This is a genomic window from Dysgonomonas sp. PF1-14, assembly GCF_029892965.1.
In the GTDB taxonomy this organism is placed as follows: domain Bacteria; phylum Bacteroidota; class Bacteroidia; order Bacteroidales; family Dysgonomonadaceae; genus Dysgonomonas.
On record NZ_JARXWN010000013.1, the window covers coordinates 1 to 115,343 of the forward strand.

Genomic DNA, 115,343 nt, shown 5'->3' on the forward strand with positions numbered 1-115,343 from the left:
CATTCCGAACAGAGAAGTTAAGCCCGGTCGTGCCGATGGTACTGCGATTAGTGGGAGAGTAGGTTACCGCCGTTTTAAAGAAGAGTCCTCATACTAGATAGTATGGGGACTTTTTTGTATGGATATGCTAGATAGCTCTAACAAGCCAATCAATAGGACTTCTATCTTTGGTTGATCATTGGATGCTTTCGTGGCTGGCTGTATATAATGATTTGCCCGACTCCTACTAGTGTTTTATTTGGGTATTCTTTCCTCCTGAAATAAAAGTAGAGATATGTCTCTTACTCGTACCTGATAGACTTAGCCGGAGATATCTTTGCAATGAGATAGGATGGTATGATCATTACTAGCATAGACAATACAAGTGTTCCTACATTGATCAGGATAATATATAGGAAGTTAATGTCTACAGGAACCTCTGACATATAATACTTCTCAGCATCCAGTTTAATCACTCCAAAATACTTTTGTATAAACAGCAATGCCAACGCTATAACATTGCCCCAAAGCATACCTTTGAGGATAAGGAATGATGATACATACAAAAATACCTTACGAATGTTATAGTTGCGCGCTCCCAATGTCTTCAACATGCCTATCATATTTGTCCGTTCAAGGATTATGATCAGCAAGCCGGCAATCATAGTAAATATAGATATAAGGAACATCAGCACAATGATGACTACTACATTCGTATCTAATAGGTCAAGCCATCCGAAGATCATTGGATTCAGTTCTTTTATAGAACGTGTGAGCAATGTATTCTCTTTCCGGTCGCGATAGCTCATCATCTCCAGAAATACATTCTGCTGAATCTTATCCAGATTATCATAATCAGTCACAAGCAGTTCCACACCGCTTGCTTCATCGTCATCCCAGCTATTCAGTCTGCGGATAAGCTCGATGTCCGTAATGACAAACAGTTTGTCATAGTCCTCAAAATTGGTGCTATAAATGCCTGTAATGTTAAACTTACGATATCTTACATTCTCCCCTACAAAGTAGCAAAGAAAGCTGTCTCCAGTCTTTAGATTGAGCTTAGATGCTATATTCTTGGATAGAATGACCTGATTGGATATGGTCGTATCATTCCGATTAATGACAGCACCTTCTATCATGTTCTTTTTGAAGAAGTCCCAATCATAGTCTTCACCCACTCCTTTGAGAATAATTCCCTGAAAAGCACTATCTGTCTTTATTATTCCCGGCTTTGTAGAAAACGCCTGAAGATGTTGTATGCCTTCGGTACTTTCTAGTTGTGTCCTCAGTTCCGGACTAATGCAAATGGGTAATGTCTCATAAGAACTGTTATTGTGTAGATTGGTAATCTGTATATGCGCTCCAAATCCCACAACCTTATTTCGGACTTCTTTCTTGAACCCGACAACAATGGACAGCGCCAGTATCATAGCCGCCAACCCAATGGCAACGCCCGCTATGGCTATCTTAATAGCCGGAGATGAAGTACGTTTCTCTCCTTTCTCCTTACTGAAATGGATGCGCTTTGCTATGAATAGTTCTAAGTTCATTTTCAAGTATTAAGCAGGTCTGCGACCTTAGAATAAAAATCCTTGTTCATTTTCTTTCTTTCGCCCCAGATGTTTGTAAGCCAACTCGGTTGCTTCACGTCCGCGTGGCGTCCGCTTCATGAAGCCCTCCTTGATAAGGAACGGTTCGTAGACTTCTTCGATGGTTCCACCATCTTCTCCCAATGCTGTTGCAATGGTAGATATACCCACAGGGCCACCTTTGAATTTGTCTATCAGGATCAGTAATATCTTGTTGTCTATCTCATCAAGACCGTATTTGTCAATGTTCAGCGCTTCAAGTGCATAAGTGGCAATGGCTTTGTCTATCTTACCCGAACCCTTAACCTGAGCAAAGTCTCTTACCCGACGCAGCAAGGCATTCGCTATACGAGGAGTGCCTCTGCTTCGCGAGGCTATTTCTACGGCAGCGTCTCTGGCTGTAGGTACATCCAGTATATTGGAAGAACGAAGGATAATATTGGTCAATGTATCCATATCGTAATACTCCAAGTGCATATTGATGCCAAAGCGTGCGCGTAAAGGGCTGGTAAGTAGGCCGCTACGTGTAGTGGCACCTATAAGCGTAAATGGGTTCAGTTCTATCTGGATAGATCGTGCACTGGGCCCTTTATCTATCATAATATCAATACGATAGTCCTCCATTGCACTATAAAGATATTCTTCCACAACAGGAGACAGACGATGTATTTCATCTATGAAGAGAACATCATTAGGCTCTAAAGAAGTAAGCAAGCCTGCCAGATCACCGGGTTTGTCTAATACAGGGCCTGACGTAACTTTAAATCCTACGCCAAGTTCGTTGGCTATAATATTGGATAAGGTAGTCTTTCCCAGTCCGGGAGGCCCATGTAGCAGGGTATGGTCAAGTGATTCGCCACGCATTTTGGCTGCGGTAACAAATACCTGTAGATTTTCCACTACTTTGACCTGTCCGCTAAAACTGCCGAAAGTGAGAGGACGAAGTGCATTCTCGAACTCTTTTTCCTTATCATTTAGATTTTCTCTGTGTATATTGAATGTTTCTTCCATATGCTGTAGATGCAAATTTACATCAATATATTTAAATAACGCACACCGTTAATGTCAATTAAGCAGCAGTGCAAATTTATTAAACCATTTTATACTTAATATTCAGTATCTAAGAGTAAAAAAGCAGCATTACCAGTAGTTAATAACAACAGATATGAATTAAGTTTTTAACTAAAATGTAACGAATGTAATAGATTTGTGTTGTTTTTTATTCTTCATTACTTTTCTTCCTTGTCGGGGCGAACCCATGTGTTCACCTGCACACCATTCATTCGGGCAGACACACAGGTCTGCCCCTACAGCTAACGCTTATTTTAACTAAAATGTAACGAAACAACGTTCGGCAGAGTGAAGCGGAGCCAATGTAACGGATTTGCACCATTTTCTTTCATTGTTACATTTCTGTGCATCCTTATTATTATAATTCAAAGAACGAGCCGGATCAACTAATTACCATTTAATTTTATTTAATACTAGTATCCCTATATATAGATAAATGTATCCGTATTTTATACGTGCTTTTTATAAAAAAGCTGTTTCTTTGTCAGAAATTGTATTATAATATGTTAGATAGAATCATAGAACTCGATCAGGAGCTGTTTTTATACCTTAATGGTAAACACATATACTGGCTCGATCCCGTTATGCTTTTCCTGAGTTCTTACAGTGCATGGGCACTGATGTGTATAGCCATGATTGCATTTATATATTTCAGAAGTAAGTCGTGGAAAATAACGACCTCACTCGCTTTTTTATTAACTGTAGGAATGAGTGCATTACTTACCAATCTGGTGAAAATGATGGTAGGCCGCCCGCGTCCTATTCACAATATAGCGTGGAAAGATTCTATCCATGCAATAGAAAAATATAGCGAAAGTACGAGTTTTTTCTCTTCACATTCGGCAACCACCTTTGCTATGGCTGTTTTCTTCTTTTTATTTGTAAAGTACAATAGCTACAATAAGTTATTTGGCTATCTGGCTATATTGTGGGCTGCAGTTGTGGCATATAGCCGTATCTATCTGGCAAAGCATTATCCTGTAGATGTGCTTTGCGGTATATTGTTCGGTATATTGATCGGCATACTCGGGTATAAGGTACTCGGTATTTATACGAAGAAAAAGGAGGAGCTTAAGGCTTAACCGAGCCATTTACTCACTTTGCGCTTCTCCCTTAGCGAATATATCTTCATCAAGAAAGGGAAAGCTCTGCCTACCGGATAGAATACACGAAACAGGAGAGACGGATATATATTCTTTCTGCCTTTCTCTATTCCCCTTACTATTTTTTTTGCTACTGTTTTCGCATCCTGTGTAGGGAAGGGCAGGGGAGTATTATCCTCTCCTGTAGCCTTATCAAAAAAGTCTGTACGTGTTGCTACAGGATACACAGCCGTTATTTGTATGTTCTTTCGTTGTTCGTAACGGTATGTTTGTATGAAGTGGTGCAGAGCCGCTTTGGAAGAGCAATATAACGAATAGCCCGGAAGCGAAGCCAGTCCGGCACCCGATATAGTACAGGCGAAGGCTACAGGTCTGTTGTCTGCTGTTTCTGCTAGCTTTTCGAGAGAGTAAATAGGGGAGAAAACATTCAGATTGTAGATGTTCTCTATATGTTGCCAGTCAGGAGCAGTCAGTTTTTCAAGATAGGCAAATCCGGCATTGGCTATAAAGGCATCTATACTGCCGAATATCTCTTGAGCTGAATCAAATAGTTTATCTACTCCTTCCTTTGTACTCACATCCAGAGCCAATGGGAATATATTCTCAGTCTGCAGGATATTTTCTGTATGGCGGGCAACAGCTATAATCTTTGTGTTGGGATATGCCGACAGTATATCGAGTATCTCCTTTCCTATGCCCGAAGACGCTCCTGTGAGGATGATGTTCTTTCCGGTCAGATTCATTTTACATGTTAAATATAATAACTATAGCTACAGCTATAATAGTAACTAAAACAGTTCCTATAACAAATGACAAAGCGATACAGAGTACAGCTTTTAGTATCACTGCCAGCCATGAGTCTTTCTTAAATAGTAGCGCTAATACCCATATATTGTATGCAAGATTTACAAGCATAACAACCGTATAAAGATAGACAGAATAAAACTTGAAAAAAAGAGGATAGGTTACTAACAATATCAATACATGTATTCCTGTTATATATGAGTATATAATAAGATGCTCGATGTAGTTATACCCGCTTTTGCGAAATACAATGAATGAAGATAATGCAGAGAAGGGAATTAGCAGAAACATGACCAGTGAATAGTGGCTGTGTACCCATTCCGAAAGCATTCTGTTGAGATCTTCCGCATCTTTCGAGTGAATAGAGAGACTGCTCTCGGGATATATCTCAAAAAAATGTGCTGTAAATCCGTATAGAGTGCTTAGAATAAGTACGAAAGCAAAAGGTCTGAAATAATTGACACGTTTTCCGGCCAGATAAGAACTGATCATTTGTCCCGGTTCTGTTACCAGTTCCTTTATTGTGTATAATATACCTTTGTCGATGTGCAATATACTATGCTGTAGCTCATACATAATGTAATGAAGGTCTATCTTCCCCGTATTGGATGGTTGTCCGCATGCTGTGCAGTAATTTCCCGATACTGGGCTGTTGCAATTTTTACAAAAAGTTGTATTCATATTTTTATTATAAATGCAAATCTATATATAGTAATCCACTTTTTTGCTAAATGCTTTATTTATTTAGGCTGTTTGAATCTTCAATAATGTGCAGTTTTAGCTCATAAATAATAAACAAGGAAGACAAACAGGTGTTCAGTGTTCATATATATTTAATGTTAGTCAGTATTTGATATTGTATTGAGTAAACGTTCAATTATTCTCTGCGCGCAATCACAGATTGCTTGCATTCCTTTTGGCCTAAGCCCCAAAAGGAATCAAAAAGTCTTTAGCGCCCCACTTCATAGGACGACCCGTAAAAGGGCTCAAAGGCTAAACAAAAAAACTCGCTCATGGCTTTTGCATAATACGAATCGACAGATCAGCTCAAACACGTTTTTGTTTTATGCCTTTCTCACCCTACGGGTACCCCGTCCATAAAGCTAAGGGCGCTGGGCTGACGCACGATCTGGAGACGATAAATAAAGGGGTTTACTTGTAACTTGTAACTGCCCAAAGGGCGAAGTAACTAGTAACTAATAAACAAACATATAATTGTCAACTACTGATTCGCATATTTAATCAGTCCACAATAAAGTAAAGCTCTCACCTCTTTCTACATTGAACTTACTATAATCAATCTCGTAAGCATTCAGATGTGGATTGTAAATAAGATATGCTGTTCTTGGAGTGGGGGCAATGTCCTCAGGCAAATATAAGCGATAATTGGAGAACCCTGCTATTTGTTCAAAAGCTTTATTTTCCTTTCCCAATATCCTTGTTTCCTGATACAGGTAAGGACTTATAGGGTCATAAAATAAGACAAGAGAATGAGGCCAGTTAAAATAGATATGATCAGGATTCTTTGACTTTGCAAGTAATAATAGGTCTTTATATCCGCTCAGAAACCCGGGAAATCCCTGATTAGGGGTAGAATGGAATGTTACATATTTCTTGCCGAAGACCACAGTCAAACATAATATGGCGGCAAAAGCAATGTATATTAAATATTTCCTGTTCCTTATTACAAAAAATATCCCTCGGGCAGAAAAGTAGATAAGCGGAAACCATAACAGATTCCAGTGATATACATTCGGATAAACCAGAAGCATAATAGGAATAGTTGCTAGAAGCCATATCCCCATAATAGAATCAAAAATATTCCTTTCAGCCTTTTTGCGATAAAGGTAATAGAAGCTATACAATATGAAAGGGCTGGCAATAATGTTATAGAAAATGCCAAAGAGATAAAATGAACTTATCCGTCCGACATCACCTCTGTCGTCACCCATTACAAGCAGGTAAATTCCACTTTTAACAGTGGAGTATAGGAACGGTAAAAAGTTTGAAGCTCCCAGTATAGTCTCACTTTCGTGTCGGCTTTCGTTCAGAGATGTAATTGTAACAGGCCCTATCTGATACTGTTCTCCTTCAGTAACGATCTGGATAGCAAAGAGGATTAGCGGAAATAGTATTATCATCAATGTGGATAAACAAAGCGCTATCTTTTTTACGGATATCTTATGATGCCTATAAAAATATATTCCCAGAAACACACAATAGAAAGGAAGCATAAACCAACTTACACCGTAACTGTAAGCTGCTAATGCAAAGGAAACGCAGCCGGAAATGTAAAGAAGTGATTGTTTGATCGATTCCCCTTGCTTATAGTATCCGAGAATAAATAAAGATGTGCCTATAAGAACAAAGTCGGGCGACAGGTTACAGTCCAAAGCCCATCGGCTCTTCATTATATGCCATGGGCTGGCAACAAAGAGCAATATGATGACAAGGATGTATAAATAGTTTATTTGGGTCTTTCTCAAAGTATAATAGAACAGAATAAGAGAAAAACTGCTGATGAAAGCCATTGGCAAACGGTAGGCGGGAAGCGACAGACCGAACATTTTGATAAAAGGCATTCCCAGATAAGCATACAATGCCGACTGCCCGCTTCCCCACGATTTCAGATACACAGGATACGATGCCAGATGCTGATCGACACCATAATGGAGTAGACACCACGAATCGTATGCATTAATAGACTCATCTGTATAGTTGCCAATTGGTATTTCGAGAAAGAAAATTCTCATCGCAACACCCAGCAGTAATATAACCTGAGCTGCTATCAAGAACCGTCTGTCCGGAGAAGAAGCTATCCGGCAGGTATATTTCATTTCCCGTAATACAAAAAGCAAAACGAATAGAAAAAAAATAAGGGCAGGAATATGATATAGCTCAAAGCTCATTTATACAGGAGTAATAGGATTTACCTTATCTGATCGAATCCTTCACCATAAACACCTCTTACGGTACTTTGCGATATAAAGGCTCTCTCGTCTATACTTTTTATCAGGCGGAATATACCGACAGCTTCGGTACGTTTGGCCAGTACGATGATGACTTTAGTTGGTTTTTTTGTGTACCAGCCGGTTCCGTCGAGTATTGTACATCCGCGATGTAGTTCTGCATTTATGGCAGTTGCAATAACATCGTATTTATCAGAAAATATGAATATCTGTACCGATTGTCTGAATCCGTTGATCACCATGTCGATACAGTAAGTCATCACCCCCATTACTATAAGTGCGTACACGATCTTCTGATAGTCGTAGAACAGGAAGTATGAGGAGCAGATGATCACAAAATCGCAGAGCAGCATACCCCGTCCGAAGGCGATGTTCTTATATTTATTGATCAGTGCTACAACTATATCCGTACCTCCCGTACTACCATTTGAGCTGAATACCAGTCCGATACCCGTACCGCACAGCATGGCTCCTATAACACCCGATAGCAAGGGTTCGTTTTTTACGATAGGCTCTGTAATATATGACTGGCAGATGGTAAGCAGTGAGGTAAGCACTAGAACGCCGTATATGGTCTTTACCATAAACTTGAATCCGAGAAGCTTCAACGCGACTACCAACAAGGCGCAGTTGACAAGGAAATAAGTATATTGGAGAGGTATTCCCGAAGCATACTCTACCAATAGGGCAATACCGGTAAGTCCTCCGGTAACAATTCCCACAGGTTTGATAAACCCGATCAGTCCGACCGAATAGATAGCTAATCCGAAGAAGATGATAGCGTAATCTTTCCAGTAAAATTCTTTCAAATATCTTTTAGGCATATATGGTATTATTTAAGCAGGTTATACTTAATCAGGTCTTTGGACAGCTCTTTGGTAAATACTTCACTCCCTTCGTAATTCATGTGCATCGTATTGTAGAAATATTTTTTCTGATAGCAAATAGAATCGTTAGAATAATCAAGGAATGGTACACTATATTTCTCGGACATTTTGTTGTACATATCCATTATATCGCTCCTGTTCGTTACAAAGTCTTTTCCTTCGATATATTCGGGTGTATATACAAAGATCACATTTATATTTGACTTTTTACAATCCTGAATAAAATCTGTAAATAAGCGAATCGACATTGTATCTAATGATATGGTATAAGAGTCCATTTGCTTTTTCGCATTATCCAAGTCTTCTGTCCATACTCTGGTCGATCCATGATAGCCTTTTGTCCGGAAACGGGTGTCCGGTTCTATATAATATTTTACTCCCGACTTGATGGCTGCAAAATCGCCCACATATCTCAGCAGAGGAACTATATAGTCTGGCTCATTGAAGCCTTCGTATGTAGAAATTGCATCTATCATCGGCTTATTCCATAGCATAAATGGCAGGAACTGTGTCTTGTTGTACAGATCATATCTCTTACCAAGTGTACTCATATCCAGTCCGCAAATAATCGTTTTTGGCTTTGGGTTATGCTTCAACAGTTCCTTATGTCTGAGTAGTTGCAGATAAAAGTTGTGTGCATCCATCCCCAGATTATAGGTAGATACGCCTGTTTCCTTTTCTATAATGATAGGGTCGATATGTACCCATGCGCGGGATGATCCGTATATAAGGCATTCCGAATTAAGATCACCATTGTATATATCGTTCCATACTTCGAGTTCCCCGTCACTCAGCGTAGAATGTTTCAGTCCGTAAGAAATGAACATATCTATCGGGTATGCCAGTAAGATGACAGGAATAAGGAATATAAGGGTGCGGATCAGAAACTTCTTCATGGCATCAGAATTGGAAATAAATAAATACCTGCTCACCTCCCATAAACAGGAAGATAAGCACAAGGATCAGATAGTAGAACAGCCATTTGAAGACACTGCTTTTCATTGTCTCGAAGCGCTCCAGAGCATATTTCCCTTCACGCCCAAACCATTCGACAGTCAGCATAAACAGAGCGATTACCAGATATATAAGCGTTTTCGGACTTAGAGATGGCATTGAAAACAGATTGTCGGGAATATGAGCTATGTACGAAAAAGCGTGCTGGATACTGTCGGCACGAAAAAATATCCATGCAAATACAACCAGTATAAACGTTACGCCAATGTGGAATATATCCGCTGGCGATGGCAATGTTTTACCTTGTGCCACAATTTCGAGATTGCGCCTGTTCCTTTTCATTATGATGGATGGCACTATATATAGTGCATGCAATCCACCCCATGCGACAAAAGTCCAGTTAGCTCCATGCCAGAATCCGCTGACAAGGAATATAATAAATGTATTCCTTATTGTTTTCAGCATGCCGTTTCTACTTCCACCTAGCGGTATATACAGATAGTCTCTGAACCACGATGAAAGAGAAATATGCCATCTGCGCCAGAATTCGGCAATATCTCTTGAGAAATACGGGAATTTGAAATTCTGCAATAGCTCTATCCCCAACAAGCGTGCTGTTCCCAGTGCGATATCCGAATATCCGGAGAAGTCTCCGTATATCTGGAATGTAAAGAATACGGCTCCCAGTACCAATGCACTGCCTGACTGTTCGCCACTATTGTTGAATATATAGTTGGCATATTCGGCGCATCCGTCAGCTACTACAACTTTCTTGAACACTCCCCACAATATTTGCCTGAGTCCATCTGCAGCTTTCTTATAACTGAATGTGCGCGGTGCTTCCAGTTGAGGCAACAGGTGCGTGGCACGTTCGATAGGGCCGGCAACAAGTAAGGGGAAGAAACTGACAAAAAGAGAATAGTCTACCCAGTTGCGTGTAGGTTGTATCTTCTTGTTGTAAATATCAAGTACATACGAAAGCCCATGGAATGTATAAAAAGATATACCCACAGGCAGTATAATGCGCAATGTATGCAGGTGTGCCTCTACTCCGAACAAATGGAGCAGGTCTTGGAAAGATTCGATGAAGAAATTGAAGTACTTGAATATCCCGAGAAAAGCCAGATTGACTACAACAGATGTCGTAACCCAAAACTTACGTTTAGCCTGAGTAGATGCTTCCTGTATCATCATCCCGCCATAGTAGCACAGGATGGTGGATATGGCGAGCAGAAACAAAAAACGCCAATCCCAGCAGCCATAAAAGAAATAACTGGCTACCAGCAGGAATATATTTTGTTTTTTTACATTGCCTTTCAGCAGGAACCAATAGATAAAAAATACTATCGGGAAGAAAATGGCAAAGCTAACGGAGTTAAAAAGCATCTATGGTCTTTTCTTTATTTAAGTAGTAGAAAGTATTTAGTAATATGCTTTTGATCATAACTACCTTTAATTGTTATGCTTGCAAAAGTAATATAAAGGTCTGTGACCTTAGAGTACGATGTTTACTATCTTTTTGGGAACGATAATCACTTTCTTCGGTGTTTTGCCTTCCATCCATTTTATAGAATTCTGATGTGCCAACACTGTTTTCTCTATTTCTTCATTTGATGCGTCGGCGGCAAATTCTATATTAAAACGGGCTTTTCCGTTGAAAGAGATTGTATAATTAATCACATCTTCTACCAGATATTCTTCATTGAATGCAGGCCATTCTGCATAGCATACCGATGTCGTATTACCCAATGCAGACCAAAGCTGTTCGCTGATGAACGGTGCAAATGGCGCCAATACAACGATCAATTCCTGTAAGATGGCTTTCTTGCTGCATTTCAGTGATGTCAATTCATTCACACAAATCATGAAGGCAGATACCGATGTGTTGAAAGAGAATGACTCGATGTCACTCGATACCTTCTTTATCAGTTTATGCAATGTTTTCAGTTCATCCTTTGTAGGGGCTTCATCTGTTACAATGAAATCCTCGCCTTTATAGAATAATCCCCATGTCTTGCGTAGAAAGCGGTTCACACCGTCCACTCCGTTTGTATCCCAAGGTTTGGATTGCTCCAACGGTCCTAAGAACATTTCGTACATACGTAATGTATCTGCACCGTACTTATCTACCATATCGTCAGGATTGACAACATTGTGGTACGATTTCGACATTTTTTCTATTGCCCAGCCGCAAATATATTTTCCATCTTCAAGGATAAACTCGGCTGATGCAAATTCGGGTCTCCAAGCTTTGAAAGCATCCAAGTCAAGGATGTCATTATGAACAATATTTACGTCTACGTGCAACTCCTGTACCTCGTATTGGTCTTTCAAATTGTGAGAAACGAACTTATTCGTTCCGTTGATGCGGTACACAAAATTACTCCGCCCCTGAATCATTCCCTGATTGATCAGCTTTTTGAACGGCTCTTCTTCACACGAAACATTTATGTCATACAAGAATTTATTCCAGAAACGACTGTATATCAAGTGCCCTGTAGCATGTTCGGTACCACCGATATACAGATCTACATTGCGCCAGTATTCATCCTTGTCTTTTGCTACCAACTCATTCGGATTGTACGGATCCATGTATTGCAAGTAGTATGCAGACGATCCGGCAAATCCCGGCATGGTATTCAGTTCCAGTGGGAAGATGGTTTTGTGGTCAATCAGTGACTTATCCACTACCTTTTCGTTCGCAGTATCCCATGCCCATTTAGTAGCGCGCCCCAATGGCGGCTCACCTGTCTCTGTAGGCAGGTATTTATCTACCTCCGGCAATTCTAAAGGAAGCTTGTCGATAGGCAGCATATAAGGTATATCGCCTTTATAGTAAACAGGGAAAGGCTCACCCCAATAGCGTTGACGCGAGAAGATTGCATCGCGCAAGCGGTAATTTACCTTTATGCGTCCCAAATCGTTTTCTTTTATGTATTGCCTTGCTTTCTCGATAGCATCTTTTACTTGCAATCCGTTAAGGAATCCTGAATTCATCATAACGCCCTCTTTTGCATCGAAACTTTCTTCCGACACATCAGCACCTTCGATCAGAGGAATGATAGGCAAATTGAAATGTTTGGCAAAAGCATGGTCGCGACTATCGTGTCCGGGTACAGCCATAATAGCCCCTGTGCCATATCCTGCCAATACATAGTCGGCTACCCAGATCGGAATTTCTTTTCCGTTCAGTGGGTTTATGGCATAAGAACCGGTAAATACACCGGAAACTTTTTTATCCATCTGGCGGTCACGCTCGGTACGGCGTTTTGTAGCTTTCTGATATTCCTCCACTTCTGCTTTTTGTGCAGGAGTTGTTACCAACGGCACATACTCACTTTCGGGCGCAAGCACCATAAAGGTTACACCGAAGATAGTATCGGCGCGGGTAGTGAATACAACCACCTCCCCTAAATCCCCTCCAAAAGAGGGGACTTGGGCTTCGCAAAATGATTTTATTTTTGTTAGGACTTCATCAATGTTTCCTATTACTTCTTCATTTGAAAAACGTAATATCTGATAGCCTAAATCTGTTAGTATGGCAGAACGTTGTTCATCATATTCTTTTTGTTCAGGAGTATTATGATAACCTCCGTCAACTTCGATGATTATACCTTTTTCGAAGCACACGAAATCAACAATGAATCTATCTATCAAATGTTGTCTTCTGAATTTATAGCCAAGAGCTTTTCCTCTCAACATCTGCCAGAGTATATTCTCTGCTTCTGTCGGGTTTTTCCGGTTTTCTCTTGCATTATCTATATTAGTGTTCCAATCTGACTTATTAGTCGTATGGTTAGGAGGTAATTTATTCCCCCCTCTTTTGGAGGGGGCTAGGGGGAGGTGTATTTCCGCACCTTCACTACGTCCGATCCAGTTCCGTTGCGTTTCTTTGATAGATTCGCTCCAGTCTATCGTGTCCAGTCCGTCCAGCAGGCGTTGAGCATAAGCCGATACACGCAAACTCCATTGGCGCATCAGGCGTTGTTCTACAGGGTAGCCGCCACGTTCCGACAAGCCGTTAATAACTTCGTCGTTTGCCAGTACCGTACCTAGTGCGCTACACCAGTTTACGGTAGTATCGCTCAGGTAGGCTATACGGTAGTTGAGCAACACTTCTTGCTTTTTTTCTTCCGGATAGGCATTCCATTCCGCAGCAGTGAAGTTCAACTCTTCGCTGCAAGCTATATTCATACCTTCGGTTCCTACATTGCCGAATGCTTCTATCAGTTCTTCTATAGGTCGTGCCTGTTGCTCATCGTTACAATAGTAGCTGTTGAACATCTTAATAAATGCCCATTGCGTCCACTTATAATAACGAGGATCGCAAGTTTGCACCTCTCTGCTCCAATCGAAAGAGAATCCGATTTTATCCAGTTGCTCGCGATAACGCTTGATATTTTGTTCGGTTGTTATTGCCGGATGTTGTCCTGTTTGTATTGCATACTGTTCGGCAGGAAGCCCGTAGGCATCATACCCCATCGGATGCAATACATTGAATCCTTTCAGGCGTTTGTAGCGCGAAAATATATCGGATGCAATATATCCGAGTGGGTGACCCACATGTAACCCTGCACCTGACGGGTACGGGAACATGTCGAGTACATAATATTTAGGTTTATTTGTGTCTTCTGTAACTTTATAAATTTTGTTGTCAATCCAGTATTGCTGCCAACGTTTTTCAATTTCTTTAAAGTTGTATTCCATAACTAAAGTCTGCTACATTTTTATTGGCGCAAAGATAGTTATTTTTATTCAGACTGAAACGTATTGACAGGTCTGCATTCATATAAAACTCACCTTGCCTTGATTCTTGAAAATTTGTCAAACTATTTGCAGTGTGGTTAAATTATGTAAAAAGTTGAATTGCAAAGTCAAATAGTTGGCTTTCTGAAAAATCGCTCATGAAATAGTTGATAAATTTATCTTGTTGTAAATTTTTCAGTGATTGCGAAATGGAAAACAGAACTATCACAAATAAACGGAATAGCAAATACTTCTTCATTTTACTATTATTTGCATGCGCTCTCAGTAGCAGTGCCCGGAATGAACAAAATGAGTTTGAAGAATCCTGCGAGTTGGGCAGGAAAATGACAGAACCGGATACTTTACAGGCTGCCCCTGCCTTATCAGTTGAGTCTTTTCAGATGAATACGGTACTTGCCGATAGTCTGTACAAGATGAATTTTAAGCTAAATCCATCCAAAGTGAATATTTATGATATGCCATATTCTATGACGGCCAATTATCCGAACTACAAAAGGCTGGCATTAAATACCGGTGTGCTCTATGGCGCTGGGTTTCTCACTCTGGGGGTGTTGTATCTATTGCCCGAAGACGCTACGGCATGGAACAAAAAAGAAATGCAGAATACTCCTCCTTTCAAAAGGTGGTGGCGGAATGTGAAGAAAGGGCCGGTCGTAGATAAAGATAATTTTATATTCAACTATGTACTTCATCCTTACGGAGGTGCAGCTTATTATATGGGTGCACGCAGTCAGGGCTTCAATCTGTTTTATTCTTTCCTCTACGGGGCAGGTATCTCTACACTTTTCTGGGAATACGGCATCGAGGCTTTTATGGAAATTCCTTCTATTCAGGATCTTATACTGACACCTTTCGCCGGAGCCCTTATCGGGGAGGGATTCTATATCCTCAAACGGCATATTGTGGCTAACAATTACAAGCTGTTCGGTTCCCCTGTTTTAGGAAATATAGTTGCTTTTCTGATCGATCCTGTGAATGAAGTGATCGGCTTGTTTGCCGGTAATCCATGTCGGAATAATATTAAAACAAAGAAAGCGACACTCGCGGGCACTCCTTGGTTTGATGTACATAACGGTTCTACATTCGGACTTACGTTAAGCCTTACTTTTTAATTGTTATCTTTTTTCTTATTTGTCCAGAGGCTGTCTGTCCCTTCAGGTTATAATCAAAAGATAGCCAGTATTTTGTTGTAAAAAAATCTGTCTTCAGTTGAATTTTGTAAAAAAAGCTTGTTTTGTAATGTTGAGATTGCAAAATTATATATACTTTTGCAAAGTGAAGATTGCAAAATGGTCTTATTTAGAAAAAGAAATAATTATGAAAAACGATAAATTCGCCGAAACAAACGTCAGTTATACTACAAAAGAAGCTATTGAAGAAGCTAAGCGTTGCCTCAATTGTAAGAATCCGCTCTGTATACAGGGATGCCCGATAGAGCATGATATACCGGCATTTGTACACCAGTTGTCGATGGGGAACATCGGTGCAGCCATGCAGATAATAAACGAAAAAAGTAATCTGCCTGCCATCTGTGGAAGAGTGTGCCCGCACGAGAAACAATGTGAGGGGCATTGTATCCTGAACAAAAAGGATAATCCTGTGAAAGTGGGGAAATTGGAGCGTTTCATCGCCGACTTCGATAGTGATATGGTGCTGATCAAAGAACGTCTGAAGCCTAAAACACGAGGTAAAGTAGCGGTAATCGGTTCGGGGCCTGCCGGACTAACTGTTGCCGGAGATCTGGCACGCGAAGGATTCAATGTCGTAGTCTTTGAAGGACAAAAAGAGCCGGGCGGTGTGCTTATGTACGGAATACCTGAGTACCGTTTGCCTAAAGAGATAGTACGTCGCGAAATAAAAAAGATAGAGGCACTGGGAGTAACTTTTATCAATGATTTCCTTGTCGGCGAAAAAATGACTGTGGATGAAATGCTTGCTCACGAGTTCGATGCTGTTTTTATCGGTTCGGGTACGTCTGTGCCTAAAACATTGGATATACCGGGTATAAAACTCTATCGTGTGCTTCAGTCTTCGTACTTCCTGCGAATGGTCAACTTGTATAATAGTGGAGATATAAGCCGCGAGGCTGTGCCGTTGATGGAAGGTGAGCGTGTAGCCATAATAGGAGCGGGGAATGTAGCGATGGATGCTGCCCGTACAGCACTACGAATGGGTGCGAAATCGGTAAATGTAATATACAGAGGTACAGAAGAAAACCTTCCTGCCCTGAAAACAGAATATAACGAAGCACTAGAGGAGGGCACAAACTTTATGTGGGAGAGCCGTACAGTAGAGTGTATCGGTGAGAATAATACACTGAACTCCATCAGGGTAGAAACGCCAAACGGGGAAATTATAATGCCGGTAGAGCGTGTGTTTATTGCAGTGGGATCAAAACCTGCAAATCGTATTGTCTCTACATCATTGGGTATCGAAGTAAACGAAAACGGATATGTGATCACTAAAGAGCATCCGTACGGAATGACTACACGAAAAGGTGTATTTGCCGGAGGAGATGTGGTACATACGCCACAGACTGTAGTGCTTGCTATGCGCGAAGCAAAGCAGGTAGCTAAAGGAATAGCACAGTATGTGGATGCAGTGAAATTACTTAGTGAATAACAAGACTATGGCTTAGTAATCGAAATTAAAATCAAGATCATAATTGTCTGAATAGACGTTTTCATCACCATATAATATGCCGATCACAAGCAGGCCTCCCAGAGCGGCAATGCCTAGTGTTGTATAGAGTGCATTATTATTGGCCGGTTGTTCAGTATAGAAAAAATCCCCTCTGTCGATCATATTACCTGCCAGCCGGTTGGGTTTTAATCCTGTTTTGATGAGGCTGGATAAATAGAAGTCCTGTGAGAATACCATTGGTTTCTCAGGCTTCGAATACAGAGTCAAATAACTGGTAAAACGCAACGGGCTGTTTTCTTCATCGAAGTCGGCTCTTTTCGCTGAAGATACCTGATTATCTTTATCTCCTATATTAGAACTTCGGTATATATTTTTATCCAGTTGTTTGAAATTAGGGTCAAGATGTAACGGGATCTCACTAATCATCGTTTGTGGCGGAATAAATGACGTATGGGCAGGTATCTTCACCTCTCCATCGAAATTACCGAATGAATATGAGTACGAGCCATCGTTAGGATTGTAGCTGTCGCTACTGCTTCTTCCCTGAAAAGTAACAGAGTTTCCTGCATAAGAATAAGCTGAACCCTCGATAATGAGAGCTGATTGCTGCCAGTCTACATATAGCGGCTCGTTCAGTTTATTAAATATAGTGATTTGTACCGGTGCATTTGCTCCTTTGAAGCAATGTGCTATCCATAAACTATCTGTTTCGATCAGGAAATCTCCATTCTCTACTTTCTCAACATATTCATTCTTAGTGTTTAGGGTAGAATAATAAAATGTTGAGCTGCATGATGTCAGTAATAGTGTAACCAGTACCAGTATAATCTGTTTCATAATGTCAGAAAGTAATTATTTAAGTACAAGTATATCACAAAATGCCGATATATACAAGCATATATACTGAATTAATTTATCTCCGACAGAATTATGCTCAATGGATTAATTGCTGCTTTTTGCCATGCGTTTACGGTCGTTTTCGTCCAGATATATTTTACGTAAACGTATAGAATGGGGTGTAACTTCTACATATTCATCTTCTTTGATGTATTCCAGAGCATCTTCGAGACTGAAAATGATTGCAGGAGCAAGTTTTGCCTTATCGTCTGTTCCCGATGCACGCACATTGGTCAGTTTTTTCGACTTGGTAAGGTTTACAACCAGATCGCCTTCTTTGCTATGCTCACCTACTATCTGTCCCATGTAGATATCAGTCTGCGGTTCTACGAAGAAACGCCCTCTGTCTTGCAGCTTGTCCAGTGCGTAAGCAAAGGCATTTCCCGATTCGCTGGCAATGATAGAGCCATTGATGCGTTTATCCATATCTCCTTTCCAAGGCTGGAATTCGAGGAAACGATGTGCAATTACTGCCTCTCCGGCAGATAATGTGAGTGCGGCATTGTTCAGCCCGATGATTCCGCGTGATGGAATTGCAAATTCGAGGTAAACCCGGTCTTTTTTGCTGCCCATCATCGTAAGTTCTCCACGACGGCGGGTTACCAGATCGATGATCTTACTTGAATATTCATCCGGAAGATTGATTGTAAGTTCTTCTACCGGCTCGTGTTTTACTCCGTCTATATCTTTTATAATTACTTTCGGCTGCCCTACCTGCAATTCATAACCTTCTCTGCGCATGGTTTCTATCAGTATAGACAGGTGAAGTATTCCGCGTCCGTACACCACCCACGAATCGGCATTCTCAGTTGATTCTACCCGTAGGGCAAGGTTACGGTCGAGTTCCCGCATCAGGCGGTCGTGTATATGTCGCGATGTTACAAATTTTCCATCTTTACCGAAGAAAGGAGAATCGTTGATCGTGAACAGCATCGACATGGTAGGTTCATCTATATCGATAGTCGGTAATGCTTCCGGATTTTCGATGTCAGCGATTGAGTCACCGATTTCAAATCCTTCGATACCAATGAGTGCACAGATATCACCGCAACCTACACTGGAAACCTTTACGCGCCCTAAGCCTTCAAAAGTATTTATCTCTTTTATTCTTGTTTTTACAATGCTTCCGTCACGTTTGCACAGCGATACATCCATATTCTCTTTCAGTTCGCCGCGATGTACGCGTCCTACTGCAATTCGTCCCACATATTTGGAGTAATCGAGTGAAGTGATCAACATCTGTGGCGAGCCTTCCAGCACTTCGGGTGCAGGTATATATTTTACAATGGCATCCAGCAATGGAGTTATATCCTCTGTAGGTTTAGTCCAGTCTTCCGACATCCAGCCTTGCTTAGCCGAGCCGTATATGGTAGGGAAATCGAGTTGTTCTTCCGTAGCATCTAGGCTGAACATCAGGTCGAAAACCATTTCGTGCACCTCGTCAGGACGACAGTTGGGCTTGTCCACTTTGTTGATAACAACAATCGGTTTCAGTCCCATTTGTATAGCTTTTTGCAGTACGAATCGTGTTTGAGGCATTGGCCCTTCAAAAGCATCTACCAGCAACAGGCATCCGTCTGCCATGTTCAGCACACGTTCTACTTCTCCTCCGAAGTCGGCGTGTCCGGGAGTATCTATAATGTTTATCTTGGTTCCTTTGTAGTTGATAGAAACATTCTTGGAAAGAATGGTGATCCCGCGTTCGCGTTCCAGATCGTTATTGTCGAGAATAAGTTCTCCTGTTGATTGGTTGTCTCTGAATAGTTGCCCGGCGAGCAACATTTTGTCTACTATAGTTGTTTTGCCATGATCGACGTGCGCTATAATCGCAATATTTCTGATATTTTGCATATAAATGATTTGAGGGTGCAAAGGTACGACTTTTTATTATAATGATGTCGTATAATGAGTTTTAAATGTTTTGCAGATGTGAGAAAATGTTATAAGCTTTTCTGCTGGTATCTATAAGCAATAAGCCCTGAACTGTCGAACAGTTCAGGGCTTATGCTGTAATTGTTTCTCGTATTTTATCCCATATATCCTCTGACGATTCCGCGAGGAGACTCTTTTACGAAGTCTACGATCAGTCTCATCTCAGGTGTTTCTTCAAATTCTTTTTCTATTTTGTTTATAGCATCTGTGAAATTGAATCCTGCCTGATATATGGTGCGGTATATTTCCTGTATTTCGTTGATCTTCTCATTCGCATAACCGCTTCTTCTCAAGCCTACCAGATTTACTCCCGAATAGCAAACAGGCTCGCGCCCGGCAATGATGTATGGAGGTATGTCTTTGCCCAAACGGGTCCCACCCTGTATCATCACATGGGCTCCGATACGGGTAAACTGGTGAACAAGCGTTCCTCCGCTAAGGATAGCATGATGGTCTACTTCTACTTCTCCTGCTAATTGTGTAGCATTGCCAAGTATCACGAAATCGTTAAGCACGCAGTCGTGTGCAACGTGGCTATATGCCATAAGGAGACAGTTGCTGCCGACAGTCGTATGTCCTTTCGAAGCAGTACCTCTGTTTATGGTTACACATTCGCGTATTGTAGTGTTATTTCCTACAATAGCCAGGCTGTCTTCTCCTTTAAATTTCAAATCTTGCGGAATACCACCTATAACTGCACCCGGAAATATGCGGCAGTTTTCTCCAATGCGGGCTCCCTCTCTTACATTAGCTCCCGACATAATATATGTGCCATCACCTATCTCTGTATTTTTGTCTACAAATACGAATGGCTCTATCACTACATTTTTACCGACTTTTGCTTCAGGATGTATATATGCCTGATTTGAAATATTCGACATAGTATATAATTTATTTATTCTTAACTATTTGTGCCGTAAATTCAGCCTCAGAAACAAGTTTGTCTCCAATGAAAGCGTATCCTTTCATGTTGGCAATGCCTCTTCTTATTTCAGACATCATATTCAATCTGAATATCAGAGTGTCTCCGGGTACGGCTTTATTGCGGAATTTTACATTGTCTATTTTCAGGAAATAGGTTGAATATCTTTCGGGTTCCTCTACTTGTGATAAGACAAGCAGGCCGCCGATTTGTGCCATGGCTTCTATTTGCAGTACACCCGGCATCACAGGCTCCTGAGGGAAGTGTCCTTGAAAGAACAATTCGTTTACACTGAGGTTTTTTATACCGACAATGTGTTTCTGTCCTATCTCTATGATTTTATCTACCATCAGGAATGGATATCTGTGTGGCAGAAGTTCTTTAATTTTGTTGATATCGAAAACCGCTTCTTTATTTGGATCGTAGAAAGGAGGTTGCACCTCGCTCATCTTGATCTGCTTCCGTACCAGACGTGCAAGTTTGTTGTTTATCTTATGTCCCGGGCGTGTGGCAATAATGCGCCCTTTGATAGGCTTGCCTATAAGTGCCATGTCTCCGATAATATCCAGAAGTTTGTGGCGCGCAGGCTCGTTCGGATACAGTATCTGTTTGTTGTTGAGGTATCCGAGCTCTGTCGCGTCTTTGTGCGGAACGCCAAGCAGATCGGCCAGACTATCTAGTTCGGGCTGCGATATCTGACGTTCATAGATAACGATCGCATTATCCAGATCGCCTCCTTTTATAAGTCCGGCATCACGCAGCTTCTGTATTTCGCGTACGAAGACAAAAGTCCGACAGTTTGCGATATTTTTTTCAAAATCGGCAAGATGTTCCAGTGTTGCCGATTGATTTGGGATATATTTGGATTCAAATTCTATAAAAGAGTTGATACAAAAACGGTCATCAGGCAGGAGTGTTAATTTTGAGCCTGTTTCTTCATCAGTCACTTCCATTTTGTGGCGCACAATGAAGTAGTCTCTGTCTTCGGCCTGTTCCTGTATGCCTACTTTGTTTATGGCATCTACATATTGTGCAGAGCTTCCGTCCAATATGGGAAATTCAGGAGCATTTACCTCTATGAGGCAATTGTCTACTCTCATTGCATACAAGGCAGCCATACCATGTTCTATGGTACTTACCTGTACATTGTCTTTGATGAGCACTGTTCCCCGTTGAGTATTTCCAACATTTTCAGCTATCGCCTCTATAACAGGTTCACCTTCAAGGTCTATTCTCTTTATTTTGTATCCGAAATTGTCCGGAGCCGGATTAAATGTTATTGTAATTGGTAGTCCTGTATGCAGACCTTTTCCTTGTAGTGTGAAACTGTCTTTTAGCGTATGTTGTTTGCTCATTATAATTTTGAGTATATGGTTCTTATTTGTTTAGGTTTGACTTTAATGTTTCTATTTCTTTTTCCAGTTGTGCCAGTTTGCGGTACATTTCCGGTAATTTGGGAAATACAACGCTCGATCTGAAAAAATCTTTTACCGGTATAGCCGGAGAGCCTAGTATTTTAGAGTCAGGTTTTATATTGCTGATTATGCCGGATTGTGCTCCGATATTGGCATTGTCTCCAATGGTAATGTGTCCGCCCAAACCGACTTGCCCACCCATCATACAATTTTTTCCAACTTTGGTAGATCCTGAGATACCTACTTGTGCCGCCATAACGGTATTCTCCCCCACCTCTACATTGTGAGCTATCTGGATAAGGTTGTCTAGCTTCACTCCTTTGCGGATAATGGTAGCATCCATCACAGCGCGGTCTATCGTTGTATTTGCTCCTATTTCGACATCATCTTCTAAGATAACGATACCTGTCTGTGGTATTTTCTTGTAAACACCATTTTCGGGAGCAAACCCGAATCCGTCACTGCCGATAACGGCTCCGGAGTGAATGATGCAATTGCTACCGATAATACAGCCGGCATAAATAGTTACACCCGGATAAATAATTGTATTCTCCCCGATGGTAACATTGTCGCCAATATATGATTGAGGATATACTTTAGTATTGTTTCCGATCTTAACATTATCGGATATATATGAAAGGGCGCCGATATATGTGTTTTCGCCTATAGTAGCACTTGGCGAAACACAAGACATGGCTTCGATTCCTTTTTTCTGGGGTTTCAACTTCTCTACCATATCCAACAGGATAGCCAGAGCTGCATATGCGTTCTCGCAGCGTATAAGTGTGGCTTTTATCGGCTGTTCGGCCTTAAAGTCGTTATTCACTAATACGATGCTGGCATTAGTCGTATATATATAATGGGTATACTTAGGGTTAGCCAGAAAAGTAAGAGTACCCGGCTTTCCTTCTTCTATTTTAGAAAAGTTGTGCACCACAACAGAAGTATCCCCTTCGATTGTACCGTTTAATACAGTAGCAATTTGCTCTGCGGTGAAGGATATTTGCATAAAAAAATATTCAAAACTAATCAGCGTCTCTTTCAGAGATGCGAAATAAACAATAATTTTCCAAATATATGACTTTTATACCTAAAAAAACAGTTCAGGAAGGTGAAATATTATTTATATTACTCAATTCTTCCATAAAAAGATATGGGTTGACGGGTGTTGTCACGCACCGTCAGAGTGGCATATCCGGTATTACCGATATCTAGTGTGAGTTGTACATTTCTGCGGTCGTCTTTGATGCCTATAGTCGTGTACCACTGTCCTTTACCATTGTCTTTTGTTTCATAACTGAAGTTAGTGCTCACGAATTTTATGCCACCTTCATCAGTCGGGTAAGGAGCTGTATATGCCCTGCCAAAATATGGCAGGTAAGCTGAAATTGTATCTTTAGTTACCTTCAATTCGTAAGACGAGGTAATGTTTATCGCTCTGCCTCCCATTGGATGGGCTGTCTGAGGTACAAATGTGTATCTGGACGATTCTACCTGTTCGGCTATTTTGGCCATAGTTTCCGCTTTGGTTAGGCTGTCTCCTGATTTGCAACTGAAGAAAAATGCAACTATCAGTGTAGCTGTAATTAGTGTTTTCATCATTATGTCCTCCTATGGTTTTAGTTTACAATTCCGGTTCCGTATTTTTTTTCTCCGTATGTGGAGATCGAATTTCTAAGTCCTCTGCTGGTTATATACGATCAATTGGCGTTCTCTTATAGTCCGTTCTATCTGTTAACGCGTTTTTGTGTTAAAACGTATAAATCCCTTGAAATGTTTTGTTTATAAAGATAAAAAAGGTAAAAAACAGATGGCAAGATAAAAAATAATTGAGAAATAGAAGAAGATAACAGTCACTTTTCTTTCAGCCAGAGCAAAGAAATGAGATAGAAGGGCAATTCCCGTAGTGATAGCTATAAAAAGGTCGGTTTGTATATCTACATTGAAAAACAGATAGAATAGCATAGAGAAAATGACTATAAGGCCTAGCATGGAAAGGTATGCACGTATCTTTATCTTATCCTTATGGCGGTTGATGTAGTCGTCGCTCAATATAATGGATAACAGGATAACCGAGAAGCCTAGAATAATCCAGTGCCCGATATTGAATCCCAGAAAAGTGAAATTGCTCAGATCGGATAGCCCTATCGAAACAAAGGGGGCTAGAAACCCTTCCAGATTGCTGGAGAACAGATAAAAAGAAAATGCCGGAAAATAAATTATGAATATAGCCAGAAGCGATACCAGAAAAGACTTAAAATTGAAGCATCGCATTATGCCAAGCGAGATCCAGATGATAGGCATATATGCCAGTAGTACTGGCGAAAAAAGGCTGCCTAGTGCAATCATAAAGCTAACCTTGAAGGTCGGGATCTGCTTTATTTCGCTGTTGTAAGACGCAAATAGGATGAAAATGATAAATAAGAAAAAGATGGAACTGATAAATCCCGGAGATATTACTACGAAGGAGGGGTGACAACTGAATAGTAATATAAGGAAAGCAGAGGGCAACCATGTGCGCCTTCTGATGAAAACATGTTGGGTATTGATGTTTTCTGCTAATAATGCCAGTCCTGCTGTGAATACACTGTTTGCCAAAAGTGATACCAACGGATTGCTGAACAATAATGACAGTGGTTTCCACAGGTATCCGTTCGATACGACTTCTACCGAGAGATCGAAGTTCAGATAGTAGATCACCCGCATTAATATTGCAAAAGCAATAGAATAGAAAAGTATAGCTTTTCCTTCTGCAATATATTTCTTATATGATTTTGGTATTGCTGCCATTTATTTCAGATCGAATCCGATATCCTTTCTATAATACTTTTTATCAAATGATACCTTTTCCGCATTTCTGAAAGATGTAGCAAGGGCTTCATCCTTAGTCTGTCCGTAAGAACTCACCGCAATGACGCGTCCGCCGTTTGTCAGCACTTTGCCATCCGCCAGTTTTGTGCCGGCATGGAAAAGTATGCTGTCCGTAACCGATTCCAGCCCTAATATTTCTTTGTTTTTCTCATAATCGCCCGGATAGCCGCCCGAAACAAGCATGACGGTTACGGCGTATCTTTCGTCTATTTCCAAAGACTTACTACCGAGTGTGTTTGTAGCGACACCTTCGAGTAATGAGACAAAGTCGGATTTGATACGCAGCATTACAGCTTCCGTTTCGGGATCACCCATGCGCACATTGTATTCGATGACCATAGGTTCGCCGTTTACCTCTATCAGTCCGAGAAAGATGAATCCTTTATATACTATATTGTCTTTTTTCAGCCCTTCTACAGTAGGGATTACAATACGATCTTCGACTTTTTTCATAAAAGTCTGGTCTGCAAATGAGACAGGCGATACTGCGCCCATGCCACCGGTATTCAGCCCGGTATCACCTTCGCCTATGCGCTTGTAATCTTTGGTTACGGGAAGTATTTTATAAGAGTCGCCGTCAGTCAGTACAAATACAGAACATTCTATTCCTGAAAGAAATTCTTCTATAACGACTGTTTTGCTGGCATCGCCAAACATTCCGCCGAGCATTTCTTTCAGCTCTTTTTTAGCTTCGCTCAGACTATTGAGTATAAGCACTCCTTTTCCGGCAGCCAGCCCATCGGCTTTCAGCACATAGGGTGCTTTCAGTTCTTCCAAAAAATCGTAAGCTTCAGCTAACTGATCCAGTGTAAAGCTTTTGTAGCGAGCAGTAGGGATATTGTGACGCATCATAAATTGCTTGCCAAAGTCTTTACTGCCTTCCAGTTTAGCCCCTTCCTGCGATGGGCCTATAACAGGTATGTTTTTTATTTCCGGATCATTTATAAAATAATCGTAAATACCTCTTACCAATGGTTCTTCGGGACCTACCACCACTATGCCAATATTGTTTTCTGTCACAAATCGCTTTATGGCAGGAAAATCAGTACCGGATATTTCTACATTCTTGGCTATCTGATGTGTTCCCGCATTTCCCGGTGCTACATACAGGTTTTCTACATTCCGGCTTTGTTTTATTTTCCAGGCGAGTGCATTCTCGCGGCCTCCGCTACCTAACAGTAAGATGTTCATAAACTTGTATTTTTTTCTTTGAGGGACAAAGATACATGATTATTTTTCTTATACGGAAACCATTGCTTGTATTTTCCAGTGCAGATGTATGAAAATGGAAAAGGTTTATCAATAGAATATCAATGTGGCAATTCGGTAATGTGTCGATATGCCAATGAAAGCGGTCTTTGAAAATGTGAACAGGCAAAAAAGTAATGAAAGAGCAAAACAGTGTAAATCCATTACTTTTGTTACATTTTAGTTAAAATCTGTGCCGGCAGAGGATGAGGAAGGTGAAAAGTAATGAAAGATCAAAACAATACAAATCCGTTACTTTCGTTACATTTTAGTTAAAATTTAATTCATGTCTGCAAGTGCCGGATTTCACTTTATTGACTTTGCTTGCAGAATAATAGCAATTCTTGTTGTAATTTTGTGCTGAAAAAAGAAAAGGTTGATGAGCGAAATAAATGGGATATTCGATCGTGCAGAACGCCTGCTGGGCGAAGAGGCGATGGTGCATATCGGTAAGGTGCGTATTATATTGTTCGGAGTGGGAGGTGTAGGCAGTTGGTGTGCCGAAGGGCTTATCCGTATGGGGGTAAGGCAACTAACCATTGTAGATGCCGATCGTGTATGCGAGACGAATATTAACCGCCAGTTGATGGCTACGACCAAGACAATCGGCGAGCTGAAAGTAGAAGCACTCAAATCCAGATTATTGGATATAAACCCCGAAGCAGATATAACCGCTATAGCCGGAGTGTATAATGAAGATACGTCAGCGTCCTTTCAGCTCGATACTTACGATTATATCATTGATGCCATCGACAGCCTCAAATATAAAGTACACCTTATTCGTACTGCCGCGCGCACGAAGGCGAAGCTATATTCGTCTATGGGTGCTGCCCTCAAGATGGATCCTACACGTATAAAGGTTGCTGAGTTCTGGAAGGTAAAGGGTTGCCCGCTGGCAGCTGCACTTCGCCGCAAGATGAAAGAAGGAGAAAGGCCTGCAAAGAAGTTCCTGTGTGTATATAGTGATGAATTGTTGGAAAACAAGGGATCGGTATATGAAACGGACGAATCGAAAAAGTCGGCTCTGCTGAAAGAAGAAAACCCAAGTAAGAAAGCTCAGATAAACGGAACGCTGGTGCATATAACGGCAATTTTCGGGTTCACACTAGCCGGATTGGTGGTGCAGGATATTTGTAAAGAATAGAACCAGAACGTTATGCCATTTACCTTTTCACATCCTATAGCTGTACTACCTTTAGCTTATCTGCCTAAGAGGTGGGTTTCGCTGACCGGACTGATTATAGGCAGTGTTATACCCGATTTTGAATATTTTCTCAGGATGCGGATGCAGAGCGATTATAGTCACACTCTGGGAGGTGTATTCTGGCTCGATTTACCATTGGCTGTCGTTTTGGCTTTTACCTTTCATAATATTGTGAGGGATGCACTATTTGATAATCTTCCCGGTTTTCTGCAAACACGTTTTGCCGGTTACAAGCAATTCGATTGGAACAGCTATTTTAAAAAGAACTGGATTGTCGTAGTTATATCGGTGCTGATCGGTATTTTCTCTCATTTGCTATGGGATAGCTTTACACACGAGACAGGTTGGTTTGTGGAAAGATACGGATGGTTCGGGGAGATAGTGGGCATAGGCGGATTGCAATTACCTGTATTTAAGATATTACAGTATTCCAGTACGGTATTGGGCGGATTGGCGCTTTTGCTGGTAGTCTGGAAGATGCCTGCCGGTAATATTCCCACTGTTAAGGTGAATATCCGTTATTGGATAGTATTTGTTGCTATTGTGGCTCTTATTCTTCTTGTCAGACTGCTGACCGGACTTAATTATAAACTTTACGGGCATGTTATTGTTAATTTTATATCGGCATTACTGATGGCATTAATATTAACACCTTTATTAATAAAAAAATGCAAAGTCTGAAAACCCGCTTTATTTTCACATCTTTGTATTAACAAATTACAACAAACAGCATTATTATGGATGAATTAGATTTAAACTACGGTATATCGAAAGGACAGAAAATTACGAACCTTATATTCTCTCTTTATTTTGCCATATTCGGCTTGTATATCCTTATTACACAAACAGCGATTAGCAATTATGGCCTTTTGTTTTTTGCAGGGGCTATCTGTTTTGTTTTTGCGGCCATCATGATGCTGTTGAATACATTATGGCTTCCTGCCTCAATACTGAAAATAAATAAGGAAGTGGTAGAAGCGCATCTGCCAAAACAGAAGACAATCACTATAGAGTGGGTGAGTGTCAGCAGTGTAAATATCGGTCCCGGTTATCTGGTATTCTTGGTCAATGGTGGGCAAAAACAACGCAAGATAGAATTGGCGGAACTGAAATATAGCGATGTGATGACGGTAAAGAGTAAAGTGATAGAGCTTTGTGAGCATAAAAATATTTCTTATCACAACGATTGATATAAGAGGTACTTTAAGGCTTTAGCCCGAACGATATCGGCTAAAGTCATTCTGTGAAAATTGAAGCTTCTGCTTGTCTGTCTGATTTAGTGTTGCCAGTGCTGAAAGCTGTCATAGAGCAGCTTTTTTGTTTACAGGAAAAAATGTAGCTTTGTATCATTGTTAATTCATGAATCATGTAACCTCAAAAATAACGAACACGTGAAGACGGAAAACGAAGAAAAGGTGAGCGGGCTGCCGGAAAATGCCTTCAGAGAATTGAAACCGGGAGAAGAATATAATCCCATCATGTCTCCCAATAAACAGTATAAAGAAGTAACCCCATGGTCTGTAATATGGGGATTGGTTATGGCGGTGCTGTTCAGTGCTGCTGCTGCCTATCTGGGATTGAAGGTAGGACAGGTATTCGAAGCGGCTATTCCCATAGCCATTATTGCAGTAGGACTGTCGAGTGCCACGAAGCGAAAAAATGCGCTTGGCGAGAACGTTATAATCCAATCTATTGGTGCCAGTAGTGGGGTAATCGTTGCAGGGGCTATCTTTACGCTTCCTGCACTGTATATATTACAGGCGAAATACGGAGACCAGATTTCAGTACAGTTTTTTCAGGTATTCCTGAGCTCCTTGTTGGGAGGGATACTCGGTATCTTGTTCCTGATCCCATTCCGTAAATATTTTGTATCCGACATGCACGGAAAATATCCGTTTCCTGAGGCTACAGCCACTACTCAGGTATTGGTTTCCGGCGAAAAAGGAGGCGATCAGGCTAAGCCGTTGATCTTTGCCGGTCTTATCGGAGGATTATACGATTTTGTGATAGCTACATTCGGTGCATGGTCGGAAGTATTCACTTCGCGTGTAATACCGTTTGGTGAAACGCTTGCCAATAAGGCGAAAGTGCTGTTCAGTGTAAATGTGGGAGCAGCAGTTCTCGGACTTGGTTATATAGTCGGATTAAAGTATGCGGCTATTATCTGTGCCGGTTCGGCTCTGGTATGGTTTGTACTGGTGCCTCTGTTCCCGTTCTTGGGAGATACTTTGTTGCAGCAGATCAATCCTGCTCCTTATATCGATGGTGGCGATTTGGTTGGAGGCATAGCTGCGGCTTCGCCAGAGGTTATTTTTGCTACAATGGCACGCCATATCGGTATCGGCGGTATTGCAATGGCCGGTATTCTGGGTATCATCAAATCGTGGCCGATCATTAAAAGTGCAGTTGGCCTTGCGGCAAAAGAAATGAAAGGTGGTAAAAAAGAAAACACCGACGCAGTAAAACGTACACAGCGCGATATATCTATGAAGATAATATCTATCGGTGTTATTCTGGCTATATTGGCTACTTTTATATTCTTCTATCTGGGTATAATGCACAACCTGTTTTATGCTATTGTGGCTATACTGGTTGTAGGTATCATTACCTTCCTCTTTACGACCGTAGCCGCAAATGCTATTGCGATTGTAGGAACGAATCCGGTTTCGGGTATGACGCTGATGACATTGATTCTGGCTTCCGTTATCATGGTAGCAGTCGGGTTGAATGGTACAGGAGGCATGGTTGCTGCCCTTATTATGGGAGGTGTCGTATGTACGGCGTTGTCTATGGCGGGCGGATTCATTACCGACCTAAAAATCGGTTATTGGTTGGGAACTACTCCGGCTAAACAACAAACTTGGAAATTCTTAGGAACTCTTGTCTCGGCAGCAACTGTCGGGGGAGTGATGATTATATTGAACGAGACGTATGGTTTCACAGGGGAAGGTGCGCTGGTAGCGCCGCAGGCAAATGCGATGGCTGCTGTTATCGACCCGCTGATGTCCGGTACGGGTGCTCCTTGGATATTGTACGGAATAGGTGCAGCGATTGCTTTGATCCTTAACTTCATGAAAGTGCCGTCTCTGGCATTCGCTCTGGGTATGTTTATCCCGCTTCACCTGAATGTGCCGTTGCTGATAGGTGGCGCCGTAAATTGGTATGTAGGCAGCCGCAGTAAAGACACAGAACTGAATAATGCACGTGTGGAAAAAGGAACATTGATCGCATCAGGGTTTATTGCCGGTGGTGCATTGATGGGGGTTGTAAGTGCCATCATTAAGTTTGCCGGAGTCGATCTGGTAAATAAGGAATGGCTCGAAAGCAACATGTCTCAGATATTGGCTTTGTTTATGTATGCTGCTATTATCGTTTATTTCGGATATGCGGCAATGAAGCAAAGAAAGATTAAATAGGATAACAATCAGAATATGACAAGGCGGGTATCTTTCGGGATATCCGCTTTCTGTATAAATAAAACGGAGTTGCTCTATAACTTACAGCAACTCCGTTTTCAGAACAATCTATACCAATTTACCAATGAATATGTATTATTTAAAAGAATCAATTATCAGAAGTAGCGTACATGCCTATAGCTACACCTGTAAACCCTCCTGCACTTTGTGTGCTGAGGTTTTTAGCATCGGCTTCGGTTGTTATGCCGATCCATGAAGCTCCATTGTCGAAGGATGCACTGAAACTATACTTGTCATTTTCGCCTCTCACTTTCAGCCATACCGGAGTCTTCTCATATTGAGCCGGAATAATATAATTGCCGATATTTTCTATTGTGCCTCCATCATTCCGCTTTACCATGAGAGCCATTGTATTATTGATATTTGTCTTTCCAAAGACGAAATTATATCGTTCGTTCTGATAACAAACCAGTCCGGCCAGTCCTTTCTCGTTATCAGGGTTAAAGACAAGCTCTGTTACAGTTTCAAAAATGAGATTCTGCTGACGGTAACCGATAAATGCAGGATTCGTCCTTTGGTTGATATTGCGGGAAATGGCATCTATTACCACTGCTCCGTCTTTTATATCCCACCATTTGCCTTGTGGCGTGCGAATGAAAGTCCACTTATAGTCCAGCGTATTCTTCTCGAAATCGTCACACCATACAAAGTTTCCTGTTAGTGTATTTTGAATTGGAGACAGACCTTCTTTTTCTACAATGGATGGTACAGTCTTACCATGCTCCAGAATAATCGGAAATCCGTCTTTCCACGTTACCGGCAGCAGAAATGTTTCCCGTCCTGTATTATAATAGTTTCCTATATACGGGCGGCAACCAAGAAATACGGCATACCAGTCTCCTTGGGATGTTTCTATCAGGTCAGCATGTCCCACACTGGTTATTGCATGCGGACGATCTTGGGGTAAGTTGCGTTGTGTAAGGATCGGATTGCCTGCGTATGGCGTATAAGGGCCTTTCACATTATCCGATATAAGTATTACCTCTGAGTGGTTTACGCTTGTTCCCCCTTCGGCAGCCATCAGGTAATATTTGCCATTTATTTTATATATATGCGGACCTTCTATCCATACAGGTTTTGTGCTGCGGTCTACTCCTACGTCAAGTATTACTTTTCGTTCACCAAAAGTCTGGTCGGTATTTACATCATAGTTGTGTATCCATACAGCCCTGTGTCCGTCCCATTCCGGTTCGCCTTCCGGAGCATCATTGTGAACAATGTATGCCTTCCCATCCTCATCGAAGAATAATGAAGGATCTATACCTCCGACTTTAGGCAATATTATAGGTTCAGACCAATTGCCTTCATGCGGGTCTTTTGTTTTCACCACGAAGTTGCCTATGCCATCTACATTGGTAGTGATGAGGTAGAAAGTATCATTGTATTTATTGTATTCTATTGCAGGTGCATATATTCCGCCGCTCAGCCTTAGTCCGTCAGGTAAATTCAATTGAGAGGGACGATTCAGCACAAACCCTATTTGTTCCCAATTTACGAGGTCTTTGCTGTGAAGAATGGGTATTCCCGGATAATATGCGAATGTGGAATGCACCATATAATAGTCATCACCCTTGCGGCAAATACTCGGGTCGGGGTAGAATCCACTGACAATAGGGTTGAAGTATTCTTTGCTGTGGTCTATTTCTTGTTCGAAGACTTTATCCATTCCCCGATATTCGAAATAATTGAAATAAGCCTTTTTCTCATTTCCCGATTCAGTTTGCGCTGCCATATCCGTAAATAATAGGAATAAAGAAAGTAGCACAAAGAATTTGCCTGTATTCTGCATGGTATTTCACTTTTAAGAATTATGTGGCAAATATATGCCTATTGAACTCCTAAAAGAAGAATATTTGTTTCACATACTTTTCTGTATGTAACATCTCGTGTAAAAAGCCGCTAAATTGCTTATTTTTCTTTGGACGGATCGGGTAAATGTGCTGCAACATACTCTTTGGGAGACATGCCATAAAATTCGCGGAATGAGTTGGAAAAATGCGACAGATTTGAGAATCCTGTGGCGTATGCTACTTCCGATATAGTAAGTTTTTTGCCCGAAAGAAGAATCGCAGCCTGTTTGAGGCGAATACCCTTGATGAAGTCGCGTGCCGACTGGCTTGTGAGTTCTTTTAGCTTCCGGTGCATATGTACCCGGCTCATGCCTACATTGGCTGCAAGCATTTCCACGCTCAGATCGGGATTCGAAAGATTCTCACTGATTATCTTCATAATACGCTCCATCAGTATTTCATCCGAAGATTTCAACTCTATTTTTTGTATTTTCTCTTCGGATTGTTGCTGTTTGCCAAATTTATTTATGAGGCGTTCTCTGTTTTCTATCAGATTGGCAATCGTACTTTTCAGCAGTTCGGTGTTGAATGGTTTCGATATATAGGCGTCTGCACCTATGTCCAGCCCTTCTATCTTGTTTTCGGGAGTAGATTTGGCTGTAAGCAGTATGATAGGTATATGATTTATATTGATGTTTTGTTTTACTTTTCGGGAAAGGGTTATTCCGTCCATTTCAGGCATCATCACATCGCTGATAATAAGGTCGGGATTATCTGTTAATGCCAGTTCGAGAGCTTTCTTCCCATTCTCGGTAACTGTAATTCTATATTCAGACGACAATTCGTCTTTTATATATTCCCTGATTTCGTCCTCGTCTTCTACTACCAGTATCTTATATTTTGTGCGGGGTTTTATTTTCTTCTCTTTGTTTTCATCTTCTTTCCTGTTCAGCAATTCAACAGGAATAGACGGAATGGATATAGTGTCCGTTGTCATGTACTCTTCTCCGTTTTCCAGCTCCTGAGCATTCAGATGGTCACTGCCTAAAGGTATGCGGACAATAAAGCGTGTCCCCTGTGTATCTTCTCTGTTTTCGGCTGAAATAGTTCCATGATGCAGCTCGACCAATGACTTAGCAAGGTGGAGTCCTATCCCTGTGCCAAAATTGGAATTGGTGAAGTCGTTACTGATCTGATAGAACCGTTCGAATATCTGGTCTATTCTATCTTTATCTATCCCGATACCGTTGTCGGAAATGACTATTTCGAAATATTTCTTCAATGGACCTCTTGCGCTTTCATCTTGTCCGGTAGACAGGTTTATGGTAATGTGCCCGTTGTCAGGCGTGTATTTGAAGGCATTAGACAGTATGTTCAGTAAAACTTTATCAAAATTATTCAGGTCTATCCACACATTCAGTTTATCGGTCTCGTGTATGAAGTTGAAACTAATATTCTTGCGTTGGGCAAGATATTCGAAAGTCATCATCAGGTCTTCGATAAAGCCTACAAGGTCTGTTTCGCGGGCATGAAGCCTCATTTGCCCTTTGTCCAGCTTTCGTATGTCCATCAGCTGATTGATAAGGCGAAGTATGCGCTGGGCATTGCGGTATATCATTACATAGGTCTTCTGCAACTTCTGATCTTTGTTTTCCGATATCAGCTTCTCCAGCGGATTTATGATCAGTGTCATCGGAGTCCGTATTTCGTGCGAAATATTAATGAAGAATTGTAATTTAGCTTCATTGATCTGTTCCTTGTGTCGCCGTATCATAGCCCTTTGGCGGCGGCGTAAGCGGGCATAAATATAATTTGCAATAGCTAACATGAAGAAAATACTTAGTATTGCATAAACAACGTAAGCCCATATCGACTGATACCATGGAGGAGATATAATGATTTTTACAGTTCTGATATCCGAATAGCTATCGTGATCTTTAGCCCGAAGCTTAAAGGTATAAGTTCCCGGATTCAGGTTCGTGTACGTGACATGATTTGTTCCCTGATAAGAGTTCGTCCAGTCATGGTTAATTTCTTCTATCATATACTGATAGACTATCCGTTCGGGATTAGAGAACTCCAAAGCCGAGAATTCGATACTGAATGTATTGTCGGTATATGCGAGTTTGAATACATCAGCATCTAATACCGATGTAGTGATAATGTCGTCTCCACCCGATTTGTCGCCTGACCTGACAGCATGGTTGAACAGGAAAAAGTTGGTAATAAGGACTTTCAGTTCTTTTTTTACTTCGGTTATATCTTTCGGATAGAAACTGGTAATGCCGTATATGCCACCAAAGTATATTTTACCATTGGCGTCTTTAAACCGTGCTCCGCGTGTAAATTCATTTCCTTGCAGTCCGTCTCCCGCATAGTAGTTTATAAAGCGGTTTTCGGAAATGATGAATTTACTGATTCCAAAATAGGTACTTATCCATATATTATTGCTTTCATTGTCTTCACATATACCGCAAATCACATTGTTGGGTAAACCGTCATTGGTCGTATAGCTTTTTATCGACTGATCCTGTTTATTGAATACATGCAGGCCATTAGATGTTCCGATCCATATTTTCCCTGTCGTATCTTCAAATAAGGTGTAAGCTACGGTTATCGGTAAAATTGTGTTAGTCCTCAGGTAATTAATAAAGGTGTTTTTCTGCGGATTGTAGCAACTGACACCTTTATAGTGAGCAATCCATATCAGTCCGTCTTTATCGAAAAGAATATCGTTGATCCAGTCATTGCTTAGCTCATCTATAGAAAAATCGTCATTCTCGCTCTTACGCGATTCGTAATGTATCATCTTTCTGCTTGTCAGGTTCAGCCTGAAAAGTCCTGAACCATATGTGCCGATCAGCAGGTTTTTTTCATTGTCTTCACTGATGCAATATATCTTCTCATTTCTCAGTTCGGGAATGTATTCACAGCTTCCTGTTCTGCGATTCAGTTTTGCCAGCCCTTTTGTATATGAGCCTATCCACAGATCATTGTTCGAATCTTCATATATACTTAGTATTGTATTCGATACTGATGTTGGTGACGACGATTGCGTATGATGGAATATCCTCTCGCCTTTCTCATTGATGCCATATATGCCGTCGTTGTCTGTCCCTATCCATGTAATGCCTTCTCTGTCTTTGTGGATAGACATGATAGTGCTCGATCCTATCGGGTTGTTCTTTAGTGACTTGAAACCCATGTAGCCGAACCGTTTTTCGGCTCCCGGAATGAATATTATTCCTTTCTGGAATATTCCCAGCCAGAAGTTATTATCCTTATCTTGCAAGATGGAGTGTACTTTCCCTTTTGTAAAATCGAAGGGTGCAGAGTTGATGACATAATCTTCTATTACATGCTTTTCTCTGTTGTATATTTTTAGTCCTGCTCCGTCTGTCCCTATATACAAGAGATCTTCCTTGCTTAGCGAAAGGTCTTTTATTGGCAGTTGAATATTATCTTTGTAGGCAATCCGTTCAAATGTGTTTGTCGCAGCAATGTATCTGTTGAGCCCTCCGGTAAGTGTCCCAACAAAAATATTACCTTCCCTGTCTTCTGTAATGGAAGATATATTGTTGCTGCTTATGCCCGATGTGGCTGTAAAGGATTTCATCCTCCCGGTAGACGGAGTGAAAAGGTTCAACCCGTTGTTCTCCGAACCGATCCATATATTTCCTTTCGAGTCCTGAAATATAAGACTCAGGTAATTACTGTTCAGTGTATTCGACAACTGGGGAGCTATGTGAAATTCATCATCAACTTTTTTTGCAAAGAAAACCCCTTGTCCCGATGTGGCAACCCATATATCACCACTATTCTGAGCTTCTATGATACATGTGACATGTGGGGTTATCAGTTTCCCCTCCTTATACATCTTTATTGTACGGAAAGAGTTTGTAGGCCAGTCGTATTTCATCAATCCGTTCATGCATCCCACCCAGAAGTTATTGCTACTGTCCTCAAATACAGTTCTTACATAGTTATTCTTTAGTGAAGTGGAATCTTCGGGAATATGTTTGTAGATGGTAAACTTCATACCATCAAATTTATTCAGCCCGTTTTCTGTTGCAATCCATATAAAACCTTTTTTATCCTGATACACCTGGTTTATCAGACTATTGGACAGGTCTTCGTCCGGAGAATAAAATTTTCCGATCTGAGCCGATAAATATGAGTTTATGATGAAAAAAAAGAGGCATCCTAAAGTTAACGCCTTTGCGTTTCCATTCTTTGCTATCATAGGTATTAAGATGTTTTAGACGGAAGTGTACTGCAAATATAGGAAAATAATGGGAGATAGCATTGTTTTAACCGTTGATGTTACATAGAGAAAAGAAAATGTAACAATGGAAAAAGCCATGTTACGTCCTGAAAAACATGTGATACATTAAGGGAGGAACTTGAAAATTTAAATTTATAAGTTTGTAATACACAAAATGTGCTGTATAAGCAATATAGGATTCACAACCTACAATCTAAACATTTAAAATATATGAAAACCTGAAAAAATTCCCCAACAAACACACAACGTTAATCTGTAAAAAAAAAATAATCTTTTTTAATAATAGTAAATTAATCTTAATCATGAGAAATGCAAGATTATTGAAGTCTTTTAGGCTTTTATTTTTATTCTTTCTAATACCTACTCTCGCATTTTCACAGAACATATCCATACAGGGTGTGGTGAAAGATGTGACAGGTGAGGGGCTTCCGGGCGTAGCCGTATCGGAAGTCGGAACTTCGAATGGTACACTGACCGATATCGACGGTAATTTTTCGTTGAGGGTTGCTCCTAACGGAAAAATCAAAGTGTCATTTATCAGTTATAAAACACAGGAAATAGATGTGGCAGGAAAAACATCGTTTAATATCATTCTGGAAGAAGATACAAAACTACTCGATGAAGTAGTCGTTGTCGGATACGGACAGATGAAAAGAAGTGACCTGACCGGATCGGTCGTTTCCGTGACAAGCGATGCAGTCAGCAAGAGTGTTCCTACATCTATCGATCAGGTGTTGCAAGGACGTGCTGCCGGAGTGCAGGTGCAACAAAACTCGGGGATGCCGGGCGGTAGTTCATCCATTCGTATTCGTGGGGTCAACTCACTGAATGCTTCCAATGAACCTATCTATGTAATAGATGGTGTTGTAATAGACGGTAATACAGGATCGGGAACCGATAACGCCCTGTCATCTATCAATCCGTCCGATATTGTGTCGATGGATATATTGAAAGATGCGTCGGCTACAGCTATTTACGGATCGCGCGGAGCCAACGGGGTTATCATTATCACAACTAAGCGCGGAACCAAAGGTGATGCAACCATAAGTTACAACGGATATGTAGGTTGGCAGCAAATGCCTAAGAAACTGGACTTGATGAATCTTCGGCAATATGCCGAACATAAGAACGAAAGGTCTGCAATGGGAATAGTAGAATGGGACGACAACTTTGTTCGCCCCGACCTGTTGGGTAAAGGTACTGACTGGCAAGATGAATTATTTTCAAATGCCTTTATGACAAGTCATAACCTGTCGGTAACAGGAGGTAATGAAAAAAGTTCGTATGCCCTTTCGGCCGGATACCTCGATCAGGAGGGTATAGCTGTAGGATCGGGATTCAAGCGTTTGAATCTGAGCGGTAGTTTTGATTCTCAGGTGAAAAAATACCTGAAAATGGGTATCAACTTTGCATTCAGCAACTCTGATCAGGAAATAACTGTATCTGATCAATCACTGATCAAAATCGCAATGAAACAAACACCGAATGTGGCAGTAAGAAATGCAGAAGGTAATTTTGACGGACCCGATACAGATGAATATGTACAAAATAACCCTATCGGATTGGCTATGATAAAAGAGAATAGCAACGAGAAGATGGGTATAAGGGCTAATACTTATGCAGAGGCTACTATCATAGAGGGGCTGACTTATAAAACAGAACTTTCATTCGATTACGGTGTAACCAATACATATAGATTCGACCCATCTTACCAGTTCGGTGCAATAACTAATGAGGTAAGAGAAGGTACGCAAACCAAATCGTACAATAAATTCTGGACATGGAGGAATATTGCTACATATAACCGCACCTTCGGAATACATAATGTTAATGCTATGTTAGGCCAGGAAATGCAAAAGTCATCATGGGAATACCTGTCAGGTTATCGTAGCGGTTATCTTACTAATAATGCTACCGATCTGGATGCAGGGGATGCCACAACAGCCAAAAATAACGGAAGCAGTGGAGCCAGTTCCCTTCTTTCTTATTTCGGACGTGTGTTTTATTCTTTCGATAATAAATATTTACTGACAGCAACTCTTCGTCGCGATGGATCATCCAAATTCCATCCGGATAACCGTTGGGGATGGTTTCCTTCAGCTGCGCTTGCGTGGAGAGTTACCGGAGAAGAATTCCTGAAAGATCATAATGTAATTGACAACCTGAAACTTCGTTTCGGATGGGGTGCTGTAGGTAACCAAAATGTATCAAACTATGCCTATATGGCCACCTATTCATCTGTAGCCACAAATTGGGGTACAGGACTATTGGCAAGTAACACGCCTAATCCCGATCTTAAATGGGAAACTACATACTCCAGCAATCTGGGGCTCGACTTGAATCTGTTTAACAACCGGATAGAATTTATTGCCGATGTTTATTATAAAAAAACAAAGAATCTTTTATTGATATTGCCTTTACCTTCTTATGTGGGCACATCGGGGCAGGGGTCTGCTACTCCGCCTTGGGCTAATATCGGCTCTCTTGAAAACAAAGGCCTTGAATTAACATTGAATACGGTAAATATAGATAAGAGAGATTTCCAGTGGCGATCCAATCTGGTATTCTCTATGAACCGGAATAAAGTACGTTCACTAGATACTTCAACAAGTATAATAAACACAACGATTCAGGAAGGTTCGGAAACAACGGTTGTAACCCGTACGGCTGTAGGAGAACCTATCGGTCAATTCTACGGATACAAAGTTATCGGACGATTCGAAAAAGCTACCGACTTTTATTACAAAGATGCCGATGGCAATATAAAGGCTACAGCCCTGCCTAAAGGTATGGAGATTGGAGAAAACGGTATGTGGATTGGAGACTATATATTCGAGGATGTAAACAAAGACGGAATTATTGACGAAGAAGACCGTACGTATATAGGAAATCCTGAACCTAAATTCACATTCGGTATCGGGAATACATTTACATACAAAGGCTTTGATCTGACTATCTTCTTGTCGGGGTCTTACGGAAACGATGTAGTGAACTATCAGAGACGATTCCTTGAAAACCCACGTGAAAACACCAACCTGCTCGTAGAAGCACGCGATTATGCACATCTGTCGCTGATAGACCCTAACGGACCTAACGACTACCGTAATGTGTATATATCCAGTGGTGCGGCAGATATGCCACGTATAGCAGCTTCTTCGGGAGCATCGACATCTAACTACCGCTTTAGTGATAAGTTTGTTGAAGACGGGTCTTTCCTGAGAATACAAAATATATCGCTTGGTTACAATTTACCTCGCAAAGTGATAAGCAAAATGGGACTTCAGAATCTGAAAGTGTATATGAACCTTCAAAATGTACATACATTTACCAAATATTCGGGATACGATCCTGAAGTAGGTTCATCAAATCAGAGTGTAGGTTTAACCGGTATCGACAATGCACGATATCCGTCACCGCGAATCTATACATTCGGTATGAACGTTACATTTTAAATAAAAGACAACATGAAAACAAAGAAATTAATATACACATTAGCTGTCTCATGCTCTCTGTTATTGACAGGCTGTAGTGATTTTCTCGATATTACACCTAACGACCGTATTACAGGAGATAACTTTTATCAGTCGGAGAGTGATTTTCAGGCAGCAACAGCACCACTATACAATAAAGTGTGGTTCGACTTCAATGATAAGTTCTATTATGGATTGGGTGACGGTCGTGCCGGAAACCTCTATGCTCCATATTCCGATTATATCTATCCGTTTACCGACCTTACCGAAACAGGGCTTACCGGTCCGCTGGTATCGGCATGGCAGTCTTATTACAATGTCGTACAACAGGCGAATAGGGTGATCATCGGTATTAGTGGCAGTGCTTTAGATGAATCGGTAAAACGTCCATACATAGGAGAGGCCCGTTTCATGCGCGGTATGGCATATTGGTATCTGACCTCATTATGGGGAAATGTTATCTTAAATGAGAATCCGGATGAGCTGGTTGCTAATCCTATTGTGAATACAACTACACAGGAAGATGTCTATGAGTTCGTTATGCGTGACTTTGAATATGCGGCTAAATATCTTCCTGCAACAGCTTCTCAAAAAGGCAGATTGACAAAATATGCTGCTTATGGCATGTTGTCACGTGTCTATCTTGCATATTCCGGATTAAGCAATAATCCTAACAGTGGGACACGTAATACTCAGTACCTCGAATATGCAAAGAAAGCAGCTGAAGTTGTTATCGAAAGTAAGGTTTACAGCCTGATGGCCAATTACGCCGATATATTTACCATAGAAAATAATAACAATCAGGAGTCGATGTTTGCACTTCAATGGGTGCCTAACGGCGACTATGGTGTAACCAATACCCAGCAAGCTTATTTTGCCTGTGATTCTGAAATCACCGGAGATGATGCGGCTTGGGGATACTGGACAAGAGCAAGCTATGATGTACTGAAGGAATATGAAAAAACTGATCTTCGCCGCAAAGCTACATGGATGGGATACGGGGATTTATATCCTGAAATAAATAAAGCTAATGGTGGTTATCTGTATGAAAAAACCGAACAGGCATGTAATGTCAAAAAAGGAGTTGTAGGTTCTACTAAAGATAATGCTTCTATTTCGCGTATGAATTCAGCTCTGAATACAAATATGTTGCGTCTGGCAGAAGTCTACCTGAATTACGCAGAAGCAGTATTGGGCAATGGTGCCAGTACTACCGATGCAACAGCACTGGAATATTTTAACGCCTTGCGCACTCGCGCCGGAGTTTCTCCGAAGACAAGTATCAGCTATGAAGATTTACGTCACGAACGCCGTGTGGAATTCTGTATCGAAGGTCTTTATTGGTACGATCTGGTAGCCCGTGCATACTACAAACAACAGGAAGTGATCAATTACATTATTTCTCAGGATCGTGGGACAATCACACCATTTCTGTACGATGCAGCTACTAATACTGCAAGTATAGACGATAGCCGGGATCCTACCACTCGTGCAATAGGAAGTATTGATGCCAGTATTTTTCTGTTGCCTTACCCTGAGTCTGAAGTTGTACAAAATCCTCTACTGAAAGAAGCACCGGTTTCTTACGAATTTACAGAAGAGAGAATTACCGATTTATTCTAAAAATTAAATTTATACGACAATGAAAAATATACGTTCTATAAAGAATTTTTGGGCAATGAACTTTCTCTTAGGTTTGCTGATTATCGCAGTCGGGTTTACTTCCTGTAGCGATGATGACGATAGCAACGGAAGTGCGCCTATTACAATAAGTAAAGTGTTTCTGGAAGATGCGGATTCGTCCGTTCCCGACAGAGAGGTCAGTTTTGCCCGCTTAGGCCAGCTGATTCGTATCGAAGGTTCGGGTTTCAGCGGATTACGTAAAGTATATATTAACGGATATTCTACCTACTTCAATCCGGTATTAGTCTCTGACAATTCAATGATACTCAGAATTTCGTCTGAGACACCGACTACAGATGCAGACGCTGAGCTGAGAAATACGATCCGTTTTGTAAAAGATGCGGCTGAAACAACTTATGATTTTGAGATCAGAGCAGCCGCTCCGAGCATTACAAGTATCTCCAATACACTACCTGCCGAAGGTGAATATATCATGCTTTCCGGCTCGGGGCTTACCGAAATAGAGAGAATTGTATTTCCGGGTGGTGTTGTTGTCACAAGTGACATTACATCCGATGAAGACGGTGAATTCTGTATAGTGAAAATGCCTGTGGGTGTATCTGAAGAGGGCGGTTCCATTATGGTTGAAGGTTCTAACGGTGGAGCATACTCTCCGGCATACTTCAATTTCAAAAAAGGAGTCATTCTTGATTTCGATGGAAACGGAACTCAGGGACATTGGGGGGCAGCAACTAATGCGGGGATGATTACTCCGGACGATCTGCTTTCAGCTGCTATAGGTGAAGGAAGTGTGTCGAAAGGAAATTATGTGCCACATCGTCCTGCAAGAATAGATACTATCTATGCAGCTAAAAACCGTAACACAGAGGTGTGGACTGCCGGTAATGGTGTAGACAACTGGCGCGGACAGTTGACTCCGTATATTCCTGCCAGTACAGCTGTTGATAAAGTAGGATTTCAGTTCGATATTTATGTGCCGGACGCATGGTCGGGAACAGGCTTTTTGAAACTTTGCTTGATAAACAATTTCAATGGAGGAGAATGGACGGGCGCAACTTACAACTATGTGCCATGGATCGTAGACGGGAAAGTTGTACCTTTCCAGACAACAGGATGGACTACAGTTACTATTCCTTTCAGCAAGTTCTATAAATTCTCGGATGGTACTTTCACATTCGAAGATGTACTTGCCGAACGCGAGAATGCCAGCTATGCTAACTTCGGAATGTATTTCGAGAACTCAAATATTGTATTGAGCAATGTTACCGGAAACAGTGGAGATAGCGAGACAGAACTCGTATCTTCTAAAACTACTATAAGAGTATATACTGATAACTGGCGTGTTGTTTCTCTTGAGAAGCCAACATACAGCGATTTTGAAGATTAATGAATTTTTTTATGAAAAAGATTATGAAATACAAATATATAATACCGATTATCGCATTGGCAGGAATGAGTCTGATAGCATGCGATGATACCAAGATGGAGTGGTATAAAGACCCTTCACATGGAGATGTGACCGAATCTGAGTTGCCTCTACAATTAGCTGAGAAAATTTCCCGTTACGCTCCTTTGAAAGATTATGCTACCGATTTTATATTAGGTGTCGGCATGGGAGCCGATTTATATCTTAGCGATGAGACTTACAGAAATATAGTTGAACAGAATTTCGTTGAAGTAACCACTGGAAATGCAATGAAACATCGCTGGATGGTAAAATCGGACGGAACATTGGACTTCACTAATATCGATAATTTGATACCTCGTCTGCAAGCCGCAGGTTTGGGATTATACGGGCACACACTGGTTTGGCATTCCAACCAGAATGCAAGTTATCTGAATGGATTGATTGCACCGGTTGTAATACCTGCTCCTGCCGGTAGTAACCTGCTGGATCTTACAGGATTGAAAGACAAAAGTTTGGCGAGTGGATGGAATCCGCAGAATAAGGGAGCAGGTATTTCCGTTGTCGATGGTAAAGGTTTGTCCTCTACGTCTCAGGCTGTGGAGATGATTGCAAGTTCAAGTTCGTCTCAGGCGTATAATTTACAATTGATATCACCGGATATAGCAGCAGTTTCAGGACATACTTATGAAATATCATTCTATATTCGTTCCGACCAACCCGGAAAAGGGCGAGTATCTTTCAGTGGACTTGAAAATAATTATCCATATAAGGATTGGTATAATACAGGAGGATCGTGGACTGAATCTTTCGAAACGACAAGTGAGTGGAAGCAGGTACTATTTACCGTAAATGACTTTAGTGCTGCAACCTTTAAGATGCAGTTCGATTTTGGATACCTACCGGATGTGACTTACTATATAGATGTAGATAATATCTGGGTGAGAGACCTGGATGCAGAACCTACTGTTGTCAATCTGCTTACAAATGGTACATTCGATAGTAATATAGAAGGATGGAGCCGCTATAACGGTGCTGCCGATTGTATGTCACAGGCTACTGGTACAGAAGCCTATCAGGGAGGCGGTTCTTTGAAAATTCAGAATGCTGCAGATGGAAATGAATGGGATACTCAAATCCATGCTGATTTTACAACGGCATGGGAGCTAAATAAAAAATATAAAGTTTCATTTATGATACGTTCCGATGCTGTGGGTAGTATGCGATGCTCAACTACAGGGACGGCACGTTATCAGGGTACTGTTACTACCGGTGCAACATGGACTGAAGTTGTGTGGGAAGTTACAGGAAATGGTGGAGAGACGGGATTGAATCTCGATATGGGTAAAGTTGCCGGAACTTATTACATCGATAATGTCGTAGTAGAAGAAGTAGCTGCTACAAAGAATGCTATTGCTCGTGCCAGTGCAACCATCGTAGAAAAAACAGACGAAGAAAAAGCCGAAATTATCGGAGCTGCTATGGAAAGCTGGATTTCGGAAATGGTAGGTCATTGCAAAACGATAGTAAAAGGATGGGACGTTGTAAATGAGCCAATGGATGACGGTAAACCTTCATCAATAAAAACAGGTGTTGGTAAGACCGATATAGCCAGCGATGAGTTCTATTGGCAGGATTATCTGGGTAAAGATTATGCAGTAACAGCATTTAAGCTTGCCCGTAAGTACGGAAATCCGGATGATAAGCTGTTTATTAACGATTATAATCTTGAATATAACCTTGCTAAGTGCGATGGACTGATCGCTTATGTTAATTATATCGAAGGCAAGGGTGCTGTGGTAGATGGTATAGGTACACAGATGCATATTGCTATCGATACTAATAAAGATAATATTGCGCAGATGTTCCAGAAATTAGGAGCAACAGGCAAGTTGATAAAAGTGACGGAATTGGATATCAAGTTGAATACTTCGTCTCCGACTGCCGAACAACTTGCAGCACAAGCCGAGATGTATCAATATGTAATAGATATGTTCAAAAAACATGTTCCACCGGCTCAACAGTATGCAATAACTCTCTGGGGTGTTTCGGATAATCCTAAAGAACATGAGTATTGGATTCCGGACGATGGACCGAATGTATGGGATGCTAACTATCAGCGCAAACATGCTTATAAGGGTGTTGCCGACGGATTGGCCGGAAAAGACGTAAGTGAAGACTTCACCGGAGAACTACAATAATATTTATTGAAATTAAAAGCCGGTTTTTCTTTTGAACCCGGCTTTTATTTATTACTTATTTTATCCTTTTTTAGGTGCTATTTCAGATTCCTTACATTCAAGTAAGACTGTTTTTCATTGCCCAACTATATGATTAAAATACAGGATAAATACCTGTCTGATATGAAAGACCATGAGAATTGAAGCTATTTAAGTATAAATGTAACACAGGAGATAGTCTTTGTTACATATCCGGAGGCAGATGTTACATGTCCGGTACAAAATGAAACATTTATAGGTGGCTCTTGCAAATACCATTTGTAAGTTTGTTACAACCATGAAAGAGGAAACTTAATCATAGAATATTAAAAACACTTTTAAAACATTAATTAACTAAATTGGAATGATTTTATGGAAAGCACAAATCATTATTTACGGACTATAGGTCTGTTCTTCCTATTCAGCTTTATGTCCATGTGGGCATATGCGCAAACAATATCCGTACAGGGGATCGTGAAAGATCCTACAGGGGAACCCATCATCGGAGCCAGTGTAGTTGAACCTGGAACTACTAACGGTACTATGACCGATATAGATGGAAATTATTCTATTCAGGTATCATCACAAGGTAAACTTACTGTTTCATTTATCGGCTATCAGCCGCAAGCAATAGATGTTTCGGGTAGAAACCGTATTGATATTGTATTGGATGAAGATAATAAACTACTGGACGAAGTAGTTGTAATCGGCTATGGAACTCAACGAAGACAAGATGTGACCGGATCTATAGCATCAATGCGCGGAGACATAATGCGCGAGATGCAATCGAGTAATATCTCGCAATCTTTACAGGGACGTATTGCTGGAGTAGAGATGACACAAACGTCTTCCCAGCCGGGTGCAAATATGCAGATTCGTATTCGTGGTACACGTTCATTGACCGGGTCTAACGATCCTTTGATTATTCTGGATGGAATTCCATTTATGGGAAGTCTTTCCGATGTTAATCCAAATGATATCAAAAGCCTTGATATACTGAAAGATGCTTCGTCTACAGCAATTTATGGTTCGCGTGGAGCAAACGGAGTAATTATGATAAGTACGTATAAAGGTGAATCAGTGGCCTATGACAGACCTGTAGTGAATTATAATGCTTATTATGGAGTAAAAAGCCTACTAAACGAATATCCTATGATGAATGCAAGCGAATTTACTGCATGGCGTGAAGAAGCAATCAAAAATGGAGCTAGCTGGCAGTATGGAGTTGATGAGGATAAATCGCTAAACACCAATTGGCAGGATTTGGTTTTCGAGAGTGCAATGGTTACTAGCCATGACCTCAATGTATCGGGTGTTACCAAAGGTGGGGGTTATAGTTTTGGTGTTGGATACTATGATGAAACCAGTGTGCTGCCGGGGCAGGAATTTGAGCGATTCTCGTTGAGAGGAAGCTTTGATCAACAAATAGGGAGGCATTTTAAATTTGGTATCAATACGATGAACTCATATGGTATCATTGATGGAGGACAGGATAATCCGTTGGGTAGTATCCTTTCTCTTACTCCGCTTACCAATCCGTACAATACTGATGGTTCCATAAAAACAGGTGAAATGTACATCAACAATATGGATGTATATTATAATCCGATGATGATAGAGTCGTTAGGAGACAGGTGGAAAGATCGTCGCAGAACTTTTGCTTCTTACAACTCGCTTTATGGTGAGGTTATGATTATTGATGGATTGCGCTATCGTTTGAATCTGGGGCTTAACTTCCGTCAGAATGACTATGGCAATTATAAAGGTGCTGAAACACCATTCAATGCGTCAAAAACTTCTAATGGTACAATAGAAAATGCTCAGACGACAAACTGGACAATAGAAAACCTCTTGTATTATGATAAAACCATTAATGAAAAACATAAAATAGGATTGGTAGCTATGTATTCGGCTGAACAAACAGAAAGTAGTGTTTCTAATGCTTATGCAGAAGATATTACTTCAGATGCTGTTCAACACTATAATTTTGGTTTGCTGGGTGATAATGGTAAGGTTACTTTCGATCCAGAAAAACAGATTTACTATAAGAGAGGCCTGCTGTCTGCAATGTTTCGTGCAATGTATTCATATGACGATAAGTATATGCTGACCGCGACTCTTCGTACCGATGGGTCTTCTGTATTATCCGATGGACACAAATGGCATACTTATCCCGCTGTTTCGGCAGGCTGGAACATTACGGGAGAAGATTTTATGAAAGATGTGAAATGGCTCGACTTCCTAAAACTAAGAATTGGTTACGGACAAACTTCAAATCAGGCAATTCAACCATACCAAACTCTTGGGGGGCTGAGCACTAACTATTATAATTTCGGAGACCGGAATGTAAGTGGTTATTATGTTTCTACCCTTCCAAATTACAGTTTAGGCTGGGAATATTCTACAACATGGAATTACGGTATTGATTTTACATTATTCAATCACCGTTTGTCAGGAACATTTGAGTATTATACCCAAAACACTCATGATGTGCTTGTCGCTCAGAGCCTGCCCCAATCTTCTGGTGTTACAGGTACTTTCATGACAAATATGGGTGAAACACGTAACAGAGGAGTCGAGTTGTCATTGAATGCTACAATACTGAAAGATTATAATGGCTGGAACTGGGATGTAGGTTTCAATGTCTATGCTAATAGAAATAAGATATTGTCTCTTGCCAGCGGACAGTTATATGATAAAGGAAATGGCTGGTTTGTAGGGCAGCCGATTGATGCTATCTACGATTTTAAGAAAATTGGTATCTGGCAACAGGGAGAAGAGAACGAAGTCGTAAAATATGAAGGCTCTACTGGTCAGGTAGGTATGATAAAGATAGAATATACGGGAGACTATGATGCAAATGGTAACCCAATACGCCAAATACAGCAGGGAACTACCCTTGATGATGACGACCGTCAGATATTAGGGTCGATAGAGCCTGATTTTCAGGGCGGTTTCAATACACGTGTGGGATATAAAGGATTTGACCTCAGTATCATTGGAAGCTATAAAAGCGGAGGACTGCTTGTCAGCTCGTTACATTCACAAACAAGTTATCTGAATATGAACAGCGGACGACGAGGACAGATACAAATAGATTACTGGACACAGGACAATCCTACAAATGCCTATCCGAAACCTTATGGGCCGGAGGTGACCAACAACCCTAAATATGCAAGTACATTGTCTTACTTTGATGCTTCGTATGTGAAAATAACAAATATTACTTTAGGATATAATTTCTCGGGTAAATGGATGCAAAAGCTAGGTGTGAACAAGCTGAGAGTATATGCAACAGTTCAGAATCCGTTCATTTTTGCATCGGATTATTATTCTGAAACAGGACTGGATCCTCAGCCCAATGCTGATGGAGGAAATGGCTCTACGCAGGCTGTAGCTTCAAACTCTGTCCTACCATCGCGTATTGCAGTTGTAGGTTATAATACGCCGGCAACACGCAACTATCTGTTCGGATTAAATGTATCATTCTAATTATTGACAATATATCAAAAATATATGTTATGAAAAATATTTTTTCTTTTATTATAATTGCGGTACTTCTTCTGAGCTATTCGTGTTCGGATGTTTTAGATGAACAACCCCGCTCAGAAATAACTCCTGAGTTTTTTTCTACGAAACAAGGTATTGAAAAAGGACTTTCTTCTGTGTATTCACAATTGCGTTGGATTTATGGCCCTGCGGGTATGATGTATCTAGCTGTAGGAGGTACAGACGAGGCTACCTATGGTGATAATAAAGATGGCTATGGTCTGGATTTGGACGCATACAATATCAATTCCGGTAATGGCGGATTGCCCACAGTATGGAACAATACTTTCCCGGCTATCAATACATGTAATGCCATTATAGAGAAAGGCTCCGAAGCAGGAGTTGATGCAGCACTGATTGCCGAAGCAAAATTCTTTCGTGCTTTCAACTATTTTTTACTCGTAACTACCTTTGGCGATGCTCCTCTCGATTTGGGTTCAGGTGAATTGATGTTCAATACGACTCCATCCCGTCTTTCATCCCGTAATTCGGTAGAGGATGTATATACAAAAACTATTCTACCCGATTTAGAAGCCGCAGTGTCAGAGCTTCCTGCTACACCACGTGTAACCAGCGCAACTAACAAGATCGCAGCACAACACTTTCTGGCAAAAGCTTACCTGACATACGCATGGTGGCTCGAACGCAACGGTAAAACTGATCCGAATGGTAAAACAACAGCAGAATATTTTCAGTTAGCTTATGATGTAGCGATAAATGCAATAAAAACACCTGCTCCTTTTGGTTTACAAGCTACATTTTGGGATGTAAATGTTGCATCCAACGATTATAATAGCGAGATACTATTTTGTGCCGATCATACATCTACAGACTATGTATATGACGAAAGTACGTCAAATAGCTGGGGGGCAAATGCCAGTGATAACCTGAAATCTAATCGCTCCAACTTTGTTATGGCTTCGGACTTCGAACTGGCTGTAAACGGTAATAAGTTTATTTATCGTCAGGCAGTACAGGACTTAGGACGTCCTTGGCGCCTGCTGGTTCCTACTCACGAAGTGTTTACCAAGACATTTCCTGCAGTAGATAGAGAAATAGATACCCGCTTCAACGGAACGTTTGTTACAGTGTTTCGTTCCAATTATCAGGGACGCGAAGCTTATAATGGTACTATTCTTACCGGAATGAATAATATAAACATACTCGATGGCGATACTGTATTTTACTTCCCTGCTACTGATGTAGACAAAAATAAGTTGCTGTTGGAATCTACAGGTAAGTTCGGATATTATTCCAATAAGGCTTACGGCGTATGGACTCCGTCTATGATAACAAGGCATAACTATCCTTCAGTATGGAAATTCGGGCCTTACAGAGACGATCATTTACCGGATGGCGCATTGAAGAATGACGCTTCATCACGTCCGTTCCCGATAGCTAAATTATCCGAAACATACCTGATAGCAGCTGAGGCTGCTGTTAAAGGAGCAAACACACAGGCTGGTTATTCGGCGAGAGATTTGGTAAATGTAATCCGTAAAAGAGCAGGTATGCCTAATAATGGCGGTGCAATGGTTACTGCTACGCCGGCTATTATCACAATTGATTATATATTGATGGAACGCTCACGCGAGTTATATGCTGAAAACCTGCGTTGGTATGACCTTACACGTACAGGAAAGCTCGAGGAATACGCAAAAACATATACAATGTGTGAAGCATATAGCTTTGAAGCGAAAAGTTATACTCGTCCAATCGAGAAAAAACATTATTTGCGTCCGATTCCGGCAGGTCAGTTCGATAATCTGGATAATAGTGATGAAGAAAAGACCAACTATCAGAATCCGGGTTATTGATTAGTAATGAAATAAATTTTTAGTAAAAATACTTCACTGTTATTTCGAATGAAGTGAAATTTTTTTAAGATTCTTCACTTCATTCGAAATGACAAAATGAAAAAAATATTAAATAACTCTTCCAACCTTATAACTAAAACGAGATGAAAAAAATCAATGTAATTTTAATTTGCCTTATAGCTTTGTCTTCACTCCTGTGTGCACAGAGTACCAGTCCCCATTTGACGAAGAAGGGTACAGCTACCCAGCTTATTGTCGGAGGGAAGCCATATCTCATTCTTGGCGGCGAACTGGGTAATTCTACAGGCTCTTCACTCGAAGATATGCGGCAGGTTTGCGCCAAACTCGAAAAAATGCAGCTGAACACGATTCTTGTTCCTGCATATTGGGATTTGGTAGAACCCGAAGAAGGTAAATTTGATTTTACGTTGATTGACGGTACAATAGAATTAGCACGCAAACACAATCTTAAGGTAGTCTTTCTGTGGTTTGGTGCATGGAAAAATTCTATGAGTTGTTATGCTCCTCTATGGTTTAAACAAGATTATAAGAAATATCCGCGCGCATATACCAAAGCGGGTAAACCACTCGAAATAGCCAGTTCATTTTCCGAAAATGTGTGCCAGGCAGACAACCGTGCTTTCTCTCAACTGATGAAACATATTGCAGCAGTTGACAAAGAGGATGGAACTGTGATTATGGTACAGATAGAAAATGAAATCGGCATGCTCGAAGATGCCCGCGACTATTCCAACGAAGCTAATGCTTTGTTCAAGAAACAAGTTCCCGAAACATTAATGGATTATCTTTCCAAAAACAAGAAAGACCTGCATGTATGGCTACTCGAAAAGTGGGAGAGACAAGGCGCAAAAACAAAAGGCAACTGGCAGGAGGTTTTTGGAAATGATGCGTACACCGACGAAATATTCATGGCTTGGTCGTATGCGCAATATGTAGAGAAACTGGCGCAATCGGCACGTTCGATTTACAATATACCATTGTTTGTAAATGCTGCGATGAATAGTCGTGGACGTAAGCCGGGTGAATATCCTTCAGCAGGTCCGTTAGCACATCTGATAGATATCTGGCATTGCGGAGCGCCAAGCATCGACATATTAGCACCCGATTTGTATGATAAAGGATTTACCGACTGGGTAGCCCGATACAGGCTTCACAATAACCCACTGTTTATACCCGAAGTAAGATTGGGTGATAATAACGGTGTACAGGCTTTTTATGTATTTGGCGAGCATGACGCAATCGGCTATTGTCCATTCTCGATAGAAAATGGTTCGCAAGACGCACCTTTGACTCAGGCTTATTCAAAATTGAAAGAATTAATGCCTGTCCTCACCAAATATCAAGGACAAGGACAATCGAAAGGACTTTTGTTCGATAAAGAAAATAAAGAGCGTATCATACATTACGATGACCTGAAAATAACATGTCGCCATTTTTTTACTCTTCCATGGGATTCACGTGCAACAGACGGCAGCCAATGGGCGGAGGGTGGAGGTATTATACTTCGTCTGGCAAAGAATGAATACATTGTTGCAGGTAGTGGTATTGTGATCGAGTTTGAAAAAGAAGGAGAGAAAAAAAACATTGAAACGAAAACCTTGGGAGAAGACGGTTTCATTAGTCAAGGTGGACAAAAAACAGAACAAACCATATGGAGCGGTAGCCTCAGGGCAGGGATTGGCACTGTGGATGAAATCAGTATAAACGAAAAGGGAGAATTTTCTTACATCCGCCGTCTCAATGGAGATCAGACGCATCAGGGACGTCATGTTCGCATCGGAGTCGACGATTTTAGCATTCTTCATGTAAAACTATACGAATATAAATAATGAAAAACCGGCATCTGACACATTTATTTCTGGCCATTGCATTATGCCTTAGTATTAAGACATCTGCAACGGACAAGTTTGTAACATTTCATAAAGAAACATCATCATTCTGCTTGTTTTCAGAAAACGAAGCAGCCTCTGTAATGACTGACGATCAGGATTACAAAGGAGTCCTGCGTGCAGCAGGAGATTTGCGGAAAGACATCGCAAAAGTAACCGGAACTTTACCCGACAGAGGTAAAGGAAAATATACAATTATCATAGGTACAGCAGGTAAGTCAGCAATAATAGACCAGTTGATAAAAGATAACAAAATAGAAGCGAATGACATTCTGGGTAAGAATGAAAAATATATAATCAAGACAATAGACAATCCTATCGAAGGTGTTGGTCAGGCATTAGTGATTGCAGGAAGCGACAAGCGCGGAACTATCTACGGCATATACGAGCTGTCTGCTCAGATCGGGGTTTCCCCTTGGTATTACTGGGCTGACGTTCCTGTCGAAAAGCAAAAGGAAATATTCATCAAGTCGGGTACTTATACCGATGGAGAACCGGCAGTAACGTATCGTGGTATTTTCCTGAATGATGAATGGCCTTCGCTTGGGGGTTGGGCAGGTGCTACATTCGGCGATTTCAACCATAAGTTCTACGAAAAAGTCTTCGAACTGATACTTCGTCTCAAAGGCAACTTCCTCTGGCCTGCCATGTGGGGGAGCGCTTTCTATGACGATGACCCGCAAAACGGAGTTCTGGCTGATGAAATGGGTATTGTAATGAGCACATCGCACCATGAACCAATGGCAATGGCTCAGCAGGACTGGCATCGATATACAAAAAGAAATAATCTTTCGAAGCAATGGGACTACACTAAAAACACCAAAATCTTGCAGGACTCCTGGCGTTTTGGTATAGAACGCGCAAAGAATTGGGAGAAAGTAGTAACCGTAGGCATGCGCGGTGATGGTGATGAAGCCATGGAAGAAGGAACTAATATTGCTTTGCTGGAGAAAATAGTAAAAGACCAGCGAAATATCATCAAAGAAGTAACGGGCAAGAAACCTGAAGAAACCCCGCAAGTGTGGGCATTATACAAAGAGGTGCAGGATTATTATGACAATGGTATGCGTGTACCTGACGATGTCACCCTTCTTCTCTGTGACGACAACTGGGGCAATGTTCGCAAACTTCCGGATTTAAATGCAAAACCACGCAAAGGAGGTTATGGTATGTATTATCATTTCGATTATGTAGGCGCACCACGAAACTCTAAGTGGGTTAACATAAGTCCTGTACAACGTGTTTGGGAACAGATGAACCTGACCTATCAGTATGGAGTGGATAAGATATGGATAGTCAATGTAGGCGATCTCAAGCCAATGGAATACCCTATCAGCTTCTTCCTCGATATGGCATGGAATCCGAACCGTTTTAATGCAAAGAATTTGCTCGATCATACCGAACAATGGTGTGCACAGCAATTCGGAGAAAAATATGCAAAAGAGTCGGCACGCATTATAAACCTATATACGAAATACAACCGCAGAGTAACACCGGAGTTGCTGAACGAAAACACTTACAGCATCGAAAACTATAACGAGTTCGAAACCGTAGTGAACGATTACCGCGATCTGGTAGTAGATGCCATGCGCCTGTATTATCTGATACCCGACAGCAATAAAGATGCTTTCGATCAGTTGGTACTATTCCCTGTCAATGCCTGCTCCAATCTGTATGAAATGTACTATGCTGTGGCAAAGAATCGCGAATATGCGGCAAAAGGTGATATGAAAGCAAACGAATGGGCTGATAAGGCAAAAGAATGCTTCGAGCGTGATTCGTTATTGACAGTTCATTACAATGAGGATATTGCCGAAGGCAAATGGGCTCATATGATGGATCAGGTACGTATCGGTTACACATCGTGGCAACAACCTGATAAGAGTATTATGCCGAAGGTGGAATACCTGATGCAGACAATGATTTATAAAGAAAAAGTATTTGCCGAATCGGACGGTTATGTATCTGTAGAAGCGGAGAACTTTACACGTCAGAACAACTCGTCCAATATTTCATGGACAGTAATTCCTCACTTGGGAAAAACGCTTTCGGGAATCACTACCATGCCTGTAACTGCCAGCCCCGAAAATGAAAATACATATCTTGAGTATGATGTAGAACTGAATACTACAGGTGAAGCAAGGCTTATTGTTCTGGTTTCGCCGACATTGAACTTCAATTCAAATAAAGGTTTACGTTATGCTGTATCTATAGACCGAGGAAAAGAACAAGTCGTAAATATAAACGGTCATTATCGTGGCGAGCTGGGCGAGTGGCAAGCCAATAGTATTATTGAAACTTCTACAACGCACCCGATAGACAAGGCAGGGCGTCATACGATTCGTTTCCGTCCACTCGATCAGGGAATTGTATTACAAAAAATAATGCTGGATATGGGCGGATTAAAACCTAGTTATCTGGGTGCTCCTCAAAGCGAATTTGCAAACTAAAAATAAACTATCGTATGAAACAGAGAAGAATATATACTACACTCATCCTGCTTGCAGCATTATTGTTGTCTGTTACATTAGGTATTCAGGCTACAGTGAAATTACCCCGCCTGATCGGCGATGGTATGGTATTGCAGCGCGATATCCCTTTGCAGCTTTGGGGGAGGGCATCACCTGGCGAGACGGTTACCATAAAATTTATGGATAAATCTTATCAGACAAAAGCCGATAAGAACGGAGATTGGAAGGTTACATTACCTGCTCAGAATGCAGGTGGCCCTTACACGATACAAATAAATGACATACAGATAAATGATGTGTTGATTGGTGATGTGTGGCTTTGTTCGGGACAATCGAATGCGGAACTTCCTATCCGTCGTGTACTTGACTTATACGCAGATGAAGTAAAGCAGATCAACAATACACAAATCAGACAATTTCGGGTGCCGCTGCACTACAACTTCAATAAAGAGGAAACCGATGTACAAGGCGGAGAATGGAAATCGGCAACGCAAGCTAATATCCTCGATTTTTCGGCAACCGCTTATTTTTTCGCTAAAGACCTTTACGACCGCTACGGTGTGCCTGTAGGCATTATAAATACAGGAGTAGGAGGTTCTCCGGCTGAGGCATGGGTAAGCAGGGAAGGACTAAAAGATTACCCTCATTATCTCGAAGCTGCCCGTATATGTGCCAATCAGACTTATATAGACAGTGTGCGCAATACCGAATCGCAGCGTAATAATCAGTGGCATTCTATTCTGAATAAGGAAGATAAAGGTATCGGTAAATGGAATAAAGAAGCGGTTGATGTCTCTGATTGGGGACAGATATCATTACCCGGATACTGGGCTGATAAAGGTGTCGGACAGGTAAACGGCTCATTGTGGTTCCGCAAAGATTTTGACGTTACGGCATCCATGACAGGTAAACAGGGTGTTTTGCGTCTGGGTTGTATAGTCGATGCCGATTCAGCCTTCATCAACGGTACATTCGTAGGAACAGTTTCTTATCAATACCCTCCGCGTATTTATGATATCCCGGCAGGACTGTTGAAGGAAGGAAAGAATAATGTTACGATAAGAGTGATAAGCAATGGCGGAAGAGGCGGTTTTGTAGAAGAGAAGCCATATAAGATAATTGTAGGTGAAGAGTCTGTAGATCTTACAGGCGACTGGTACTACAAGATAGGCGCAAAGATCTCTCCTGCAGGTTCACAAACATTCTTTCAGTATAAACCGATGGGATTGTACAACGGAATGATTGCTCCGCTGAAAAACTATGGTCTGAAAGGCTTCCTGTGGTATCAGGGTGAGGCTAATACAGGGAAAGCAAAGGAGTATGAAGCCCTTCTGACGAATCTGATCTACGATTGGAGAGCGAAATGGAACAATCTGCAAATGCCGTTTATCTATGCACAGTTGCCAAACTTTATGAAAGCACGTAAAACTCCGTCCGAAAGCGGATGGGCAGAGTTGCGGGAAGCACAGCGGCAAACGCTTAAGACCTTATATACCGGCATGGCGGTAACTATAGATGCCGGAGAATGGAACGATATTCATCCATTGAATAAGAAAACAGTGGGGCAGCGTCTTGCTCTCGAAGCTTGTCGCGTAGCATATAAGGATAATGGAATAGTGAGTACAGGGCCCGTATATGAAAGCACACAAGTAGAAGGAAACAGTCTCATCCTTACTTTTTCGTCCGTTGGTTCAGGTCTGTATGCCAATTCCGATCTGGGAGGCTTTGCCATAGCCGGAGCAGATAAAAAATATGTATGGGCATATGCGGTTGTCCTGAGCAAAAACAAGGTACGAGTGTGGAATAATAACATTAAGAATCCTGTATATGTAAGGTATGCTTGGGCAGACAACCCTGAAGGATCAAACCTGCGCAATAAAGAAGGACTACCGGCATCACCCTTTCAGGCAGAGTTTTCGGATACCATTAAAGTCAACAGTATAGGCATACACGATGGGTATAACTATGAACTTTGGCACGACAGGGGAAATGTAAGCATGGTGTTGAAAAAAGACGGTGCTTTCGCGTGTAAATGGGGCAGTATCAACAATGCACTGTTCCGTACAGGTAAAAAATTCGACGTGACAAAAACGCATGAGCAAATAGGTGACATTTCTCTTAGCTTCGACAGCGATTACAAACCGGTCGGCAATTCTTACTTATGCGTTTACGGTTGGTCGATAGATCCCCTTGTTGAGTTCTATGTAGTAGAAGCTTGGGGAACATGGCGTCCGCCGGGAGCTAAAAGTAAGGGAACTGTCAAAATTGATGGTGGTACGTACGATATATACGAAACTACACGTGTAGAGCAGCCTTCCATTCTGGGCAATACTACTTTCAAGCAATATTGGAGTGTTCGTACCGATAAGAAGACCAAAGGAACCATATCTGTGAGCAAGCATTTCGAAGCATGGGAAAAGATGGGCATGAAACTTGGCAAAATATACGAGGTTGCATTATGTGTCGAAGGCTATCAGAGTGAAGGGACAGCCGATATCTATAATTATGTGCTGACCGTAGGCGATACTGCCACGAAAAAATAATGAGGTATTGTAGTTTCATAGTTTCAGGCAGAATAATAAGAATAGAATAATAAAAAATATCAGACAATGGAATCAACACTAAACGTAAATACCGAATCGAAAGGCTTTTACAAACTATCGTGGTTGCAACGCATTGGATTCGGTTCGGGCGACTTGGCTCAGAACCTTATTTATCAAACCGTTGCACAATACCTTCTTATCTTTTACACAAATGTTTTTGGCCTTCCGGCAGCAACGGCGGCCATTATGTTTCTTATAGTTCGTTTAGTAGATGTTGTCTGGGATCCTTTGGTAGGGGCATTTGTAGATAAACACAATCCTAAACTCGGCAAATATCGTTCTTATCTCGTTTTGGGAGGTATCCCGCTGACAGGCTTTGCCATTCTTTGTTTCTGGAATGGTTTCTCGGGTTCATTGGTTTATGCCTATATCACCTATGTTGGTTTGTCGATGTGCTATACGCTGATAAATGTACCTTACGGAGCATTGAATGCCTCACTTACACGCGATACGGACGAAATCACAAAGCTTACGTCTACCCGTATGTTCCTAGCCAATCTTGGTGGTCTGGCAGTAGCTTATGGCATTCCTATTATAGTAAAGTCACTTTCTCCCGATGGAAAGATAAATTCGCCGGAAGCAGGAAATGCCTGGTTCATTACTATGACTATTTATGCCCTTTCAGGTTTGGCTCTGTTGATTTTCTGTTATACCCAGACTAAAGAACGAGTTGTGATGGACGAGAAAGATACATCAGCAGTGAAGGTTTCTGACCTGTGGATGGAGTTTAAGCACAACCGTCCTTTACGTATTCTGGCATTCTTCTTTATCACAGCCTTTGCTATGATGGCAATCGGCAACTCGGCTGGGTCTTACTATATGATCTATAACGTACAGGCGCCCGACTGGCTGCCATACTTTGCAGCACTCGGATCTATTCCTGCATTTATCTTTATGCCGATGGTACCCGCTATAAAAAAGGCCATAGGCAAAAAGCAGATGTTTTATGTGTTTCTTACCATCGCCATTCTGGGTATGGCTATGCTCTATGTGATTTCTGTAGTTCCCGCCCTTAAAACACAGGTGTGGTTAGTCCTTGTGGCACAGTTTGTAAAATCGACAGGTGTGATCGTAGCAACAGGATATATGTGGGCGTTAGTTCCCGAAGTAATCTCTTATGGAGAGCACACTACCGGAAAAAGAATCTCAGGAATAGTAAATGCCCTGACCGGAATATTCTTCAAGGCCGGAATGGCTTTGGGTGGAGTAGTACCCGGTTTTGTACTTGCCTTTGTCGATTTCGACGAAAAGAATGCTGTTACACAATCGGCTTTTGCACAACAGGGTATCTTATGGCTTGTAGCTGTAATTCCGGCAATACTGCTCCTGTTGGCTATGTTCATTATCTCGAAGTATGAGCTCGAAGATGATGTGATCGACAAGATAAACAGAGAGATAGAAGAAAGGCATTTGAATAAGTAATAACAAATCAATAAATATATCAGATTATGAAAAGATTTATTATCCCTGTTCTGTGTATGGCTCTTATCGGTTGTAGCCAGACAACGAAAACAGGTGAGGCAAAAGAACCCACGTTAAAAGAAGCTTTCAAAGACAAGTTTCTGATTGGTACAGCTTTGAACGTCGATCAGATACAAGGAAAAGATACGGCGGCTGTCAATGTCGTAAAAGCTCAGTTTAGTACCATAGTTGCCGAGAATTGTATGAAAAGTATGTTTCTGCAACCAAAAGAAGGAGAATTCTTTTTCGATGATGCCGATAAGTTTATGGAACTCGGCGAAAAAAACAATATGGTTATTACAGGACACTGTCTGATATGGCATTCACAGGCTCCCGGATGGTTGTTCACAGACGATAAAGGGAAAAATGTATCGCCGGAAATACTTAAAGAACGCATGAAAACCCATATAACGACAGTTGTATCCCGTTATAAAGGTCGCATAAAAGGCTGGGATGTGGTTAATGAAGCAATAATGGAAGACGGCTCGTACCGCAAAAGCAAGTTTTATGAAATACTGGGAGAAGAGTTTATACCTCTGGCTTTCCAGTATGCACATGAGGCCGATCCTGATGCTGAATTGTATTACAACGACTATAACGAATGGCATGTAGGTAAGCAGAACGCTATAGTCAATCTGGTAAAATCACTAAAGGAGAAAGGCTTGCGGATAGATGGTATAGGCATGCAGGGGCATATCGGGATGGATTTTCCGACATTAGAGGAATACAAGGCAGCTATAGAAACTTATACCGGTACAGGTTTGAAAGTAATGATCACAGAGTTCGATATGAGTGCATTGCCTTCCCCGCGCAAGAATGTAGGGGCTAATATTGCCGATACGGAAAGTTACAATCAGGAGATGAATCCTTACACAACAGGCTTGCCTGACTCTGTAGCAACGGCGTGGGATAAGCGCATGGCAGAATTTTTCGCCCTTTTCCTGGAGAATAAAGATAAGGTTGCCCGCGTCACTATGTGGGGTGTAGCCGATGGTAACTCGTGGAAAAATGATTTCCCGATGGCAGGGCGTACCGATTATCCATTGCTTTTCGATCGTGAATATAAAGCAAAACCGATTGTACAGGAGTTGATCCAGATGGCTGAAACAGATAGCAATAAAAAATAATAAACGCGTAACTTGTAACTGCCCGTAGGGCGAAGTAACTAAAAAAACACAACAATGAAAAAAGCAAAATATCTATTTCCGAAAGACTATATGGCTGATCCTTCGGTACACGTATTCGAGGGTAAAATATACATTTATCCGTCACACGACTGGGAAAGCGAGGTGCCTGAAAATGATAACGGAGACCACTTCAATATGAAAGACTATCACGTTTTCTCTCTTGATGATGTAGAAAACGGAGAGGTCACAGATCATGGTGTCGTGTTAGCTGTTGAAGACATACCTTGGGCTGGCCGTCAGCTATGGGATTGCGATGTGGCTTTCCGCAACGGCAAATATTATATGTACTTTCCGTTGAAAGACAGGAACGATATTTTCCGACTGGGTGTAGCTATCAGCGACAAACCTTATGGACCTTTTATTCCTCAGGAGAATCCGATAAAGGGAAGTTACAGTATAGACCCTGCTGTGCTGGATGATGGAGACGGAAACTTTTATATGTACTTCGGCGGACTTTGGGGCGGACAACTTCAACGCTATCGTAACAACAAAGCCCTGGAATGTGCCCATTTGCCCGAAGGTGATGAACTTGCTCTTTGTGGTAAGATCGTACGCCTGAGTGACGATATGCTGGATTTTGCAGAAGAACCCAAAGATGTGGTTATTCTGGATGAAAACGGGAAACCGCTTCTGGGAAGTGATACCGAAAGACGTTTCTTTGAGGCTTCATGGGTACATAAGTACAAAGGAAAATACTATTATTCATATTCTACGGGAGATACCCATCGCATCTGTTATGCTATCGGAGACAACCCTTACGGGCCATTTACATACAAGGGGGTAATCCTTACGCCGGTAATAGGATGGACGACTCATCACAGTATTGTGGAATATAAAGGTAAATGGTACTTGTTTCACCACGATTCCGCTCCTTCGGCTGGGCGCACATGGTTACGCAGTATGAAGGTTATAGAACTTGAATATAATGAGGACGGAACAATAAAGACAATAGAAGGACTAGCAGAATAAAAACTTATGACTCCATTCAGAATAGCGATAATAGGAACGGGCTGGATTGCCGAGAAAATGGCAATAACAGTCGCCGGAATGCAGGATGTAGAAATCTATGCAGTTGTTTCACGCACGATGGAGAGGGCACAAAGCTTTGCCGGACAATGGAATATAAAGCAGAGCTTTGATTCGATCGGCAAAATGCTCGATGATGAGAATGTCGATTTGGTTTATATTGCAACTCCGCATTCAAATCACTATGAGGAAGCACGTATCTGTTTGTTGAAAGAAAAGCCTGTCCTGTGCGAAAAAGCATTTACTGCAACAGCGTGGCAGACCGAAGAGTTATTGCAAATAGCGAAGGAGCGGAATGTTTTTATAACCGAAGCTATCTGGACGCGATATATGCCACTGTCGAAAACCATAAATGAAATTATTGAGAGCGGAGTGATTGGTAAACCTGTATATCTGTCAGCGAATCTCGGCTATCCGAATTACAGGATGGAGCGAATGACAAATCCCGATCTGGCCGGAGGAGCATTACTCGATCTTGGGGTTTATCCGATCAACTTTGCATCTATGATTTTAGGTGCTGATATTGAACATATAACCTCGACCTGTACACTGATGAACACCGGAGTAGATGGTCAGAACAGTATTACGATAACTTATGCAGGAGGTGGAATGGCTGTTCTGAGCAGTACACTTTATGCGAAGACCGACAGGCAGGGGCTTGTTGCCGGCGAAAATGGATATATCATTGTCGAAAATATAAATAATCCTCAGAAGGTGATGGTTGTAGGATCGGATTATCAAATCCTTTCGCAATACGATTGCCCTCCTCAGATAACCGGATACGAATATCAGGTCTATGCTTCGATAGAGGCAATCCGTAACGGGTGGATAGAATCTCCCTTTATGCCGCATACAGAAACATTGCGAATAATGAAGCTGATGGACGGATTAAGAAAATCGTGGGGGGTGAAATATCCATCCGACAGAGATTAGTTAACTTATTCTATTATCTTTAGTATCTGATAAATATAAATAATATGAAGAAAAATATAATCTTATTTTTAATTGCTTTAGTATATCTATTGCCTTTGCACGCTGAGGACGGAAGCCGTCTCTGGTTACCCCGAACGGAAAATAAAGTAGAGGTTAAAGTAACGGCGAATAAGAAAAGTGCGGTTCTTAATACTGCACTCGAGGAGTTGAAAAACTACTGGCAAGGCGGAGCCGTTACATTGAATATACAAAACGCAGCAGAGCTTCGTCAACTTGGTAATGACGGGTTTACAATCAAAGGTAATAAGGATAATCAGATAACGATTAGCTCATTATCCGAAAGGGGAATACTTTACGGAGCTTATCATCTGTTGCGATTGCAGGAAACAAAAGCTATAAACGGGGAAATCTCTGTCAGTGAATCTCCAAAATATGATGTGCGTATCCTCAACCATTGGGATAATCTGGATGGCACTATCGAGCGCGGTTATGCCGGCTATTCGTTGTGGAAATGGGACGAACTGCCAAATACATTATCTCCCCGTTACAAGGAGTATGCAAGGGCAAACGCTTCGATTGGAATCAATGCTACAGTATTGAATAATGTAAATGCTTCTCCACAGATATTGACAAGCGAATATCTGGAGAAAGTAAAAGCACTTGCAGATGTATTTCGTCCTTATGGTATAAAGGTATATTTATCAGTCAATTTTTCATCGCCAAAAGTGTTGGGCGGTCTGGAAAATTCCGATCCGATGAATACCGAAGTGCAGAAGTGGTGGAAAGATAAGGCAAAAGAGGTTTATACGCTGATCCCCGATTTCGGCGGTTTTTTGGTGAAAGCCAATTCGGAAGGGCAGCCCGGTCCGCAGGATTACGGACGCACACATGCCGATGGTGCAAATATGCTTGCCGATGTGCTGAAACCATATAATGGTATTGTCATGTGGCGTGCGTTTGTATATAACCCAAGTAAAGAAGATAGGGCAAAGCAGGCATATATGGAGTTTGTTCCGTTAGACGGACAATTTCGTGATAATGTAATAATACAGATAAAGAACGGACCTATCGACTTTCAGCCACGCGAACCATTCAATCCGTTATTCGGTGCTTTGAAGCAAACACCCGAAATGGTCGAATTTCAGATAACACAGGAATATCTCGGTTTTTCTAATCATTTAGCATACTTAGCTCCTTTATTTAAAGAAACACTGGATAGTGATACATACTCGGACGGCAAAGGCTCTACTGTTGCTAAAATAACAGACGGAACTTTGCGAAAACAGAAGTTTACTGCAATTTCGGCAGTAGCTAATATCGGAGAAGATACCAACTGGTGCGGACATCACTTTGCACAAGCTAACTGGTATGCTTTCGGCCGTTTGGCATGGAATCACGAATTGTCATCTGAGCAAATTGCAGACGAATGGCTTAAGATGACCTTTACAGATAGTGAAGAATTTGTTTTTCCGGTAAAGTATATGATGCTAAGTTCGAGAGAGACCGTTGTAGATTATATGATGCCATTGGGGCTTCATCACATTTTTGCCGAGAACCATCATTACGGGCCTCAGCCATGGCTGTCGGAAGCAGGGCGCGAAGACTGGACTTCGGTATATTATCACAAGGCAGATAATATCGGTTTAGGATTCGACCGTACAACAACAGGTAGTAATGCTGTATCGCAGTATTTCCCACCATTGAATGAAACTTATAATAATATAGAGACTTGTCCGGAAAATCTGTTGCTCTGGTTTCACCATGTAGCATGGGATTATAAGATGAAGGATGGAAAAACAATGTGGGATGAATTGTGCTATAAATACAACAGTGGTGTACATGAGGTTCGTGCATACCAACTGTTATGGGATAGGATGGAGCCATATGTGGATAAACAACGCTTCATGGAGGTACAATCTAAACTAAGAATACAGGCTCGCAATGCCGTTTGGTGGAAAGATGCCTGCCTGCTTTATTTTCAGACATTCTCGAAACGACATATACCATACGGTGTAGAACGTCCGGTACATGAACTGGACGATCTGAAAAAGATAAAACTGGACATGAAGCACCATAACTAGAACTGTTGGTGAGGATATGAATTTCTTTGTAGAATCTTTATCTATAAGATATATTCAGTTAACAGTGATCAGTCAACAGTTAACAAAAAGCGGTCTTTAAAAAGGATAGGAAAATGTGCAAGGTTTGTTAGTTTTTAGTTAAAAAGCGGGAGCAACTATGTAGGGGCGTAACATTTTACGCCCGATTGGCAGAAAGCGATCTTTGATAAGAACGTAAAACCTGTGAGAAATGTAAGGTTTTAGTTAAAATCATTTCTCACGCAAAGACGCGAAGACGCGAAGAAAAAGTATGACAGCTAATAGCTATAAGCTTCTGATTTTTACATACGCTTCGCTCCTGTGACCGTTGGTTGTCAGGTTTTCATTAAAAAACAATTGCCTCCTGCTTTAGCTGGAGGATGATAAAGTCGGTAAATAAAAGGCTTTAGCCGAAATGATCTTTGACTAAAGTCTTTTCTCGGGTAGCTGATAATCCACGACTTAAAAGTCGTGGCAATTGAAAAAGTTATAAAGGAGAAAAAGTGCAAAAAGTATCAACTTTGATAAGTTAATGAATTAATATAGCATATATTTAAATTATTAGGGGTAATGGAAAAAACATGGCGGTGGTTTGGTAAAAAGGATAAGATCACTTTACCTATGCTGAGGCAGATAGGGGTGGAGGGTATTGTTACAGCCCTGCACGATATTCCCAATGGGGAGGTATGGCCGTTGGATGCTATCAACGATCTGAAGAACTATATAAAAAATGCCGGACTCAGGTGGTCGGTAGTAGAAAGCCTGCCTGTAAGCGAAGCCATTAAATATGGTGGCGGTGATGCAGATAGGCTGATATCTAACTATATAGAGAGTCTTGCTAATCTGGGCGAAGCAGGGATAACGACTGTTTGCTACAACTTCATGCCTGTTATAGACTGGATACGCACCGATCTGGTATATCCTTGGGCAGATGGTACATCATCTTTGTATTTCGATAAGATACGCTTTGCATATTTCGATTGCATGATACTCAAACGTGAGAATGCCGAGAAAGACTATTCGGCAGAGGAGATGATGAAAGTTCATGCTCTGGACAAGACAATAACAGAAGCCGAGAAAGATCAGCTGATAGATACTATCATTGTTAAGACGCAGGGCTTCATCAACGGAAATATAAAAGAAGGGGATAAGAATCCTGTATCCATCTTCAAGAATCTTTTGGCATTGTATAAAGATATAGACAGAGATACGCTAAGGGAGAATATGAAGTATTTCCTGTCGCAGTTGATGCCCGTATGCGAAGAATATAATATAAGCATGTGTGTGCATCCCGACGATCCGCCTTATCAGATGCTGGGATTGCCGCGTATCGTTACCAGCGGTGAAGATATAGACTGGATACTGAATGCTGTAGACAATCCATGTAATGGATTGACATTCTGTGCCGGATCGTTAAGCTCGGGAGTGCATAACGATGTGCCGGAACTGGCTCGCCGTTTTGCATCGCGTACCCGTTTTGTACACCTGCGCAGCACTGACATCCTCGACGATGGTAACTTTATAGAAGCCCCTCACCTCGAAGGACGCGGACATTTGATAGACCTTGTACGTATCTTTGAAAAGGAGAACACTTCGTTGCCTATGCGTGTCGATCATGGCAGGCTGATGCTCGATGACGGCGACAAGGGATATAATCCGGGCTATTCATTCTATGGACGTATGTATGCCCTTGCGCAAATAGACGGGGTGATAGCCACAGTGCAAAATGAAATGGAACATAACAAACAATAATAAAATAACATTGAAATATGAACGAAATGTTTAGTATAGCAAGGAAAGTCGCTGTTATCAGCGGAGCCGGCGGTGTACTTGGAGGCAGTATTGCCAAAAGTTTTATAGAGGCAGGTGCAAAAATCGTAGCCATAGACATCCGTCAGGAACAATTAGATGCGCGTATAGCAGAGTTGACAATAGGTGGCGGGGAAGCTATAGGTATCATCGGCAATGTCCTCAATATAGAAAGCTTGCGGAAAGTAGCGAAGGAAGTTGTTGATAAATGGGGCAGGATAGACATTCTGTTGAACATCGCAGGAGGTAATACACCCGGTGGAACACTGGCTCCCGATCAGGCATTCTTCGATATGCCGGTTGCCGAATGGGAGAAGGTGACCAATCTGAATATGAACGGAACGGTTTATCCGTCGATGGTATTCGGCGAAGTGATGGCGAAGCAGAAGAGCGGTTGTATTATCAATGTTTCTTCTATGGCTGCCTATTCTGCTATAACACGAGTTCCGGGTTATTCTGCTGCAAAGACGGCTGTCAGTAATTTTACACAATGGCTGGCTACCGAAATGGCATTGAAGTACGGTGACGGCATTCGTGTAAATGCGATAGCTCCGGGCTTCTTTATCGGAGATCAGAATCGTGCGGTGCTTATCAATCCGGATGGTTCACTGACCGATCGTAGCAAAAAAGTTCTTGCTAAAACTCCGATGGGTCGCTTCGGCGACATTACGGAGCTCAACGGTGCAGTACAATTCCTGTGTAGCGATGCCGCTAAATTTATTACGGGAGTAGTATTGCCAGTAGACGGAGGTTTCAGCGCTTTTAGCGGGGTGTAATTTTACTCCCTTGATATAAGGCGGTTATTTAGTATAATATTAAAGGGACTTTCCCTCAGGTTGCGGGCTACAGGTAGTTTGTGGGAACCTATGTTGAGTAGGTTTCCTTCTATTGATTGTATATGGTCGATATTGACGATGTATGATCTGTGTACCTGTAGGAAATTATCGTATGGGAGTTCGCTCATGTGCTTCATTGTGGTATATACCGTTTTTTCGATGTGGGAGTATAGCTGATATATATAGTAAGTTCGGTAAAACTGGGACAACATTTGCTGTTTGTTCTGGGCACTTATTTGGTATAGGGAAGTCTTTAATATAAAATTCCCACTGACAGCAGATGTTTGGTATTACTGCCAGTGGGAGATTGGGTAATAAGAATAAGGGTGGATAAGATGAAATGAAATACTAACTAATAACTATTAATTTCCAACCCGCATTCTTACTCCCGGATTTATTCTGGGAATGAAAACTTTTTCTCCTATAGTAATCTTGTCACTGGCAGAGCAGGCTCCGTTTGTAACAGTCCATTCCAGTGTTACACTCTTCGATTGGTCAGCCAATATAACTGTAGTGTTATAGCTCGAATCATCTGCTATGGTTGCCGCCCCACTGACTACAGTCCATAATCCGGTTTGTCCTGTTTTTGGCTTATTAGCGCTCATTGTAAAGCTCTTATTGTTGCTTTGTGTAATATCTTCACCAGCGTCTGCTTCCGGCATTGTGCTGATACTTACTGTAAGTTCCGATCGTTTCAGACTGATACAATTTGTCTTGGAATCGGCAAGGGAAATGTAGTATTTACCATTCTCCAATGGAGATTCTTCATCGAGAGCATCCCCGCCTTCTGCATTCTTGTACCAGTTGATGATACCGCCATAGTTATTAATATAATTTGCAGCCGGCGACTCTTTCATGATCTGGTCTGCTAGGTCGGCTATAGTGTTCTTATCCGTTTCGCAGTAGGAGGCAGTCGATATTTTCGTTCCATCGAGAAATATTACTGTCGGTGGCTGATAAGTAACTGTCATCTCATCGGTAGCTGTACAGATAGCAGAACCAGTTGCAGTGGCATCATATATTATCTTTACTCTGTATGTTCCACCTAGCCCATGATCGCGCGCATCTATACTTACTGCTTTAGGATCTACATTTAATTGGGCGAATGTAGGTGTCGGATTGCCATCTTTGTCAAGTACTTGTTTTGACCACTCGTATGTAGATAGCGGACCTCCGTAGAACTCTTCTGCTGAGATTATGTAAGTCTCATCGTTGTCGTTGCCGTTTTCATCGGAGGTAGTTTTGCAGGCTGTATTGTCCGGTAAGCCTACAAGGCCGGGAGTACCTTCAATGAATACTACGTTTTCATTTAGTCCGTAATTACTACTGTTGACATCGAATTCGAGGGTTGCATTGCTTGCTATAATACCGCCTACATTCACATAATCATATGTATTGTGGTCGTGGTTGAGGTAATTAATTGTCGCTGTACTAGTTTGTGTGCTTCCGGTTTCGGTACCAGCGCGAAGGTAGTTGAAGTTACAAGGTGTGCCGTTCAGTATCAACTCACTTTCTATGGTTTGTGTACTTCCGGCTGCAAGGCGTAATGTCAGCCCTTTAGGTATCAATGTAATTTTACCGAACTTATTATTATTGCTAATTGTAGAATTACCGTTTAAGATAAGGTCATTAATATTTATTCCTCCACTAATAGTATTAGTGGAGGTACTTGTTTCAACAATGTTGTATTTGTGGTCAGGATATCCTGTAAGCATTACAGATATCATTATCTTACTGCCATCTGCTTGTAACTGATTAGAATTAGCATTGGTGGTACTGCCAATATATTTCCATATTGTTGTAGTAATATTTGCATTTTTGATATTTACAGAATTTCCGTATGAGCTGCTGCTGGATTGAAAACCATCATTCATTCCTGTTCCTGTAAATTTCATGTCTACATTTTCTGCATTTAACGTAACATTACTTACTAATGCAAACCTTGTTGATTCTAAGTTTGTTAAATTTAGATTCAGAGTTGTGTTGTTTATGGAAATGTTATTCCCTTTCCATTTATCCATTTCGAAGTCTACTTGTGCGGCATTAGTTATATTAAAGGTGTTGAGTTTTATCATATCATTGGATATTTTCCATTTGGCATTAGCATTGTTTATGGTTAGAGTACCGGAATAAGTGGTGGAGCTACTACTGTTAATCCATTCACCATCTTGTACGTTGCCTATTAATTGAATTGTATTAAATTTCATTGCTTTCCCTAGCTTTACTATATTGCCATAGCAGTAAAGTATGCCTATGGAAGAAAAGGTAATTCCGGACGGAGCATCGTTTTCAGTTATCATGTTATTGAAGCGCCCTCCATATGTTGTGCTTGGAACTATAATGTTGAATCCTTTACCATCTGTCGATGAATGTCGGTTGAAATATACATTGTCTGTCATTGTAGGAACACAGCCGCCTTCGATAGGATTGCCATCAGAGTTGGTAGTCCAGTGTAACGGGTCGTCCCAGTTACCGGCTCCCCCTATCCAGTAAAGATCTTTCGATGCTGAACTTGAGAATGTCCATCCGCTGTTATTGCCTTCATCTATCCCCGTAGCAGTAAAACTACCGGCACTTCCATCTATTTTACTTGCATGTACTCTTTGCATCCATACATTCGGTATATGTATGTCTTTATCAGATTTTAGGTTGAACTTGTTGTTGTCCGACAATATGGATGCATGCATTACCATCAATCCGCTACAATCGGGAGTATTGGTTATAATATCTTCCGTAATTGTGAGGTCAATTCCATTGGTCCCAATTAGCGTACAGTTGGGAGGTAAATTGAGAACCTTAACCTCCATGCTATTAGAAATATTAACTGTGGCGTTCGCTTTAGACGCTGTTACGGAATTAAATTTACCATTTACTACATTTAGTATTATACTGGAATAGGTGGCTGTGACATTATAGTATTCAGAATTAGCTAGATTGTCAGTAAAGGTACTGCTACTGACTATAATATGGGAAGTGCCGGCATTCAGATTGCCTGCATAATACCAGTTGGATACAGACAGCGTAGACGAGCCCAGAATAAGGCTCCGATTACCATGAGACAACGCTGGCAGGTATCCTTTAAAGTCCTTTATTGTTACATCTCTACTGTTAGTATTTAGGATTCCGGCAGTGAATGTAAGATTGGAGCTGGCAGTGAAGTCATCTTGTAGTATCCAGCCACCAGTACCGTTAAATTCTATAGTGCTGAACTTAGCACCACTTGTAGTGATAGTTTCATTAAGGTCTACCGAACAAAATACTACCTGATTTGACATCGTTATGTCCGGTTTCAACATGTGCCATGAACCGTAGCAATACATTGCTCCATTAAATAAAGCGGTAGGTGGAGAGGTAAATCCATCGGTAACAGTAATGTCATGAAACTCCGCTGCAACACCGGTAACGGTAATCATTTCTGTAACTATGGAACTTTCATTGAAAATCACATTGTCGAAACGGGTCGGCATACAATATGCTCCCCCTCCATCAGACCAATTGCTCTTGTCGTTCCACTCATGGTTGCCTGCATCGCCTACCCAATACAGGGTTTTGCCTGCGGGCTCTGTAAATATCCAGTCGGCCACAGCTGTAGTAGCAGTATTGCCTCCTCCATCTATTCCTGTTACTTCGAAGCCATTTGTACCCTTCGATGCTATATTTGAAATAACAGCATTGGTAAGTTTAATAGTTTCTCCACTGTTGTTGTTGATTGTGCCATTAGAAATACTGTAATATGCTTCACAGGCTGCTGTGTTGTCAATGATAGTACCTGTAATAGTGAGAATACTACCAGAAGTTATAGTATATGCTTGTGAAGGAGCTAATTGAAGTATGTTAACAGTTCCATTTCGTGGGAAGCTACCTCCTACTTTTTCGAAAATAAGTTCGTCAATGATTCCTAAGTTCGTAATCTCAGCTGATTGGGAAAGGTTCTTAATGATTACTTTGTATATCTTATTACCAGCTTTATAATTACAAAAATTACCATTAATAATATTAAATACAGATCTATTTGCATTTACACGTCCTAGAAATGGCCATGCACCTACTGTGACTTTCGTATTTTCTCCAAGTGTTATAACTGAGTTATAGTTGTTTGAACTACTCATATTTCCTGCAAGTGTGAAAGTTTCTAATTCAGGTAGAAGCAAAGGTACAGACGAGGTATGCGTCATGCTTCCACCTGTAAACGACCTACAAGACGGTGCGTTTAAGGTAGCGGACGAGCCCAGAATACAGGGACCAGAGACAGTAATGGAAAGAACTTTCGGACAGTCTAATAAGGTATTAATTCCGCCTATAGACAATGCACCTGTTGAAAGGGATGTCAGTTCTGGAAAGTTAATTTTACTGGTACTAGAGGTACTTGTTGAGATTCCTCCGCCAGTGTCGTACGTTTCTAGAATTGGAAAGTTAATAGTTCCGGAGTTTACCCAAAGTCTGGTCGTATATGCTCGCGAACTTGTAAGAAAGTTCTTTAAGTTTGGGAAATTTATAGTACTACCTGTCACAGAAATGTATGCGTTGGTAAGGCTTTCGCTACTGTAGTTAATTGTACCTCCATTGAATTCCAGTGTATGATTAGAATTTATTTCACCTTCGATATTTAAGTCACCGGCTCCTTTTTTGGAGAAGTAAGTATTCATTTGAGCTCCATTTGTGGTTAGGGTAGACGTATAACCAATAACAGGTTGCATACTGAGCGAATAACTACTATTATCACTAGAACTTGTAAAAGCTATATAACGTTGTAATGTAACATCTTCTGTAACAGAGAGAGTGCTTCCGAATGAAATTGTCGGTGAGTTAGCTGCAGTTAATGTTTCAGCAAATGTCAAAGATTTTACTGTGGCTGAAACATTTAAAGTTACAGTATAAGCAGTTGTAGACCCTATGCCTCCCGAGTTCCCATCAAAGATAACATTTGTATTAGATGTCGGTACAGAAGAAGGTTGTCCGGCAACGGTTCCATCTAGCTTTCCCGAATTAAAAGACCAGTGAGACAGATCGTTCCAGTTACCCGATCCTCCTATCCAGTACATAGTCTGCTCGGATTGTGCCATCAGGTTGACGGATGCGATGGCAGAGGTAAATACGAGTAGTGCTATCAAACAGAGTCGTTTGATAATTATATTATTTATCTTTTTCATCAATGGTTATTTTACTTTGAGTACGATGTTCATATATGTTTTCTCCGATATGGTGTAGCCGTCTACCAGTTTGTAGACCAGTACCCCTGTATCACTGAGTGATACTATTTCGAAAACAGCCTTGTCGTAGTAGATGACAAAGTAGTCCAGCCTATTGTTGGCAAATACGGGAAGTGTGGCCGTACTTGAGCTCTTTATTGTAGTAGTGAGGTCTGCCATGCCAAATTGCCCTGCATATATATCGTACAAGTCTAAAGAAAATTGCTTCAGCGCATCATCGTAGGCTGGGTCGCCGGTGTCGGTAGGCAGTACGATGGACGGGATATAGAAAAAGCTGTCGGTTTCGGGCACCAGACGTACCCAGCGTGCACCGTTATTGTAATAATAACCGGGAACCACGTCGGCTACACTATTTGTGTTGTAAACGGTCATCCCTGCCACATGGTTTTCCATCGGGGCAGGCGATATGCTCGATGTGAGTGCTACACGAGGCATCAGCACTCCTTTGGATGATGTCCCCTGATCGTTTTCTTTAAGATCGAGCAGAGCGTCTTTATGAGGTTCTGTCCCTGTTCCGATAGTAACCTGCCCATATGCAAAAACTTGTGTGAGCAATAATAAAATTAAAGATAAAGTGCGAAAAATACTTTTATTTTCCATTAGTTTGAATGAATTAAGTTTGAGAAGTTTGTTCATTTATTTGTTAGTTAAAATATAGGTCAAGAGTTTGTAAGTTTGATAAAGCTTTTCTATATCTATTGAATGGATAGATATCTAATATTTCGTCTTTATTTTGTATATAAATGTTTTGCTTTTCGCTTTTGTGCTGCAAAACTAATTATTTAATAATCTTATCGTTAAAAGCAGAGTATGACACAGGCAAAAAAAAGGTATGACCCAAGCAAAAAAGTATTTTTAATAAGTGGAGTCAGATTATATGACTCATACAGCTTATTTCTCTGAACTCTTTTGGTGTCATATCATATTTTTGTTTGAATAATCGGTAGAAAGTACTTTTGTTAATAAATCCGGCCGAGGTGTAGATTTTTTCCACAGGAATATTCATGTTTTCAGATAATAAAATGCGTGCGTACTCCAGCCGGTAATTATTTATATACTCGTTGAAAGTCATATTCACATTGTCCTGAATTGCCTGCGTCAGGTATTGCCTGTTTGTGCCTATCTGTATGGCAAGGGATTCTCGGCTAATGTTCGGGTCTTTATAACAATGGGTACTCAATAATAATATTTCTGCTTTTTCGAATATGGATGGCTCTTTTTCTTCATTTTCTAATTCTCTTAATTTAGATAAGGACAATCCTTTGATCTCCTGGCGGTATTTATCCAGTTCCTGATATTGTGTCACAATTTTTTCATTTTTCTTTTTCATTTTTTCGAGATTATGCTTTATCAACAATGTGATTGCTATCATAAGGAAGCAGATACCCCCCATAGATATAACCAGCATCAGGGAATGATATACTTTTGCTTTATCTTCCAAAGACTGTTTTTCGAGCTTGTCTACATTATATATAGTGTACATTTCGCTGAGTTGACGTGAGACATTTTCCATGTTTGCCTCTTTTGTATATAATAATACATCTGATTTCAAAGTAAAAGCTTCTTTATATTCACCTTTGGCTGCAAGGATATCAGATTTTAAGATTTTTACTTCATTGAGGTTGTATTTATTTTCGTATGCAGAAGATATTGTATAATGATCGACTGCCATATTTATTAAATTAAGTGCCTTATCATATTCTTTGTTTTTCATATAGTACTCAGCTAAACATACTTGAACACTATAGTACAAGCTGTGCATAGGTCGTATACTGTCAGTATATAGTTCCAGTTTTCTGGCGTAAGGGGATGCTTCTTTTAGTTTATTCATATTAACGAATGCTCGGAATTTACCCATGTCTGATGCTATTATGCAACATTGTATCACAGGATATTTTTCCGGAAGTTTCGTTGAATATTTATCAATATAGAATTTCATAGAGTCACTGTATGCAAGCGCTAAATCATTGTTGCCTAGCAGATCACAGGCTTCTACCATTTTGTAAAGAGTGGGTGGATATTTTGATAGCCAATACATCGGATTTTGAGAGTCTATTTTTTTGATGATATCTAATCCTTCCTGAAACGAATTCAGTGCGTCTTTGGGGTTGTTTGAATATAGATATGCCAATCCTAATAATAAATAGGCATCCGCTTTTATTTCATTGTTGTCCAAAGCTTCGCAATCTCTGATCAGATCAAATATTCGGACAAAAGTCCCATCTCTTTTTCCGTAGAAGAGTTCTAATTCTAAACTGTTCATTTCTACTCTGAATGCTTCAACAGGCCGTTCTGCTTTTATAAAGTATTCTTTTGATTTTTCAGTATAATATCTCGTGCTATCATATACTTCCATCCCAAAATTGTTATCCATCCCAAAACTGCAATAATGAGCTGCTATATAAGCATATGCAATGCCTTTCATATAATCGTTTTTTTGCTTAAAAGCTTCTTTTTCCAGTTCTCTAGCCAGCCTTAAATGTTCGGTAGGGTTGGCCGCATCGGCTTTAAGGCATTCTTTATTTAAAGAGTCTAATAAGCTTAAATTAGCATCTTCTTCAATGTATTGATTGTGTTTACATTGAAAATACAAAAAAGCGATTGCCAGACATATAACAGTCCGGAGAGTTGTTTTCATAACAAATTTACAAAGAGTTAAAATTTAGAGTAATTATTGCTGAAAGCAGACTTCTGTTTGTTTTCTATAACTTGTTTGTCCTGAGCTCATAATAAACTAAAGTTTTGTGAATTTATATGGGTTAAAATACGGATCAGGTGTTCTGTGTCTGGCGAAGGATTCGTATATTAAAAGCAAAAAGATATTGAATATGTATTTGGATAATACACAAGATTCAATAGCTTGAATGTTTTGTATCTTTATGTAGTCTTATTATCCTGTCTTATTTGCTATACAAAGCTAATTGTTAATACTCTTTTTTATTCAAGTTGAGGTATGACTCAAGCAAAAAAGAGGTATGACACAAGCAAAAAGTGATATTAAAACAGCAAAATCAAGGTGTCGCAATTGCAATACCTTGATTTTATGTTAATTACAGTAAATCTGGGAAGGGCATTTTTTGTTGGTAAAATCAGAAAAATCAGATTGTATGGGTTGTCATACAGCTTATTTCTCTGAATTCTTTAGGTGTCATATCATATTTTTGTTTAAATAATCGATAGAAAGTACTTTTATTAACAAATCCGGCCGAGGTGTAAATCTTTTCTATGGGGATATTTATATTTTCAGATAACATAAGACGAGCATACTCCAGCCGGTAATTATTTATATACTCGCTGAAAGTCATATTCACACTATCCTGAATGGCCTGTGTCAGGTATTGCCTGTTTGTCCCTATCTGTATGGCAAGAGATTCTCGGCTAATGTCCGGATCTTTATAACAATGGGTATTTAGCAGATACTCTTCCGTTTTTTCGAACAAAGTGGATTCCTTGGCGCTACTTGCCGATTCTCCTTCTTTTATTAAAGCGAGTCCTTTGATCTGCTGGCGATATTTATCCATTTCCTGATATTGTGCTACGATTTTCTCGTTTTTCTTCTTCAATTTTCTAAGATTGCGCCTAATTGTTAAAGTGATTGCTATCAGCAGGAAACAAACAATCCCCATGAATATAATTACCATCAGGGAATAACGAGCTTTTGCTTTATCTTCCAATGACTGTTTTTCCAATTTATCCACGTTATATATAGTGTACAGTTCGCTGAGCTGACGGGAGGCGTTCTCCATATTTACATCTTCTATGAATGTTAACATATCTGATTTCATCTGAAAGGCTTCCTTGTATTTACCCTTAGCTGCAAGTATATCAGCTTTTTTGTTTTTTGCAATGTTAAGATTATCATAGCTTGAAGATGATTTATTATACTCAATTACTTCATCTATTAGTTCAAGGGCTTTGCTATATTCTCCGATCTTCAGATAATAAGTAGATAAAGTGCCTAAAGTCTGATAATATCTGGGTGTTTTTTCTCCGATTAAATTATTATCTCGATATAGTAGGAGCTTCTGAATAAAAGGAAAAGCTTCTTTTACTTTATTCATTTTTAATAAAACACTGACTCTTTGCTCTTCATATACTATTGACCATTCTTTTGCCACTGGAGATGTGTCTCCGATAAGACGTTTATTAACATAATATTTCATAGAGTCGCTGTAGGTAAGCGCTAAGTCGTAGTTTTTTATACTGCTGGCAGCTTGCGTTAACCGTAAAAAAACTTTTATATAATAATTAGTCTGAGCTTTAGTATCTTGATCATCCATTGTTCTTATATATTGTAATGCGATTTGGGAAGTATTCAAAGTTTCTTTTGGATTGTCCAGAACTATATATATCGTTCCTAACAAATTGTAGGCGTCTATTATGGCTTTATAGTCTTTCAGATCTTCACATTTTTTAATCAAATCAAATATTCTAACAAGGTTGCCTTCTTTTTTCCCCATATATATTTCCCATCCCACAACACTCGCTTCTAATCTAAGTGCTCTATTGGGCTGCCCTCCTTTTATAAAATACTCTTTAGCCTTTTCAGCATATAATCTCACGCTATCAAATGTTTCTATACCCGTTTTTTGATAATATCCTGACATAAAACTATATGCAGAACCTATCATAGAATCATTTTTTTGTTTGAGAGCTTCTCTTTCCATTTCTTTCGCTATTTTTAGGAGTCCAGGGGTGTAAACAGCCTTTCTACATTCATCCCTTAACGAATCCAATATTATTTTATTATTTTCTCCTGAATTAGATTGATTGTTTTTACATTGAGAACACAATAATGTGATTGCCAGACCTGCAAGAATCCAGATTGCTTTTTTCATGATTTATTTGCTGTTTCAGTAGTTTTTAGTGTTTTTTACCTATTTGTCTATACAAAGGTAGTAATAAAGCTTTGTAATCTGTCAAAAAGGAATGGCTTAATGAATCCTACACTATATGCAACTTCGTTTACGCGCATATCTGTTTCGAGCAATAACTTAAAAGCTCGAAGAAGATCGCACACGCAAAATAAATCAGAAAATATGCAGGTTACTTGATTGAGAGAAAGTCAGAAGGTGTCGATTCTTGAGACACCTTCTTTTTGGTTAAATGACCGCCCTATTCTTTTCTGCGTCGACCATGCCGGACATAAGCTCAACTGTTGATTCGTATTATTTATGTTGGGTTGTCGTATGCATATACAAGTATGACTATAATTAAATTTTCAGCAAATTTTATACTGGCTATATCACATCATATACTCCTTTAGTCAGAACTTTAGTATCGGAGTCTAATTTGTCGTCAGGAATAATTTCTATCCAGTCACCATTTCTTTCTCCTGTTTTGACTAAAGTCTTGCGGAAAGTATAAATACTCTCTTTTTCCGATTCCAGAACTAAAAGGAAGTTATTGCCTTCTTCTGTTGTAACAGCATCGAAAGGCACACTTATAGCATTGCGGGAATCAGCGATAAGCTGAGCTTCTACAAACATACCTGTCAATAGTTTCCGCTTTGTATCTGTGTCTAAAGAGGCATAAACGTTAATAACACGATCGTTTCCTCCAACTGATTTCCCAATTTGTGTAACCTGTGCTTCGAACTCATCCGAACCTACTTGCGGAACTGTAAATTTTATTTTTTGTCCGTTTTTCAGGTTGAATATATCTTTTTCGAAGACAGCCAGTTCCAGATGCATAGCCTGTGTTTCTACAATCTCCATGATAACATCGACAGGAGAGATTGCCATACCCACATTTGCATTGATAACAGTGATATCTCCCGAAATGGGAGAGTAGACAGTAATATAGGATGAGAATTTTCCCTGCTCTACCTGCGATGGGTTGATGCGAAGCATATTCAACTTTTGGCGAAGGCTTTCATAAGTAGCTTTGGCACGTTTATAATCGCTTTCGGCTTCGAGGTATTTCTTTTGAGAAGATATCTTTTCGTCGAATAACGTCTTTTGTCTTTCATATTCCGATTTCAGGTATTCCATCTGTCCGGCTATTTCCAGATATGACTGTTGCAAATCAATGTATTCGGGACTTTCGAGAGTTAATAATGGTTGGCCTTTAGATGCTTTATTGCCTACAAGCAAGGAAATGGATTTAACATATCCTCCGATAAATGAAGTTACTTTCGCTCTGTTTTTGGGTGGTACATCTATTTTACCCGAAGCTTTTACCATATTGTCGAATTCCCTTTCCTTAAGCGTGCTTATTTCCATATTCATGGAATTAAATTGATCTTGGGTAACTTCCACCAGAGCCGTATCTTCCTGTTCTGGGCTATTCCCTTCTGACGATTTGCTTTCTCCGCCACAGGAGTTTAGCAGGGCAATTGATAATACCGTTAATATATAATAAGAATACTTCTTCATCGCTTATTCGTTAAAATTGAAATAATGTAATTCTAAATATGATTTATTGTAAGCAAGGACATTATCCAGATAATCAGACTCTATACTGATAGCATTCTCCATACTTTGAATATATTGAAAAAAATCTATCTCCCCATTTTTATAGCTCATATCAGCGGTCTTTATAATTTCTTTCGAGAGCTTTTGACCGTTCTCAGTGTAATACTTGATCATTTCTTTATGCTGGTTTAGTTCAGCCTGCTTTTGCATATAGAAACTTTCCATCTGTATTTCGCGGTTACTGCGCATAGCCTCCCAGCTTTGTTGTTCAAGCTTTGCCGTTTTCTTTTTCGATATATTTCCACTAAAGAATAATGGGATAGCGATCCCTATCTGAAAACCGTTTTGTCTGTATCCTAATCCCTTATTTGTTCCTGTAAATAATTCGACACTCAAGTCGGGGAGCCAGCTTTGATTTTGCAGTCTCAACTGGGAAGAATACGTGTTGCTGACAGTTTCCATATAATTTCTTTGCAACTCTTTACCAATTCCGGGATTTCCCATGAAGAGTAAATCCAATTGAGTGTTAGATATATGGATATCCTCTTCGCTTTGTATCAATGATTTCAATTGTTCATACAACGCCTGTCTCTGGCTTTTTAGTTGAATCAGTGTTGTATAAATCTGTTTCGATTTGGCTTCTGCCGTTATCTTTTCCAGATAATTGGATTCCCCTAGCTCGAACTTACGGCTCCCCGCTTTTGAGAAAGCTGAATAAAGGCTATCCAGTTGTGTATATAGTTCCTCTTTATTTTGAGTATATACAATCTGCTCATATACAAGGGAAACAGCAAGGGTTAGTTTGTTTTTTTGTATTTCATACAACGCTTTATTCTGTTCCCATTGCGATTTATATACCTTTCTTTGAGCACCGTACACAGTAGGGAATAAAAATGTCTGCTCAATACCAAATACCCTTAAAGCCTTGTCATTAGGAGCAACATTATTCTCATCATATCCATAATAAACAGTCGTCTTGTCAAAATCGAAAGCTGTATTGATATTCGCTTTAGAAGCCTGTGCCTGTAATTGATACGAACTAAGTTCCTTATTGTTGGCAAGTGCAGTCTCTATCAGTTTGTTTAGTTCGGGATTGTTTTGTGAACAGACGACCGGACTAAATGCCAATAGAGATATGAACCATATATTTTTAAATATCTTCTTCATCCTGAGTCAGATTTTTGTCAAACATTTTGAAAAGAATAGGCAAAACCACCATTGTAAGAAGTGTAGCAGTAAACAATCCACCTATAACCACAGTTGCCAGAGGACGTTGCACTTCTGCTCCAGCCGAAGATGAAATTGCCATCGGCAAGAAACCCAGTGCAGCAGCGGCAGCTGTCAGTGTAACGGGGCGAAGCCTGTCGGTAGTACCTTTCAGTATCAGTTCGTCCACATTTTTCATTCCTTTGTGCTTCAATTCTTTCAGATGTTCTACCAATACAATTCCGTTCAACACTGCGATACCGAACAGGGCAATAAAGCCTACCCCTGCCGAAATACTGAAAGGCATTCCCCTCATCCAGAGTAGCAATATGCCACCCACAGCGGAAAGCGGAATAGCTGTGAAAACAAGTAACGTTTCCCTCATTGAACCAAAGGCAAAATACAGGAGAATAAATATAAGGCATAATGCAACAGGAACAGCTATCATCAGGCGGTCTTTGGCATTCTGCAAGTTCTCGAACTGTCCTCCATAAGTCACATAATAGCCCGGAGGAAGGTTAATTTCATTATCGATAATCGCCGAAACATCTTTCACTACGCTTTCCATATCACGGTTGCGCACATTCACACCAATTACAACACGGCGTTTGGTATCGTCGCGCGATATCTTGGCCGGGCCTTCGGTGTATTCCACTTTTGCCAGTTCGCGCAAAGGGATTTGTCCACCATTCGGAAGCGGAACATACAGATTCCTCAAATCCTCAATATCATTACGGAGATTTTCTTCTAGGCGTATTACCAAATCGAAACGGCGTTCTCCTTCGAATACATTTCCAACAGTCGTACCGGCGAAAGATAATGCCACAATATCATTGATGTCTGATATATTCAAGCCATATTGAGCTATACGTGTACGGTTATAATCCACAGTCATTTGCGGAAGTCCGTCTATCTTTTCCACAATAATATCGGCAGCACCCTCTACATGAGCTATGGCATGTTTTATCTGTTCAGCTTTTTCAGCTAATACGCCCAGATCTTCACCGAAAATCTTAATAGCCACATCAGAGCGTGTTCCTGAGATAAGTTCGTTGAAACGCATTTCGATAGGTTGGGTAAACTCGATTTCCATATTTGGAATGGTCGCTTCAAGTTCTTCTTTTATCTTGTCGGCTAATTCATCTTTCGAACTTGCCGAAACCCATTCGCTTTTTGGTCTTACTTTCACTATTATATCGCTTTCCTCCATTGACATGGGGTCGGTTGGAACTTCGGCAGCACCGATGCGGCTCACAATTTGCTCCACTTCGGGGAATTTGTCCAGTATCGTTTTTTCTATCAATGTAGTTATCTCAATCGTCTTGGCTAATGATGTTCCTGTTTTCAGGACAGGTTGTATTACAAAATCCCCTTCATCCAATTGTGGGATAAATTCGCCACCCATACGGGAGAATATAATTACTGCCAAAACGAGTAAGCCAACAGCACCCGCCAATGTTTTCTTCGTGTGTTTCAAGGCCCAAGTGATAACAGGGAGGTAAGAACGGGTTAATAATCTCATTATACGGACTGTTATCCCGTTTCTTTTCTGTATTTGTGGTTTTATAATCAGAGAAGAAGCTACAGGTACATAAGTAAGGCAAAGTAGCATTGCCCCTATCAATGCGAAGCTGAAGGTAAGTGCCATAGGACGGAACATTTTTCCTTCTACACCCGAGAGTGACAGTATTGGGATGAATACAATGAGTATAATTAATTGTCCGAAGATGGCTGAATTCATCATTGTAGATGAACTGCTTAGGGTTAATTTGTCTACTTCCCTACGCCTGTCGGATAACGGTAAATGACTCAGTTTCGAGGCGCTTGCCGTTATTTGTGCCGAGACGAATTCTACAATAATAACCGCCCCATCTATGATGATGCCGAAGTCTATTGCTCCTAAACTCATTAAATTGGCATCTATGCCGAATATCCTCATCAGGGAAATAGCAAACAGAAGCGAAAGCGGTATAACAGAAGCAACGACAATGCCCGAGCGGAAATTACCAAGTAAAAGCACGACTACAAATATCACTATCAGACATCCCAAAATAAGGTTCTCCGCAACAGTAAAAGTAGTTTTAGCTACAAGTTCGCTCCGTTCCAGAAATGCATTGATATATACGCCCTCTGGAAGTGCTTTCTGTACCTCGGCGACGCGTTCTTTTACTGCATTGATGGTTGCTTTAGAGTCTGCCCCTTTGAGCATCATTATCTGACCGAGTACTTTTTCGCCTTCGCCATTACCTGTGATCGCTCCGAAACGATTGGCACTGCCAAAACGTACGCTGGCAATATCTTTCACCAAGACTGGGGTACCATCTACATTTTTGACAACTATATTTTCAATATCCTCAATCGAACTGATTTTGCCTTCACCGCGTATAAAATAGCTTTGGTTGACCTTTTCGATATATGCACCTCCGGCGATACTATTGTTCTTCTCCAATGCAGTCACTAAATCACCGGTTGTTATAGACATTGCTTTTAGTCGTGAAGGATTAATCGCGACCTCGTATTGTTTAAGGTAGCCTCCCCATGTGTTGATTTCTACTACTCCCGGAATACCTGATAGTTGACGTTTTACTATCCAGTCCTGTATAGTACGCAGGTCTGCTACGGAATATCTGTCTTTATACTCTGGTTTTACATCGAGTACATATTGATATATTTCCCCTAATCCGGTCGATATAGGCCCCATTTCGGGAGAGCCGAAACCTTCGGGTATAAGTTCGGATGCAGTTTTTATCTTTTCGGCTATTAGCTGGCGAGGAAGATAAGTTCCCATACTTTCGTCGAAAACGATGGTTACAACCGATAAACCGAATTTAGAAATAGAACGGATTTCCTGTACTCCCGGCAGATTAGCCATCTCCATTTCGATGGGGTAGGTGATAAACTGTTCGATGTCTTCCGTAGATAGATTAGTAGAAGTAGTAATAACTTGTACCTGATTGTTTGTGATATCGGGTACTGCACCAATCGGTATATGGAATACGGAATAAATACCATAGATGAATATGGCTGAAGTGAACAGCAATATGATAAGCTTGCGGTTGAGACTGAACCGTATGATCTTTTCTAGCATTTATCTCTCTTTTACCTAAATTTTATTTGTAATAAACAAAATTAGGAAGATGTTAAATGGAGTAGCTTAAGATTTGCTTAAGATTGAGGAATTTGAAGTCTAATTGTAGTTCCGACACTCTCTTTACTGAATATTTCGACACGAATATTCAATAGTGAACAGAATCTTTTTACGATAGGCAGTCCTAAGCCAAATCCCTTAATATTGGAATGGTCTGTAGAACGATAAAATTTGTCGAATACCTTCTCTCTATCTTTTTGAGGTATTCCTATACCGCTATCCTTAATCTCGCAGAAAACAGACTTATCTTTTTCATTAACCTTAATCTCTATATCTCCACCTTGGTGCGAATACTTAATGGCATTGGAGAGGATATTGTTGATAATGGTAGAAAAGAGATATATATCGGTCTTCAGGGTAATGTTTTCGGACGAAATCTCAGTATTTATATGGATGTTTTTCTGTTCTATATTTTCCGAGAAAAATTTAAGTGTCTCTTCAATAACTTGCTTAATACTTATATTCTCTAATTTTAAAGACCGCTTCTGATTTTCATATCGGGTAAGGATAAGCAATTCGTCCACCAGATGATTGAGTCGATCAATTTCTTTGACACAGTATTTTACTTTTTCTTCGTACTCTTCTTGCTGGCGCGGTTTCCTTATCAGCACCTCAAGGGTACCTTTCAATACAGCTAATGGTGTGCGGAATTCATGCGAAGCATACGATGTGAAAGACTTTTCCCGTTCTATAGCTTTCTCTATACGATCTAAAAGATTGTTTATCGTGTCGGAGAGTATATATAATTCGTCTTTATTATGTGGTAACGGAATGCGTTCAGTCAGATTGTCCCGTGTGATTTTGTTCGATGTATTTATAATCTCGTTGATTGGTTTTATACTTCTTCCGGCAATAAAACGGGCAACAAAAAATAAAATGATAAGTATAATGGGATAAGTGATTAGTAGTATATGTCGCAATGTTTCCAATACGACTTCTGAACCTTCGCGTGCAACTGCAACCAGGAGATGTCCTACTCTTTTACCATTTTTGTCCAAAATAGGAACTTGTACCTGTCTTATCCTTTTTTCGGCGAGTTCCCCGTTATAAAACACATTGTCTGGTTGGGCGGAATCGTAAAGTAAGTGACTTTCTTTTAAATTAGGAGACTTGTCGATAAGGTTACCTTCTAAATCGAGAAACTCAATAAATACAGGATCTACACCTACGGTATTATGTTCGCGTTCCATCCACTCCTTATGTCTCTTCAAAGCGATCTTTTCATCTTTAATTTCTATTTCGTTAGAGTGGCGGTCAACTTCCCGTTGTAGGTCTTCATTCAGATGTCCGGATACATTAAACTCTACTACCACATATATAGTAACAAAGACTAAACCAATCAGCAACGCTGTTGTGATTATGTAGTTTAGGGCGATTCTGTTTCTGAAAGAAAGACTTTTCATATTTATTCGCTAGCTATATAGCCTACACCTCTTATGGTTCTGATGTATCCGTTATCTTTATCTAAATTCAATTTTTTACGTATGGCATTAATAAATACATCTATTACCCCTGTGTCGTATTCAAAACTTATACCCCATACTTTCTCTATAATCTCATCCCGCTTGCATACATTGCCCTTATTCCTTATCAGGAACTCTAATAACTCAAATTCTCGTTGAGTAAAGGGAATATCAAGGGAATCTATCTTCACTTCGTATGTTTTTACATTGAGTGAAATATTACCCAGAGTAAGGTTCGATTTGCTTTTATAGTTTCGGAAATGGATTTTTATCCTTTCCAGTAATTCTTCGAAGCTAAATGGCTTTTTAATATAGTCGTTTGCTCCCGATTGTAACCCTTCTATTGTTTCCTGTACGGTATCTTTTGCTGTTAGGAATAAGATGGGAACTTCAGGGTCTTTTTCCCGAATAGCTTTGCAGACTTCTATTCCTGTCATTTTGGGTAGCATCCAGTCGAGAAGAATAAGATCAGGGTTTTCCGACATAGAAAGTTCTAAACCATGCTTTCCGTCGATAGCAATGGTTATGCTATAACCCTCTTCCTCGAGCCCTTGTTTCAGGAAGTTATAGATTCCCGGTTCGTCTTCTATGATCAGGATATGCTGCATAATAATACAAAGATATGATAAATAGTTTTACCGGTTTATTTTTGTTACTGATATATGGGGGAGCGCTTAAGTTATCACATAAAATTTGCATCCTGTAAATACAATATTATTGGGCTAATCTTTTTCTAGCTATTTCAACCTAACTTTATTTGTAGTCTCTCTTTATAATCGACAATTTATTTAGATATATCTGAGTAGTTGATAAAAAATCAATAATTACTTGCCGATGCTATAATTTATTCATATTTCTAATTTCAATTGCTCTCCTAATCCAAAATATTTCTCTTGTATTTCATCAATTGCTAATTGGAGATCCATGTCACTAAGCTCTTTATATTTAGGATAATTCGCTTTGGTTTCCCAAATTCGTTCAATTTTACCTTTATCTACTAAATCTTTTATTTTATTATAAAGATACTCTAATGCATTTTTTGAATAGCTCACATCATCTTTCTTTGCTACATATATTGCTCTAATTATATTTGCTTCTGTTGTTGGATTTAAATTCTTATAAGTAGAGTTTTTTTGAAGGATATCCAGATTGCGGGTTTTGATAAAGTCCATATAATATCTAGCATTATATGAGTAATTATGGAGATTTATGACTAAAGAATCATAATTATAAAAGCATCCTTTTGCTATGCTATTCAATACATCTTTTATATCTGATATGAAATCAACAATTAGTTGTATCCTTTTATACTTTTGATTAGAATATTCCTCATAGTTTTCAAATATCTGTCGATGACTTTTTGAGACAATCTTATAGAGTTGAGCTTCGTAGTTGTTCCCGTTAGCTTTAAAATTCTCTAAAAGAGCAGTATTGACAAAAATATCCAATAAACCATAGATAGTTTGCCACCCAGCAATTTTCTTTTTTAATATTGGTTTATCACTAAAGACTAGAGACTGTCATTTTTTATAAGACTTCCGAATGGAATATAATTTTGTATGAGGATGAAAAAGAATTTCTGCACTTTTGAGTAGCTTCCTTTTTCTCTACTGGGACTACCTTTGTCTTAAAATGAATTGATTATGTCAATGTTAACAACAGATAAGGATGCAGATACCGTTTATTTTTCGGAATGGATAACAGACTTTCGATGTTACAAAGCAATAAGCAAAATTTTAGATAGACACCATGTAGAACATGAATTATTGCCTTTTACAAAAGACTACTGGGCTAGAGATTATATGCCTGTGCAAATATCAGAATCAACATTTATTCAATATCGTTACAGCCCTGATTATCTGCAAATGAAAAAATCATATATAACTGAGCCGACAGCTTGTTGTAAACATCTGAATATTGATACTATCAAAACAGATATCGTTATTGATGGAGGCAATATAATAAAATGCAATGATGCCATTATAATGACAAATAAGGTGTTTGATGAAAATCCGACATATTCTAAGACTGAACTCATTAATCAACTTGAATCTCTTTTTCAAATAGAACTAATAATAATACCTTGGGATAAAAACGAGCCTTACGGACATACGGATGGAATGGTTCGCTTTATAGAAGATAAGAAAGTCTTACTCAATAATTATGCTGACTTTGATAAACCATTGAGGAAAAGACTAATAAAAGCATTAAACCCTCATTTTGAAATCATCGAACTGCATTATGATGTAGCAAAGAAATCTACATTAAATTGGGCTTACATCAATTTCCTACAAGTAAACAATCTTATTTTGTTGCCGGCAATAGGGATAGAAGAAGATGAACCGGCATTTCAGTTATTTAAAGATATTTACAAAACAAACATTGAGCAGATAGATGTTGCTGATATTGTCAGGCTTGGAGGAGCTTTGAACTGTATTTCGTGGAATATAAAACAATCATTAAAATAAAATCATGATGAAAGAATTAATTATCTTTATCGTTGCTTTCGCTTTCCTGTTTTGGGTAGGGATGAAACTAAACCGCTGGGTAAATGGAAGTTCAAAGATCAGCAAGAATCAAAAGAAAATTTTGGAGGAAATGAAAAAGCAGAACCGAAAATAACATATAAAAATGAATAAAAATATTACGGCGTTACGGGATTTATTAGATTTAAGAAATGTAGATATCAATAAGATAGAGCAACGATTTGAAGAAATAGCAAAGTATTTATTTCTGGAATGCTGCATTGAAAAGGGGAATGACCATTACAAATTTTTAGAAATAGAATTTTACTATTATACCAAAGACCTGGAAGATATTATTACCTATCCTCGAAATGCAAGTTGTGGAAAATGGTTTTTTCATGATAGTGGGGTTGATATAACTTTAGAAAGTAAATGCACAGATACAGATTGTGGGGGTGATAAGCGGGAGCCAAATGAAGATTATTTTGGAGGAATATTAATCCGTAGCCTTCTGAAAAATGATAAAGAAATTATTACCGGGCCTTTAAAATGCTCTTGGGCTTTGTTTGATTTTATTGATGCATTTGTGCTTGAGAAAGAAGATTTACCTCTGATCGTTAATAATAAAAATGAGAAATTACCGGTTATTACTACAAGCCGTTATATTCCCATTAATGAAGAAAAATCTCGAGTAAGATTTGGTAATAATTCCGATGCTTTTCTTTCTTTTAAAGAAAAATCTTACCGTTTCTATATTAAACATCCTTTATGGGAAGATATAACGAAAGCAAAATACAATGCAAGGCCATGGTGAAAATCATACGCTTGTAATTGGCAACAGTACTTCTGTCAAAAGTTCAGATTCGGCGGTATCATTTGGGCTATTCAGATAATGTTCGAGTATTAACCCATTGTCAAGATGATAACCCTGCGGTATATTCAGCATAATGGCTTTATAAAAAGAATCCAATTGATTATATGAACCTTTGTGAGTATATATCGCATATTTTTGAGTGGGTAAAGTCATACATTTAACTTCGTCTGTTAATCGGGATTTTATGCGTTTTGTAATAGTCATGCAAGCATAAAAACGGCATTTATTGGCATCAGTTATTCCCGTATCATCGTAGCAGATGCCCCAATATTCTTCTTTTTCGGGTAAGAGATTATTTGTCGAAGCATAATCATACAACTTGTTCCAACTATCTTCTTCAAAGATAGTTGATGTATAATCTTCATAATTGCCTATATAAGAAAGAAATAAAACTGGAGTTTCATGTAAATCGACAATTTTGCTATCAATAACAGGAACATCTTGTATAATAGCTTCCGTCAAAAAATGCGCTTTATAATTTGCAGGAGTAGTATTCAATTTTTTCCGAAAGACATTATATAGGGCTGTATCATTGGAAAAGCCTATCCGTTCGGCTATTTCAGATTGGGTATATTTGCCCTCTTTCAGTAGTTGCAAAGCATATTCGAGCCTTATTCGGTTTTTATATTGACCGACAGTTTCATTTATATAAGCCGGAAAATATACATGTAGATTACGTTCGGACATCCCGGATATTTTAGCCAAACTCTCAATACTGGTTTCATTTTCGAAAGCATTGGCATTTGAATTTGTCCAATCGTATTGAATCATCATATTGAGATGATGCAGAATTGAGACTATTTGCCCTTTATATTTATTATCAACAGATTCTATCACAAAAACAAAATTATGAAAAAAGAACCGATAAATAAAGACGCTTTCGGATATGTCAAATTACATGTATATATACCCGTTAGCGAGGATGAATTTATTACTATTGAAAAATATGTTGCCGAAATGCATAATAGCCTTTACCGTAATGACAGTTATGGTGATGCCGACTTAAGGAGATTCGTGTATCAGAAACTTACTGAAGAAAATGTATTCATAGAGCAGTCTAAAGTAGATGCTATTGTAAATTCTTTATATGATTATATGTTTGAGAATGGTAGCCTTCTGCCCATTGATTGGGTTGGCAAGTTTAACAAATGGTGTAACTGGAAACAAACTTTATCAGAAGCTATATCTGAATTTATTCTTTTCCATGAATACGTGCCAAATGTCATAATAATATCAGAGCATACAAAATCACAGATAGAATTTATCTCACAAATGACAGTCAATACAGAATATGAAGACATTAAGAAATTATTAAAATTTCAAATAGACAATTCATTATCTAACAAACGATTTATTCTGCTGTATTTGCCAGATGACAATGATGAAGATGATGGTAACCCTGAAACAAAGAGTCCAATAGACGGAAAATTAAAGAGAACATGTATAGTCCCAATTGCATGATCAAGTCCTAACATCTACACGTTATTCAGCAATTTACATCAAACAATAGGGGCTGATTCACAAGCGAATAATTTTCGTCCAAAATACTGCCATTCATAAATGTTGTATACTCTTTTTCGCAGACTCCATAGCTCTCGTGTATATGTCCGAACAGATGGTAGGCAGGCTTAATTGATTTTACTTTTCGGAGCAAATCTTCACAGCCGGCATTCAGCCCGGTTCTTGTTTTGTCGAGCACACCGAATGGAGGACCGTGCGTAATAAGAATATTGGTGTTTTTGGGTATTTTATTCCAATATTTAGCAATTTCACTCCCTCTATCTTTGTTGAATGCCCAGTTGAAAAACGTTGGAGTAATGGGAGAACCCCATATATTAATACCCTCAATAGATACGCCTGTGTTACACAGATAGTAAGTATCTGAAGGAAGCATTTTCTGTATTCTGTTTACTGTTTCATCTTCGAAATAGAAATCATGATTGCCTGCTATAAATATTTTGTAAGGGTAGTTCAATGCAGAGAACCATCGGATAAAATCTTCCACCTCGTGGTCTTCTCCACGTTTTGAAATATCACCGGCATGAATCAGCATATCTGCCTGGGGCAGATTTTTCAGTTTACGGTGTTGGCCGTGAGTGTCGGAGAAAAATAGTATTTTCATTTATAGCAATTTAATTAATTACCTACACTAAATGTAATAGAATCAAAACGGACATTCTTCTTGAAATACAGGTTTCCAATCTTTAAAACATACTTCTTTTTGAAGAATACATTTAGAAAAATCTGGAGTCCGACCACAATAATCTTCCCAACCCCATCTTCTGTCATCGGCTCTATAATAATTAAAATCCTTATATACAGAGTAATCAAAATCTTGCTCAATTTTCATAATCTCATTCCCTTCTAAATCGAGGTATCCCCATTTTCCTTTTTTTGCTACGAAAAACAAATTTCCATAAAAAGAACACTCATCATATATGAGAGGAATAATAATTTTTTGAAGATGAAAATCTAGCACTCCATACTTATATTCCCTTTTTTTGTCAATAGCTACTATCGCCATATTATTGTTTATGATGTGTATATTGCCGTATATGGGAGGTATAATAAATTCATTATTTATATTGATAATACCGTATTCTCTTTTTCTCCATAAATCACCTTCCATATAGTCGCAGCCTATGAGAAATATATCCTCTAATTCAGAAGAACTCCATAAACAATCATATTGACATTCGATGATAGTATTTCCATCTTTGTCTATTACTCCATATTTCCCATTTTTAACTACACTTATGTATTTATCGTTATCTCTGTAAGCAAGACCTATAAAATCATATATTGGTAAAGTTATTATTCGGTTTTGTAATCCTTTCAATCCAATAAATTCATCTTTCTCGTAGCAGACTAGTTCGCTCCAAATTCCTTCCATAAACATGGTATCATCATGACAATTCTCATCAGAATAATCTGCATGATAAAATGGTCCGGATATAACCCGCAATCCCATTGTGTCTATATAATATTCGTTATTCTCTATTTTTACATAAGCAAAGCCATTTTCGAAGTTTTCTACATAATCATAGGTTGCAGGTATAACTAATTCTAAAGAGCGGTTGACAAATCCATATTTTCCATTAATACAAACTTTTGCTAAATCATTATAAAAAATATGGGCTTCAAAGGTAGATACTATTCTTTTTTCTGCAATAGAATAAACAAAACTAAGTTTTACATAACGCTTATATCCGAACTCATTATCTACAGACTTTTCAAGTTGAATAAACTCCTCATTGATAAAACTTACAGAGTCATATTCTCCAATTATATAAAATGAGCCTTTTTTCCAAAGATACCATTTACTATCTCTCTGTACACACCAAAATTTTTCATCATAACACCATATATTATCATAGATAGTCGGTATTATCTCCTTACAACTATCTATATCCAACAATCCATATTTGTCATCTTTAATGACTATAACTACATTGTTGACTGACAAATCGTACATGATGTTCCTACAATAAGTATAAATTATGGGTATTACTTGATTCCCATTCCTATCTACTGCTCCCCATTTGCCGTAGGCAAAGACAGGGTATAAGTTATTACTTTTCATTCCTTACCGTCGATGTATTTATCTTTCATGTTTTCTACTTCCCTTTTCATCTCCTCTCTCAACCACTCGGGAGACAGTAGTTCTATATATGAACCATGCGACAACAACTCCTGTTGAAAGTCAAAAGTCGGTCTGATATAATAGCTGAATATGGAATAATCGGCAGAATTTTCTTCCTCTTTTTGCGAATGATGCAGGGGTAACGACCGGATATAACGATTCTGATTAGCATAGACTTTAATCAACACTTTTTCCGTCTTTTTGTCGTCATCAGCTATAACTCCGAAGCAATCAGCAAAAAATAATTCTCCGTCAAAATCGGTAGGCAGCACGAATTTGTTATCCGTTATTGTCATAGCCTTTATTCTATCCAAAGCATAGATGAATATACGGTCTTTGCCCGGACTGTATGCGACAACGTACCACCGCTGTTTGAATATCTTTACACAATAGGGATATACCTCGAACGTGTAGGCTGTATCATACCAGAAGCTCTGATAAGTTATCTCTAAAGACAAACTGTCTCTCATGGCCTCGATGATAGGTGTCAGGTACATTTGTCCCGATGGTATTTGCTCAAAAAGGATTCGCTGTTTGAGTCTATGGCTTTCATTTATCAGATTATTGACTGCAAATGTATTCAACAGCCAACTTCGCACACCACCACGTTCCATGTCTTCCGAGTTTTCTATATAGTACTTATAGCCGTTTCGTTTATCGCATTCGATGATAATATCGAACATTTGCTCTATGGCTTTGCGATGATTGTGAAATGTCCGCAGCGGAATATCTTCTTCGCCGAGATTGAGGGATGAGCGCTGCCAGCATTTGTTGATCTCCTCGAAAGTGATTTGTCCTCTTCGATAGATTGTATCTACTAACCATACATAGCGGTTGAAAAGGTTGGAGGTTGAGTCCTTACTAGTTTTTTTCATATCATTATTTTTCATAAAGATACAATATGCTTATGCCAAATAATAGCACACGCAAGGTAAAGGTCTAAAAAAACTGCCCGATGATGGCAGTTTCTTACAATGAAGTGACTTGGACTGTTTACGAATAAATGCTCTCTAGTTCAGAAATCATTACAGCTAACTCTGAAATAATATTTTCTGAAATCTCTTTTGGATTGGAGCCTTTAAAGCTACTAAGTTTTTTTGTGCCAAGCCAAATCAGGTTGCCTTTATCATTGATATAAGGGGGAAAATTGTATTTTTTCAATATTCCATCTATTTCAGGCTTCTTTTCAGCAGTCTTTATTTCTTTGTTCAAATGACGGATGGCAATATATCCACCTCCTGTATGTGTAACAGTTAGCGATAACTGTTCATTTGCAATAACGAATCTGTTATTCTTTTTTTGATGATATGCCCATTCCTTTTCTAACTCTTTTACACATAGCTCAACGGTTTTTTCGTTCTCCTCTTTTGATGGATTCGTATTTGTCCCTGTTGTTATTCCATCCCATTTTTTATCTTGGTTATAGAAATCATGCAGGATTTTAATTACGTTCCTATTCGTTTTATACCTCATTTGCAAATAACGGGGATGATAGAAAAAATTATCATCAAAGTTGTCATTCAGATATGGTTGTTTGGATAATCCTTCAAAAGCCTTTTTAGCAATATGTTTTAATTGCCCTTTCCCTGTGCTTCCCCAGCCAAAGTACACGGGCATCTTGCCTATTTTGGCAATATCTTCTTTAAGACTTGTTATATTCGGGTTCGATGTGGTTTTTAATCGTTCAAATGCTTCTAATGCTTTGGATAAATTTTCATTACGCAGATTGAATAAGTTGAATAACTGAATAACACCATTTAAAGGTTTGCTTTGTTCAATAAATTGTCCGTTAAACAATTTTTCTATCTGTCCCATGGTCGGATCAACAGAAAATTCTTTCCACGATTCAGGATTAACGGAGTTGAATGCTAGTAATTTCTTTAACACATCCGGCTTAGGCGTATCTCGAGGTGCAGCACTTCCCGGATTTATCAAAATTATAGAACCTATCAAATCCCAACTATCTCCGAACTGAAGAATAGTATCTCTCCTAAATCCTAATCCATTCTCTTCAAAATAACGCGCGTAAACTTTCATTTTTCAAATATTTGTTTTTAGAAAAGTCAATTCATTTGTACTATATCAAAATAAATATCATTACAACTCGATTCATTAATGTTGAATTTGTATTTTTCATTGAATGCACTTGCTATTTCTCGGTAGTTAGGCCTAGCATTAGTTCCTGTCTTTACAATTTCTACCCACATTCCCGCTGCAATTTTATTAGCAAGACTCTGTTTTGCTGTTACTTTCCATAAATAAACCATAATATTTTTCTTTTAATATGTCAATCTATATTCTATTGTATCATATTCGTCAGTCAGAAACATTTTAAAAGGATATTTATCTGTTCCATATTCATATGAATATTGCTCTTCAATCGATCCCTTGTAAGACGAATTCAGTATATTGTTAGCTCCTGCATAATTTTCCATAAAGTCGTAATACTCGTAAAGATAGTTTAAAAACCAAAAAGGAACTCTGGTCGTAGAATAAAAAGATGGATTAATGTCGTAACTCAACTTATCCGACCTGTATGATGTGGATGTGATATTTCCTCTATCATCATAGTTGTATGTTATGGTACGATTGCCAATCAATTTCAGTAAGGTATTAGCAAAAGTATTAATCACTAAAACATCATTTACTTTTCCTCTGAATTGATCTTCACCGGATATAAATACGGAATCATTTTTGTATCTAAAATCCAAGGTTACATATAGTTTAGGGTCATATATTTGTATTCTGCTGATTGATTCCCCGTCATAGCTTATTGTCATTTTTTCTTGCAGGCCTTCTTCATCACCGTCTTCGATGGAGATCAGTTTTCCTCCCGAATTGTAAGAGAATAACTTGTAATCGCCATCGCCGTTCATTTCCTCTATCTTTGTAAGGCATTTCATCCCCGAGATATCATTATTAGCATCATCACTACAAGAAAGCATTAATCCTGAAAATAAAATAAATAGTCCCAACAAATAATTAATTTTCATTTTATAATATTTTTTGCCCCTCAGTTCCTTAAAGGAGCTTTTAATAGATCAAGAAAGCGTGGAACTGTACGCCTATTGTTATTTGCTGATACAAAAATAGAATTGGGATATGCCAAACTGTGACACATCCTAATTGGAAAATAAAGTTTATTTATTTTTAGTATTCCATTTATTCTATATCCGGTATTTTATTAACCGCATCCCTTTTCTTCTCATCTAATATTCGTGCATAAATTTGAGTTGTTTTTAATTCTTTATGCCCCAGCAATTTCGATACTGTATAGATTTCAGTACCTAAGTTTAACTGCATCACTGCAAATGTATGTCGTCCGCAGTGAAATGTTATGTCTTTCAATATCCCTGCTCTCATACACCATTTCTCTAATGCCTGATTGTGTCATGCTGAATATTTAAGCCCTAAGAAAACCCTATCTTCGGGATTACCTCTTTCTCCTAAATAGCGAGTGCCTGATCCGATATGTCTAAATATTCAAAGCCTTTCGTTTTCTTTTGACGAAAAACAATTCGAGTATGCCCATCCATCTCTTGTACTTCTCCCCAAGTTAGCTTTTGTATATCGCTCCAGCGCATACCGGTAAGACAATAGAAGATTTGAAATTTATCCGTTGAATAACAGATAATTAAGGAAGTGAAAGTCAACAATGGGTAACGATATAGAAACGAGCGAAACTCTTTGGTCTGCTTTGGTTTACCATTGTTTCAAATAACTATGTTCCAAAGATAGAAGTTTATTTCTAAATACCATAGAATAATAGATTATATGCTGATTTAAAGCAATGAAGAAAATATTCCACAACCGTTTAATTAACCCTAAATACAATAATAAAAAAATAATTCAAAATGAAATTAAAAAATAGAACATTGCCGTATTTAATCCGTTATCTTTATGCTGACTCTCAAAAGGTCGAAACGGAATTAATATGTTAGATATGAAATTTTTAGGATTAATCCCAACTAATGAATGGCTAAAGTCAATCGCACAATTTTTCGAATCTCCGATTGAAGGGAATCGGGTTAATATAAGTCCGATACATGGCAAAGGATATATTGAGGTGCAAAAAATAGAAGAAGGTATAGACTTGGTTTTGACAGATGTTGTATTAAATAAAAACATATGTATTCATAGGGACAAATCCGACAATAAAGGAATAACAATAAAGTATCTGATTCATACTCCTACCAGCTTTCTTGTTGTAAAAGACGGGAATGAAAAAATGACAATTATGGATGGGATTTATGTCTCAACCTCGCATTCTTTTGATACAAACTACATAAAGGCAGGGTATCGATTTCAGGTATTATCCGTCATCCTATCGTCTGACTGGATACAAAGACGCCATAACGATAATTCGTTAATTCTTAATAGTAATACCATAAAACATCCTTTTTTTATCTTCGAGAAAATAAGTCCTAACATAGAACAGCTTGCAAAAAAACTGTTTGTTATCAATGAATCGGATTCTTTGTACAAAGATTTATTATTCAATTCTTCTGCAGCAGAACTTTTGGCAAAAACATTTTCTTTGTTTGATTACAGGAAAAATACTCCTTTAAAAGAAGTGGTCAAGAATCAATATGATATAAACCTTTTATTTGAAATTCGGGAAAAGCTCACTGTAAACCTTGAATATGGATGTCCCACTATACAATCTCTGTCAGAAGAATTCGGAATAAGCCCAACGAAATTGAAGACCAATTTTAAAATAGTTTTTGGAAAACCAATTTTCCAATACTTTCAGCAAGAGCGGATGGAGTTGGCAAAAAAAATGATTGAAAGCGGGAACTCCATTGCCGATGTAGGGTATAAGATAGGATATAATAACTTGAGTAAATTCTCATCAGCCTACAAAAAGCAATTCGGCTTCAATCCGAAAGAAACTCTATTAACTTGATTTTATCCTCAATATAAATAACTTATCTTCGCTATGATGTATTAGTAATACAGAATATTGCGAGCCGTATGTTGGTTTTGGGATTTATGGTTTAGCTCAAAATGAACATTTTTCTCCAACTTTTTTCAAAAATTTGCGCAATAATGTTTCTATTACTATTTTAGATTCTCCGTAGCTATCATTATATTCGTTTGTCAGGAAAACGGTTTGTTTTCTTTTCTGTATAAGTGTTGGAGAAAGATCGTTATACATCCTTCCCCGAAAGCATTTCTTAAAAAAAGTCTTTATCTCCCATGTTGTTAAACACTTTAATATAAAACTCGTTATTGATGTGAATAATGAATTCCGGAACAGGCAGACAAAGCCATCGGATATTGTTTCCCCAGAATATTATCTTAACTCAATTCTATTTCAAAATAGCAAACCTCTGCATTATGATAATGCAAAGGTAATGCTTTGGCGTCCTGAAGTTTTTTTATGCCTAAAAATTGAAAGCCACATTTTTCATAATGACAGATTAATCTCTCATTTCTTCCACAAGTATCCATTCTAATAAACTTCTTATTTTGCCCCTTAACAAACTCTGTAGCCCAATCAACAATTATTTTCACAAAGTTATTACCTCTGAAGTCGGGATTTGTAGCTATTCTATGGATGTAAATAGCAGAAAGAGCATCGTCATTTTCCCAAATTACAGGGTCACTATATGTTATTGCCCAGATACAGGCAATTCTATCTTCAATTATCAGTTTAAATTGTCTGTTCTCAATAACCTCTGTAAAAATAAGCTCTTGGTCGAATATCGGCCATTGATTCCCCGGAAACATTATTTTCTGAAAATCAGTAGCTAATTTATAAAGCCTGAAAATTTCTGTAATATCTTCCGTTTTACTATTCGTTATCATTATTTTTCAATGTTTATAACCCCAATAGGTCGCTTAGTATCCGCAAAAATACTAAATTTACGATATCGGAAATCTTATCTTAAAGCCTTTCTTTTGTTTATCATAAAATCAAATGAGAAACGAACCTATATCTTGCTCATACTCCGAAAACTGCTGAAATGTTTTTCAATAAACCGTACAACATCAGATTCTTTATAAATATGTTTTGTGAGATATCATCTGATAAAGAAATTTCTCAGTATAAGTAAAAGACCGATTTGTCTTCATTTGTCCGAAAGGGATAGGATATAGTCTGTATGGGCTGAAAGCTTATTCCTCATTTACGTTCTTTTGCATTGTAAATCATTAAGAGCAAAAAGACGTATATGACAATCAAACAAAGATTCATGTTTTTAGTAATATTGTTTTTGTTGTTAGCACATAATGGCATAGCACAAAACAGTAAAAAAGAGTATGTCGTTTCGGGTACAATAAGAGACCATGAAAGCCGGGAATTACTTATTGGTGTAACAGTAGTAGAGCAGGGGAATGAGTCTAACGGGGCAGTAACTAATGTTGATGGTGTATATAAGATTAAAGTATCGCGGGGCGAAGCCACTCTTGTCGTATCTTATATGGGCTACGACAAGGAAGCGATAAAACTTCGGATAGATGCTGAAGTTACACAGGATATATTCTTGAAACCGTCTGCTCATAGCTTGCAAGAAATTGTAGTTACAGGGCGAGATGCAGATGAAAACGTAACAAGTGTACAAAGTGGAGTAGAGAAAATCAGAATCAAAGAAATAAAAAACTCCCTGTATTATTAGGCGAAAAAGACATTCTCAAATCTATTCAACTATTACCCGGAGTACGTTCTACTGGCGAAGGAAGCAGCGGTATATACGTTCGTGGAGGAAGTTCAGACCAAAACTCAATCCTTTTGGACAATATTCCTCTTTACAATACTTCTCACCTGATGGGCTTCTTTTCCACATTCAATTCAGATGTGATTAAAAACGCTACCTTATACAAAGGGGCGATGCCTGCACAATACGGAGAAAGGTTGTCTTCTGTCATTGACATTCAGACTATGGATGGCGACATGGAAGAGTATCATTTCAATGGGGGACTCGGGCTTATTTCTTCTAAACTTAGTATCGACGGGCCTATTCAAAAAGGAAAATCATCCTTTGTTATTGGTGGACGCAGAACGTATGCCGATTTAGTGGCAAAAGCAATCGGTGCGGAAGACGCAAAGAATACCTCGCTATATTTCTACGATTTAAACATGAAAATGAATTTCAATCTGTCAGATAAAGACCGATTAATAGTATCCGGATATTGGGGGCGCGATGTTGTCGGTATGAAGAAGTTGTTTAATAATAGTTATGGTAGTCTGTCCGGCGCCATACGTTGGAGTCGGAATTTCAACAGCAAACTATTGATGAACACCTCTTTCATATACAATAATTACTCAACAGAAGCGGAAGAGAATATGGATACTGACATGAAAATATCAACGAACATCAATGATTATATTCTCAAACAGGATTTCTCTCTCTTCACTTCCGATAAAAGCACATGGCGGTTTGGCTATAGCAGCACTTATCATGACATAGGTCCCGGAAAGTTCAAATATCAAGAAGATACAGGCACGGATAGAATCCTTCAACATCGCTATTCTTGGGAAAACAGTGCTTATATAAGTAATCAACTAAAACTTTCAGATAAAATAGAATTACTGTACGGTCTTAGGGCTTCTGCATTTTCGGTACTTGGGAAAGGCGATTTCTACACATTAGATCAAAATCACAATGTTATTGATACCACGTTCTATAAATCAGGCAAAATAGTAAAAACCTACTTCAATATAGAACCACGCATATCGATTAATTACACCCTTGATAACAGTTCCTCAATAAAAGCCTCCTATGCACGAACAACTCAGAATATACATTTGCTATCGAACAGCGCAATGAGCGAATTGTCAGAACGGTGGACTTCCAGTTCAAACTATATCAAACCGCAAATAGCCGACCAGCTATCATTAGGCTACTTCCGCAACTTCTCAGACAATCGGTTTGAGTTTAGCGTTGAAGCCTATTATAAAGATATGAAAAATCAAATAGACTTTAAGGACAATGCAAATACTTCACGTAAAGACGATATAGAAACGGAATTATTATTTGGAAAAGGAAGAGCATACGGGGTTGAGTTTCTGTTGAGAAAACGTACAGGACGTTTTACCGGTTGGGTATCATACACGCTGTCAAAGTCGGAAAAGAAGATTGACGGTATAAACAGCAATAAATGGTATAACGCCACACAAGACCGAACACACGATATATCTGTTGTTGGTATGTACGAACTCAATGATAAGTGGTCTTTTTCAGCAGCATGGGTTTACTATACAGGCAATGCCGTTACCTACCCCAGTGGCAAATATCCGGTTGACGGTTACGAAGTGCCTTACTTTACCGAACGCAACGGATACCGGGCACCCGCCTATCATCGACTTGACTTAGAAGCCACCAAAGTTTTGAAGAAAACAAAGAAATTCACTTCCGAACTATCTATCGGTCTATACAACGCCTATGGCAGAGAGAACCCATACATGATAGAGTTCAAAACAAATAAAGACGACCCCAATAAGTTATCTACCTATCAATATTCATTATTCAAGTTTATGCCATCCGTATCATGGAATTTCAAATTTTAAACAACAGTCGCAATATGAAAGTCAAAATAGCCATTCTTTTACTTGCTTCTTTATCTCTTTTCGCCTGCGAGAAGGAAGTAGAACTTAAGTGCCTTATCTGAAATTTCTTTGTCGGATATACCAATAAGAGAAAGAAAGTTTAAAAGCGATTTTTTATTGGGGATTATGCCCTTTGTGGTTTTATTCGTTTTTATCCATTTTAAGAGGCTATTACTATCCGGCATATCAATTACACCTAACCGATATAAAAAGTCGTTCTCCGGCGTTTTTTCATCTAAATAACTATTGCTAATTAGTTCCTGATATACCAACCTCGCAGCATCTTCATTTAATGATGAGGTAAAATGAGCCGGGATTGAAGCAAGGTTAAAAATCTGTTCTATTTCTACCCAAAGAGAATTTCTTTGCTCTATACTCTTCCTATACTTTAATTTGTCGGTATCCATTATACCTCCTCGTTTTTCTCCAATGCGCTGTATTTCTTTATTTAGTAGCATCCAACGGCAAATAAGGTTTAGAAAATCTTCTTTGCTAATTCCTAAAGAATTTTCTTTATCAATCATTTCCTTTAGTGAATAATCATAGTAGTGCGCATCAATTTCCTCTCTGGTATGCCATGCAATAGCTGTTGTTTCTTTTCGTTCTCCAACTTGAAAAATTCTATCAACAACCCGGCTTATATCCATATCCGATAATATGCTGTCTATTTTTATATCCCTTATATTCATAGCTATTATCTTAATCCAATGAAATATCCGGGATGAGGTTTACAGCCTCTTGTTTCTTTTTATCCAAAACCTTAGCATATATCTGTGTGGTTTTTAATTCTTTATGCCCTAAGAGTTTAGATACTGTAAATATTTCAACCCCTAAGTCAATCATCATAACTGCAAATGTGTGTCGCGCGAGATGTATAAAAAGCAGTGAATTAGACTAAAGCAGATTGAAGCAGTTCGGCAGGTAACATATTTGAAATGAACAAGTTTGCATTATTCTAAAGCTATTTGAAATGTTTATCCCGAAGCAGATTTGCGCTACATTTCAGTTTCTAAATCGTTAGCCTGTCTGTTTCCAAGAGAAAACAGGTAATCGGAATTGTTCTTTTGCGTTGATATGCTGTGTTTTACATGATTAAGAGCGCTTATAAAACGGGTAACTTTACCCACAAAATATAAGCGTATGAAAGATGAAAAATTTAAGGTATTACTCTACCTCAAAAAGAGTGTTCTTGACAAGTCAAGAAAGACCCCGATTATGGGAAGAATAACTGTTGGCGATACCGTTGCACAGTTCAGTAGCAAACTCTCCTGCACTCTCTCGCTTTGGAATCCACGAGCCAGCCGTTTGAACGGGAAAAGTCAGGAAGCAGTCGAAATTAACGAGAAGATAGATAAGTTACTGCTTAGTATCAATGAGGCTTACAACACTCTAACCGAACGAAATATACCGTTCGATGCCATAGCTGTAAAGAACCTGTTTCAAGGTGGCATAGCTACGCAGATGACACTGTTCCGGCTCTTCGACCGCCATATTGAAGAGGTAAGGGCGCGTGTCGGAATAGATGTTTCCCACCGCACAATTCCCAATTATCTCTACACCCGGAGAAGATTAGGTGAGTTTGTCAGCAAAAACTACAATGTCAAAGACCTTGCATTCAGCCAGCTAAACGAACAGTTTATCCGGGAGTTTCAGGATTATCTCATTCTCGAAAGAAATTTAGGTGTAGAAACTGTACGCCACTATTTGGCGATATTAAAGAAAATCTGCCGGATTGCCTTTAAGGAGGGGCATTCCGACAGGCATTACTTTGTAAACTATCCTTTGCTAAAGCAAAAAGTTAATCCACCTCGCACCCTAAGTCGTGAAGAATTTGAAAAGATACGGGATTTGCAGTTTGAAGAACACCGATGGTCGCATATTACCACCCGTGATATGTTCCTTTTTGCGTGCTATACCGGGACTGCCTATGTCGATGTAGTATCTATAACCAACGATAACCTGTCTAAAGACGATGCGGGCGATTTATGGCTCAAATATCAACGTGGTAAGAACGGCAAGCTGTGCCGGGTGAAGCTGCTTCCCGAAGCCATCGGGTTAATCGAAAAGTATAAGAATCCATCAAGGGAAACCTTATTCCCTAAAATGGAATATAACGCCCTGAAATGGAATCTCCAAAGCATACGCCAGCTAATCGGAATGACAGGGGCATTGACCTATCATATGGGGCGGCACTCGTTTTCCAGCCTGATTACGCTTGAAGGCGGTGTTCCCATAGAAACCGTTTCCAAGATGCTTGGTCATTCGGATATAAAGACCACACAGATTTACGCCCGTGTTACCCCGAAGAAACTCTTTGAGGATATGGATAAGTATATCGAGGCTACCAAAGATTTAAAATTAGTTCTATAACAATCAATAAATATTACAATTATGCGATCTACATTTAAAATATTATTCTACATAAACCGGGGTAAAGTAAAAAAAGACGGCACAACCGCCATATTTTGCCGTATTACTGTTGATGGCGAACAGACCGTAATCACAACAGGTATTTTTTGTAACCCTAACGATTGGAAAAGTAAAAAGGGAGAAGTCAAAGACGAAAAAGCTAACCATCAACTGAAAGCATTTCGTCAGCGCATTGAACAGGCTTATGAAAACACGCTAAAAAAATATGGTGTTGTCAGTGTGGACTTACTTAAAAATGCGATTCTCGAAATACATACTGTTCCCACTATGTTATTATTGGCGGGCGAGGCGGAACGTGAACGGTTAAGGATACGTTCATTGGAAATAAACTCTACCTCTACCTACCGCCAGTCTAAGATTTCTCAAAATAACTTACGGGAATATCTTCTTGCCTTGAAAATGAAAGACATTGCCTTTACTGATATTACCGAAGAGTTCGGCGAAGGCTATAAACTGTTTCTAAAAGGCAAAGAATATAAGTCGGGACATATCAACCATTGCTTTACATGGCTGAACCGATTGATTTACATTGCCGTTGACCAAGAAATTCTCCGGTTTAATCCGATTGCTGATGTGAAGTATGAAAAGAAAGAACCGCCCAAATTACAGCACATAAGCAGAAATGAATTGAAGCTGATTATGGAAAAGCCGATGACTAATACGTTTCAGGAGTTGATTCGCCGAGCCTTTATCTTTTCTGCGTTTACGGCACTTGCTTATGTCGATTTGAAAGGACTGTACCCCCGCCATATCGGACGAACGGCAGAAGGCAAACCCTTTATCAGAATCCATCGGAAAAAGACACAGGTTGAAGCCTACGTCCCTTTACATCCGGTTGCCGAACAAATCCTGTCGCTCTATAATACGGAAGACGATACGAAGCCTGTATTCCCATTGCCTAACCGCGACCAGATATGGTATTGCATTACTGAAATCGGCTTCCTTGCAGGTGTTAAGGGCAATATGAGCTATCATCAAAGCCGCCACACATTCGGAACGCTCTTACTTTCAGAGGGTATTCCCATCGAAAGTATCAGCAAAATGATGGGGCATACCAATATCTCCACAACACAAGTTTATGCTAAGGTTACAGACCAGAAAATTTCGGAGGATATGGATAAGCTGATGGAACGAAGAAAAGCAATGTAGCAAACTACTTAAAAGGGCTACCGGAAATTACTCTGGTAGCCCTTTTGAATTGAATCTGGCATTTTCGGTTGGGTTATTACTCCCATGCCTCACGATAGTTCTGTTCCAACAATTTTTGAATATCCGATTCCCGGTATAAGGTTTTACCACCTAATTGAAGGTAAGGGATTTTGCCTTTGGTTCGGTATTCCTGTAATGCCCTCCGACTGATTTTCAACCTTTCCGACACCTGCGCAACGGTCAAAAACCGTTCTCCGTTCAAAGACGGCTCATACCCTGTCATTACGGTTTCGATCCTGTCTAACAATCTATCGAGCGAACAGAATAAAGATTTTATCCGCTCATTATCTTTTGTTACAAGTTCTGTACTCATAATTACTCCGATTTCAGATTGTTTATAAACCGCTCCACATCTTCGGGCTTATAGTACATCTTTCGATTAAACTTCGTATAAGCCAGTTTCCTTTTATCTCGCAGATACTGTAATGTGTTGGGATTGACATTCAGAATCAGACAAACATCCTGATTATCCAGCCAACCGTCAAGCTCTTTATTTTTGTTTCTTTCAACCAGTTTCTCAGCTTTCTGAACAAACGATTCAAAACGCACCATCATAGCCTCGAAAGTGCGGGCTTCTATATTTATTATCTCCATAATATTTACCTTTTTCGTTAATACTATGATTACGGGATAACAAAGGTAAGTCATTAAAATACACCATATACCAATCCTTTGCGGGCTGGTAGCTTTCGTCTGTACTTGTCTATACCTAAAGTGCAGACTGATTCCGGCGGCGGTCAAAATATGCCCCTTTTTTGTACTCCCTGTTCAGACTATCCGGGAGTAAAGGGGATTTTTTCTACTGCCCGTATCTTATAATTTCTTCCTCTTTTAGCGGAATGCCGACTTAGCCGATGAAGTGTTCGATTTCATGTGCGAAAGTATTTCCGTGTTCTTTACGCCGAAGCAAGTTCGAGCCGCAGGGCGGTTTCGTGAAAAATCTTCCTCTTTCCGTTCCGGCGAGCGTATTTATTCCCGAAAAACTTGCATCGGCTAAACACTACCTTTCTCTGCCCCTGAAACTCGATCACTCATAACCGGCTCCGATACGGCATAGCGTTTAAAAAAAAGTCAGAATTATGATACGAACAGCGGAAAAAAACAGGAAACAACGATTCTCAAACCTTCCAATCAGCATAGGTTCGATTTTGAAAATAGCTTTTGCGGTGGCGGGGTTTGCCCTCTGGGGGTGGTCGTTCGTGGCGGTTGTCGCAGGGATTTATTTAGCGTGGGCAATCATTAAAGGCGTTTTGTCCTGTCTTATTTCCCTTGCCGTTATCGTTGGCTTTATCCTCCTTTTGATAGTATTAATTTTCTAAAACATAAAAGATATGAAACCAAAGTATTTCAATTCGTTAGGCTCGTTAAACGAGTACGCAAACAATTATCCGAATAACAGTTTTTCATTTGAGCATAACCCCCGAAAATGCGGATGCGATAGCGTAAGATGCAGTTTCGATGTAACCGACAAAGAGGATAACGACATTTTGGAAATCCTTGTTATATGCCCCATTTGTGCCAATAAACCTAAAAACAGACAATAATATGACACAGCCTAAAATGAATTTGCACGGAGTATCAGTATGTCCCGCAGGAGAAGAAAATTATGAGCGTTACAAAGATTTTCGCGGGAAATGGCTCTGCCAATACGATTATCGAGACACGGACGGCGAACTTTTTAGCGTAGTGATGCCGACTCTTACCGAGTGCCGAATGAGGCGGGATAAGTGGTTAAATCAAAAAATAGCAAAAGCAAATAACAATTAATAATCATTCAAAAAATTACAATTATGACAGCAATTAAGAACAACGGCACAGCCGTAGCAGTAGCAGAGAAAGCAAACGAAGTAGTAACCGCAGTAGTGGTACGCACCCCCGACAACGGACAGCACAAAGCCGTAAACATCGCATCGGATTTGATAGAGCCAAGCAATTACAATGCCCGAAAAACATTCGATGCCGATGCGCTGAAAGAGTTGGCGCAAAGTATCTCCGTTCATGGACTGATACAGCCCATTACGGTACGGCGCAAGGGAGAAAAAGGCGAACATTACGAAATTATTTGCGGGGAACGCCGTTTTAGGGCGTGCCGTATGCTCAAACTTTCCGAAATCCCCTGCATTGTTCGGGAGGTAACAGACGAACAGGCGTATGACCTTTCAATCTCCGAGAACTTACAGCGTGAGGACGTGCCAGCAATGGAGGCGGCAGAGGCTTATAAACGCCTTATCGACACCAAGCGATACGACATTGCAAGCCTCGCCGTAGCATACGGCAAGAGCGAAAAGCATATCTATCAAACGCTGAAACTTTGCGACCTTGTTAAAGGTATTGCCAACCTCGTAAAAGAGGGCAAGCTGACAGCATCGGCAGGGATAGTTATCAGCAAGTACGACAAGAAGATACAGGAGGACATTTTGAACGACCGTTTAGGCAAGGACGGCGCAGGCGAATGGTGCAATATCTCTGCTAATGTGTTGGAGGGCAAGATACGGAACTGTTATACGAACAACCTTGATAATTACAGTTTCGATAAATCCAAGTGCCTTAAATGTATTCACAATTCGAGCAATTTTGACCTGTTCGCCGAGGGTGGCGGTTGTGGCAAGTGTACCAATAAAAAATGTTTATCGGACAAACAAACGGCATATCTTGTAGAACAGGCGCAAGCCGTAGCCCTTGCCGACCCGAAACTCGTTTTTGTCGGCGAACAGTACAGCCACGACAACGAGGCAACCCAAATAATCAAAAAAGGCGGTTATGAGTTTAAGAACGTGCAAACGTATAACCTTAATTCATACCCCACAGCACCGACAGCACCGCAAGCCTCCGAGTACAAAAAGCCCGAAGATTACGACAAGGCACAGGAGAAATACGGCAAGGAGCAGGAAAAGTACACCAAGCAGACGGCGCACCTTGAAGAACTGAAAGAGCAGGGCAAAATCCGTGTGTATGCCAAAATCGGCGATAGCAACGTAAGAATGTACTACAAAGAGGTAGCCACTAAAGACACCAAGAGCAACGAGCAGTTAATCGCCGACCTTACAGCCAAGAAAAAGCGTAACAACGAACTGGCGGACGAAAAGACCGCCGAGGGCTTAAAGGAACTTTTGCGCACGGAACAGCTACCGCAGTCGGCATTTACCGCCGATGAAGAAACGGCAATGTATTTCTTTATGCTGTCTAAGTTGCGCCGTCATAACTACAAAGCCGTAGGACTGAAAGAAAACGATTATTATGGCTATCTGACGGACGAGAAGAAACTCAAAATCGCATCTTCGCTGACAGAGGAACAGAAAACCATTGTACGCCGTGATTATCTGTATAGCCACCTAACGGACGGCACAAGAACCGTAGGAGATGAAAAAGGCGGTATGCTGTTGGCGTTCTCAAAACAGCATCTACCCGAAAAGACAGAGGAGATTGTAAGCACTCACAAAGAGGAATACGGCAAGAAAAACGCCCGACTGGACGAACGTATCGCAGGGCTGAAAAAGGCTGAAAAGAAAGCGAAAGCCGATGCCAAAGCAAAAAAGGCAGAACAGAGCACCAAGACGGAGAAAACCCCTAAAACAGCCGAAAAAGCCGTAAAAAAGGGAGTGAACACCACAGCCCCGAAGTCGGAAACCGCCAAGCCGAAAGGCAAGGAACAGCCAAAAGCTACCCAATCCGAGAAGAAAGAGACGAAACCAACCCCGAAAGCGGATAAGGTGCTGATTGTCGGAATACCCAAAGTGCAACCTAAAGCGGAGGCAGTAGCCGTATAAATTTGAAGTTCAACAAAGGGCGGGAGAAATCCCGCTCCTATAAATTATCCAATGATGAAAGTATTTGTATTATTCCAAACAGATATTCACAGGACAAGGGCAAGCCGTGTCTTTTTCGGCGTGTTCACCTCCGAAGAGTTGGCGATAGATCACGCCAAAGAAAACGGCTTATATACCCACGATGTAGAAGTCGTTATAATTGAGTGTGAAACAGATAAATTCGGCGAGGTATGAGGATAGACGCATATATCGGCAATCCGATTATTGCCACACAACAAGATTATTACGAACTGGAGGAACTTTTGCACGAGATAGACCCGCAATGTAATTCGGTGCAACTCCGACAGGAGGTTGTTATTATTGAGAATATCGCCCGCAGAACGTTTCATTATCCACGAAAACCCTCTATTGAGTGGGTAGCCGGGAGGCTGCGGTACATGGTCGAAAACGGGCTATAAATGCCTTTGAAAACGATTTTAAGAACTTATATCCGGGCAGGGGAAACTTTGCCCGGGCTTCTTTTTCCATGAGCCATTAACAAGGCTTTATGCGGGAGAAAAAGAAGCAAAAAGCCGTTATAGACGATAATTAATCGTCATTTTTATCAATAAGTACATCTTCTATCTCGCCTTCTGTTATTCCGACCAAATACGGGTCTTCAACTAAAATATCTTTATATTCAAAGTTTATATTCGGGACAACTGTAATTTGAAGCACTCCCGAATCTTTAAAATCTTTGGAAATAAGTTTCCATCTTATTTCCAAACTATAATCTTTCGGCAATGGTTTGATAAAAAACATATCGGAATTAAATGTGTCGTCACCAACCAAAATAGATGCTTGTGGCAATATTTTTCCTGTCTTATTCTCTTTATTTAATCTGACATCTGGGGTTTGATAAATTTTTGGGGAAATATGCGTACCTGTCCTTACTTCGTTATCATCCGTTACTTCCTGTATCTCCCCGTGTATTTCAAACAGTAATTTAAACTCTTCCAGAGGCTCAGTCCCTGTATTATGTATCTGAAAATATAAAGGGCACAAACTTAGATTGATTTTAGTACTTGCCGCTTCAAATCTGGCAACAACAGTTGGGATAGCTGCAAATTTATTATGAAGCCCCATAATGGCACTAAGGGAGTTGTTTAAAGGAACTGCGGGAATAATTTTTTGAGTTCTATGTATTGTCGTTTGTTTAAATTCGGGTGTCATAATCAACTCAGTTGAGGCATTTTGAAAAGTTACAGAAACGCTTTTCCTTGATTTGTAGTTTTGACTCTTTAAATAAAAATCATGAGTTTCTTTGTTTTCATCAATAAGTTCCACAATGTCCTCCCATGAGAAAATGTGAACCTCAAACAATCCATCACTTATGTTTTCCAAATTTTTAACTCTAACAAACTCTTCAATTTTGGCATCCTTTACAGCCGTAGTTGCAAGATATAATTTCTTTAAAGGAGGCTGAAATAATTTTGCCTTTTCAATTTCAGCAATAATTTCATCTTCCGTAAATTGCTTATCAGTGTATTCATCTTTTCCCTTACACTGTATTCCGTAATATTGGGTTTCGCTCTTAGGTATACCATATATATCCACTCCATGTTGAGCTTGCCCTATTCTGCCGTTTTTTTTAATTTCGGTACAAGCCCATATTTCTCCCCAAAGTTTTTTGCATAGAGTTTCAAAGTCTTGCCAATTAATAGGCCGTCTTAAAGATAGAGGTGCTTCCATATTAAATAATTTTCCACAAAAGTACCCACAAAAATACTCTGCGAGGAGTTTTGCATCATGTTTTTCAATTAGTTACTCAAATTCTGCCACATATTGAAGTTTCTACATATTACTTTTCAAGTATTTTTGCTCTTGCTCAACAATAAAATCAACACCATCCACACCTCCATTCTGCATCTCTTTCGCAAATTTTTCCGAATTCAGATTTAACCCTGCTCCAATTTGCATAAAGCATTTGAGGTTAAAGAATCTTGTTTCAGCCAGTTTTTTCAAGAATGGTTCATTAATTCCATTGTACGTTTTCCTCAAATAATAAGATAGAGAACTTGCGAATAAATCTGCAAGTTGTATCTCAATAGACGTTTTTGAATCTACTAATTCGAGTCTGTCAATTTTTAAAGGATAAATATGTTTTCGATCACCATATCCTACAACTGTTTCTGGAATCCTTTCATCAGCCATGAATTTTATATATTCCTTCCAGTGTTCAATTTGCTTTGAGTTGTCATGGTATACATTAAACTTTTCTTGAAGTATCTCTCCCCATTGGTTACAGGAATAATTAAATTCAGAAATAGAAAAATCCAATGAGTATTTTTGCCCTGGTGTATCCCATAGGTCAAAAGCATTACACATAGAAATATAACCAAAAAATTCTCTTACATCCTCATCCTTTATCATTTCTATACGTCCCAATGCAACAAGAAAATCATTTTTATAATCTTCTTGCTTCTTTAAATCTTTTTCTCTATAATAATTCTGGAACGATTGTAGAAAATCTTCAATTAATTCTTTGTCTTCTATTTTGGTTTGCATCCAATATAAAATATTGGCTAATTGCAATTTACGACCACCTTTGTTCATGTCTTCATTTAGCACTTTTGCATAAAACGGTTCTACCAATTTGTCAACGATATTACACCAAAGAGCAAATCGTTTGTCAGCAGCTGTCATGACGATACGAGAACAATCTAACATCTCATTATTCAATACGTCAATAATGCTTTTGTGGTATTTTTTAGATTTGCATAATTTATAAAAATGTATTTCTCCATTATTTAATGGCAGTAGTGGAGCAAGAATCAGTCTTGTTTCTTCCTCATTAAAATTATGAGATGCTAAAACATATATAGGCTGCTCTTTGTCGAGCAGATTATCACCACTATTTCCAGCTTCATCAAAATATATTTTTGTATTCATTTATTCGGAGTCAAGTTTGTCTTCCTTTTCTTTGTTAATTATAAAGTTATTTAGTTGATTAAATTTCATGTGACAATATTGTTTTCTGTATTCATCTATGATTGTAGGGCTGTTACATTCAACTGGAGAAGACATTACCTCTACACCTCCATCGCCATCGTTTTCATAGAATATCTTTCTGAATAGTTGATAGTTAAAATTATTTTCATCTTCGACATAATCATGGTATTCAAAAATAATAGATCGTTTTTGAGAGTCTGGTATCTTATAATTTATGCTCGAAATAATTTCTTCTGTATTTGGAATATCTTTCCCACCCACCTGTAGTACCATTGGTAAAGATATCTTGTTAAACATTCTTTTTAATTCGTCTTGAAAATTCAGAGATGGAGTAACTTGATAGTTCTTAATTTTTTTCTCGATAAAGTCATATAAATCAGATAAACTTTCTCCTTTATACTTCGTCATATCAATATTATATTCCTGAATGACAATACTTAAATGTTTAGGTCGAATGCGCTTCACATCAATTTCGGGAATCTCCTGCTTAATAATTGTTTGATGAAAAACTTCATGAATATCTTCGCCCTTGTAATTAGGGTTTAGTAATACATAATATTGAAACGTACTTAGCAAGTCAATATAACAATATAATAGATTCCTACTTTCTGTCTTTTGGTTAAATAGGATAATGGTATGTGTTGGATATAAATCTTCAATATCAGGTCTATTTAACTCAATAATTGTGTCTATTGCGCCTATACTAATGAAAGGGAAACAGCAATTTTCATATTTGAGTTTTCCTATTTGTGTGGTACTGTCTATTTCAAGAACTTGAGGCATATTCTCTCTACTAATACCACAATGGGCTGCGAAATCAACAGCAATTTTCACAAAGCCCTTCTTAAAAATCTCATTAAAATTGGGTACTCCCTCTGTAAAGAAATAGCCTAAAATACCTTCATCTTGTATGTCTGTTTTTGATTTAAATTCAAAAAAATCGGGATCAGCCCCTTTGCTTTTAATCTCTTCCTGAACAACAGGCTTATATTGTTTAGCTCTTTTATCATTTGCGTATATTGTCACCTTTCCTTCTGACTCATCTACCTCATAGTAAGGTTCAATGGGAGATACTTTCCCCTCTCTTATTTGAACGTCTATTTTTTCATTTAGTTCCTCGTTTTTATATAGATGCCCTTTTAATGTAACGATATTTTTACTCCCATGATCTTTTCTAATAAGGAGTTTTTTAAGTCGTTCAATAAATGGGGCAAACAAAGAAACAAACTGACTATCTATATCATCCCCAAGTATTGTCCCACAACTTTTACATAGTATTGAGTTGGATTTCAGCTTTCCGTGAAGTGCATTTTGGATTATGTGTTCATCATGTAGAAAACAAGGCGTTTCTTTAAATTCCTCTTTGTGTGACAAGTAAAATTCTTCACTTATCATTGCATTTCCGCATAAATAGCAGATTGAATTATTTTTCTGTTCCATATTACCATAAGTAGGTTTACTTAAGTCGACTTCTGTTCTTTGACGATAAGTAAACATTTTACTTTTCTTTTTATATCTCCATTTCCCCATAAACTTAATTGTTTCCCTACAAAATCACCTATCTCATAATTTTCTTTGACAGATTGTCTATATTAGTAAGTTTAAAAAGTCCAAAAATCAACAATCCGCAACATACAATACACAGCGCTTTGTATACCCATATCGGGATATAACAGTTTAATAATAAAACGAGCATCATTGTCAGCAATGTAAAAACAATTGTAGCCAATATCAATATCTTAAATTCCTTTTCTTTTTTCTGCCAAAATTCATACTCAAAAAGTACATCTTGTATTGGTTGATATATATCTACAAAGAAATCGCCCGATACTTTTGCCAGCATATCTTTTGTTAATGGCATTCCTTTGTATTTGGTAGATATTCCCTCCAGATAGTCTTTTGTATGTTGACTAAACATTTCTGCATGACGTGAGTCAAACTCCAAATGTTTATCAATGTAATTTTGCTTTCCATCAATAAGATACCAAATGTTGTTAATGGTTTTGCAAATTGAATCTAATTCTTTTGCCGTAAAATAGTCGGAGGGAAAATCTTGCCCCGATACGATAGATTGCCCTCCTAATCGTCCTATCTCCTCAACATTATCTTTCAGTCTCTTTATATAATCAGAATCTTTAGTAACCTTAAAAGTGAAGCAAGTTTTGAAGGAAGATATAAATTTCACATAACAACTAAAACGGCGAAAGAAAGGATTCATAACAAAATGAAATCGATCAGTTATGCTTCCAGCAACTTTTTGGCTCTCTATAAAAATCATAAGGAAGCCACCTGTCAATAGTGCAGCAAGGATAGAAATTATAATACTTAATTCAGCCATAATTAATAGCTCATATTTTGTTTGTAAGACTCTTCTGCTTGGTCAAAATTCTTCTTATATTCATCATAGTTACCATTAAACATCCCTTGTTTGATAGGCTCCCATTCGCCTTTTAGTTTGTCTGCATTGTCAAAAAACACACTGTAAGGCTCTTCGCCATTCTGACGCATCTTGTATTCAACTCTACTACGGAGAAATTGCCCTGTAGGTACATAGAAGCGATCAAACATATAACATTGATTGTACCCATAAACGAGAGACTTCAAATGTTCCCATATGTAAAAAGTATTTTCGTATTCTGAATCAACGGTAAAACACCCTATGAAATGAGAACGTAACCTTTCAAGAAGAATGAAGCTCCACGGATAAATGTAATTAATACCAGCTAAACGGTTTAATTCATCGTAACTCCAATGTGTCGAACCAAGTAGGGACAATAATGGTTTTCTGTAAAATCCTATAAAGTTCCCAGCGGGTACGCTTAGTTTTAATATTTTATTTAGTTCTGTGTATCTTTCATATTTTACGCATGCTATCCCTATTGCATTCAACAATAAAGTAGCACCTAAAGCATGTAGATATTGAGTACCATCAATATAAGAGTCTCCACTCCTGATAGGCTTTGTGCATAGTTTAACCAGAACATCCCCAAATGCTTCGATATGATATGTTTTGCCCCATCTTGCTGCAAGTATAGCTATATCTATCAAAGGTTTCACTGCATTATGGTGTAATTCAAAATAAGCGGAAAATAACTCTGGCGTGAGATGAAAATTATAATTAGCTTTTGCCATTATTTTATCATAACCCTCAGTGCCGAATTTCTCTATCAAGTCTGAATAGTCAATATTATACTGTTCTGATGATAAGTATTTTTTCACTCTTGACATCATTACATCGTAATTCAAGCTACGGCTTGTATTGCTTTGCTCCAATGCTACCACTTGCTCATGAAGTTCAGTAAAGAGATCGTCAGCCCCCTTTATTAGCATAATCTCACCACGTCTGGATGTGGCTAATGTTTTCATAACATCACTTGCTTCTCCTACATTCGTAAAAAAAGAATTATAGCGTGAAGATGATGAACCATTAATAATATCAACCAATCCTTTATCCCACGTTGCAGACCATCCACAAGTAATAAGGCCATAATCTTCGAATATACGACTAACGTAATTTTTCATTGCTTCGGGATAGTTATCTAATTCTTCTGTCGTATTACGAAAGCGGCAGTCAATATAATCACCATTTATCTTAATGATAGTAACAGTTTTGCCATGAACAATAGGAGTAGATTTTTCAATATCACTTTCATGGCATATCACTTGCGGGATAACATCCTCTGCTTCAAGTGCACGTTCAAGTAAACGGTCGAAATTGGTTGTTAGAATTACACGAATATAACCCTCCTTAGCTAACTTAGCTATCGCTTCGTGAGCTTTCGTTGGTTTCTTCCAACCTAATTCCCTTTCTTCATCTGTTGGTTCAAAGAATCCTCTCATCAACTGCACACGCTCAGTCGGTTCTTTAACCAATTCTTCCAGCAAGGATGAATAAGTTGCCGAATCTCCATATTTATCTTTATACCATTGATGCCAATCTTCTATATCGGCAACACCCTGAGTCGCGGCTAATTGTTCTATTAGCATATTCTCGACCTCCCATCCTGATGGAATATGTGCAGACCGAGAAATGCCAGCACCAAGCAAAAGAGCATAAGCCCCCTTGTTACTATACATTGAGAATGCTAATGTGGTAAGTCTTTCTATTCCCATTATTGTTTTTCATTTTAATCTGAATACAAAAATACCCATAAAAAAACACCTGACGAAATTGTTTGTCAGATGTTTTTCAACAACTTACTACAAGTTGTTTTATTCTGCATAATATCGCATTGCGGAATATTCTACCTCTTTAAAACCAAGTTTTTCATAAGGTCTCCCTACGCAAGCAATTTGTTGACCCATCTCTATCGAATCGCCTACATTTACCATAGTCTTGCTTAAATAAACCTTATGCGGAAGAAAGAGACAAAAGTTCTAATTACATTCAAGTTCAAATGTTTATTTCTAATTGAATATGACTCTTTGTTGGTTCGATTTTCGTATTTTTGCATAAAAAGTGACTATATGATTACAGAACTTGATTTTGAGAATTTGATTAGTAGACCAGAATCTACGATATTGGATTTTAAAAGAGAACAATATAAGATAATAAATGACGAATCTGGAATTAAAACAGCCGGATTTGTTAAAGATATAATAAGTTTTGCTAATACAATCCGAACAGAAACAGCCTATGTTATAATAGGCATATCAACTGATAATGATAATAAGGAATTAATAGGAATTGATTTCAATATTGATGATGCTACTTTTCAAGAAAAA

The 115,343-nt window shown here is 39.4% G+C and carries 86 protein-coding genes and 2 pseudogenes (1 of these 88 running past the window's edge); 39 read left to right on the forward strand and 49 right to left on the reverse strand.

What is annotated here, in order from left to right; all coding sequences use genetic code 11:
* Positions 1 to 281: 281 nt before the first annotated feature.
* Both M2448_RS14680 and ruvB read right to left on the reverse strand, forming a co-directional pair.
* Positions 282 to 1,529 (reverse strand): FtsX-like permease family protein, encoded by a 1,248-nt coding sequence (locus tag M2448_RS14680; protein ID WP_280647185.1) that lies wholly within the window; start codon positions 1,527 to 1,529, stop codon positions 282 to 284.
* 27 nt (positions 1,530 to 1,556) lie between these two features.
* Positions 1,557 to 2,579 carry a Holliday junction branch migration DNA helicase RuvB gene (gene ruvB, locus M2448_RS14685; RefSeq protein WP_280647184.1) on the reverse strand — a complete coding sequence of 341 codons (1,023 nt, stop codon included), beginning with the start codon at positions 2,577 to 2,579 and terminating at the stop codon, positions 1,557 to 1,559.
* Positions 2,580 to 3,142: 563 nt separating this feature from the next.
* On the opposite strand from ruvB, the gene M2448_RS14690 reads away from it, so the two are divergent.
* Positions 3,143 to 3,721 carry a phosphatase PAP2 family protein gene (locus M2448_RS14690; RefSeq protein WP_280647183.1) on the forward strand — a complete coding sequence of 193 codons (579 nt, stop codon included), beginning with the start codon at positions 3,143 to 3,145 and terminating at the stop codon, positions 3,719 to 3,721.
* Here the strand turns inward: M2448_RS14690 and M2448_RS14695 are convergent.
* The 7 genes from M2448_RS14695 to leuS all read right to left on the reverse strand — a co-directional run bounded on the left by M2448_RS14695 (position 3,718) and on the right by leuS (position 14,063).
* Positions 3,718 to 4,485 (reverse strand): SDR family NAD(P)-dependent oxidoreductase, encoded by a 768-nt coding sequence (locus M2448_RS14695; protein WP_280647182.1) that lies wholly within the window; start codon positions 4,483 to 4,485, stop codon positions 3,718 to 3,720. The genes M2448_RS14690 and M2448_RS14695 overlap by 4 nt on opposite strands.
* A 1-nt stretch (position 4,486) precedes the next feature.
* Positions 4,487 to 5,227 carry a DUF3667 domain-containing protein gene (locus M2448_RS14700; protein ID WP_280647181.1) on the reverse strand — a complete coding sequence of 247 codons (741 nt, stop codon included), beginning with the start codon at positions 5,225 to 5,227 and terminating at the stop codon, positions 4,487 to 4,489.
* A 557-nt stretch (positions 5,228 to 5,784) separates the two neighbouring features.
* Entirely contained in the window at positions 5,785 to 7,383 is a 1,599-nt protein-coding gene (locus M2448_RS14705) for a hypothetical protein (RefSeq protein ID WP_280647180.1), read from the reverse strand.
* Between the two features lie 92 nt (positions 7,384 to 7,475).
* Positions 7,476 to 8,339 carry a YitT family protein gene (locus M2448_RS14710; RefSeq protein ID WP_280647179.1) on the reverse strand — a complete coding sequence of 288 codons (864 nt, stop codon included), beginning with the start codon at positions 8,337 to 8,339 and terminating at the stop codon, positions 7,476 to 7,478.
* 8 nt (positions 8,340 to 8,347) lie between these two features.
* Positions 8,348 to 9,298 carry a hypothetical protein gene (locus M2448_RS14715; protein WP_280647178.1) on the reverse strand — a complete coding sequence of 317 codons (951 nt, stop codon included), beginning with the start codon at positions 9,296 to 9,298 and terminating at the stop codon, positions 8,348 to 8,350.
* Between the two features lie 4 nt (positions 9,299 to 9,302).
* Positions 9,303 to 10,742 carry an MBOAT family O-acyltransferase gene (locus M2448_RS14720; protein ID WP_280647177.1) on the reverse strand — a complete coding sequence of 480 codons (1,440 nt, stop codon included), beginning with the start codon at positions 10,740 to 10,742 and terminating at the stop codon, positions 9,303 to 9,305.
* Positions 10,743 to 10,850: 108 nt separating this feature from the next.
* Entirely contained in the window at positions 10,851 to 14,063 is a 3,213-nt protein-coding gene (gene leuS, locus M2448_RS14725) for a leucine--tRNA ligase (RefSeq protein WP_280647176.1), read from the reverse strand.
* Between the two features lie 248 nt (positions 14,064 to 14,311).
* Here leuS and M2448_RS14730 point away from each other — a divergent pair, with 248 nt between their 5' ends.
* Both M2448_RS14730 and M2448_RS14735 read left to right on the forward strand, forming a co-directional pair.
* Entirely contained in the window at positions 14,312 to 15,235 is a 924-nt protein-coding gene (locus tag M2448_RS14730; protein WP_280647175.1) for a DUF3943 domain-containing protein, read from the forward strand.
* Between the two features lie 205 nt (positions 15,236 to 15,440).
* Positions 15,441 to 16,745 (forward strand): NAD(P)-dependent oxidoreductase, encoded by a 1,305-nt coding sequence (locus M2448_RS14735; protein WP_280647174.1) that lies wholly within the window; start codon positions 15,441 to 15,443, stop codon positions 16,743 to 16,745.
* 12 nt (positions 16,746 to 16,757) lie between these two features.
* Here the strand turns inward: M2448_RS14735 and M2448_RS14740 are convergent, their stop codons facing one another.
* From M2448_RS14740 to purD, 8 genes are all read right to left on the reverse strand, one after another.
* The gene (locus M2448_RS14740) at positions 16,758 to 17,603 is read right to left on the reverse strand and encodes a hypothetical protein (RefSeq protein WP_280647173.1); all 846 of its coding nucleotides are present in this window, start codon (positions 17,601 to 17,603) and stop codon (positions 16,758 to 16,760) included.
* 105 nt (positions 17,604 to 17,708) lie between these two features.
* Positions 17,709 to 19,514, reverse strand: a complete 1,806-nt coding sequence (typA, locus tag M2448_RS14745; RefSeq protein ID WP_280647172.1) for a translational GTPase TypA — start codon at positions 19,512 to 19,514, stop codon at positions 17,709 to 17,711.
* A 176-nt stretch (positions 19,515 to 19,690) separates the two neighbouring features.
* Positions 19,691 to 20,476, reverse strand: coding sequence for an acyl-ACP--UDP-N-acetylglucosamine O-acyltransferase (gene lpxA, locus M2448_RS14750; RefSeq protein ID WP_280647171.1), 786 nt, complete (start codon positions 20,474 to 20,476; stop codon positions 19,691 to 19,693).
* A gap of 10 nt (positions 20,477 to 20,486) precedes the next feature.
* A complete protein-coding gene (locus M2448_RS14755; RefSeq protein WP_280647170.1) occupies positions 20,487 to 21,872 on the reverse strand; it encodes a bifunctional UDP-3-O-[3-hydroxymyristoyl] N-acetylglucosamine deacetylase/3-hydroxyacyl-ACP dehydratase in 1,386 nt (461 codons plus the stop codon).
* 22 nt (positions 21,873 to 21,894) lie between these two features.
* Positions 21,895 to 22,935 carry a UDP-3-O-(3-hydroxymyristoyl)glucosamine N-acyltransferase gene (gene lpxD / locus M2448_RS14760; RefSeq protein WP_280647189.1) on the reverse strand — a complete coding sequence of 347 codons (1,041 nt, stop codon included), beginning with the start codon at positions 22,933 to 22,935 and terminating at the stop codon, positions 21,895 to 21,897.
* A gap of 125 nt (positions 22,936 to 23,060) precedes the next feature.
* A complete protein-coding gene (locus tag M2448_RS14765) occupies positions 23,061 to 23,534 on the reverse strand; it encodes a DUF4251 domain-containing protein (RefSeq protein WP_280647169.1) in 474 nt (157 codons plus the stop codon).
* Positions 23,535 to 23,714: 180 nt separating this feature from the next.
* On the reverse strand, positions 23,715 to 24,722 hold the full coding sequence (locus M2448_RS14770; RefSeq protein WP_280647168.1) for a hypothetical protein: 1,008 nt from the start codon (positions 24,720 to 24,722) through the stop codon (positions 23,715 to 23,717).
* Complete coding sequence (gene purD, locus M2448_RS14775; RefSeq protein WP_280647167.1) at positions 24,723 to 25,994, reverse strand: phosphoribosylamine--glycine ligase; 1,272 nt, start codon at positions 25,992 to 25,994, stop codon at positions 24,723 to 24,725.
* Positions 25,995 to 26,430: 436 nt separating this feature from the next.
* On the opposite strand from purD, the gene M2448_RS14780 reads away from it, so the two are divergent.
* The 4 genes from M2448_RS14780 (at position 26,431) to M2448_RS14795 (ending at position 30,671) form a co-directional block, all read left to right on the forward strand.
* Positions 26,431 to 27,195, forward strand: coding sequence for a tRNA threonylcarbamoyladenosine dehydratase (locus M2448_RS14780; RefSeq protein ID WP_280647166.1), 765 nt, complete (start codon positions 26,431 to 26,433; stop codon positions 27,193 to 27,195).
* Positions 27,196 to 27,207: 12 nt separating this feature from the next.
* A complete protein-coding gene (locus tag M2448_RS14785; protein WP_280647165.1) occupies positions 27,208 to 27,936 on the forward strand; it encodes a DUF4184 family protein in 729 nt (242 codons plus the stop codon).
* A gap of 56 nt (positions 27,937 to 27,992) precedes the next feature.
* Entirely contained in the window at positions 27,993 to 28,445 is a 453-nt protein-coding gene (locus tag M2448_RS14790) for a hypothetical protein (protein ID WP_280647164.1), read from the forward strand.
* A 201-nt stretch (positions 28,446 to 28,646) separates the two neighbouring features.
* Positions 28,647 to 30,671 (forward strand): oligopeptide transporter, OPT family, encoded by a 2,025-nt coding sequence (locus M2448_RS14795; protein WP_280647163.1) that lies wholly within the window; start codon positions 28,647 to 28,649, stop codon positions 30,669 to 30,671.
* A 148-nt stretch (positions 30,672 to 30,819) separates the two neighbouring features.
* Here M2448_RS14795 and M2448_RS14800 read toward each other — a convergent pair whose 3' ends face one another.
* Together M2448_RS14800 and M2448_RS14805 are read right to left on the reverse strand one after the other, a co-directional pair.
* Entirely contained in the window at positions 30,820 to 32,520 is a 1,701-nt protein-coding gene (locus M2448_RS14800; RefSeq protein WP_280647162.1) for a glycoside hydrolase family 43 protein, read from the reverse strand.
* A 119-nt stretch (positions 32,521 to 32,639) separates the two neighbouring features.
* Positions 32,640 to 36,764 (reverse strand): two-component regulator propeller domain-containing protein, encoded by a 4,125-nt coding sequence (locus M2448_RS14805; protein WP_280647161.1) that lies wholly within the window; start codon positions 36,762 to 36,764, stop codon positions 32,640 to 32,642.
* Positions 36,765 to 37,108: 344 nt separating this feature from the next.
* Here M2448_RS14805 and M2448_RS14810 point away from each other — a divergent pair, with 344 nt between their 5' ends.
* From M2448_RS14810 to M2448_RS14885, 16 genes are all read left to right on the forward strand, one after another.
* Complete coding sequence (locus M2448_RS14810) at positions 37,109 to 40,258, forward strand: TonB-dependent receptor (protein WP_280647160.1); 3,150 nt, start codon at positions 37,109 to 37,111, stop codon at positions 40,256 to 40,258.
* A gap of 12 nt (positions 40,259 to 40,270) precedes the next feature.
* Positions 40,271 to 41,899 (forward strand): RagB/SusD family nutrient uptake outer membrane protein, encoded by a 1,629-nt coding sequence (locus tag M2448_RS14815; protein ID WP_280647159.1) that lies wholly within the window; start codon positions 40,271 to 40,273, stop codon positions 41,897 to 41,899.
* A 19-nt stretch (positions 41,900 to 41,918) separates the two neighbouring features.
* Positions 41,919 to 43,307, forward strand: a complete 1,389-nt coding sequence (locus M2448_RS14820) for a glycan-binding surface protein (protein ID WP_280647158.1) — start codon at positions 41,919 to 41,921, stop codon at positions 43,305 to 43,307.
* 11 nt (positions 43,308 to 43,318) lie between these two features.
* The gene (locus M2448_RS14825) at positions 43,319 to 45,526 is read left to right on the forward strand and encodes an endo-1,4-beta-xylanase (protein WP_280647157.1); all 2,208 of its coding nucleotides are present in this window, start codon (positions 43,319 to 43,321) and stop codon (positions 45,524 to 45,526) included.
* A 390-nt stretch (positions 45,527 to 45,916) separates the two neighbouring features.
* Positions 45,917 to 49,036 carry a TonB-dependent receptor gene (locus M2448_RS14830; RefSeq protein WP_280647156.1) on the forward strand — a complete coding sequence of 1,040 codons (3,120 nt, stop codon included), beginning with the start codon at positions 45,917 to 45,919 and terminating at the stop codon, positions 49,034 to 49,036.
* A 29-nt stretch (positions 49,037 to 49,065) separates the two neighbouring features.
* Complete coding sequence (locus tag M2448_RS14835) at positions 49,066 to 50,910, forward strand: RagB/SusD family nutrient uptake outer membrane protein (protein ID WP_280647155.1); 1,845 nt, start codon at positions 49,066 to 49,068, stop codon at positions 50,908 to 50,910.
* A 143-nt stretch (positions 50,911 to 51,053) separates the two neighbouring features.
* The gene (locus tag M2448_RS14840; protein ID WP_280647154.1) at positions 51,054 to 52,760 is read left to right on the forward strand and encodes a DUF5597 domain-containing protein; all 1,707 of its coding nucleotides are present in this window, start codon (positions 51,054 to 51,056) and stop codon (positions 52,758 to 52,760) included.
* Positions 52,760 to 55,270: a glycosyl hydrolase 115 family protein gene (locus M2448_RS14845; RefSeq protein ID WP_280647153.1), complete on the forward strand. Its 2,511-nt coding sequence runs from the start codon at positions 52,760 to 52,762 to the stop codon at positions 55,268 to 55,270. Before M2448_RS14840 ends, M2448_RS14845 begins: the two co-directional genes overlap by 1 nt.
* A gap of 14 nt (positions 55,271 to 55,284) precedes the next feature.
* A complete protein-coding gene (locus M2448_RS14850; RefSeq protein WP_280647152.1) occupies positions 55,285 to 57,834 on the forward strand; it encodes a glycoside hydrolase family 11 protein in 2,550 nt (849 codons plus the stop codon).
* A gap of 66 nt (positions 57,835 to 57,900) precedes the next feature.
* Positions 57,901 to 59,316: an MFS transporter gene (locus M2448_RS14855; protein ID WP_280647151.1), complete on the forward strand. Its 1,416-nt coding sequence runs from the start codon at positions 57,901 to 57,903 to the stop codon at positions 59,314 to 59,316.
* Between the two features lie 26 nt (positions 59,317 to 59,342).
* Positions 59,343 to 60,482 carry an endo-1,4-beta-xylanase gene (locus M2448_RS14860; RefSeq protein ID WP_280647150.1) on the forward strand — a complete coding sequence of 380 codons (1,140 nt, stop codon included), beginning with the start codon at positions 59,343 to 59,345 and terminating at the stop codon, positions 60,480 to 60,482.
* A 54-nt stretch (positions 60,483 to 60,536) separates the two neighbouring features.
* Positions 60,537 to 61,511, forward strand: a complete 975-nt coding sequence (locus M2448_RS14865; protein WP_280647149.1) for a glycoside hydrolase family 43 protein — start codon at positions 60,537 to 60,539, stop codon at positions 61,509 to 61,511.
* A gap of 6 nt (positions 61,512 to 61,517) precedes the next feature.
* On the forward strand, positions 61,518 to 62,501 hold the full coding sequence (locus tag M2448_RS14870) for a Gfo/Idh/MocA family oxidoreductase (RefSeq protein ID WP_280647148.1): 984 nt from the start codon (positions 61,518 to 61,520) through the stop codon (positions 62,499 to 62,501).
* A gap of 44 nt (positions 62,502 to 62,545) precedes the next feature.
* Positions 62,546 to 64,582, forward strand: a complete 2,037-nt coding sequence (locus M2448_RS14875) for an alpha-glucuronidase family glycosyl hydrolase (RefSeq protein WP_280647147.1) — start codon at positions 62,546 to 62,548, stop codon at positions 64,580 to 64,582.
* Between the two features lie 588 nt (positions 64,583 to 65,170).
* Positions 65,171 to 66,352 carry a mannonate dehydratase gene (gene uxuA / locus M2448_RS14880; RefSeq protein ID WP_280647146.1) on the forward strand — a complete coding sequence of 394 codons (1,182 nt, stop codon included), beginning with the start codon at positions 65,171 to 65,173 and terminating at the stop codon, positions 66,350 to 66,352.
* Between the two features lie 17 nt (positions 66,353 to 66,369).
* Complete coding sequence (locus M2448_RS14885; protein ID WP_280647145.1) at positions 66,370 to 67,185, forward strand: SDR family oxidoreductase; 816 nt, start codon at positions 66,370 to 66,372, stop codon at positions 67,183 to 67,185.
* Between the two features lie 2 nt (positions 67,186 to 67,187).
* On the opposite strand, the gene M2448_RS14890 is transcribed toward M2448_RS14885, so the two are convergent.
* The 11 genes from M2448_RS14890 to M2448_RS14940 form a co-directional block, all read right to left on the reverse strand.
* The gene (locus M2448_RS14890) at positions 67,188 to 67,457 is read right to left on the reverse strand and encodes a LytTR family DNA-binding domain-containing protein (protein ID WP_280647144.1); all 270 of its coding nucleotides are present in this window, start codon (positions 67,455 to 67,457) and stop codon (positions 67,188 to 67,190) included.
* A 150-nt stretch (positions 67,458 to 67,607) separates the two neighbouring features.
* Entirely contained in the window at positions 67,608 to 72,395 is a 4,788-nt protein-coding gene (locus M2448_RS14895; protein WP_280647143.1) for a hypothetical protein, read from the reverse strand.
* Positions 72,396 to 72,401: 6 nt separating this feature from the next.
* The gene (locus M2448_RS14900; protein ID WP_280647142.1) at positions 72,402 to 73,091 is read right to left on the reverse strand and encodes a hypothetical protein; all 690 of its coding nucleotides are present in this window, start codon (positions 73,089 to 73,091) and stop codon (positions 72,402 to 72,404) included.
* Positions 73,092 to 73,323: 232 nt separating this feature from the next.
* Positions 73,324 to 75,093, reverse strand: a complete 1,770-nt coding sequence (locus tag M2448_RS14905; RefSeq protein WP_280647141.1) for a response regulator transcription factor — start codon at positions 75,091 to 75,093, stop codon at positions 73,324 to 73,326.
* A gap of 460 nt (positions 75,094 to 75,553) precedes the next feature.
* Complete coding sequence (locus M2448_RS14910) at positions 75,554 to 77,293, reverse strand: helix-turn-helix domain-containing protein (RefSeq protein ID WP_280647140.1); 1,740 nt, start codon at positions 77,291 to 77,293, stop codon at positions 75,554 to 75,556.
* A 402-nt stretch (positions 77,294 to 77,695) separates the two neighbouring features.
* The gene (locus tag M2448_RS14915; protein WP_280647139.1) at positions 77,696 to 78,832 is read right to left on the reverse strand and encodes an efflux RND transporter periplasmic adaptor subunit; all 1,137 of its coding nucleotides are present in this window, start codon (positions 78,830 to 78,832) and stop codon (positions 77,696 to 77,698) included.
* A 3-nt stretch (positions 78,833 to 78,835) separates the two neighbouring features.
* Positions 78,836 to 80,038, reverse strand: coding sequence for a TolC family protein (locus M2448_RS14920; protein WP_280647138.1), 1,203 nt, complete (start codon positions 80,036 to 80,038; stop codon positions 78,836 to 78,838).
* A complete protein-coding gene (locus tag M2448_RS14925; protein WP_280647137.1) occupies positions 80,022 to 83,165 on the reverse strand; it encodes a CusA/CzcA family heavy metal efflux RND transporter in 3,144 nt (1,047 codons plus the stop codon). The genes M2448_RS14920 and M2448_RS14925 overlap by 17 nt, the downstream gene beginning before the upstream one ends.
* A gap of 77 nt (positions 83,166 to 83,242) precedes the next feature.
* Positions 83,243 to 84,628 carry a HAMP domain-containing sensor histidine kinase gene (locus tag M2448_RS14930; RefSeq protein ID WP_280647136.1) on the reverse strand — a complete coding sequence of 462 codons (1,386 nt, stop codon included), beginning with the start codon at positions 84,626 to 84,628 and terminating at the stop codon, positions 83,243 to 83,245.
* Between the two features lie 2 nt (positions 84,629 to 84,630).
* Positions 84,631 to 85,296: a response regulator transcription factor gene (locus tag M2448_RS14935; RefSeq protein WP_280647135.1), complete on the reverse strand. Its 666-nt coding sequence runs from the start codon at positions 85,294 to 85,296 to the stop codon at positions 84,631 to 84,633.
* A gap of 240 nt (positions 85,297 to 85,536) precedes the next feature.
* Positions 85,537 to 85,860 (reverse strand): hypothetical protein, encoded by a 324-nt coding sequence (locus M2448_RS14940; RefSeq protein WP_280697167.1) that lies wholly within the window; start codon positions 85,858 to 85,860, stop codon positions 85,537 to 85,539.
* Between the two features lie 471 nt (positions 85,861 to 86,331).
* Between M2448_RS14940 and M2448_RS14945 the strand changes: the two genes are divergently transcribed.
* From M2448_RS14945 to M2448_RS14955, 3 genes are read left to right on the forward strand one after another with little or no spacing between them, the layout of a single operon-like run.
* Complete coding sequence (locus M2448_RS14945; RefSeq protein ID WP_280647133.1) at positions 86,332 to 87,156, forward strand: agmatine deiminase family protein; 825 nt, start codon at positions 86,332 to 86,334, stop codon at positions 87,154 to 87,156.
* A 4-nt stretch (positions 87,157 to 87,160) separates the two neighbouring features.
* Positions 87,161 to 87,310, forward strand: a complete 150-nt coding sequence (locus tag M2448_RS14950; RefSeq protein WP_280647132.1) for a hypothetical protein — start codon at positions 87,161 to 87,163, stop codon at positions 87,308 to 87,310.
* Positions 87,311 to 87,319: 9 nt separating this feature from the next.
* Positions 87,320 to 87,967 carry a hypothetical protein gene (locus tag M2448_RS14955; RefSeq protein WP_280647131.1) on the forward strand — a complete coding sequence of 216 codons (648 nt, stop codon included), beginning with the start codon at positions 87,320 to 87,322 and terminating at the stop codon, positions 87,965 to 87,967.
* A 3-nt stretch (positions 87,968 to 87,970) separates the two neighbouring features.
* On the opposite strand, the gene M2448_RS14960 is transcribed toward M2448_RS14955, so the two are convergent.
* Positions 87,971 to 88,864 carry a GyrI-like domain-containing protein gene (locus M2448_RS14960; RefSeq protein ID WP_280647130.1) on the reverse strand — a complete coding sequence of 298 codons (894 nt, stop codon included), beginning with the start codon at positions 88,862 to 88,864 and terminating at the stop codon, positions 87,971 to 87,973.
* A gap of 12 nt (positions 88,865 to 88,876) precedes the next feature.
* Between M2448_RS14960 and M2448_RS14965 the strand changes: the two genes are divergently transcribed.
* Positions 88,877 to 89,488, forward strand: coding sequence for a hypothetical protein (locus tag M2448_RS14965; RefSeq protein ID WP_280647129.1), 612 nt, complete (start codon positions 88,877 to 88,879; stop codon positions 89,486 to 89,488).
* Positions 89,489 to 89,513: 25 nt separating this feature from the next.
* Here the strand turns inward: M2448_RS14965 and M2448_RS14970 are convergent, their stop codons facing one another.
* The 7 genes and pseudogenes from M2448_RS14970 to M2448_RS15000 all read right to left on the reverse strand — a co-directional run.
* On the reverse strand, positions 89,514 to 90,149 hold the full coding sequence (locus M2448_RS14970) for a metallophosphatase domain-containing protein (protein WP_280647128.1): 636 nt from the start codon (positions 90,147 to 90,149) through the stop codon (positions 89,514 to 89,516).
* 42 nt (positions 90,150 to 90,191) lie between these two features.
* Positions 90,192 to 91,610, reverse strand: a complete 1,419-nt coding sequence (locus M2448_RS14975; protein WP_280647127.1) for a WG repeat-containing protein — start codon at positions 91,608 to 91,610, stop codon at positions 90,192 to 90,194.
* Positions 91,607 to 92,545, reverse strand: a complete 939-nt coding sequence (locus tag M2448_RS14980; RefSeq protein WP_280647126.1) for a WYL domain-containing protein — start codon at positions 92,543 to 92,545, stop codon at positions 91,607 to 91,609. The genes M2448_RS14975 and M2448_RS14980 overlap by 4 nt, the downstream gene beginning before the upstream one ends.
* A gap of 118 nt (positions 92,546 to 92,663) precedes the next feature.
* Positions 92,664 to 93,707 (reverse strand): hypothetical protein, encoded by a 1,044-nt coding sequence (locus tag M2448_RS14985; RefSeq protein WP_280647125.1) that lies wholly within the window; start codon positions 93,705 to 93,707, stop codon positions 92,664 to 92,666.
* A 26-nt stretch (positions 93,708 to 93,733) separates the two neighbouring features.
* Complete coding sequence (locus M2448_RS14990) at positions 93,734 to 93,937, reverse strand: peptidase (RefSeq protein ID WP_280647124.1); 204 nt, start codon at positions 93,935 to 93,937, stop codon at positions 93,734 to 93,736.
* 12 nt (positions 93,938 to 93,949) lie between these two features.
* Positions 93,950 to 94,663, reverse strand: coding sequence for a hypothetical protein (locus M2448_RS14995; protein ID WP_280647123.1), 714 nt, complete (start codon positions 94,661 to 94,663; stop codon positions 93,950 to 93,952).
* Positions 94,664 to 94,832: 169 nt separating this feature from the next.
* Positions 94,833 to 95,275, reverse strand: a pseudogene (locus M2448_RS15000) (site-specific integrase); the annotation flags it as partial.
* 338 nt (positions 95,276 to 95,613) lie between these two features.
* Here M2448_RS15000 and M2448_RS15005 point away from each other — a divergent pair.
* Positions 95,614 to 96,576 (forward strand): AraC family transcriptional regulator, encoded by a 963-nt coding sequence (locus M2448_RS15005; RefSeq protein ID WP_280647122.1) that lies wholly within the window; start codon positions 95,614 to 95,616, stop codon positions 96,574 to 96,576.
* Positions 96,577 to 96,672: 96 nt separating this feature from the next.
* On the opposite strand, the gene M2448_RS15010 is transcribed toward M2448_RS15005, so the two are convergent.
* Both M2448_RS15010 and M2448_RS15015 read right to left on the reverse strand, forming a co-directional pair.
* Positions 96,673 to 96,951 (reverse strand): maltose acetyltransferase domain-containing protein, encoded by a 279-nt coding sequence (locus M2448_RS15010; RefSeq protein ID WP_348523105.1) that lies wholly within the window; start codon positions 96,949 to 96,951, stop codon positions 96,673 to 96,675.
* Positions 96,952 to 96,971: 20 nt separating this feature from the next.
* Entirely contained in the window at positions 96,972 to 97,481 is a 510-nt protein-coding gene (locus M2448_RS15015) for a GNAT family N-acetyltransferase (protein WP_280647121.1), read from the reverse strand.
* A gap of 365 nt (positions 97,482 to 97,846) precedes the next feature.
* Between M2448_RS15015 and M2448_RS15020 the strand changes: the two genes are divergently transcribed.
* Together M2448_RS15020 and M2448_RS15025 are read left to right on the forward strand one after the other, a co-directional pair.
* Complete coding sequence (locus tag M2448_RS15020; RefSeq protein WP_280647120.1) at positions 97,847 to 98,290, forward strand: carboxypeptidase-like regulatory domain-containing protein; 444 nt, start codon at positions 97,847 to 97,849, stop codon at positions 98,288 to 98,290.
* Positions 98,291 to 98,313: 23 nt separating this feature from the next.
* On the forward strand, positions 98,314 to 100,182 hold the full coding sequence (locus M2448_RS15025) for a TonB-dependent receptor plug domain-containing protein (protein WP_280647187.1): 1,869 nt from the start codon (positions 98,314 to 98,316) through the stop codon (positions 100,180 to 100,182).
* Between the two features lie 50 nt (positions 100,183 to 100,232).
* Here M2448_RS15025 and M2448_RS15030 read toward each other — a convergent pair whose 3' ends face one another.
* Complete coding sequence (locus M2448_RS15030; RefSeq protein WP_280647119.1) at positions 100,233 to 100,910, reverse strand: hypothetical protein; 678 nt, start codon at positions 100,908 to 100,910, stop codon at positions 100,233 to 100,235.
* 10 nt (positions 100,911 to 100,920) lie between these two features.
* Positions 100,921 to 101,085, reverse strand: a pseudogene (locus M2448_RS15035) (tyrosine-type recombinase/integrase); the annotation flags it as partial.
* Positions 101,086 to 101,361: 276 nt separating this feature from the next.
* Between M2448_RS15035 and M2448_RS15040 the strand changes: the two are divergent.
* Both M2448_RS15040 and M2448_RS15045 read left to right on the forward strand, forming a co-directional pair.
* The gene (locus M2448_RS15040; RefSeq protein WP_280647118.1) at positions 101,362 to 102,591 is read left to right on the forward strand and encodes a site-specific integrase; all 1,230 of its coding nucleotides are present in this window, start codon (positions 101,362 to 101,364) and stop codon (positions 102,589 to 102,591) included.
* 21 nt (positions 102,592 to 102,612) lie between these two features.
* Positions 102,613 to 103,800 (forward strand): site-specific integrase, encoded by a 1,188-nt coding sequence (locus M2448_RS15045; protein WP_280647117.1) that lies wholly within the window; start codon positions 102,613 to 102,615, stop codon positions 103,798 to 103,800.
* A 76-nt stretch (positions 103,801 to 103,876) separates the two neighbouring features.
* Here M2448_RS15045 and M2448_RS15050 read toward each other — a convergent pair whose 3' ends face one another.
* Together M2448_RS15050 and M2448_RS15055 are read right to left on the reverse strand one after the other, a co-directional pair.
* The gene (locus M2448_RS15050; RefSeq protein ID WP_008999475.1) at positions 103,877 to 104,173 is read right to left on the reverse strand and encodes a helix-turn-helix domain-containing protein; all 297 of its coding nucleotides are present in this window, start codon (positions 104,171 to 104,173) and stop codon (positions 103,877 to 103,879) included.
* A 2-nt stretch (positions 104,174 to 104,175) separates the two neighbouring features.
* Entirely contained in the window at positions 104,176 to 104,454 is a 279-nt protein-coding gene (locus M2448_RS15055; protein ID WP_280647116.1) for a helix-turn-helix domain-containing protein, read from the reverse strand.
* Positions 104,455 to 104,939: 485 nt separating this feature from the next.
* Here M2448_RS15055 and M2448_RS15060 point away from each other — a divergent pair, with 485 nt between their 5' ends.
* Genes M2448_RS15060 through M2448_RS15085 form a run of 6 tightly spaced genes read left to right on the forward strand, consistent with a single transcriptional unit; the run spans position 104,940 to position 108,085 of the window.
* A complete protein-coding gene (locus tag M2448_RS15060; RefSeq protein WP_280647115.1) occupies positions 104,940 to 105,179 on the forward strand; it encodes a hypothetical protein in 240 nt (79 codons plus the stop codon).
* A 12-nt stretch (positions 105,180 to 105,191) separates the two neighbouring features.
* Complete coding sequence (locus M2448_RS15065) at positions 105,192 to 105,404, forward strand: hypothetical protein (RefSeq protein ID WP_280647114.1); 213 nt, start codon at positions 105,192 to 105,194, stop codon at positions 105,402 to 105,404.
* Position 105,405: 1 nt separating this feature from the next.
* Positions 105,406 to 105,627, forward strand: coding sequence for a DUF3873 family protein (locus M2448_RS15070; RefSeq protein WP_280647113.1), 222 nt, complete (start codon positions 105,406 to 105,408; stop codon positions 105,625 to 105,627).
* Between the two features lie 23 nt (positions 105,628 to 105,650).
* Positions 105,651 to 107,627 carry a ParB/RepB/Spo0J family partition protein gene (locus tag M2448_RS15075; RefSeq protein WP_280647112.1) on the forward strand — a complete coding sequence of 659 codons (1,977 nt, stop codon included), beginning with the start codon at positions 105,651 to 105,653 and terminating at the stop codon, positions 107,625 to 107,627.
* Positions 107,628 to 107,678: 51 nt separating this feature from the next.
* Complete coding sequence (locus M2448_RS15080) at positions 107,679 to 107,861, forward strand: hypothetical protein (protein ID WP_280647111.1); 183 nt, start codon at positions 107,679 to 107,681, stop codon at positions 107,859 to 107,861.
* Entirely contained in the window at positions 107,858 to 108,085 is a 228-nt protein-coding gene (locus tag M2448_RS15085) for a hypothetical protein (RefSeq protein WP_280647110.1), read from the forward strand. Before M2448_RS15080 ends, M2448_RS15085 begins: the two co-directional genes overlap by 4 nt.
* 130 nt (positions 108,086 to 108,215) lie before the next feature.
* Here the strand turns inward: M2448_RS15085 and M2448_RS15090 are convergent, their stop codons facing one another.
* The 5 genes from M2448_RS15090 to M2448_RS15110 all read right to left on the reverse strand — a co-directional run bounded on the left by M2448_RS15090 (position 108,216) and on the right by M2448_RS15110 (position 114,731).
* A complete protein-coding gene (locus M2448_RS15090) occupies positions 108,216 to 109,358 on the reverse strand; it encodes a hypothetical protein (RefSeq protein WP_280647109.1) in 1,143 nt (380 codons plus the stop codon).
* A 102-nt stretch (positions 109,359 to 109,460) separates the two neighbouring features.
* A complete protein-coding gene (locus M2448_RS15095; protein WP_280647108.1) occupies positions 109,461 to 110,558 on the reverse strand; it encodes a DUF3800 domain-containing protein in 1,098 nt (365 codons plus the stop codon).
* Positions 110,559 to 112,148 carry an HNH endonuclease gene (locus M2448_RS15100; protein ID WP_280647107.1) on the reverse strand — a complete coding sequence of 530 codons (1,590 nt, stop codon included), beginning with the start codon at positions 112,146 to 112,148 and terminating at the stop codon, positions 110,559 to 110,561. It abuts the gene before it with no gap.
* A gap of 28 nt (positions 112,149 to 112,176) precedes the next feature.
* Entirely contained in the window at positions 112,177 to 112,956 is a 780-nt protein-coding gene (locus M2448_RS15105) for a hypothetical protein (protein ID WP_280647106.1), read from the reverse strand.
* 2 nt (positions 112,957 to 112,958) lie between these two features.
* Entirely contained in the window at positions 112,959 to 114,731 is a 1,773-nt protein-coding gene (locus tag M2448_RS15110) for an SIR2 family protein (protein ID WP_280647105.1), read from the reverse strand.
* A gap of 354 nt (positions 114,732 to 115,085) precedes the next feature.
* On the opposite strand from M2448_RS15110, the gene M2448_RS15115 reads away from it, so the two are divergent.
* A protein-coding gene (locus M2448_RS15115; protein ID WP_280647104.1) for an ATP-binding protein crosses the window boundary here: on the forward strand, positions 115,086 to 115,343 show its 5' end (the start). It continues 780 nt past the right edge of the window; the window shows 258 of its 1,038 coding nt (coding positions 1-258); the start codon lies at positions 115,086 to 115,088; its stop codon lies off the right edge, out of view.

Coding starts and splice junctions, on each gene's coding strand:
- M2448_RS15040 (WP_280647118.1), top strand. CDS start 101,362: ATGAAAGATGAAAAATTTAAGGTATTACTCTACCTCAAAAAGAGTGTT.
- typA (WP_280647172.1), bottom strand. CDS start 19,514: ATGCAAAATATCAGAAATATTGCGATTATAGCGCACGTCGATCATGGC.
- M2448_RS15030 (WP_280647119.1), bottom strand. CDS start 100,910: ATGAATATAAGGGATATAAAAATAGACAGCATATTATCGGATATGGAT.
- M2448_RS14800 (WP_280647162.1), bottom strand. CDS start 32,520: ATGCAGAATACAGGCAAATTCTTTGTGCTACTTTCTTTATTCCTATTA.
- M2448_RS14700 (WP_280647181.1), bottom strand. CDS start 5,227: ATGAATACAACTTTTTGTAAAAATTGCAACAGCCCAGTATCGGGAAAT.
- M2448_RS15065 (WP_280647114.1), top strand. CDS start 105,192: ATGAAACCAAAGTATTTCAATTCGTTAGGCTCGTTAAACGAGTACGCA.
- M2448_RS15075 (WP_280647112.1), top strand. CDS start 105,651: ATGACAGCAATTAAGAACAACGGCACAGCCGTAGCAGTAGCAGAGAAA.
- M2448_RS14965 (WP_280647129.1), top strand. CDS start 88,877: ATGAAAAAAGAACCGATAAATAAAGACGCTTTCGGATATGTCAAATTA.
- M2448_RS14835 (WP_280647155.1), top strand. CDS start 49,066: ATGAAAAATATTTTTTCTTTTATTATAATTGCGGTACTTCTTCTGAGC.
- M2448_RS14845 (WP_280647153.1), top strand. CDS start 52,760: ATGAAAAACCGGCATCTGACACATTTATTTCTGGCCATTGCATTATGC.
- M2448_RS15005 (WP_280647122.1), top strand. CDS start 95,614: ATGAAATTTTTAGGATTAATCCCAACTAATGAATGGCTAAAGTCAATC.
- M2448_RS14825 (WP_280647157.1), top strand. CDS start 43,319: ATGAAAAAGATTATGAAATACAAATATATAATACCGATTATCGCATTG.
- M2448_RS15050 (WP_008999475.1), bottom strand. CDS start 104,173: ATGAGTACAGAACTTGTAACAAAAGATAATGAGCGGATAAAATCTTTA.
- M2448_RS14720 (WP_280647177.1), bottom strand. CDS start 10,742: ATGCTTTTTAACTCCGTTAGCTTTGCCATTTTCTTCCCGATAGTATTT.
- M2448_RS14935 (WP_280647135.1), bottom strand. CDS start 85,296: ATGCAGCATATCCTGATCATAGAAGACGAACCGGGAATCTATAACTTC.
- lpxA (WP_280647171.1), bottom strand. CDS start 20,476: ATGTCGAATATTTCAAATCAGGCATATATACATCCTGAAGCAAAAGTC.
- M2448_RS15060 (WP_280647115.1), top strand. CDS start 104,940: ATGATACGAACAGCGGAAAAAAACAGGAAACAACGATTCTCAAACCTT.
- M2448_RS14710 (WP_280647179.1), bottom strand. CDS start 8,339: ATGCCTAAAAGATATTTGAAAGAATTTTACTGGAAAGATTACGCTATC.
- M2448_RS14875 (WP_280647147.1), top strand. CDS start 62,546: ATGAAGAAAAATATAATCTTATTTTTAATTGCTTTAGTATATCTATTG.
- M2448_RS15085 (WP_280647110.1), top strand. CDS start 107,858: ATGAGGATAGACGCATATATCGGCAATCCGATTATTGCCACACAACAA.
- M2448_RS14695 (WP_280647182.1), bottom strand. CDS start 4,485: ATGAATCTGACCGGAAAGAACATCATCCTCACAGGAGCGTCTTCGGGC.
- M2448_RS14855 (WP_280647151.1), top strand. CDS start 57,901: ATGGAATCAACACTAAACGTAAATACCGAATCGAAAGGCTTTTACAAA.
- M2448_RS14890 (WP_280647144.1), bottom strand. CDS start 67,457: ATGTTGTCCCAGTTTTACCGAACTTACTATATATATCAGCTATACTCC.
- M2448_RS14755 (WP_280647170.1), bottom strand. CDS start 21,872: ATGAGCAAACAACATACGCTAAAAGACAGTTTCACACTACAAGGAAAA.
- M2448_RS14730 (WP_280647175.1), top strand. CDS start 14,312: ATGGAAAACAGAACTATCACAAATAAACGGAATAGCAAATACTTCTTC.
- M2448_RS14955 (WP_280647131.1), top strand. CDS start 87,320: ATGAATAAAAATATTACGGCGTTACGGGATTTATTAGATTTAAGAAAT.
- M2448_RS14765 (WP_280647169.1), bottom strand. CDS start 23,534: ATGATGAAAACACTAATTACAGCTACACTGATAGTTGCATTTTTCTTC.
- M2448_RS14885 (WP_280647145.1), top strand. CDS start 66,370: ATGAACGAAATGTTTAGTATAGCAAGGAAAGTCGCTGTTATCAGCGGA.
- M2448_RS14715 (WP_280647178.1), bottom strand. CDS start 9,298: ATGAAGAAGTTTCTGATCCGCACCCTTATATTCCTTATTCCTGTCATC.
- M2448_RS15055 (WP_280647116.1), bottom strand. CDS start 104,454: ATGGAGATAATAAATATAGAAGCCCGCACTTTCGAGGCTATGATGGTG.
- M2448_RS15020 (WP_280647120.1), top strand. CDS start 97,847: ATGACAATCAAACAAAGATTCATGTTTTTAGTAATATTGTTTTTGTTG.
- M2448_RS14870 (WP_280647148.1), top strand. CDS start 61,518: ATGACTCCATTCAGAATAGCGATAATAGGAACGGGCTGGATTGCCGAG.
- M2448_RS14970 (WP_280647128.1), bottom strand. CDS start 90,149: ATGAAAATACTATTTTTCTCCGACACTCACGGCCAACACCGTAAACTG.
- M2448_RS14910 (WP_280647140.1), bottom strand. CDS start 77,293: ATGAAAAAAGCAATCTGGATTCTTGCAGGTCTGGCAATCACATTATTG.
- M2448_RS14915 (WP_280647139.1), bottom strand. CDS start 78,832: ATGAAGAAGTATTCTTATTATATATTAACGGTATTATCAATTGCCCTG.
- M2448_RS14785 (WP_280647165.1), top strand. CDS start 27,208: ATGCCATTTACCTTTTCACATCCTATAGCTGTACTACCTTTAGCTTAT.
- M2448_RS14940 (WP_280697167.1), bottom strand. CDS start 85,860: ATGGACTTTATCAAAACCCGCAATCTGGATATCCTTCAAAAAAACTCT.
- M2448_RS14945 (WP_280647133.1), top strand. CDS start 86,332: ATGTCAATGTTAACAACAGATAAGGATGCAGATACCGTTTATTTTTCG.
- M2448_RS15045 (WP_280647117.1), top strand. CDS start 102,613: ATGCGATCTACATTTAAAATATTATTCTACATAAACCGGGGTAAAGTA.
- M2448_RS14815 (WP_280647159.1), top strand. CDS start 40,271: ATGAAAACAAAGAAATTAATATACACATTAGCTGTCTCATGCTCTCTG.
- M2448_RS14770 (WP_280647168.1), bottom strand. CDS start 24,722: ATGGCAGCAATACCAAAATCATATAAGAAATATATTGCAGAAGGAAAA.
- M2448_RS14895 (WP_280647143.1), bottom strand. CDS start 72,395: ATGAAAAAGATAAATAATATAATTATCAAACGACTCTGTTTGATAGCA.
- M2448_RS14735 (WP_280647174.1), top strand. CDS start 15,441: ATGAAAAACGATAAATTCGCCGAAACAAACGTCAGTTATACTACAAAA.
- M2448_RS14805 (WP_280647161.1), bottom strand. CDS start 36,764: ATGATAGCAAAGAATGGAAACGCAAAGGCGTTAACTTTAGGATGCCTC.
- M2448_RS14860 (WP_280647150.1), top strand. CDS start 59,343: ATGAAAAGATTTATTATCCCTGTTCTGTGTATGGCTCTTATCGGTTGT.
- M2448_RS15080 (WP_280647111.1), top strand. CDS start 107,679: ATGATGAAAGTATTTGTATTATTCCAAACAGATATTCACAGGACAAGG.
- M2448_RS14820 (WP_280647158.1), top strand. CDS start 41,919: ATGAAAAATATACGTTCTATAAAGAATTTTTGGGCAATGAACTTTCTC.
- M2448_RS14790 (WP_280647164.1), top strand. CDS start 27,993: ATGGATGAATTAGATTTAAACTACGGTATATCGAAAGGACAGAAAATT.
- M2448_RS14975 (WP_280647127.1), bottom strand. CDS start 91,610: ATGAAAAGTAATAACTTATACCCTGTCTTTGCCTACGGCAAATGGGGA.
- M2448_RS15095 (WP_280647108.1), bottom strand. CDS start 110,558: ATGAATACAAAAATATATTTTGATGAAGCTGGAAATAGTGGTGATAAT.
- M2448_RS14950 (WP_280647132.1), top strand. CDS start 87,161: ATGATGAAAGAATTAATTATCTTTATCGTTGCTTTCGCTTTCCTGTTT.
- M2448_RS14905 (WP_280647141.1), bottom strand. CDS start 75,093: ATGAAAACAACTCTCCGGACTGTTATATGTCTGGCAATCGCTTTTTTG.
- M2448_RS15105 (WP_280647106.1), bottom strand. CDS start 112,956: ATGGCTGAATTAAGTATTATAATTTCTATCCTTGCTGCACTATTGACA.
- M2448_RS15110 (WP_280647105.1), bottom strand. CDS start 114,731: ATGGGAATAGAAAGACTTACCACATTAGCATTCTCAATGTATAGTAAC.
- M2448_RS14865 (WP_280647149.1), top strand. CDS start 60,537: ATGAAAAAAGCAAAATATCTATTTCCGAAAGACTATATGGCTGATCCT.
- M2448_RS14810 (WP_280647160.1), top strand. CDS start 37,109: ATGAGAAATGCAAGATTATTGAAGTCTTTTAGGCTTTTATTTTTATTC.
- M2448_RS14925 (WP_280647137.1), bottom strand. CDS start 83,165: ATGCTAGAAAAGATCATACGGTTCAGTCTCAACCGCAAGCTTATCATA.
- M2448_RS15070 (WP_280647113.1), top strand. CDS start 105,406: ATGACACAGCCTAAAATGAATTTGCACGGAGTATCAGTATGTCCCGCA.
- uxuA (WP_280647146.1), top strand. CDS start 65,171: ATGGAAAAAACATGGCGGTGGTTTGGTAAAAAGGATAAGATCACTTTA.
- ruvB (WP_280647184.1), bottom strand. CDS start 2,579: ATGGAAGAAACATTCAATATACACAGAGAAAATCTAAATGATAAGGAA.
- M2448_RS14740 (WP_280647173.1), bottom strand. CDS start 17,603: ATGAAACAGATTATACTGGTACTGGTTACACTATTACTGACATCATGC.
- M2448_RS14830 (WP_280647156.1), top strand. CDS start 45,917: ATGGAAAGCACAAATCATTATTTACGGACTATAGGTCTGTTCTTCCTA.
- M2448_RS14985 (WP_280647125.1), bottom strand. CDS start 93,707: ATGAAAGTTTACGCGCGTTATTTTGAAGAGAATGGATTAGGATTTAGG.
- M2448_RS14850 (WP_280647152.1), top strand. CDS start 55,285: ATGAAACAGAGAAGAATATATACTACACTCATCCTGCTTGCAGCATTA.
- M2448_RS14995 (WP_280647123.1), bottom strand. CDS start 94,663: ATGAAAATTAATTATTTGTTGGGACTATTTATTTTATTTTCAGGATTA.
- purD (WP_280647167.1), bottom strand. CDS start 25,994: ATGAACATCTTACTGTTAGGTAGCGGAGGCCGCGAGAATGCACTCGCC.
- M2448_RS14705 (WP_280647180.1), bottom strand. CDS start 7,383: ATGAAATATACCTGCCGGATAGCTTCTTCTCCGGACAGACGGTTCTTG.
- M2448_RS14690 (WP_280647183.1), top strand. CDS start 3,143: ATGTTAGATAGAATCATAGAACTCGATCAGGAGCTGTTTTTATACCTT.
- leuS (WP_280647176.1), bottom strand. CDS start 14,063: ATGGAATACAACTTTAAAGAAATTGAAAAACGTTGGCAGCAATACTGG.
- M2448_RS14930 (WP_280647136.1), bottom strand. CDS start 84,628: ATGAAAAGTCTTTCTTTCAGAAACAGAATCGCCCTAAACTACATAATC.
- M2448_RS14920 (WP_280647138.1), bottom strand. CDS start 80,038: ATGAAGAAGATATTTAAAAATATATGGTTCATATCTCTATTGGCATTT.
- M2448_RS14980 (WP_280647126.1), bottom strand. CDS start 92,545: ATGAAAAAAACTAGTAAGGACTCAACCTCCAACCTTTTCAACCGCTAT.
- M2448_RS15015 (WP_280647121.1), bottom strand. CDS start 97,481: ATGATAACGAATAGTAAAACGGAAGATATTACAGAAATTTTCAGGCTT.
- M2448_RS14840 (WP_280647154.1), top strand. CDS start 51,054: ATGAAAAAAATCAATGTAATTTTAATTTGCCTTATAGCTTTGTCTTCA.
- M2448_RS14900 (WP_280647142.1), bottom strand. CDS start 73,091: ATGAACAAACTTCTCAAACTTAATTCATTCAAACTAATGGAAAATAAA.
- M2448_RS15100 (WP_280647107.1), bottom strand. CDS start 112,148: ATGGGGAAATGGAGATATAAAAAGAAAAGTAAAATGTTTACTTATCGT.
- M2448_RS14990 (WP_280647124.1), bottom strand. CDS start 93,937: ATGGTTTATTTATGGAAAGTAACAGCAAAACAGAGTCTTGCTAATAAA.
- M2448_RS14780 (WP_280647166.1), top strand. CDS start 26,431: ATGAGCGAAATAAATGGGATATTCGATCGTGCAGAACGCCTGCTGGGC.
- M2448_RS14680 (WP_280647185.1), bottom strand. CDS start 1,529: ATGAACTTAGAACTATTCATAGCAAAGCGCATCCATTTCAGTAAGGAG.
- M2448_RS15090 (WP_280647109.1), bottom strand. CDS start 109,358: ATGGAAGCACCTCTATCTTTAAGACGGCCTATTAATTGGCAAGACTTT.